Here is a 108,588-nt window from a genome sequence, read left to right as displayed (position 1 = left end):
GCAAGCGACGCGGCGGCACTGTTTTCATCCACGTCACCGGGTTCGAGCCGCGCGACGATGACCTCGGTGATCCCGGCCCCCTTCAGGGCGTGGATATCCTCGGCGCTCAACACCCTGCCCTTGCGCAGCCGCCCCGTCGGCAGGGCAACCGAATGGGCCAGCGTCGCGCCTTCGGCGTGGCACAGGGGGACCGGACCGAATTTCATGGCTGGCGCAGGGTCTGGATCATCTCGGCGAGGATCGACACCGCGATCTCTGCCGGGCTGGCCGCACCGATGTTGAGCCCCACCGGCCCGTGGATACGTGCCGCCTGTGCCGGGTCGAAGCCTGCCTCCTCCAAGCGCTTCAAACGACTGGCTTGGGTGCGGGTGGAGCCAAGCGCGCCGATGTAGAAGGCTTCAGACCCAAGCGCCACATGCAGCGCCGGATCGTCGAGTTTCGGGTCATGGGTCAGCAGCACCACCGCCGAGCGCGCATCCAACCCGATCTCGCGCAGGGCGGCATCGGGCCAATCGTTCATCACCCTGCAATCGGGAAAACGTGCAGGCGCACCAAAGGCTTCGCGCGGGTCGACGACCAGAGGATCGACCCCCGCCTCCCCTGCCATGCGGACCAGATGCTGCGCGATATGCACGGCACCGACGATCACCAGACGCAGCGGCGGGTTGTGAATGGCGATGAAGCGCCCGGTTTCCGCATCCACGCCAGAGCGGTCGCAGCGGAACCGCTCGGCATGACCCGCGCGGGTCAAGCTCCGCAGGGACCCGTCGAGCGCCACCTCATAGGCCACCGCTTCGCGCGCCGCCCGCGCAGCGACCAGATCGCGCAGCAGGGTCAGGCTTAACGCCTCGGGTCGCACCGGCTCCACCAACACTTTGATCGTCCCGCCACAGGCCAGCCCCACGGCAAAGGCATCGCCATCGCTCACGCCATATTCCAAGAGCCGCGTCTTGCCGTCCTCCAGCGCCTCCAGCGCCTCGATCACCACCGCCCCTTCGACGCAGCCGCCCGAGACCGAGCCCATCATCGTCCCGTCCCCCGCCACGGCCAGCTGTGCCCCCGCGCGGCGCGGCGCGGAGCCCCAGGTCTCCACCACCGTGGCCAGCGCCACGGGCTGCCCGGCCTCGGCCCATGCGAGCGCCTGTTCGGGGATGCGGTCCATCTTGTTTCCTTTCCTGTCGCCGCCAGAGTGTCGCGCTTCGCGCCCAAAGGTCAATGCGCGAAACCCCGGTGCCATCGGCTTGCACGCACCGCTATGCGGCACTACATCTAACGCAAGATCACATGAACAGCCGGAGCCACTTAAGATGCCCATGCAAGCCAGCGAAATCGAAGACCTGATCCGCGCGTCTTTCCCGGATGCCAAGATCACCGTCGAGGGCGATGACGGTGTGCATATGGCCGCGATGGTGGTGGACGAAAGCTTTCGCGGCATGAACCGGGTGCAGCAACAGCGCGCCGTCTATGCCGCGCTCAAGGGCAAGATGGACGGCTCGAACGGCGAGCTGCATGCGCTGGCGCTGACCACACGGGCGCCGGACTGACCATGTGGGTCTGGGGCATAGCGGCAGCTGTCGGCGTGATCGCCGGTGTGGCCTATGCCCAGCACCGCGCCCGGGCGGGGCGTCATGTCCCGCTGTCGCAGCGCCAACCTGCGCGCCCCGAGACCGGCAAAGTGCCCCTGGGGATGGAGGCGATGGACCTCGATGCCGTGGCCCGCACAGCACGGCGCAATGAAAGCCTTGAGCGCGGGCATACGAACTGGAGCCGGAAACGGGGCGGCTTTTTCCTCGGCGGTGCCGAGTTGGACGTGAAGCCCTGGGCCGATGATGAAACCTATGCGCGGCGCTATCACGCTGCGTTCAAGAAATCAGATGTGAAGGATAAATGACATGAGCGATGCCGCGAGCCAGATCAAGGAACAGATCACCAAGAATGACGTGGTCCTGTTTATGAAAGGCACCAAAGAGATGCCGCAATGCGGGTTCTCCAGCCGGGTGGCCGGGGTGCTGAACTATATGGGCGTTGATTTTTCCGATGTGAACGTGCTGGCCGACGAAGGTCTGCGCCAGGGAATCAAGGATTTCTCCGACTGGCCGACCATTCCGCAGCTTTACGTCAAGGGCGAGTTCGTCGGCGGCTGTGACATCATCACCGAGATGACACTGTCGGGCGAGTTGGACACGCTCTTTGCCGAAAACGGTGTCGCCTTTGACAAGGACGCTGCCGATAAGATCCGCGAAGCCAACGGCTAAAGCGGTTACAGGCTAAACGAAAAAGACCCCGGCGCGGCTTGGCCTCGCCGGGGTCTTTTTATCTGCACGGCCCGCGCGAGCCTGCCGCCGACCCACGCCCGAACCCCCCAAGTCGGGCACGTCCGGGCGCTGCCTCTGTCTCAGTCTTCGATCGCCGTGATCATATCTACGCGACGGCCATGCCGCCCGCCTTCGAAGGCGGTGTCGAGAAACGCATCCACAATCTCAAGCGCCAGACCGCCGCCGATCACCCGCGCGCCCATCGACAGCATATTCGCGTCATTATGCGCCCGGATCATCTTGGCCGAGAACGTATCGGAGCAGACCCCGCAGCGGATGCCCTTGACCTTATTGGCGGCCATCATGATCCCCTGACCGGTGCCGCAGATCAGAATGCCAAGGTCGAACTCCCCTGCCGCAATCCGCCGCGCGGCGGCCTCGCCATGTTTGGGGTAATCGGTGCTCTCGGCCGTTTCGGGGCCGATGTCTTCGACGGCAAAGCCGCGCGCGGCCACATGGCGGGCGATGTCTTGGCGCAGCGCAATATCGGCGTGGTCGCTGGAGATGATGATGCGGGGCTTGTCGGTCATGGGGAACATCCTGCTGCTGGTGATAAGACGCGACCGCGATGCGGTGTTGATGCCGCCCCAGAGCATATTCACGGGCGCGGCGCAATCCTGCGAAAGGACGCGCCGCGCCCCGCGCTTAATCGGCGGTCTTTTCGTCCACTTCATCCGCCAGGGCTTCGGCCCGCGCCGCCAGTTCGGCCAGCGTATCCTTGACCCCCTGCGGCACCACCGGCACCTCGATGCGCTCGGGCTCGACCTTGACGTTGCGCAGGGCGGCCAATTCGGCCTCGCGCTCGGCCAATTCGGCGCGCACCTCGGCGATTTGATCTTCGACACTGGCGGTCTTGTCGGCCAAGAGCAGACCGGCCATGAGCAACATCCGCGCTTCCGGCATGCGCCCCACCTGATCGCTCAGCACCCGTGCTTCATCGTCGAGCATTTTGGCGGCGGCGTGCAGATAGCTCTCCTCGCCCTCCTGACAGGCAACTTCAAAGCCGCGGCCGCCGATGGTGATCCTTACTTCGGGCATCAGTGGGCCTCTCCTGTTTTGGTGGCGGTTTCCGCGTCACCGCCTGCGGCGGGCGCGCTGTTCTCGGCCTCGGTCTCTTCGACCAGCGGGGCCAGCGCGCTCAACACGGCGTCGATCTCGGCCATTTCAATGGCGCGGGTGGCGCGCAGGCTTTCCAACTCGGCGATCACGGCGGTGTCGATCAACTTGGGGTCGGCCAGCCCTTCGGCATTGGCCTCGCGTAGTTTTTCGCAGGCTTCTGAGAGTTGCTCATTGGCCTGCCGCACCCGTTGCAGATCCAGATCAATCTGACCCATCTGCGCCGCGCTGGATTCAACCCGATCCCGCAGGGTTGCCAACTCACCCTCATAACCCTCGCGCAGGGACTTTATCCGTTCGTTCAACTGCGCATTGGCAAGCCGCTCTTCTTCCAGCGCCTGTACGATATCTTCATCCGGTTCAGCGGGGGCCGGTTTGATCCGGTCCACCCCTTTGGCGACCCGGTCCATCGCGGCCGTGATGCGGCGTTGATACTCGTCAAGTTCGCTCATCAGCATGACGTCTCCTCACTCGTTCTTATCCTGTCGGTCGTTCGCCGACATCTTGCCACGGGATACCCGAGCCACGGGGGTGCAAGGCACCGCGCGGCGAATCGCCCCAAAGGCCGGTTTCTGCGATCCTAGCCAAAGCCGCAAGCAAATGCGCCCCCCCTCTTATGATTCAGCGGCTTGGCCGGCGCTGTTCATCCGACGCCCCCGCCGATCCGCGCCGCACCGCCCATGCCGGGCCGGGTTATACTTGAACTTTGCCCGTTCACTGGTATGCACGGGCGAAATTCGCCACAGCCCCAAAGGATGCCCCCCGTGGATCTTCAAGCCCTCGCCCAAGCCAACCCTGATCATTGGTCCAAGGCCACCGCCATCCGCGCGCTGACCCTCGATGCCGTCGCCGCCGCGAACTCCGGCCATTCCGGCATGCCGATGGGCATGGCGGATGTCGCCACGGTGCTTTTTGAAAAGCACCTGAAATTCGACGCGTCCAACCCGCTCTGGCCCGACCGCGACCGCTTTATCCTGTCGGCAGGCCATGGCTCCATGCTGATCTATTCGCTGCTGCATCTCACGGGCTATGAGCAGTTCCCCATCGAAGAGCTGAAGAACTTCCGCCAGATGGGCGCGCGCACCGCGGGCCACCCGGAAAACTTCCTCGCCGATGCGATTGAGACCACCACCGGCCCGCTCGGCCAAGGCATCGCCAATTCTGTCGGTTTCGCCATGGCCGAAGAAATGCTGCGCGCGCAATATGGGGCGAAGGTCGTGGATCACCACACCTATGTCATCGCCGGCGACGGCTGCCTGATGGAAGGCGTCAGCCAAGAGGCGATCACGCTGGCAGGCCGCCACAAGCTTTCGAAGCTGATCGTGATGTGGGACAACAACAACATCACCATCGACGGCCCGGTATCCCTGTCGGACAACACCGATCAGGTCGCACGTTTCAAAGCCGCGCAATGGCATGTGATCGAGATCGACGGCCACAACCCCGATGAAATCGACGCGGCCCTGACCGAGGCGAAAGCCTCTGACCTGCCCACGATGATCGCCTGCAAGACCCATATCGCTTTGGGCCACGCGGCGCAGGACACCTCGAAAGGCCACGGTGCGCTGACAGACGCCGACCAGATGGCCGAGGCCAAAGCCGCCTATGGCTGGACCTCCGGCCCCTTCGAAGTGCCCGCAGATGTGAAATCCGCGTGGGAAGAGATCGGCAAACGCGGCGCCGACGCGCGCCGCGAATGGGAAGAGCGTTTCGACAAACTGCCCCGCGCCAAGCGCGAGACATTCAACCGTGCGCTGGAACTTGACGCGCCGAAAAAGATGAGCGCAACGGTCAAAGCCTTCAAAAAGCAGATCTCCGAAAGCGCGCCCAAAATGGCGACACGGGCGGCGAGCGAGAAAGCTCTCGAAGTGCTGAACCCGATCCTGCCGGAAACCGTTGGCGGTTCGGCGGACCTCACCGGCTCGAACAACACCAAGACCACCGATCTGGGTGTCTTCGACGTGGACAACCGCGGCGGGCGTTATGTCTATTGGGGCATCCGCGAACACGGCATGGCCGCGGCGATGAACGGCATGGCGCTGCACGGCGGCATCCGCCCCTATGGCGGCACCTTCATGTGTTTCACCGATTACGCACGCCCGGCGATGCGTCTGGCCGCGCTGATGCAGATCCCCACGGCCTTTGTCATGACCCATGACAGCATCGGCCTTGGCGAAGACGGCCCGACCCACCAGCCGATCGAGCATCTGGCGATCAGCCGCGCCACGCCGAATACCTACGTCTTCCGCCCCGCCGACGCGGTGGAAACGGCAGAGGCTTGGGAGATTGCCTTCACCTTGAAAACCACGCCGTCGGTTCTCTCGCTGACCCGTCAGGGCCTGCCCACCGTGCGTCTGGAGCATAAAAACAACAACCTCACCGAAAAAGGCGCCTATGTGCTGGCCGATGCCGAGGGCAAACGTCAGGTGATCCTGATCGCCACCGGTTCGGAAGTGCATGTCGCTCTGGCCGCGCGCGATCTGCTGCAAGCCGAAGGCATCGGCACCCGCGTCGTCTCCATGCCCTGTATGGAGCTTTTCGCGGCGCAGGACGAAGCCTACCGCAAGCGCGTGCTGCCCGGTGGTGCTGTTCGGGTCGGGATCGAGGCCGGGGCCCGTCAGGGCTGGGACCAGTGGCTCTTCGGTGAGCGCGGCAAGTACGGCAAGGCGGATTTCGTCGGCATGGACCGTTTCGGCGCCTCTGCCCCCGCAGAAGAGCTTTTCGAGCGCTTCGGCTTCACCGCCGAGAATGTCGCAGAGAAAGCCAAAGCGCTGCTGTAAGCAGCTCGGCTCACGCCAGATAGAAGCCCGCGCGGACCCTCCGCGCGGGTTTTTCTTTTCCGGCCTCCCCGCGGAGCCGAAAAAATGACCTCACGTAAAGCCATTCAACCCAAGATTGTTCCTGCGTCGGCGAACGTGTTTTATGGACGGATCAACCCATCGCATAGGAGAGCCCATGGCCCTTGCCTATATCCTCAGTGGAATTGCAATCGGCAGCCTCGCCGCCGCCCTCTGGCTGGTCTTGGGGGGCAGTCTCCTGGGCGCCTTCGGCACTTACACGCTCATCGGCCAAGCCGCGGGGCTGGCCGTGGTCCGACATAGCATCACAGCCAAAGCGCGCGGCTAGGCGGGCAAGCGCCCCCCTACCGCCGTGGCCCTTCAAAGCGCCGCTTTGTGGAACACCTTGCGCCAGATCGGCGTGATGATCTTTTCGCCGACCGGAACCAAAAGCAGGCCGAGCAGCAGACCAAAGACCCCATCGATCGCCGCCGTCGTGGTCCATTCCACCGCCCCCATGATCCGCTCTGGAGCCGCATGGGCGACGCTCACCGCGATGTGATGGATCCATTCATAAGGGGCGGCAAACCCCATCTGCTCCAATCCATGTATAATGATCGAACCGCCCACCCAAAGCATCGCCGCGGTGCCGACAATCGTGAGCAGTTTCAAAAACCCCGGCATCCCGCGCACCAAAGCACGCCCCACCGAACGGGTCATGGCAAACCGGCCCTGCTCTGCCATCAGCAGCCCCAGATCATCCATCTTCACGATCAAGGCCACAGCGCCATAGACGACCACGGTGATCATGATCGCCACCGCCGCCAGCGTCGCTGCCTCCATCCAGAAATTGCTCTGCGGGATCGCCGCAAGGGCGATGGTCATGATCTCCGCCGAGAGGATGAAGTCGGTCTTGATCGCGCCCGCCGCCTTCTTCTCTTCCAGCAGCGCGGGGTCTTCGACAACCTTCTCCTTATCCGGGTAATCCTCATGCCCATGCCCCCAGCCAAGCGCATGGGCGACTTTCTCGGCCCCTTCGAAACACAGATAGGCCCCGCCCAGCATCAAGAGCGGCGGGATCGCCCAGGGCGCGAAGTTCGCCAAAAGCAGCCCCGCCGGCAGCAGATACACCAGCTTATTGCGCAAAGAGCCCTTGGTGATGCGCCAGATCACCGGCAATTCACGCTCGGCTTTGAATCCATGCAGATATTTCGGCGTCACGGCCGCATCGTCGATCACCGCCCCCGCCGCTTTCGATCCCGCCTTGGCCGCCTGGCCGATCACATCATCCAAGCTCGCCGCCGCAACCTTTGCAATTGCCGCCACGTCATCCACAAGTGCCAGTAATCCGCTCATTCCATGCCCCTTCGTTCCGTTCCGTCCGACGTAGCATGAGGGTTTCATCTGACAAGTCCCCGCCGGCCGCGAACCGCTACCGCTAACATATAGGTTTAACGCTAACATATCGAAATCACGCGGTTTTCCCCCTTTCCCCACCCCGCATCCGACAGATATAGAGCCCGCGACCCCCGACATACGGCCCGAGATCGGCCCGAGACAAGGATTGCACCATGACCATCAAAGTTGGCATCAACGGATTTGGCCGCATCGGCCGCTGCACCCTCAGCCATATCGCAGCTTCGGGCCGCGATGACATCGAGGTGATCAAGGTCAATGCCACCGGCCCACTCAGCACCGCCGCCCATCTGCTGAAATACGATTCCGTCCATGGCCGTTTTCCCGGCGACGTCAGCGTCGATGACGGCTATATGAACCTCGGCCAGAACGACATTGAGATGATGTCGACCTATAACCTCGAAGAGCTCGACTGGTCGGGCTGTGACGTGGTGCTGGAATGCACGGGCAAGTTCAATGATGGCAATAAAGCCAATGTGCATCTGGAGAATGGCGCGAAACGCGTCCTGCTCTCGGCGCCTGGCAAAAACGTCGACAAGACAATCGTTTACGGCGTGAATGATGACCAGCTTGTGGCCTCCGACCGGATGATCTCCAACGGCTCCTGCACCACCAACTGCCTCGCCCCCCTGGCGAAAGTCATGCATGACGCGGTGGGCATCGAAAGCGGTCTGATGACCACGATCCACAGCTACACCGGCGACCAGCCGACGCTCGACCGCCGCCACAACGACCTCTACCGCGCCCGCGCCGCCGCCATGGCGCTGATCCCCACCTCCACTGGGGCGGCCAAAGCGCTTGGCGAAGTGCTCCCGGCGCTCAAAGGCCGGCTCGACGGCACCGCGATCCGCGTCCCCACGCCCAATGTCAGCGCCGTCGATCTGACCTTCCAGGCCAGCCGCGACGTGACGGTGGAAGAGATCAACGCCGCTGCCCGCGCCGCCGCCGATGGCCCGATGAAACGCGTGCTGGCCTATGATCCCGAGCAGAAAGTCTCGATCGACTTCAACCACACCGAAGAAAGCTGCGTCTTTGCCCCCGACCAGACCATCGTCGTCGCGGGCCGCACGGTGCGGGTGCTGGGCTGGTATGACAATGAATGGGCCTTCTCGGTGCGCATGGCCGATGTCGCCGTCGCCATGGGCCAGCTGGGCTGAGCCTTGCACGGCACGGTTGCCCCTGTAATATCAGGGGCAACCCGCCGGGAGCCCAACCATGACCAACCGCATTGCCATCGTGCTGGCCCTGCTCATCATCGCGGGGATTGTGATTGATGGCTACATCTACGGCAGCGACCATATGATCTTTCTCGGCAAGAAATTCTTCGCCCTGATCGAATGGATGGCCTTCTGGCGCTGACCTACCCAAAACGAAAAGCAGCGCCGCCTTTTGGCAGCGCCCCCCTCCTCTTCATCCTTTCAAAAATACCGAGCACAGCGCCCGCGCCGAGCGCAGGGCCCGCGCCCCCTGCACAGAGCTCTACCCTTGCGCGAACCGCTTGATCAGCTCTTCATTCACCGCCGGGGTCACGAACTTGCTGACATCCCCATTCAACCGCGCGATCTCCTTCACCAGCTTGCTCGCAATCGCCTGATGCGTGGCCTCGGCCATGAGAAACACCGTCTCAATCGAATCGTCGAGCTGCCGGTTCATGCCGACCATCTGGAATTCATATTCAAAGTCCGACACCGCGCGCAGCCCGCGCACGATAAGCTGTGCGCCCACATCCCGGGCGCAATCGATCAGCAGATTCTCGAAAGGGTGCACGACGATCTCGACCCCGGTTTCCTTGGCCAGCTGCTTGCATTCCGCTTCGATCAGCGCCACCCGTTCTTCAAGGCTGAACAGCGGGCCTTTGTCGCGGTTGATCGCGACGCCGATCACCAGCCGGTCCACCATCCGCGCGGCGCGGCGAATGATGTCGATATGGCCCAGGGTGATCGGGTCAAAAGTACCGGGGTAAAGGCCTATGCGCATTGGGGTATCCTGATTAGTGCCGCGTTGCGGCATAGCCAAGCATTTCACCGGGCCGAGCGCAACCCGGTTAGCGTTAGCAGGACCCCCTTTGGCCTGCGGCGATCAATGGCCCATGATCATGCCTTCAAGGGCCTGTTTCTCCATCGACAATTCCTGCAACTGCGCTTTGACCACATCCCCGAGCGAGATCAGCCCGACCATTTCACCATCCTCAAGCACCGGCATATGGCGGAACCGCCCGTCGGTCATCTTTTGCAGGATCGCATCTGACCGGTCATCGCGGCTACAGGTGACGAGTTTCGTGGTCATCATGCTTTCCACACTCTGTTGCAGGCAGCCCGCACCCTGACGGCCGAGTTCCCGCACGATGTCGCGCTCGGAGAGTATCCCATCCGGTGTCTTGCCATCCGCAGAGATCACCAGCGTCCCGATCTTCTTTTCCGACAACATCTTTGCCGCCTCGGAAACGGACAGCCCCGGTTTCGTCGTGACCACCTTATCATCCGGTTTGGTCTTGAGAATCTGCGATACAAGCACCTGGCGTCTCCCTCGTTGCACGGCAATCAGAGGTTCAGCGTCACCGCGAAATCCTTTTCTGTCAAGCTTTTGGCGCAGGCCGCCCCGCCGCGATCGCCTCCAGCCGCGCGGTTTCCGCCCGCAGCCCGGCCGCCAGCGCTTCGGCAAAGGCCGACAGCCGGGCATTGCGGCGGTCATCGGCATGGCGGATCAGGTAAAAGGCGCGGGTCAGGCTCACCTCCTTGGTCAAGATACGCCGCACCCCCGGCGTCGCGGGCAGCGAGAAGTCATGCGCAATGCCGATCCCCCCGCCCTGCTGGATCATCCGCACCTGCACCGAGACCGAATTCGACGCCAGCGCCACACGGTTCACGCCAAGGTCGGCGAGATAATCCAATTCCCGGTCGAAAATCATGTCAGGGATATAGCCGACCATCCGGTGATTTGGCAGATCGCTCGCGGAGGTGATCTCGGGGTGCCGCTCAAGATAGCTGTCGGCCACGGCAAGATGCAGCTTATAATCGGTTACTTTCTGCACCACCAACCGCCCCGCCGTGGGGGCGCTCACGCCAATCGCCATATCCGCCTCGCGCCGCGACAGGTTAAAGACCCGTGGCAGGGCGATGATCTGCACGTCGAGATCGGGGTTCTGCGCCGCAATCGCCGCACAGACCTGCGGCAGCAGGTAGTTCGCCGCCCCATCCGGCGCCCCGACGCGGATCTGCCCCGAGAGCCGGTCGCTCTGCGCTGGCACCCCCGCCGTCGCCGCCCGCATCGCCTGTTCGGCCTTGGTCGCCCGTTGCATCAGATCGCTGCCTGCCTCGGTCAGCGCGTAGCCCTGCGGGGATTTGACGAAAAGCACGGTCTGCAACGCCTTTTCCAGCCGCGCCATACGCCGCCCCAGCGTCGCTGGATCGAGCCGCAGCAGTTTGCCCGCCGCCGACAGGCTCTGCTCGCGCGCCACGGCCAGAAACAGCCGCAGATCATCCCAATTCTGATCCATCCGACACCCCTCAACCCGCTTTGCAAAAATGCAAGACGGTTTTGCCATCCTTCCTCTGTTCCGGTGCTTTTTGCAAGGCTATCGTGCCGCCAACCATAAAGGAGACCGATCATGCAAGAGATGACCCATTACCTGAACGGCGAACACGTCAAAGGCACCTCCGGGCGCTTTGCCGATGTGATGAACCCCGCCACCGGCGAAGTGCAGGCCAAAGTGCCGCTGGCCAATGGCGACGAGTTGAACAAAGCCGTGGAATACGCGCAGGCCGCACAGCCGAAATGGGCCGCGACCAACCCGCAGCGCCGTGCCCGCGTGCTGATGAAATTCGTCTCGCTGCTGAACCGCGACATGGACAAGCTGGCCGAGGCGCTGAGCCGCGAACATGGCAAGACCCTGCCCGACGCCGCCGGTGACGTGCAGCGGGGCCTCGAAGTGGTGGAATACTGCATCGGCGCGCCGGAACTGCTGAAAGGTGATTTCACCGACAGCGCGGGCCCCGGCATCGACATGTACTCTATGCGCCAGCCGCTGGGCGTCACCGCGGGCATCACGCCCTTCAACTTCCCCGCCATGATCCCGATGTGGATGTTCGCCCCCGCCATCGCCTGCGGCAACGCCTTCATTTTGAAGCCGTCCGAGCGTGACCCTTCCGTCCCGCTGATGCTGGCCGAACTCTTGGAAGAAGCCGGTCTGCCCAAGGGCATCATCCAGGTCGTGAACGGTGACAAGGAAGCGGTCGACGCGATCCTGCACCATGATGTGATCCAGTCGGTGGGCTTCGTGGGCTCGACCCCGATTGCCGAATATATCTATGCCACCGGCTGTGCCAACGGCAAGCGCGTGCAGTGTTTCGGTGGCGCCAAGAACCACATGATCATCATGCCCGACGCGGATATGGACCAAGCCGCCGACGCGCTGATCGGCGCGGGCTACGGTGCCGCGGGCGAACGCTGCATGGCGATCTCCGTGGCCGTGCCGGTGGGCGACGAGACCGCCGACCGTCTGATCGAAAAACTGGTGCCGCGCATCGAAAAGCTGAAAGTCGGCCCCTATACTGCGGGCAATGACGTGGACTATGGCCCCGTCGTGACCGCCGCCGCCAAGGCCAATATCGAACGTCTGGTGCAGACCGGTATCGACCAAGGTGCCGAGCTTGTCGTCGATGGGCGCGACTTCAAACTGCAGGGCTATGAAGACGGCTATTTCGTCGGCCCGCATCTCTTTGACCGCGCCACCAAGGATATGGACATCTACCAGCAGGAAATCTTTGGCCCCGTGCTGACCTGTGTCCGGGCGCAGGATTACGAAGAGGCGATCGGCCTTGCGATGGACCATGAGTATGGCAACGGCACCGCGATCTTTACCCGCGACGGCGACGCGGCGCGTGACTTTGCCAACCGCATCAACATCGGCATGGTCGGCATCAACGTGCCGATCCCGGTGCCGCTGGCCTATCACACCTTTGGCGGCTGGAAAAAATCCGTCTTTGGCGATTTGAACCAGCACGGGCCGGATGCGTTCAAGTTCTACACCCGCACCAAGACCGTGACGGCCCGCTGGCCGTCGGGCATCAAGGAGGGTGGCGAGTTCTCCATCCCGGTGATGGAGTAATCCATCACGCCGACCGCTCCCAAGCGGTCGGCCCTATTGAATGAGGTCAGCGCCATGCAAAAAGAATTCACCATCGGGATCGAAGAAGAATACCTTCTGGTCGATAGGGATTCACTGGCGCTGGCCGATGCGCCTTCGGGGTTGATGGAGGATTGCCGCAAAGATCTTGGCGATCAGGTCAGCCCCGAGATGCTGCAATGTCAGATCGAGATCGGCTCGAAACCCTGCACCACTGTGGCCGAGGCCCGCGACGACCTGCGCCATCTGCGCAGCACCATCGCCAAACATGCCGCGAAACATAACCTCGCCCCCATCGCCGTGTCCTGCCATCCGTTTTCGGATTGGAAGAACCAGGAGATCACCCATAAAGAACGCTACTCGGAGATTGAAAACGAGTTGGAAAACGTCGCCCGCCGCATGCTGAGCTGCGGGATGCATGTGCATGTTGGGATCGAGGGCGACGACCTGCGCATCGACCTGATGCCGCAGTTCTCCTACTTCCTGCCGCATCTGCTGGCGCTCTCGGCCTCCTCGCCCTATTGGCAGGGCGAAGATACCGGGCTGGCCTCCTACCGCCTTGCGGTGATGGAAAGCATGCCGCGCACCGGGCTGCCGCCGCAGTTGCACAGCTGGGGCGAATATGAGCGCAGCACCAGCGCCTTGATTGAGCTGGGGATCATTCCCGACCAGTCGAAAATCTGGTGGGACCTGCGCCCCTCGACCCATTACCCGACGCTGGAAAGCCGCATCTGTGACGTGCAACCGCGCCTGTCGCATGCGCTTGGGCTCACCGGGCTGACCCAGTCCCTCGCCCGTTTCCTGCTGCGCTTGCGCGACAGCAATCTGCGCTGGCGGGAGTATGACCGTTTCCTGATCGAAGAGAACCGCTGGCGCGCGCAGCGCTACGGGGTCAATGAGACCTTGATCGACTTTGGCGACCGAAAGCTAAAGCCCTTTGACCAGATCTTTGACGAGATCATCGCCCTGATCGCCGAAGACGCCGAAGCGCTCGGCTGTCTGGATGCGGTCTGCGCCCTGCGCGATGTCGTCGCCACGGGCACCTCGGCCGACCGCCAGCGCAAGATCTGGGCCGACGCCCCCGAGGGCAAAGGCGGTGAGGCCGTCGTCCGCCATCTGATCGAGGAATACCACGCCGACCTGTGACGCTTGTTGCGGCGCAGCGCGGCTGTTAGAATTAAACAAGTGTTCAGTTCCAAGAACACCGAGACATTCAGGGAGAAAGCCGCGATGGATTTCGCATTGAACGAAGAACAGACCGCCATTTTCGACATGGCCTATGCCTTTGGGCAGGACAATATCGCCCCCCATGCCCATCAGTGGGAAAAGGACGAGACCATCCCCAAGGAGCTTTGGCCACAGGTCGGCGAGTTGGGCTTCGGCGGGCTCTATGTCTCTGAGGAAAGCGGCGGCGCGGGGCTGACGCGGCTCGACGCCACGCTGGTTTTTGAGGCGCTCTCGATGGCCTGCCCCTCGGTCGCGGCCTTTCTGTCGATCCACAATATGTGCGCGAAAATGCTCGACACCTTTGCCGGCGACGAGATGAAAGCGCGGGTCATGCCCGGCGTACTAAGCATGAACACCGTGCTCTCCTACTGCCTGACCGAGCCGGGCTCCGGCTCCGACGCGGCGGCGCTCAAGACCCGCTGCGAACGGACCAACGACGGCTATACGCTCAATGGCACCAAGGCGTTTATTTCAGGCGGCGGCTATTCGGACGCCTATGTCACGATGGTGCGCACGTCGGATGACGGGGCCAAGGGGGTCTCGACCGTCTATGTCGAAGACGGCACGCCGGGTCTGTCCTTTGGCGGGCTTGAGGACAAGATGGGCTGGCGCAGCCAGCCCACGGCACTGGTGCAGTTTGACGATTGCAAGATCGGGGCGGAAAACCTTGTCGGCGAAGAAGGTCAGGGGTTCAAATACGCCATGGCCGGGCTTGACGGCGGACGGCTGAACATCTCGGCCTGCTCGCTTGGCGCCGCGCAGACCGCGCTCAACAAGACGCTGGAATATATGGGCGACCGCAAAGCCTTTGGCCAGCGCATCGACCAGTTCCAAGGGCTGCAATTCCGCCTTGCCGATATGGAAACCGAGTTGCAGGCCGCCCGCATCTTCCTGCGCCAAGCGGCATGGAAGCTCGACAGCGGCGCGCCGGATGCGACGAAATTCTGCGCCATGGCCAAGAAATTCGTGACCGAAACCGGCAGCAAGGTTGCCGACCAATGTCTGCAATTGCACGGCGGCTATGGCTATCTGGCCGACTACGGGATCGAGAAACTCGTGCGGGACCTGCGGGTGCATCAGATCCTTGAAGGCACCAATGAGATCATGCGCGTCATCGTCGCTCGCGACATGTTGAAGAACCGCTGAGGCCCGGCATGAGTGACATCCACATCCGCAAGACCGGCCGCGCCGGGCGCATCACCCTGACCCGACCCAAGGCGCTGAACGCGCTGAGCTATGACATGTGCCTCGCCATCGAAGAGGCGATCGACGGCTGGCGCGACGACCCAGAGGTGGCGGTGGTCGTGCTGGACGCGGAAGGCGAAAAAGCCTTCTGCGCCGGCGGCGACGTGGCGCAGCTCTACCAGACCGGCAAGGATGGCGACTTCGGTTTTGCCCGCCGCTTCTGGGCCGATGAATACCGGCTTAACATGAAGCTGCACGGCTACCCGAAACCGGTGATCTCCTTCATGCAGGGGTTTACCATGGGCGGCGGCGTTGGCATCGGCTGCCACGGCTCGCACCGGGTCGTGGGCGAAAGCAGCAAGATCGCCATGCCGGAATGCGGCATCGGCCTTGTCCCAGACGTCGGCGGCACCTTGCTGCTGGCGCAGGCGCCGGGGCGGATGGGCGAATACCTCGGCACCACCGGGGCGCGGATGGGACCGGCGGATGTGCTGCACGCAGGCTTTGCCGATTACTACATCCCCGAAGCCGACTGGCCCGCGCTCCTCGCGCAGCTTGAGGAGAACGGCGATCCTTTCATCCTCGACAAGGCCGCGACACCGCCGCCACCGGGAAGACTGGCTGAGGTGCAAACGGAGATAGACCAGCTTTTCGCCGGGGAGACCCTGCAAGAGGTCACCGAGGCGGTGAGCGAGGCCGACGGCGACTTTGCCGCCGAGACCCTCAAATCCCTGCGCCGGGGCTCGCCGCTTTCCATGGCCTGCACCATCGAGATGCTGCGCCGCCTGCGCGGCCCCGGCATCGGCATGGCCCCCGCCTTGCAACAGGAATACCGCTTTACCTATCGGGCGATGGAGCGCGGCGATTTCCTTGAGGGCGTCCGCGCGGCGATCATCGACAAGGACCGCAACCCGCAGTGGCAGCATCAAAGTGCGGTTCCGCAGGCCGATGTCGAGGCCATGCTTGCGCCCTTGGGCGATAACGAATTGAAGTTGGAGGAAAATACATGAGCAAACTCACAATCGGTTTCATCGGTCTGGGCAATATGGGCGGCCCGATGGCGGCGAACCTTGCCGCCGCGGGCCATACCGTCCGCGGCAATGATGTGGCGGGCACCACGGCCGAAGGCGTGGCCGAAGCGGCCACCATCGCCGATGCGGTTGAGGGCGCCGATGTTGTCATCACCATGCTGCCCAACGGCGCGATCCTGCGCCAGGTGGCCGAGGAGGCGATTGCCAATATGTCCCCCGGCGCGCTGCTGGTGGATTGCTCCACCGTCGATGTCGAAAGCGCGCGCCATGTGGCCGACGCCGCTGAGAAAGCCGGGCTGCTCTTCGTCGACGCCCCTGTTTCCGGCGGCATCGGTGGCGCGCAGGGCGGCACGCTGACCTTCATGGCGGGCGGGACCGAACCCGCCTTCAAAAAGGCCGAACCTCTGTTCGACATCATGGGCCAAAAGGCCGTGCATTGCGGCGACGCGGGCGCGGGCCAGGCGGCGAAGATCTGCAACAATATGATCCTCGGCGCCACGATGATCGCCACCTGCGAGGCCTTTGCCCTGGCCGATAAGCTCGGGCTCGACCGCGCGCGGATGTTTGATGTGGTCAGCACCTCTTCGGGCTATTCATGGTCGATGAACGCCTATTGCCCCGCCCCCGGCGTCGGCCCCAAGTCGCCAGCGGATAACGACTACACCCCGGGTTTTGCGGCGGAACTGATGCTGAAAGACCTCGGCCTGTCGCAGCAAGCCGCGGAAATGGCCAATGCGGACACGCCGATGGGCGCGCTGGCGCGGGAGCTCTACCAGCGTTTTGTGGAAGAGGAAGGCGGCAAGGGCAAAGATTTCTCTGCCATGCTGCCCCGTTTCGAAAAGCGCGGCTGGGGCGGTTAACCACACACTTGTGGAACGGCTCCACACAGGCTTATCGCCAAGCGATGGCGGCGCTTATTCCGCCGCCATCTTTTGTTTGGTCAACATTGGCTTGAGGTATTTACCGGTATAGCTTTCGGCAACCTCTGCCACCTTTTCGGGCGTGCCTGTGGCGACCACACGACCGCCCCCATCGCCGCCCTCGGGGCCGATATCGATAATATGATCCGCGGTTTTAACCACATCCAGATTGTGCTCGATCACCACGACCGAATTGCCCTGATCGACCAATTCATGCAGCACTTCCAAAAGCTTACGCACGTCTTCGAAATGCAGGCCGGTGGTTGGCTCATCGAGGATATAGAGCGTCCGCCCGGTCGAGCGTTTGCTCAACTCCTTACTCAGCTTCACCCGCTGCGCCTCGCCCCCAGACAGAGTGGTGGCCTGTTGGCCAACCTTGATATAGCCCAGACCGACACGCATCAGCGCATCCATCTTCTCGCGGATCGATGGCACCGCGGCAAAGAATGACTGCGCATCTTCTACAGTCATATCAAGCACATCGGCGATGCTCTTGCCCTTGAAACGCACCTCCAGCGTCTCCCGGTTGTAGCGCGCGCCCTTACAGGTTTCGCATTCGACATAGACATCCGGCAGGAAGTGCATCTCGATCTTGATGACCCCGTCGCCCTGACAGGCTTCGCAGCGCCCGCCCTTGACGTTAAAGCTGAACCGGCCCGGCTTGTAACCTCGGGCTTTCGCCTCTGGCAGCCCCGCGAACCAATCTCGGATCGGGGTGAAAGCCCCCGTGTAAGTCGCTGGATTCGAACGCGGAGTCCGGCCAATCGGGCGTTGGTCAATGTCGATAACCTTGTCGAGATGCTCCAAGCCTTTGATGGTCTGACAGGGCGCCGGCGTCTGTCGCGCTCCATTCAGGTTCATCGACGCGGTCTTGAACAGGGTTTCAATGGTGAGGGTCGACTTCCCCCCGCCCGAAACGCCCGTCACACAGACGAATTTGCCAAGCGGGAAATCCACCGTCACATTCTGAAGGTTGTTCCCCGTCGCCTTGACGACCTGAACCTTCTTCTTGTTCCCCTTGCGCCGTTTGGCCGGAACCGAGATCTCGCGCAGACCGGTAAGGTATTGGCCCGTCACGGAATTCGGGTCATGCGCCACCTGATCAGGGGTGCCGTGGCTCACCACCTGCCCGCCGTGAACCCCCGCGCCCGGGCCAATGTCAAAGACATAGTCAGCCTCGCGGATCGCCTCCTCATCATGCTCGACCACGATCACCGTATTGCCCTGGTCCCGCAGGTTCTTGAGCGTGTCGAGAAGCCGGTCATTGTCGCGCTGGTGCAGGCCGATCGACGGTTCGTCCAACACATAGAGCACCCCGGTCAAACCAGAGCCGATCTGGCTCGCCAATCGGATACGCTGGCTCTCGCCGCCACTTAAAGTACCACTTGAACGTGACATCGTAAGATACTCAAGACCCACGTTATTCAGGAATCCAAGCCGCTCTCGAATCTCCTTCAAAATGGCACGTGCGATCTCGTTTTTCTGCTCAGTCAGATGCTCCGGAACGGATTTGCACCAATCATAGGCCTCACGGATCGACATCTCGACGACCTTGCCGATGTGCAGCAGCTCATCCTCGCCGCCCTCGCTTGGCCCGATCCGCACGGCAAGCGCCTCAGGCCGCAGCCGGTAGCCGTGGCAGGTGCCGCAGGGGCGGTTATTCTGATAGCGCTCAAACTCTTCGCGCACCCAATTGCTGTCGGTCTCGCGATAGCGGCGTTTCATATTGGGGATGACGCCCTCGAAGACGCGCTTGACCTCATAAACCCGGCCACCCTCGTCGTAGCGGAAGGTGATTTCTTCCTTCCCGGAACCGCGCAGGAATACTTCCTGCACATGTTCCGGCAGGTCTTTCCACCGGGTTTTCTGGTCAAAATTGTAATGTTTCGCAATGGCTTCGATAGTTTGCTTAAAGTAAGGCGATTTGCCCTTGCGCCAGGGTGCCAAGGCGCCGTCATACACTTTGAGGTTCTGGTCCGGCACGATCAGACGCTCGTCGAAAAACAGCTCAACCCCCAGCCCATCGCAGGACGGGCAAGCGCCAAAGGGGGCGTTGAAAGAGAACAGCCGCGGCTCAATCTCAGGGATCGTAAAGCCACTGACCGGACAGGCGAATTTCTCGGAGAAGGTGAACCGCTCCGGCTCGCCGTCATTTGGCGCGGTCTCCAGAATGGCGATCCCGTCCGCCAGATCAAGCGCCGTACGCAGGGAATCCGCCAGCCGCGTTTCCAAGCCTTCGCGCACGACGATGCGATCGACCACCACGTCAATGTCATGGCGGAATTTCTTGTCCAAGGTCGGCGGTTCATCAAGGTCATAAAAGGCCCCGTCGACCTTTACCCGTTGAAAGCCCTGCTTGCGCAGTTCGACAAACTCTTTGCGGTACTCACCCTTGCGGTCGCGGATCATGGGCGCGAGCAGATAGGCGCGTGTCCCCTCCTCCATGGTCATAATCCGGTCGACCATATCCTGCACCTGCTGCGCCTCAATCGGCTTGCCGGTGGCGGGGCTGTAGGGGGTGCCGACCCGCGCGAACAAGAGGCGCATATAGTCGTAGATTTCGGTCACCGTGCCGACGGTGGAACGCGGGTTCTTGGAGGTGGTTTTCTGTTCGATCGAAATCGCCGGGCTCAGACCGGAAATATGGTCCACATCCGGTTTTTGCATCATGTCGAGGAACTGCCGCGCATAGGCGGAGAGCGATTCCACATAGCGCCGCTGGCCTTCGGCATAGATCGTATCGAACGCGAGGCTCGACTTGCCCGAACCAGAAAGCCCAGTGATCACAACCAGTTGGTCGCGCGGGATATCCACATCAATGTTCTTTAGGTTGTGTTCGCGCGCGCCGCGCACTTCGATATTCTTTAGCTCAGCCATCACATGCCCCTCTTAACGATTTGTACATAGGTGCTGATGCAGTGTTTTCCAACGGGAAAGTGAGAACTAAACAGGAACGCGCCCAGAGCGGCGGGCCGCCGCCATAAGGAGATGTACCACAAGCCCCAAAAGGAAAGCCCCACCCGCCAAGAGCGGCAGCGCTGACGCGCCGATTGAGGCGAGGCCGAAGGCCATGATCGGGGTGCCGATGCTATTGCCCAGATTGCCCATCTGCGCCATGGCCCCATTGGCCTGCGCCTGTGCGGCGGCGCCCTGATTAAGCTGCGGGACAGCGGCAAAACTGGCGCCCTGGATCAGCCCCATCGCAGCGGCCAGCGCGAGGCAGGCCAAAGGCGCGCCGGGGCTGACCCAGAGCCAGCCCATGGAGAGCGCCGAGAGGCCAAAGCCCCATTGCACCACCGTGACCGCAGGCAAGCGGCGCAGCAGGGCAACGCCAAGGGTCATAGAGACCGCGATGCTGGTCAAAGGCATGGCCGCCATCACCGGCGCGCGCCAAACCGCGTCCAGATAGGGCGGAAGGACAGTTAGAATGGAGACGAAGCTGAAGGTATAGAACAGCCAGCCCGCCGCAGGCGCCGCAAGGAATGGGGACCGGTATATGGTGAGGTGATCTTCTAGGATCTGAGGGAGGGAAAAGGCCGGCTGTGGGCTCTCTATTGGCAAGCGCCGCAGGCTGGAGGTCAGGACCATAGCACAGGCGGCCATATAGAGCGCATGCGCCGCGAACAGCGCGGGCAGCCCCCATGCGAGGGCCAGAGGGCGGCCCAGAAGGGCAAGCGCGGCAAAGGCCACGCCAAAGAAAGTGCCCCAGAGCGTCAGGGTAAAGCCCCGATCCCGCGGGGCGCTGAGCTGTGCGATGAGCGTCGGCGCGGCGACCACGATGGCCAGATGCGACAGGCCTTCCAGCAGGCGGCTGGCCAGCATCCAGCCGAAACCGGGGGTGAGCGCCTGAAAAGCGGAGACCGCCGCCCCGAGCCAAAGCGCCGACAGCAGCGCCCGCCGATAGCGGATACGCGCGACGACAAGCCCCGCCACGACCCCAAGGAGTATGCCGACCCCGCCGACCAGCGAAACCAAGAACCCAAGCGCGGCACCGGCCTCGGGGTAAAGCCCCGGCAAGAGGTCAAAGACCACGCTCATCTTGCCATATTGCGCCGCCGCGCCCAGCCCGGCGGCCCAAAGCGCAAAGACGCGCAGGAATGAGGTGGTTTCAGCCATCGCCGTCGCTAGGCTATTTGTGCCGCGCCGCGCGACATGGCGGGGTCAAGGCTAATTGGCTCACCGGGCTGGCAATACAGAGGCGGGATCAGGGCAACCTGCGCGCCCCTATCGCCATCGGGTCCGGCGACTGGCCCCGCGCAGGTGGCATATTTCGGACAGGCGTGGGGGATCGAGCTTTCAGGCTGAATGCGACCGGCAAACGGGCCTGAAACGCCAGTCGCCCTGACAATCTGCGCCAACCGCCGAACCATCTGGCGGCGGGGGCTGTGCCTCATGACAGGCGAAAGACTGACCATCGCGGGCTCCTGAAATGCCGCCACTGGGCGGTACGGCCCTAGCCAAAACACGCAGGACCGCCCGGCCCGACTGTCTTACATATGGATCACGCGGTCAAAGGCGTCGAGCACCGATTCATGCATCATCTCGCTCAACGTCGGATGCGGGAAGACGGTGTTCATCAGGTCTTCTTCGGTGGTTTCCAATTGGCGACCGACGACATAGCCCTGGATCAGCTCCGTCACCTCGGCCCCGACCATATGCGCGCCGAGCAATTCGCCCGTCTTGGCGTCGAAGATGGTTTTGACCAACCCCTCAGGCTCGCCCAAAGCCACCGCCTTGCCATTGCCGATAAAGGGGAAACGCCCAATCTTGACGTCATAGCCCTGCTCTTTCGCCTTGGCTTCGGTCAACCCGACCGAGGCGACCTGGGGGTGGCAATAGGTGCAACCGGCGATGCTTTCAGGTTTGACGGGATGCGGTTTCTGGCCTGCGATCAATTCGGCGACCATCACCCCTTCGTGGCTGGCTTTATGCGCCAGCCAAGGTGCGCCTGCGATGTCGCCGATGGCATAGAGACCCTCGACCCCGGTGCGGCAATATTCATCGGTCACCACATGGGTGCGGTCGACTTTGACGCCAAGCTCTTCCAGCCCCAGACCTTCGGTATTGCCGACGATGCCGACGGCAGAGATCACGGTGTCGAACTCAAGCTTCTCGACCTTGCCATTGCGTTCGATTTGGGCGGTGACCTTGTCGGCGGCCCGGTCCAGTTTCTTGACCGTGGCCTTTTGCAGGATGGTCATGCCCTGTTTCTCGAACGCCTTTTTCGCGAATTTCGAGATCTCTTCGTCTTCGACCGGCAGCACACGGTCCATCACCTCGACCACGGTCGTGTCGGCGCCGAGGGTGTTGTAGAAGCTCGCGAATTCGATGCCGATGGCGCCGGAGCCAATGACCAGCAGTTTCTTGGGGTCGTGCGCAGGTTGAAGCGCGTGGCGGTAGGTCCAGACACGTTTGCCATCCGCCTCAAGCCCCGGCAATTCGCGGGCGCGGGCGCCAGTGGCCAGCACGATGTTCTTGGCCGTCAACTCTTCGCTGCCCTTGTCGGTCTTAACGTCGACCTTCCCCTTCGCGGGGATCGAGGCCTCGCCCATAAAGACTTCGACCTTGTTCTTCTTCAGCAGATGTTTGACCCCGCCTTCCATTTGTTTGGCCACCCCGCGCGAGCGTTTGACGACCGCGTCGAGATCATAGTCGATCTTATCCGCCGCCAGACCGAAATCCTTGGCGCGGTGCATCAGGTGAAAGACTTCGGCAGAGCGCAGCAGTGCCTTGGTCGGGATACAGCCCCAGTTCAGGCAGATGCCGCCGAGATTTTCCCGTTCGACCACCGCGACCTTGAGGCCAAGCTGGGCGCCACGGATCGCGGCGACATAGCCGCCCGGCCCCGCACCGATCACGATCAGATCAAAGGATTTGGCAGCCATGGCACGGACCTCGCGTTAGGGTTTGCAAATATAGTTTACCGCTAAACCATATTTGCAATCGCCACAACCACGGGCTTATTCCCGGGCCCGCTTTTGCGCTCAGGCGGCCTTGGCTGTCTGGAGGTCTTTCACCGTCTTACCGTAGCCCCCCTGTTCGAGATAGCTCAATTCCTGGGCGGTAAAGCTGCGCGACAACGCTTCGTTCCGGTAGGGAAAGCGCCCGAACTGCCGGATGACTTCGCGGTGGGCGCGGGCGTGAAGCATGTTGTTCTCGCCGCTTTTCGGCATCCGCTCGCACATCAGCCGCACGCAACGCTCCTGATCGCAGAGGTTTTCGGAATGCATCAGCGGCATGTAGAAGAACTGCCGCGCGGGCTCCTCGACGCGCATGTCCCAGCCCTTGTCGATGGCGAGCTTGGCGGCGGCGAGCCCCTGTTTGTCGCTGGCAAAGGCTTTGCCGGTATCGCGGAACATATTGCGCGGGAATTGGTCGACCAGAATGATAAAGGCCAGCGCCCCCTTAGCATGGGTCAACCAATGGGCAAGCTTGCCGGCCTGCGCCGCCTCCCACGTATCTGCAAACCGCTCGCGCAGGGTGGCATCCAGTTCGGCGGTGCTGTTGTACCAGTCAGAGGGGGTCACCTCCTCCAACCAGAATTTCAATACATCATCGGGTCGAATCTCTGTGCCAGTCATCCTGCGCTCTCCTCTGCCGTGCGTCGGCCTATGCCGTGGTTCAGGCTTATGTCCAAGGTTAAGAACGGTTTAACCCGAAAGCCCAGTCACGAATTGTATCAACAGCGACATAGTTATCGCTATCAGGGGACGTTTTTCTCCAAGGCGTCCTTTTCCCCCGCCTCGGTCTCCTCCGCGTCCTGTTCTGATTCAATGGCATATTCCTGTGCGATCTCCACAGCCACGCGGGTGGCTGAGGGGTAGATCGGCACGTAGTTGCCGGTCTCGTCGACCGGAACCGCGGCGCGCTGTGTCTTACGATAGGAGGCATAGCCCGCCAGCGCGGCAAAGAGCACGGCGGTAAAGAGATAGAAGCCCCCGGGGCCAAGCGCCGTGCCCATCATCCAACCGGTGATGACAGGCCCCAGAACCGCGCCCAAGCCGTTGATAAATATCATCCCGCCCGAGGCAGAGGCCATGTCCTCATGCTCCAGAAAGTCATTGGTGTGGGCCATGAGCAGCGAATAGAGCGGGTTCGACATGCCGCCCACCAGAAAGGCCGTGGCGAGCAGGATCGGAAAGATATGGCCGAGCGTCATGCCGATGACCGAGCCGATGCCGCCGAGGGTTGCTACGATCACGATCAGACTGCGGCGGTCCATGCGGTCCGAGATCCAGCCGATCGGATATTGCAGGATCACCGAGCCCACGAAGAACATGGCGACAAAAAGTGAAATCTGCCCGACGCTCAGTCCGGCCTCGGCGCCGTAAACCGCGGCCATGCCGAACTGGGCCGAGAACACCCCGCCCAGAAGGAACATGCCAACACAGCCCAAAGGCGAAAAATCCATCAATTCGCGCAGGCTCATCGGTTTGGTGGTGTCAAAGGGCGGTGTCGGGCTGATCGACAAAAGGATCGGCGTCACCGCGATGCTCACCAGGACCGAGGGGATCACGAAGAGCACAAAGCCCGAGGGGTCGGCGGTGAGCAGCAGCGCCTGGGCGATCACGATGCCCAGGGTCTGAACGATCATATAGGCCGAGAGCGCCTGGCCCCGGTTTTCATTGGTGGCGGCGTTATTGAGCCAGCTTTCGGCGGTGACATAGACGGCAGAGAAGCAAAAGCCGATCAGCACCCGGCCGAGCGACCAGACCACCGTGTTCGGAAACGTGGGATAGATGATCATCACCGCCGAGATCAGCGAGGCCAGCGCGGCAAAGACCCGCACATGGCCGACCCGGCGGATCATCCCCGGCGCCATTCGCGAGCCGCCAAGAAAGCCCAGAAAATAGGCCGACATGACAATCGACATCTGCAGGGTTGAGAACCCTTCGATGCCGCCCCGGATACCCAGCAATGTGCCCTGCATGCCGTTGCCGACCATCAGCAGACACATGCCCAGCAAAAGCGCCCATGCGCTTGAAACCACTTGAATCATTTGGCCGTTTCCTTGTTCGCCCCGGCCCTCCCATGAACCCCTATTGCAGGCTAGTCACCCCCTGTTACGACATTCAAGCGGGTTTTTGCGTCTCGGGCAGCAGAAGGGAGGAATCGCCATAGGAAAAGAAGCGGTATTTCTCGGCGATGGCATGGGCATAGATGTCTTTGATCGCCTGCACGCCCATCAGGGCCGAGACCAGCATCATCAGGGTGGATTTGGGCAGGTGGAAATTCGTCATCAACCCGTCGGTCACGTTAAAGGTGAAGCCCGGCGTGATGAAAATATCCGTGTCGCCTTCCCAAGCCGCAATCTCGCCGCCCCGCGCGGCGGTCTCGATCAGGCGCAGCGCTGTCGTGCCCACCGGGATCACCCGTCCCCCTGCGGCGCGGGTGGCGGTGATCTCTTCGGCGGCCTTGGCGCTGACCTTGCCCCATTCGGCGTGCATCTTGTGTTCCGAAATGTCGTCGACCTTGACCGGCAGAAAGGTGCCCGCGCCGACATGCAGGGTGACATGGCTGAAGTCGACGCCCTTCTCGGCAAGCGCCGCGAGCAGCGGCTCGTCGAAATGCAGCGAGGCCGTGGGCGCGGCGACCGCCCCGGCGTGGCGGGCAAAGACGGTTTGATAGTCGGTCTTGTCCTGCGCATCCGCCGCGCGTTTGGCGGCGATATAAGGCGGCAGCGGCATCGCCCCGGCGGCATTGAGCGCCGCGTCGAAATCATCGCCCGTGCAGTTGAATCGCAGATGCCCCTGCCCGTCCTCCACCGCCTCCAGCGTGGCGCGCAACGCGTCGGAGAAGATCACCTCCTCGCCCAGCTTCAGCTTGCGCAGCGGTTTGATCAGCGCCGACCATGTGCCATCGCCGCGCGGCTCCAAGAGGGTCACTTCGATCTTGGCCTGCACATTGCCCTGGGCCGAGGCGCGGTGGCGCAGGCCCGAAAGCCGCGCCGGGATCACCCGCGTGTCATTCAGCACCAGCCGGTCCCCGGGGCGCAGCCAGTCGGTAAGGTCGGTCACCCGCCGGTCGTGCAGCACCGCGCCCTCGGCCACCAGCAGCCGCGCCGAGGAGCGCGGATTGGCGGGGCGTGTGGCGATCAGGTCTTCGGGCAGATCGAAATCAAAGTCAGAGAGTTTCATGGCGGCATCCCGGCTGGCTGGCGGCATCTGTCGCCCCGGCGCTTAGCGGTCCTCTGGCACCCGGGCAACCGGATTCGCTTGGCCGCGCACCTCCGGCAGGCGCGGCGGCGGGCGGCGGAACAGCTCGCGGAACATGCCGGGCGTCAGCACCGACAGCGGGTTGACCGAAACCGCCGGCTGTTTCGCCGGGCCGGTCAGCCGGTAGTTAAAGCCGATCAACCCCTCGCCCTTGCGGGTGAAGAGCGATCCGATCCCGTTGAACAGATAGACCGGAGAGATCACCCCCTGCATGTCAATCACCCCCTCATCCAGCGCATAGATCCCGTCCATCGACAGCCCCATCGACGCGCCCACGGCGCTGGCCTGGGTCAGCACCAGCCGGTTCGGGGTGAGACGAAAACTCGCCTCCACATCGTCGAAATAGATGCCGTCCCCGTTCAACTCATTGACCAGCCCGACGACAGAGACCGCGTTCAGCAGCGCGGCGATGGCCGGGGCATCCTTGATCCGCACGTCGTCGACGTTGAGCTGCCCGTCAAAGGCACCGCCGGCGCCCACGGGCAAGAGCGTCAGCGACAGGTTCCCCCCCACCACCTGCGTCACCAGCCCGGCCGAGCGCAGCACACCGCCGGCATCCTCCGAGACCACCCGCACCGCGCTGCGCCCGCCCTGCGGCAAGAGCCGCCCCTGCACCGGGGTGCCGCCGTTGAGCCGCGCGCGAAAGGCGCCGTCCATCCCCTTGGCGGTGTCGAAACTGCCCGTCACATCGGTGAGGTAGATCGTGTCGGTGATCTGCAACCGGTCGAGCCGCACCTGCATCGGCGGGCCGGGCTGCCCCCCGGCGGAGGGGCCGAACTCCGCCCGGCGCATGTCCAGCGTGCCGCCGCCCAGAACGACCTGAAGCGGATTGCCCTTGCCCTGCCCCAGCAGATCCACCGGAATGTCCAGCCAATCGCCCCGCCGCAGCCGGTCGATCCGCACCCGGTCCAGCGATCCATCCGCCTTGAGCGCAATCGACCCTGCCAGCCGCAGCCCCGGGGCGGTAAGCTGCACCGCTTCGATCTCCGGCGTCTGGCCCAAACGCCCCGCGATGCGCAGCGCGCCCTTGGTGGCGGGCGCCTTGGACCAGGACAGCTGGGGGATGGAGATGCCGAGCCCCGCAAGATCGCTTTCCAAGGTGAAACGCGGCGGCGTGTTCTTTTTCAGATCAAGCGTGATCTGCCCCTCGGTGCTGCCCCGAACGCTGCCCGGCGGCAGGGCAATGCCAAAGGCGTCGAGCGCGGCAGGGTCCAGCGCCACCTGCCCCGTCAACCGGCTCTCATCCGACCCCGGCCCGATCTCCTGCGCCCATTGCCCGTCAAAGGCGACCCCGTCGATCAGCCCCGCCCCGCCGATGCTGACCCGGTCATTGTCCGCCGTGATCGTCATCTTGCGCGCCCGCAGGCTGCGGCCCTTGACCAGCGTGTCACTGGCGAGGGACAGCAGATCGCCCGCCACGTGATAGCGCACATCCGAGGGCTTGCCGCCCTTTTTCAGCGGCAGCGCCAGCGTGCCGCTGAGCACCGCCTCCCCATCTGCCAGGGTGACCGGCAGCCCGGCCTTGTCCATCACCTGCAACGGCGGCTGGTTCAGCAGCGACAGCGCGGCGGTGAGGGTCGAGCGGGTGTTGAGCCGGATCACCGCCGGGCTGCCATCTTTGACGCGCACATCGGGGATGATGAAGGACGAACCTTCGAGCGCCACCGCCCCCCCCTGCGGCGCGATCACCTCGCCCCCGTCCACGGTGACGACAAGCCGGTTGTCGAGCAGGCTCATATGGCCGCGGCCTTCGGTGATATGCGGCCAAGTCTTGAGAAAGCGCACCTCGGCCCCGGAATAGTCAAAGGCCACATAGGTCTGCGGCGCCTCCCCCGGGGCGGCGCGCAGGGCGAGGTCGAGGTTGCGCATCTCGCCAGCGTAAAGGTTCTCTTGCAGCCATTTCCGGCTCTTGGGCTTCACCCCCTTGGGCCAGAACGCCAAGAGCCTGTCGGGTTTGAGCGCATTCATCGCCCCGTCCAGCGCCAGCCGCCAACCGTCCGGCGCGGCGGCCAAAGTGCCGTCCAGCCGCAGGGTCCGCGGCCCGTCGCGCATTTCCAACCGGCCAAGGCTCAGGCGGAAGGGGTTGAGGCTGAGCTGAAAGTCGATGTCGGCCTGATCCAGCGCCACCGGTTCGGGATAGACGTCTTTCGGGTTCGCCTTGAGGTCGCGCAGGGTGAACTGCCCCGTCAGCTTGCCCGGAATCCCCCCCGCCACAGCGCCCAATTGCGCCGTGCCCGTGACCTGCCCCGACACCCATTTGCTGTCGAGCGACATCTCATCAAAGCGCAGGGTTTGCTGCGCGGGGTTGTAGCTGAAATAGCTATGCGCCCCGTCAAAGGGGATCGGCTTGGTCTGGGCATTGGGTTGCAAGGCGCCCGCGCCGATCTGCAGGCTGGCGTTGATCGGCGCAAACTGGCCGCTGCTGTCGATCCCGCTGCGCACCGCGCCCGAGATCGGCGCATTCAGCACCTCTAGCCAAGAAAACGCCGGCCCCTGTGCTGCGATGTCACCCGCCGCGATATCGTCGAATGTGACACCGAAGGTCGCCGCGTTCTGGCCGATGCGGCTGCTGTAATTGGCCGAAAGCGTCGCCACCCCGGCGCCGCCGCTGAGCACCGCGAGGTCTGCCGAGAGGTCGAGCTGCGCCCCCTCGCGCGACAGCCGCAGCCGCCCGCCATCGCCGGTCCAGGCGCGGCCCGCGCGGGCGTCTTCAAAGCGCAGCGTGAGCGCGCGCAATTCGACCGAGCGCAGCCGGGACAGCGCGGGCGCGGCGAGCAGCTTGTCGATCTCCCCGATCAACTCGGGCAGGGTCGCGGCCTCGCGCTCGGGCGGCGCGATCCCGGCCCCGGCGCTCAGGCTGACCCGCCCATCCGCCCCGCGGCGCAGTTGGGCCACCACGCCCGAGAGCGAAATCTCACGCGGCTGCGCCACCCCGTTGAGCAAGGCGCGCATCGACAGGCTGGCCTTGATCTCGTTGAAACTCACGATCTCATCGCCCTCGGGCGTGGATACGGAAATGTCCTGCAACCGCACCCGGGGCCGCCAGCCTTCGTCAACGACAAATTCCATACCGCCGAACCGAACCCGCGCCTGCGGCAATTCGCTGGCGATCCGGGTCTCGATACGCTCTTGCACCCAAAGCGGGGCGGGAATCGTGCGCCCGGTGAAATAGACCGCCGCCGCCGTGGCCAATGCCGCCAGCAGCACCAGCGCCGCCAAGGACAGCAGCCCCGCACGGCGCAAAGGCCGGCGGGGCGCGCGCGCCTTGCCGGTCGGCTCGGGCGGAGGGGGAAGGGGCGCGTCGCTCATCGGGCTCCGGTTCGGCTGAGGCGGCTTTGACGTTGTCAAATCAGGTGCAGTATGACAGCCCTCAACGATGCTCTACAAGCCAAAGGAACTGTGTCATGTCTCAGATCGGCCCGCAGCCCGGCCAACCGGCCCCGGATTTCACCCTGCCCGTCACCGGCGGCGGCGAGATCACCCTTTCGGCGCTGCGCGGCAGCCCCGTGGTGCTGTTCTTTTACCCGCGCGATGACACGCCCGGCTGCACCAAGGAATCGATCGGCTTTTCCGAGCGTCTGGCCGCCTTTGCCGAGGCCGGCGTGCAGGTCTTTGGCATCTCGCGCGACAGTATGGACAAACACGACAGGTTCGCCGCGAAACACGCGCTGACCGTGCCGCTTCTGTCCGATACCGATGGCGCGGTGACGGAGGCCTATGGCGTCTGGGTCGAGAAGAACATGTATGGCAAGAAATCCATGGGGATCGAACGCGCGACCTATTTGATCGACGCCGAGGGGGAGATCGCGCAGGTCTGGCGCAAAGTGAAAGTGCCGGGCCATGTGGACGCGGTGCTCGACGCGGTGCGCGGCTCATGATGCCGCTGGCGGAAATGGCCGAGGCGGTGCTGCGCACGGCGGATGGGCGCGAGAAAACGGCGCTGTCGCGGGACTATGCGGCGCAGTGGCTTTCGGCCCGCGCCGCAGGCGAACGCCCCGAGGTGGGCCGCGCCGATCCGCCGCTGCACCCTGCCCGGCCCGCCAAGCCCGAACTGCTCTCCCCCCGCGAGGTGCCGCGCCGCCGCCCCGGCACGCCCGAAGGCCGCGCGGCGCTCCTGCATGCCGTGGCGCATATCGAGTTGAACGCGGTGGACCTGCATTGGGACGTGATCGCGCGGTTTTCCCATGTGCCGCTGCCGCTGGGATTCTATGACGATTGGGTCAAGGCCGCCGACGACGAATCGAAACATTTCAACCTGATGTGCGACTGTCTTGAAGAGATGGGCAGCCATTACGGCGCCCTGCCTGCCCATGCCGGCATGTGGCGCGCCGCCGAAGACACGGTGGAGGATCTGATGGGCCGGCTTGCCGTGGTGCCCATGGTGCTGGAGGCGCGCGGGCTGGACGTGACGCCCGGGATGATCGAGATTTTCCGCAAGGCAAAGGCCGAGAGCGCGGTGGCCGCACTAGAGACGATCTATGCCGAGGAAGTCGCCCATGTGGCCTATGGCAGCAAGTGGTTCCACTTCCTCTGCGGGCGCCATGATGAAGACCCGAAAGACCGCTTTCACGCCCTTGTGCGCAAGTATTTCCACGGCGATCTGAAACCGCCGTTCAACGAGGAAAAGCGCGCCGAGGCGGGAATCCCCCCGGACTTTTACTGGCCCCTGACCGCGGGCGCTGAACCGGCCCCAAGCTGAGCCAAAACGGCAAGTGCTTGGTATCGGCGGATTTTTGCCACTGCGGTCCCCCATAGGCGGAGTCCCGAGCGCTGCGGAGTGTTGCTGAGGACCAACAGGGTTGCCCCCTTGTGCTTGGCTGGCTATTGACGTTCGGGACGCGGGCGCGGGAAGTGGACGCCCCCTCGCGGCGACGGGACGGGATAAGGACAATAACGTGCGCACACGGCTTGCCATCAAGACCAATGCTTTGCTTGAGCATTATTTCCCCGAACGCCGAGTCTTTCTGAAATCTGACAGCGATACCCGATTCATTCGCCTGCGCCCGGCAACCCAGGTGATTGGCTTTGCCGGTTCTGCCTTTCTGGTCTCCTGGGCGATTATCGCCACCGCGATCGTTCTGATGGACAGCATCGGGTCCGGCAATTTCCGCGAACAGGCCAAACGCGACCAGCGCACCTATCAGGCGCGGCTCAATGAACTGTCCGCCCAGCGTGACCTGCGCGCCGAAGAGGCGCTTGCCGCGCAGGACCGTTTCAATGCGGCGCTGAAGCAGATTTCCGTCATGCAGTCCGAACTGCTGTCGTCTGAAACCCGCCGCCGGGAGTTGGAAACCGGGATCGAGGTGATTCAATCCACCCTGCGCGACACGATGAAAGACCGCCAGAGCGCGCGTCTGAAACTGGCCGAATTGCAGGGCAGCATCGAGAATGGCGAGGCCGGCAGCCCCCGCGCGGATGCCAACCAGGCGCCGGTTGATTTTCTGGCACAGGCTTTGGCGCGCACCGCCGCCGAGCGCGACAAGGTCGTCGTCGATGCGCAGGATGCGCTGTTGCAGGCCGATGAAATGGCGCAGGAAATCGCTTTGATGCGGGATCAGAACGACGCGATCTTCCGCCAGCTGGAAGAGGCGATGAGCGTCTCCGTGGCGCCTCTGGACAAGATGTTCCGCAGCGCCGGCATGCCGACCGACCGGATTCTCGCCACCGTGCGCCGGGGCTATTCCGGTCAGGGCGGCCCGATGACGCCGCTGTCCTTCACCACCCGGGGCGAAGAGCTGAGCGCCGACACCCGCCGCGCCAACAAGCTGCTGGACCAGATGGACCGGCTGAACCTCTACCGCATCGCCGCTGAAAAAGCGCCCTTTGCCAACCCGGTGAAAAACGCCTTCCGCTTCACCAGCCAGTTCGGCTATCGCCGCGACCCCAAGACCGGCGGGCGCCGCATGCATAAGGGCGTTGACTTTGCCGCCGGCATGGGCACGCCGCTCTATTCCACCGCCGATGGGGTGGTCACCCATGCGGGCTGGTCCTCGGGCTATGGCAGGCTGGTCAAGATCCAGCATGAGTTTGGCATCGAGACCCGCTACGCCCATATGTCCAAGCTTCGCGTGAAAGTTGGTCAAAGAGTCTCGCGCGGGCAACATATCGGTGATATGGGTGCCTCAGGACGGGTCACCGGTGTTCATCTCCACTATGAAGTCCGCGTAGGTGGCAAAGCTGTCAATCCCATGATCTATATCAAGGCTGCAAACGATGTTTTCTAAAAGCAAAATCAATGATCCCGCGCCCAGTGATGCCGATGCCAACAAGCCGGCCTCTTCCGGTCATGCAGCGGCCCCTGCCGCGCCAAAGCAGAGCGAATTCAAGGCCAGCGCCCCTAAGGCCAAGCCGCCTGCCTCGGTTCTGTCGTCGGATCTGCATGTCACCGGCAATATGAAAACCACCGGCGACGTTCAGGTCGAAGGCACGGTCGAAGGCGACATCCGCGCGCATTTGCTGACCATCGGTGAGACCGCGACGATCAAGGGCGAAGTGGTTGCCGATGACGTGGTGATCAATGGCCGTATCGTGGGCCGTGTCCGTGGCCTCAAGGTGCGCCTGACATCGACCGCGCGGGTCGAGGGGGACATCATCCACAAGACCATCGCGATCGAATCCGGCGCGCATTTCGAAGGCTCTGTGCAGCGTCAGGACGACCCGCTGAACCCCGGCGCGAAATCTGCCCCGGCGCAGAAGCCGAACCCCGCTTCTTGAGCATCGGGTAAGCCGGAACAACCGACGGGCGTCGCAGATCACTGCGGCGCCCGTTCTCCTTGGGGGGGGGTGTGATCAGCGGCCCAGCATCCAAATGCCATCGGGCCAGAAGGCGTCGAAGGCGAAGGCAAACATCACATCATGCGGCAGGTCGCGCCCCGCGCCGTCGCGTACGCGGATGGAACCGACATCCCGCCCCGCGCCAATCTCCCCCGCGTCCAGCGCCGAAGCTTGCCCGGCGCGCCATGTGATCGTGACCCCCGCCTCGCGCAGCTCGCCCGCTTCTGCCAGCCGGCTGAGCCGCCACGCCCTGTCACCGACGCGCACCACACGTTCAAGCGGCGCGATGCCATGCGGCGGCTGAGCCCCGTCATAGAGGAAGGGTTTGGCGGCGGAATCATAGCCCCGGTAGGGGTTGCGCCCATAGGCCCGGTTATAGGACGGCTCCTCCATCACCAGCCCATCGGGGTGGCGGGCGGTGAAATCGGCCCAGCTTTCCAGCCAGCTTGGAAGGTGCCTGAGTTCGCTGCCGGTCAGCGCCCCGACGATGGCGCGGCCCTCGGCCTGCTGCCACCAGCTTTGGGTCTGGCGGTCATACATCACCATGTCGGAATGGCGCAGCTTGCCCGAAACGCCAAAGCTGAGCACCTGCCCCGCCACGCGGCGGTCAAAGACCAGCGCCGAGTTGCAGAGCGGGCAAAAGGTCACCGCGATGGGCCGGCCCTGCACCCGGTCGTTCACGATCTCATGCCAAGTGAGATAGCGAATCGGATAGGCGCGTGGCTTGGCCCCGTCGATCTCGACCGTGATCACAGGCTCACGCGGGGCGATGCGGGTCTCTGAGGCAGCGCTGCGAAAGTCAGGCGCATCAAGCGCCGGGATGCCGTCCTTCGGGGGGCCGCCCGAGATGATCTCGGACCAGTCGGTGATGCTTGTTTTCGAGAAATCGGTTTCCGGCCACTCCCCCTGCCAGCGGGCTGGATCGGCGGTGGCGGGCATGGCCGAAAGGCCAAGGGTCAAAACAATGGCGCATAGTCTGATCATCTGACCAGCTTGGCGCATAGGGGGGTGGGCAAGCAAGCCCACCCCACGCAATCGGGATCAGATGTTACTCGGTCACGGTGACCGTTTTCATCACATCCGGGGTGCCGGTCACGGCGCCATTCGGGCCGGTTCCGCGTTTGATGGCGTCGACGACGTCCTGCCCCTCGGTCACTTTGCCCACGACGGTATATTCACCGTTGAGGAAAGGCGCTTCGTCAAACATGATGAAGAACTGGCTGTTGGCGCTGTCGGGGCTCTGGCTGCGGGCCATGCCCACGACGCCCTTCTCAAAGGCGATGTCCGAAAACTCGGCCTCAAGATCGGGCTTTTCGGAGCCGCCCATGCCCGCACGCGCGGTGTCGCCATCTGCGCGGCCGAATTGCACATCGCCGGTCTGCGCCATGAAGTCCTCGATCACGCGGTGAAAGACCACCCCGTCATAGGCGCCTTCTTCGGCCAGTTCGGTGATCTGCGCCACATGGTTGGGGGCCACGTCTTCGAGCAGGTCGATCTTGATCGTGCCATTCGCCTCGCCCGCGACTTCGATCTCAAGCCCGGTGGCCATCGCCGCCGTGCCGAGGAGCGCGAAAAGCGCGCTGGTGCTTGCGAGCTTACGCATCGGCGGCCACCTTGACACTGATCATGCGGTCGGGGTTCGCAGGCGGCTCGCCCCGGGTGATCGCGTCGACATGTTCCATGCCGGAGATGACCTGCCCGTAAACGGTGTATTGACCGTTGAGGAAGTCATTGTCCTTGAAGTTGATGAAGAACTGGCTGTTGGCGCTGTCGGGATTGGCCGAACGGGCCGCGCCGATGGTGCCGCGGGCGTGGGGCACCTTGGAGAATTCCGCCGGCAGGTTCGGCAGATCGGAGCCACCGGTGCCCGCGGCGCGCAGGTTGAAGTTGTCTTCCATATTGCCATTGGCGACATCGCCGGTCTGGGCCATGAAGCCTTCGATCACACGGTGGAAGGCGACATTGTCGTATTTCCCGGCGCGGGCCAGTTCCTTCATCCGCTCGACATGCTTGGGCGCGAGGTCGGGCATCAACTCGATGGTGACGGTGCCGCCTTTCAGCTCCATCAGGATGGTGTTTTCTGGGTCTTTGATATCGGCCATTGTGCAATCCTTCTGCTTATCTTTGCCAGATACCTAAGGAGCTTGGCCGCGATTGCCAAGCCGCGCATTGACGCGAGCGGCGATAACAGCAAAACACAGCGCAAGAGATTGATTTGGAGTAGAGCGATGGGCTGGAAGACGCTGGACGACATGGACCTGAACGGCAAACGCGTGCTTTTGCGCGTGGACATCAACGTGCCGGTCGAGGATGGCCGCGTGAGCGACGCCACAAGGATCGAACGGATCGTGCCCACGGTGCAAGACATCCTGTCGCGCGGCGGCAAGGTCACCCTGCTGGCGCATTTTGGCCGCCCAAAGGGCAAGGTCGTGGAGGACATGAGCCTGAAGCAGGTGCTGCCCGCCCTGGAAGATGCCCTGGGCCGCGATGTGACCTTTGTCCCCGCACTAGATGCGGCGGCAGCGGCAGAGGGTGATCTGCAACTGATGGAGAACATCCGCTTCTACCCCGGCGAAGAAGCCAATGACGAAGGTTTCGCCCGTCAATTGGCCGCGCTTGGCGATATCTACTGCAACGACGCCTTCTCTGCCGCGCACCGCGCCCATGCCTCGACCGAGGCGCTGGCCCGCCTGCTGCCCGCCTGCGCGGGCCGTCTGATGCAGGCCGAACTCTCAGCGCTGGAGAAAGCCCTCGCCAAACCCGAGCGCCCGGTCGGCGCGGTGGTCGGCGGGGCCAAGGTCTCGACCAAGATCGCCCTGCTGGAGAACCTCGTCAACAAGCTCGACGTGCTGGTCATCGGCGGCGGCATGGCAAACACCTTTCTCGCCGCGCTTGGCGCTGATCTGGGCAAATCGCTGGAAGAGCCGGACTATTATGACACCGCGAAGGACATCATGGCGCAGGCCGAAGAGGCCGGCTGCCGGGTGATCCTCCCCGTCGATGGTCTGGTCGCGCGGGACTTTGCCAAAGGGGCCGCGCATGAGGTGGCCCAGCTTGGCCCCGACGCCAAGCTCTCTGAGGATCAAATGGTGCTGGACGCGGGCCCCGATACGGTGGCGCTGGTCGAGACGGCATTCGCCGGGCTGCGCACGCTGATCTGGAACGGGCCAATGGGGGCCTTTGAAATCCCGCCCTTCGACACTGCCACGGTCGCCGCTGCCCGTGCGGCCGCCCAACAGACCCGCGAGGGCACGCTGACCTCCGTGGCCGGCGGGGGCGACACGGTGGCCGCGCTGAACCAGGCGGGGGTGGCCGAGGACTTCACCTATATCTCCACCGCAGGCGGCGCCTTTCTGGAGTGGATGGAGGGCAAGACGCTGCCCGGCGTCGCGGCCCTTGGCGGATAAGTCACGCCTGCTGAAAAACTGGTCGATATCCTATGGCATAGGCGCGCGGGGGGTTCCCCTGAACGAATCGCCTGTGCCATAAAGGATTTACGCCCGGTAAGAGGCGACAGAGGCAGAGACATGACCCGCAGCACCCGCCCCGCTTTTGGTACTTTACTGTTCTTCGCGATCGCCTTCGCGCTGAGCCTCTATTTCACCTTTGCCGCCGTGCAGGGCGATTTCGGCCTTTTCCGTCGGACCGAGATCGTGGCCGAGAACCAAAAGCTGAGCGCGCGTCTCGAAGAAGTCCGGGCCGAAGTGGCGCGGATGGAAAACCTCACCAAACGCCTGTCTGACGACTACCTCGACCTTGATCTGCTCGACGAACGCGCCCGCAAGGTCCTGGGCATGGTGCGCACCGACGAGATCGTCATCCGCTAATCTCCCACCCCCCTCTGCGGGGTTGCAATTCTTCCACGCTTCTGGCCCACTTTGGCTTGCCAGAACCGGTGCGCGTGCCAGTTTACAAAGTCTCTCGCAATCCGCTTCGGAATGCGCTAGGGAATAGTTTAACGCTAAACTACTTTTGGCACCTGACCAGAGCCGACGGAGGAGACGTCCATGGCCGCAAAGAAATCGAGCAAGAAACCCAATGTCTCGGCGGAGGAGCTGACCAGCTATTACCGCGACATGCTGTTGATCCGGCGCTTTGAAGAAAAGGCCGGGCAGCTTTACGGCATGGGGCTGATCGGCGGGTTCTGTCATCTCTATATCGGTCAGGAAGCTGTTGTCGTGGGGCTTGAGGCCGCGGCGGAAGAGGGCGACAAACGCATCACCTCCTACCGCGATCACGGCCATATGCTGGCCTGCGGCATGGACCCCAACGGCGTCATGGCCGAGCTCACGGGCCGCGAGGGCGGCTATTCCAAGGGCAAGGGCGGCTCCATGCATATGTTCTCGAAAGAGAAGCATTTCTACGGCGGTCATGGCATCGTCGCGGCGCAGGTGCCCCTGGGCGCGGGCCTCGCCTTTGCCGACAAATACAAGGACAACGGCCGCGTCACCTTTACCTATTTCGGTGATGGGGCCGCGAACCAGGGCCAGGTCTATGAGACCTTCAACATGGCCGCCCTTTGGAAACTGCCGGTGATCTTTGTGATCGAGAACAACCAATACGCCATGGGCACCTCGCAGCAGCGCTCGACCTCCTCGGCCGAGATCTGGGAACGCGGCAAGGCTTTCGGCATCCCCGGCGAGGCGGTCGACGGCATGGATGTGCTGGCGGTAAAGGAAGCGGGCCAGAAGGCCGTGGAACACGCCCGCAAGGACGGCCCTTATATTCTGGAAATCAAGACCTACCGCTACCGCGGCCACTCCATGTCCGACCCCGCGAAATACCGCACCCGCGAAGAGGTCCAGAAAATGCGCGACGAGCGCGACCCGATCGAAGCCGTGCGCAGCCTGCTGCTGGAGGGCAACCATGCCAGCGAGGATGATCTCAAAGCCATCGACAAGGAGATCAAGAAGATCGTGAACGAAAGCGCCGATTTCGCCAAGGAAAGCCCGGAGCCCGATCTCGACGAGCTTTGGACCGATATCTACGCCACCGAAGTGCCGCAGGAGGCCGACGCCTGATGCCGCATTTCGAGATTCACGCAACGGATGTCGCGGCCGCGAAAACCTTCTACGGCGGGCTGTTCAACTGGCAGTTCACCCCGATGGAAGGCGGCGAGGAGATGGCATACCACCTGATCGAAGGCCGCGACATCGGCATGACCCGGGGGCTGACCGGCGGACTGATGGCGCGCAGCGGCCCGGCCCCCGCCCCCGGCGGCCCGATCCGGGGCGGCACCATGACCTTTGAAGTCGACGATTGTGACGCGCGCTATCGCTGGGCGCTCGACAATGGCGGCGCCGAGGCGCTTGCGCCCACGGATTACCCGGGCATTGGCCGTTGCGCCTATGTCGAGGACGGCCAAGGCAACGTCGTCGGAATGATTACTCCCGCGGAGAACAACTAATATGGCAACCGAAATTCTCATGCCCGCCCTCAGCCCCACCATGGAAGAGGGCACGCTGGCCAAATGGCTGGTCAAGGAGGGCGACGAAGTCTCCTCCGGTGATATCCTGGCCGAGATCGAGACCGACAAGGCCACGATGGAATTTGAAGCCGTGGACGAAGGCACCATTGGCAAGATCCTGATCGAAGAAGGCACCGAGGGCGTCAAGGTCAACACCGCCATCGCCGTGCTCTTGGAAGAAGGCGAAAGCGCCGACGACATCGACAGCGCGACATCCGCCCCCGCCGAGGACAAAGGCGGAGATGCCAAACCCGCGCAGGCGAAATCCTCGGACGACGACCGCGAGACGCCCGCCGAGGGCAAGAAACAGCCCGAGCCCGACACCAGCCCCGACTGGCCCGAGGGCACCGAGATGAAGCAGCAGACCGTCCGCGAAGCGCTGCGCGACGCCATGGCCGAGGAAATGCGCCGCGATGAGAATGTCTTTCTCATGGGCGAGGAAGTGGCCGAATACCAAGGCGCCTATAAAATCTCCCAAGGTCTGCTGGACGAGTTCGGCGCCAAGCGCGTGATCGACACGCCGATCACCGAACATGGTTTTGCCGGCGTCGGCGTCGGCGCGGCCTTTGGCGGGCTGCGCCCGATTGTCGAGTTCATGACCTTCAACTTCGCGATGCAGGCAATGGACCAGATCATCAACTCGGCGGCCAAGACGCTTTATATGTCCGGCGGCCAGATGGGCGCGCCCATGGTCTTCCGCGGCCCCAATGGTGCGGCGGCCCGGGTGGGCGCCCAGCACAGCCAGGACTACGCCGCATGGTTCATGCAGATCCCTGGCCTCAAGGTCGCGATGCCCTATTCGGCGAGCGATTACAAAGGCTTGATGAAAACCGCGATCCGCGACCCCAACCCGGTGATCTTCCTTGAGAACGAAATCCTCTATGGCCGCAGCTTTGATGTGCCGGATGTCGAGGATTACACCGTCCCCTTCGGCAAAGCCCGGGTCTGGCGCGAGGGCAGCGACGTTACCATCGTCAGCTTCGGCATCGGCATGACCTATGCGCTGGAAGCCGCCGAGAAACTGGCCGAGGAGGGCATCGAAGCCGAGGTCATCGACCTGCGCACCCTGCGCCCGATGGACACCGACACGGTGCTGAAATCGGTGATGAAGACCAACCGCTGTGTCACCGTCGAAGAAGGCTGGCCGCAGGGTTCGGTCGGCGGCTATATCAGCAGCGTTATCATGCAGGAGGCGTTCGATTACCTCGACGCGCCCGTGATCACCTGCACCGGCAAAGACGTGCCCATGCCCTATGCCGCCAACCTCGAAAAACACGCTCTGGTCACCACGAATGAGGTGATCGAGGCTGTGAAACAAGTCACCTACCGGTAAGGAGCGGATCATGCCCACAGAAATTCTCATGCCCGCCCTCAGCCCCACGATGGAAGAAGGCACGCTGGCGAAATGGCTGGTCAAAGAGGGCGACGAAGTCGCCTCCGGCGACATTCTGGCCGAGATCGAGACCGACAAGGCGACGATGGAGTTCGAAGCGGTTGACGAAGGCACCATCGGCAAGATCCTGATCGACGAAGGCAGCGAAGGCGTGAAGGTGAACACCCCCATCGCCGTGCTGCTCGAAGAAGGCGAAAGCGCCGACGATATCGACAGTTCCGCAGGCGCGGCCAAGGAAGAGACACCGAAAGCTGAAGAGAGCGACAAAGCCGCCGAGGCCGAAACGCCCGAGGCGGGCTATGGCCGCGGTGCCAGCGAGGCGAACGAGGCGCAGAGCCAGAACGACAGCAAAGCCCCCGCCGCGCCGAAAACGGACAAGGGCGAGCGCATCTTCGCCTCCCCCCTCGCCCGCCGCATTGCCGCCGACAAAGGCTTGGATCTCACGCAAATCGACGGCAGCGGACCACGTGGCCGGATCGTGAAAGCGGATGTTGAAAGCGCCCAGCCGACGGCAGCAAAATCCGACAGCGCAGCGCCCGCCAAAGACGCGGCCCCCGTCACCGAGCCCGCGCCTGCCGGCGCCTCGGCGGATGCGGTCATCAAGATGTACGAGGGCCGCGACTTTGAAGAAGTCACCCTCAACGGCATGCGCAAGACCATCGCCGCACGGCTCACGGAAGCGAAACAGACGGTGCCGCATTTCTACCTGCGCCGCGACATCCAGATCGACGCGCTGCTGTCTTTCCGCAGCGATCTGAACAAGCAGTTGGAAGCACGGGGCATGAAGCTCTCGGTCAATGATTTCATCATCAAGGCCTGCGCCTTGGCTCTGCAATCGGTGCCGGATGCCAATGCCGTCTGGGCCGGGGATCGTATCCTCAAGCTGAAGCCGTCGGACGTGGCCGTGGCCGTCGCCATCGAAGGCGGGCTCTTCACCCCGGTGCTGCAGGACGCCGACACGAAGTCGCTCTCAACCCTCTCGGCGCAGATGAAAGACCTCGCCAGTCGCGCCCGTGATCGCAAGCTCGCGCCGCATGAGTATCAGGGCGGCAGCTTCGCGATTTCCAATCTGGGCATGTTCGGGATCGACAATTTCGACGCCGTCATCAATCCGCCGCATGGCGCGATCCTCGCCGTCGGGGCCGGGGTGAAGAAACCGATCATTGGCAAAGATGGCGAGATCACCGCCGCCACCGTCATGTCTGTCACCCTCTCGGTCGACCACCGGGTGATCGACGGTGCGCTCGGGGCGCAATTGCTGAACGCCATCGTCGAGAACCTTGAGAACCCAATGGTCATGCTGGCCTGACATAGTTTCGGAAGTTTGAGAGCAGTTAGCCCTGAACACCGCCCGCCGGGTGGTCCCATAAAACAAAAGCCGGAGCGCATGCTCCGGCTTTTTGCGTTTCGCGCTGACCGAAAAGCCTATTCGTACTCCGGCCCGAACAGATGGTTCATCGACATCGACGGCTGATCACAGCCCGCCTCGCCCACGATCCGCGCCGGAATCCCCGCCACGGTCTTGCAAGAGGGCACCTCTTCCAACACCACAGACCCCGCCGCGATCCGGCTGCAATGACCCACCTTGATATTGCCCAGCACCTTTGCGCCGGCACCGATCAAGACACCATCGCCGATCTTCGGATGCCGGTCTTCCTCTTCCTTGCCGGTGCCGCCGAGCGTCACCGAATGCAACATCGAGACATTGTCGCCCACCACGGCCGTCTCACCGATCACGATGGAATGCGCGTGGTCGATCATGATCCCCTTGCCCAGCTTCGCGGCGGGGTGGATATCGACGCCAAAAATCTCGCTCACACGCATCTGGATGAAATAGGCCAGATCGCGCTTACCCTTGGTATAGAGATGGTGCCCAACCCGGTAGGCCTGCACCGCCTGATAGCCCTTGTAATACAGGATCGGCTGCAACAAACGGTGGCAAGCAGGGTCGCGGTCATAGATCGCCCGCAGGTCCGCCCGCGCGGCGGCGACCAGATCGGCGTCCTCGGCATAGGCTTCTTCGACCATTTCGCGCACCACCATCATCGACATCTCGTTCGACGACAATTTGGCGGCGATCCGGTAAGACAGCGCATTTTCAATGGATTTATGGTGCAGAATACAGGCATGGACAAAGCCACCAATCAGCGGCTCATCCCGCACGGCGGCTTCGGCTTCTTGCTGGATGCGGTCCCAAACCGGGTCCATCTTTGAGATACGACTGCGTGTCTGTGCCATGTCATTGTCCTTCGCGCTCAGGCCATGGTAGCTCATGCAACAGCGCGGGACCAATTGTAAATCCGTCCCGCGCAGAATCGTGAAGGGAGCGCAGAGACTTTGCCCCCCCGGGATGCTACCACATTTGAGAGTTTAGGGCGCGATCTGAAGCCGCGCGGCCAACCCCGGGCCGTAAGCAGAAGAAACCTGCGCCACTTCAATGGCAAAAGGCCCGGTGATCCCATCCGCGGCTTGCGCCGCCTTGCTGTAGGTCCAATGCGGCGCGCTGAGCAGCAACTCGCGTCGCATGTCGCTGCCGATGAACAGGCGCAGAAGATAGCTCTCGCTCTCTTCGCCCAAGGGCACATCCGGCCCCTCCCAAGGGTCGCCATCAATCCGTGTACGGCGCAGCCAGGTGACGTGGATATCCCCATTTGCATCGGTCTCACTGCGCAGATGGCAGGGGCTATAGGGCCGCAACCCGATGCCATCGAAAGCATGAACCTGATGCAAGTAAGACGGATCGTCCACCGGCCTTTGCGCCGGACCGATACGGTAATGCTGGGCCACCCGCCGCAGATGCCGCCCAAATTCGAGCTGTTGCGGATGGCCATCCATCAAAACGAAGATCGATCCCGCGGGCCAGGCATAAGGCATCAAGGCATCGGTCCCCGCCTGCCCCCGAAGCCGCCCGCGCAGCCAATAGGTCAGGGGCGCGATGAGTTCGGCCTGCTCGAACTGAAACAATTCCCAATTATCCGCCGAGCCGTCACCGATGGCCGCAAGGTTTGCACCGTTCAGCAGCGCCTCGCGGCTCACCGATTGCAGGGTCCCACTGGTCAGTTTGACCTCCAACACCGGCCCATGGTCCAGCATCCCCGCAGGGGCTTTGAGCAGCGGCGATCCGGTGATGCCGAGCGTCGAACGGCTCGGCACAATCGCGTTCAACGCATAGTCGCTGTCACTGGCCGACCGGTAGACCGCCACAGAGCCGGGCCAGGGGTTTGCGGTGACCGCCAGATGCGGCGCATAGGGCAGCTCATCCCCGCGCATCAGGGGCAGATCCATGAATTGTGGCAGCACCGGCACCGGCGGCACGAAAGGCCGCAGGCTGGGCAAGCGTTCGTCGAAAGGCAGGGTGTCATAGACTTCGGGTTCGATCCGCACCCCCTCGACCAAGAGCGCGCCGGCCTGTTCCACCCGGTCGATCCGAAAGCGTGCAGCGCCCTCCTGCCCGTCGCCCGGCAGTTCAATCACATCCCCCGCACCGAGCGCCATGCGCGAGGGGGGCAGCGCCAGCCGCAGGGTTTCACGCGCGACCCGGCTTTCCGTGAGCCAGCGCTCGACCACCTGCCGCCCCTCACCGCGGGTCAGGGCCATATTCAATTCGGACCCGCTGACCGCATGGGTCGCCTCATCCGCCAGAACCGCCTCTTCGGCCACGACGTCAAAATCCCCATCCGCCTCGACGAAACGCAGCCGCACCCGACCGGCAATTTCGGCCTCTGCCGCGCGAAGCTGTTCGGTGATTCCCGCCAGTTCGGGACTGACGGCCAGATGCTCGGGCTCCAGCGGCACGGCATTGACACCATCGCGCATCCGAAATTTCAGCACGCCTGCGCGCTCAATCGCGTCGAACCCGTAGCGCAGCATCAAGGGCTGCAACGCCTGCCGCCCCTCGCCCAGGTGATCCACCGCATAGCCGCGCACATAGCCGAAAAGCTCAGAAGTATCGAAATGCGCGACCCCCGCTCGGCGGCAAATCTCGCCCACCACAGACGCCAGCGTGCGGCCCGAGACGCGGCCGTTGAGCCAATGGCCGCGGGCATAGTTCTCCCCGTCGCTCCACATGTCCAAGTTATTGGGAAAGAACGGAAAAGGCCGCATGTCCCAGGCCCAGACAAAGGCGCGTGACATATCAAGCATCCGCCCGCCATATTCCTCCGACAGAGGGTTATGGGCAGGATCGCTCCAGTATTCCGACATCGCCCGCAGATATTGCATCTGCATCAGATCATCCCGCGCGCCGTTGGAATAGCGTGGCAAAGCGCTTTCCGAACTTTTCAGATCAAGGAATTTATTGGGCTGGTTTGCGCCCTTATCGATCGCCGCACAGCCGTATTCGGTGAACCAGATCGGCTTGGACATCGGCACCCAGCCTGTCGGTTCAGCGTTCCGCTGGCCATTGATCCGGTTGTGATGCGAATTGCGCCACCAGTTGCGCAGGTCTTTGTAGCGGTAGACCCAAGGCTCATCCGCGGTCCCGTCGGTAATCGGCGTGCGGATCTGCGCCGCGCGGGCTTCGGGCGAATGGTAGTACCAATCATAGCCCTCACCGCCCTCGATGTTCGCCTTGAGGTAATCGAGATCATGGATCGCCGGCCAGTCTGCCGCGTCCAGATGCCCGTCTTCCTCGCGCCAATCGGCCAGTGGCATGTAATTGTCGATGCCGATGAAGTCGATATTGTCATCTGCCCAAAGCGGGTCGAGATGGAAGAAGAGGTCGCCACTGCCATCTTGCGGGTGATAGCCGAAATATTCCGACCAATCCGCCGCATAGCTGATTTTGACAGCCGGCCCCAGCAGGGCGCGCACTTCGGCGGCCAGTTGGCGCAGCGCCGCCACGGCGACAAAGCTATTCCCGGCCCCGCGAATCTGCGTGACCCCGCGCATTTCAGAAGAGATGCAAAACGCATCCACCCCGCCCGCCGCCGCACAAAGCGCCGCGTAGTGCAGAATGAACCGCGACAAGCTCCATTCCTCCGGCCCGCTGTAGCTGACCGTCTCACCGGAAACCGCGAAATCCGCCGCCGTGACCGTGCCAAAGAACGCCGCGACTTCCTCCGCCGCCGCTGCGGTTCCGTCCGGGCTGCCCGCACGGCCCGGCGCCTGCGATAGGGTGATCCGCCCGCGCCAGGGCAGCGGGGGTTGGGACTGCGCATCGCTATAGGGATCGGGCAGATCATTGCCCTCGGTCTGGTCCATCAAGATGAAAGGGTAGAACATCACCGCTTTGCCCGCTGCATTCAGCGCCTGGATCGCCTCGATCACCGCCGCATCGGCAGGGGTGCCGCCGTAGATGGGCCGGTCGTCCAATGTGGCGATAACCTCTGCCGCCCCCCGCGAAAGCCCGGAGACAGTCCAGGGCATGTTTTCACCCTCGATCTCGGCGTCCACCACCTTGGGTCGCAGCTGGCAATCGCCACAGCGCAGATCACTGCCAAACCAGCAGACAACGAGCGAGGCCGCCTCCAGCTTGGGAAGCTCTTCTGTCAGACTTTCCAGCGCCACCGAAAAATCCGTCTTGCCCGCGGGCGTGTTGATATTGGCCGACCAATTTGCCCCCGGACCATTGCTATAATGCACGGGCGTCGTCGCCAGACTGTATTCGCCCGTGCCGGGGATCAGCGCGACGCCGCGCAGGCCGAAGGGCGGGGTATGGTCCCACCCCGGCGTGCTGCGCTGTTCGGGCCGCATCACCTCAAAGGAGAACTGCGGCACGCGGTTGCCGAATTGTGCGAGCGGCAGGTCTTCGAAGACGACATAGGCGGTGCCGCGATAGGCTGGGACTTGGTCCATACCCTCAATCGCGGCCATGGTCGGATCGGGCTGCTGTTCTCTGCTGCCGGTATAGACGCGCATATTCAGATCATCGGGCGCGACCTCCACACCGTCCGCCCAGACCCGGCCCACGCTGGTGATCTCCCCCTCGCAAAGCGCAATGGCAAGGCTCACCGAATAGCTATAACGCGTGGTCTTGGGCTTTGGTGGCCCGCCCTTGCCGCCGCCGCTGACCGCGACCTCTTCCTTGAAGAGCGAGGCCCATATCACATGGCCGCTCAACCGCATGCGGCCATAGAGCTGCGCAATGGCCTCGCCCTCTCCCGACCCCGTCAGGCGAAACCGATCAACCCGGCCGGTCTCTACCGCCTGCGCGCCCTGCCCCAGCAAACGCTGATCGACAAGACGCCCCAGCGTGGCACCGACCGCCCGGCCCACGGCCACCGAAGACAGCCCCGCCAAAGTGCCACCGATCGAGCCGCCTACCGCCGCGCCCGCGGCCGAAAGAACAATCGTTGCCATCAGGTGATCTCCTTGGGAAATTCAAATCGCGCCACGATGCGCCGCCGCCACGGCCCGCTGAGCGGGCTTTCCACGACCCCATGCCCTGAATAGGCATGGATAAAACTGGGCTTGGGCGCGAGGTCGGCCTGAAGCCCGAGATGTTTCGCCACCGACCCGCGCCGCATCCGAAACAACAGCACATCGCCCGCGGCGACATCCTCTGGCGGTTTTGCCCGCAGATGCCGTTGCACCGCCGCCCATAGCCGTTCTTCGCCCTGCGGCTCGGACCAATCCATCGAATAGGCAGGGACCGGTTCAGGCTCCGCCCCCAGCAGCTCGCGCCAGAGGCCGCGCAATAGCCCCAGACAATCGCAGCCCGCCCCCCGCGTGGCGGCCTGATGAACGTAAGGCGTGCCGATCCAGCCCCGCGCCGCGGTGACCCATTGCCCCCCCGTCATCGACGCGACCCGCCGGAATTGACGCCGTCGGATTTCGGCACCGCCATGATCCAATCATCCTCCGGAAGATCCGGGAATCCCTGAAAGTTCAGCAGGTTGTTAAACTTCAGACGGCAGGTTTCCATGCGCTTGTCGCAGCCCGCCGTGATCCGCACCATCGTCCCCGGGGCCACCGCCCCGCGGATCGGCTCCCAGAGTTCAATGACACGTTCGCTGCCGTCAAACCGATCCTGTTTGATCATCCCCCACAGGCCAGCGGCGGGGCCGTCCAAGACATCCAGCCGCCCCCGCGCGAACCAGCTCTCGTCAAAACCTGCGAACCCCGCCCAGCGAAACGCCTGCGCGGCCTCGACCCCTTCGACGGGCCGCAGATCGCTATAGCCCGGCGCGCTCAGATCGAATCCGCAATTGCCGTCGCCCAATACGGCAGAACAAGGTTTCTGATAGACCCGTCCCATCGGCTGGTTGAGCGGCTCGCTCAGGCCCCGCAACTCCGCGCGGAAACTGCCACCGGCGCGGTGCAACTCGCCAATGCTGCCGCGAAACTGGAAGAGCCGCTGTGTCGGATCGGCCCAGTTCACCAGCCAGGCCAGCACCTCCGCCCCGTCAAACCGCCCCTGCTCGATCTCATCTTCACGGATCGCCTGATCGCTCAGCGCGCCAATCGCCTCGGTGTTGTCCACCGACAGGCCGGTGGTCTGGGCCAGCGCCCGCGCGCTCAACCCGCTGTCGGCCCGAAATGTCACACCCTCGAATTGCAGCGGCAGATCATGGTCGGTGAAAGCAAAGACCGTCCCATCGGCCCGGGTGAGTTGCCAACAGTGGCAAAGCGTCGTCACGCCGCTTTCCAGATGCGCCGCGAACCCCGGTTCCAACCCCGCCATCAGACCCGCACCTCGATCACAGGCACATCCGGCACCTGCCCTGCCTGAAAGCTCTCGACCGAGACGAGGATACGATCGGTATCGAAACGCACCGGCACATCAAACTCATAGCCGGCAAAGATCTCGACCTCTGGGTCCGGCGGATGGGCAAAGGTGATCATGCCGGTGGCCGCATCGACCTCGTACTCGACGCCCTCCTGCAACTCGTCCTGTTCCAGCCCCACCCGCACCGTCCCTGCGACAGGCTTCGTGATCGGCCGTTTGTAGCTCTGCGCGCCCGAGCGATAGGTCTTATAGATTTGAAAGGATGCCGTTTCACCGTCGCCAAAACCGATGCTCTGGTCGCCAAACGCCACCGGCACCTCGGCCTTGGCGGATTTGTAATCGGCCCAATCTTTCCAGCGAAACCCATAGATCTGCCCCATACGCGCCTCAAAGAACGCAACCAGATCCTGCAGATCATCGATCGAGCGCATCCCCAGCCCGGCGTCATAGCGGCGCCGCGAATGGGCCCATGGGGTGTTGCGCTCTTCAAAACCGTTCGCCAGCGTGACCACATCGGTCTGCCGCTGCGGCCCTCCAAGCGCGCCAAAACTCAAGGTCGGGGGAAATCTGACGTCGTGAAATTGCATGTCCTGCACCTCTCTTCTCTGTCGGCTCAGCGGTTGCGGTTGCCACTGCTCAGCGCCCGGCTCAGCCGCGCGGCAATCTGGCTTTGGCTGCGTTGGAAACCCTGCACATCGGGGGTGGTGATGTTCATCACGATGGTCGTGTCACCCCCTCCCGCGCCGCGCACCCCCAGCTTGCCGTCCGCCCCGCGCGCCAGTGGCATGATCGCCTCCGGCCCCGCCTCGCCCATGATCCCGACGCCGCCCCGCATCGGAAAAGCGGTCGCCTGAGACACCACCCCGCCCTGCGCAAAAGGCCGCACCTTGCCCTGCGAAAAGGCCGCCCCCTCTGCAAAGGGCAGCACGCTCTGCATCACGTTCCCGACCCCTTGGCTCAGCATCCCGCCGAGATGATCGGTCACCGGACGCATCGCCGCATTATAGGTTGAGCGGATCATCGAATTGGCCAGATCGCCCAAAGCATCCGACAGTTTGGCCCCGTCAAAAACCACCCCGTCGAAAGCCCGCCGCAGGCCCCGGCTCAGCCCTTTTTCCAAAGTCGCCACATCCTTGCCCGTCGCCGCCAAAGACGCCCGCATCCGCCGCAATTCCCCGTCAAAGCCGGAGACCAGATTGCTGGTCTGCGCCAGGGTCTCGTTCAGGCCAGCCGCCCTGTCCTCAAACCCGTCAAAATCATCAAATTCAGCCATTCTCGGCCCCTCTCTCTCTATCCGGGTAGACCGCCATCAAGGCGGCGAGCCCTTCGCTTAGCAGCGGCGCGGTCTCCCCCAGCGGCCCCAGCATCAGCTGCAATTCCGCCGGGGTAAGCGCCCAGAACTCCGCCGGGCGCAGTCCCAAACGGGTGAGCCCCAGCCGCAAAAGCGCCGGCCAATCGAAAGGCCGCGCGGCGCTCACGATTGCACCGTAAAGGCCCGCGCCAGCAGTTCCGCCGCCGCCCGCGCTGCCGCCATTGGCCCCCCTTCGATCTGCGCATGTTCAAGCCGGGCCCTGTCGATCTCGGCACCCCCGCCCCGCAATCCCGCCGCCAGAAGCGCCAGCACATCGCGGCTGCTAAACCGGTTCCCCTCGAAGCGCTCCACCAGCGCCAAGAGACTGTCGGCCTCCATCGCCGCCTCCAGCTCCGCCAGAGCGCCAAGGGTCAGCCGCGCCGCATGCCGCTCTCCGTCGATCACGATCAAGACTTCACCACGCCAGGGATTGCCCATGCTCACACCACCACATCGGGGGTAAAGACAAGCTCCCCCGCCGACAGCAGGCTCAATTCAAACGTCGCCTCGCCATTAAGCGACCCGGCATATTCAATCGCAGCCACCTGAAACGGCCCCTCAACCACGCCAAAATCTGGAATGATCGCCTGAAAATCCGGCGTCAGCCCGTCAAAGAACAACTGCCGCGCCCGCTCATCCGTGCCGGCATCGCGAAACACCCCCGAGCCGCTGATCGCCGCCGAGCGCACCCCCGCGCCCACCAGCAACTCGCGCCAACCGCCTTGGGAATCGAGCGAGGTCACATCCACGGTCTCAGCGTTAAAGCTCACCCGCGTGGCCCGCAGCCCGGCGATGGTCTCGAACTGACCATCGCTGGTCATGTCCACCTTGATCAAAAGATCCTTGCCCGCTTGAACAGCCATGTTTTTCTCCTGCAACTATCTGAAATTATGCGCTTTGCTCATCCGCAAGCAGCGCCCGGAACTGAAGATCGATCTGCCGCGCCCTGCCGCCCTCTGTCCGTCTCGCCTTGGCGCTGTGAAAATAAAGATCGACCACATGGCCCCGGCTTAATGCAGGTCGCGCATCACGCAGCGCATCACAAACCGCCGCGGCGACGCTCTTGGCATGGGCAAATCCGGGCGCGCTGGTGATCACCGAGACTTCAAAGCGATGCGTCGCCGCACCCCCGGATCGGTCCGCCACCCCCATGGCCTGATCGCGGCCAAGCCGCAGATAGGTCTCGGCCAGCGTCCCGCCCGGCAGCGCGTCATAAACCGCATCCCCAATGAGCGCCGCGACCGCCGCATCGGATCGCAACAGGTCATAGATCGCCCCCTGCAAGGCCCCCGAAAGCGCATAGGTCATACGGCTGTTTCCTCCTGGGCAAAGCAGGTCAGATAGCGGCCCGCGCTGTCGGTCTCCGCCACCGCCTGAATGGTGAAAATACGTGCGCCCTCGCGAAACCGCTGCTGCGCTGTCGGACGCGCCGGCGCGCCCTGCGGGGCCGCACGCACGGTGATCTTGAACGCCATACGGCTCACCGCCGCCCCGCTTTGCGCGGTCTCGCGCCCGGTCCGTGCGCGCACCTCGGCCCAAAGCGTCCCCAGTGGCTGCCAGCTTTCGACAAACCCGCCCGCCCCGTCGCTCACCCGCTGCGGCGTCTCCAGGATCAGCGCCCGGTTCAAATGCGGCCGGCTCATGCTGCACCTCCAAAGCCCAGGCGCATCTTGCGGTGCCGCTCGATCAGGCTGCTCACGCCAAAAGGCATACAGCCTTCGCCAAGCGCCGTGTCATCGCGGTATTCATAGTAATGCGCCGCCAGCAACATCACCGCCTGCGCCAGATCATCGGGCAGCCCATCCCAGGCGCTGGCAAACCCCGCGTCAAAGCTGATCAGCGCCGCCCCCGCGCTCGGGATACGCGGCAGGGTCGGCGTGCTGCTGCGCAACCGCGGCGCCTGCGCATCGCGCTGCAACCAATAGCGCTCCGGCTCGACCACGGTCTCGGTCCCGTCCCGTGCCACCAGCGCCAGACGCTCGATCACCTGCACGGGCGCCACCGGCAAGACCTGCGCCCCCGCTTCCCGCCAAAAGGTCAGCGACAGTGCGAAGCGCCGCCGCAGCAGCGCCTTGCCCGTCCGCGCCTCCACCGCCGCCATCGCCGCCCGCAGGAACCCCCGCAGCACCGCATCCTGAAGGCTGTCCTGTGCAAACCCGCTGCCGAGACGCAGATGCGCCCTGAACGCCTCCACCGGCAGCGCCGCATCCGGGACATTTGTTTCCTCGATCAACATCATCGAACGTCTCCAAATTTACGCCCCTCGGCCCGGCGTCGGACCTCTTGCGAAATGCCGGACGTGCCCCGGTTGCATTGCTCGGTTGGAGGGGAGCAGCTAGACAACACAACCCTTGCGGCGCACGCCCGGGCCGAGGCCAAGTCACCCCGGCCCCGGCTTCGGCACCGGCTTACGCCAGGCCGAATTTCATCAGCTTGATCGCCGCAAAGTCGCTCACGTCACCGCCCACCCGCTTGGTCGCATAGAAGAGTACATGCGGCTTGGCGCTGAAGGGATCGCGCAGAATGCGCAGGTCAGGGCGTTCCGCCACGGTGTAACCGCTGGAAAAATCACCAAAGGCGATCGACATCGATTCCGGCGCCGGATCGGGCATGTCCTCGGCCACCAGCACCGGATAGCCCATCAGCCGCGCCGGCTCGCCCGCCGCCAGCCCGTCGGACCACAGGAAGCGCCCGTCGGTGTCCTTGAGCTTGCGCACCTTTGCCGTGGTCTTGGAATTCATCACGAAAACCGCGTTCTTGCGGTAGGCCGCGCCCAGGGCATAGACCAGTTCAACAATGGCATCGGCCTCAGGGTTCGCATTGGTGCCACTGGCGACATAGCCAAGGCGCCCCCAGCTCCATGTCTCGTCCTCCACAACCGGATGGCTCAGGAACCCCATCGGCTTGTCGACCCCGTCCCCGCTGACAAAAGCCGCCGCCTCGGCCCGGGCGAACTTGTCGGCGATCCGCCCGGCAAGCCAGCCTTCGATGTCGAAAGCACTGTCATCCAGCAGACGCTGGCTCGCCTTGGGCAGCGCGCTCAACTCATGCAGCGGCACGGTGATCCGGTCGATCTGCGGCGTGTCTGTCTCGGCCTGCGGACCGCTCTCAGTCGCCCAGCCAGCCCCCACATCGGCGTGATCGACAAGCACGTCATAGGAGGTCGCCTCAACCTGCACCACCGACGCGATTGCCCGGATCGAGGCGCCTGAATTCAGCACCGACTGCACCCGCTCCGAGGTCTGCGGATCGACAAGGTAGCCGCCGTCGGAATTAACCGCCGTCGACATCGACTTGCCCTCCAGCTCCAGCCCGCGCAGCCCGTCGTCATCCCCGTTGCGCAGATAGGCGTCAAAGGCTTTCTTATGCGGTGCGTCCTGGTCAGCCGCGCCCCCAAGAGGGCTACGGGCAGGCAGGGTCATCTTGCGATCCATCATGGCAATTCGCTCTTCTGATTGTTGAAGTTTACTGTTCATCTCGGCCCGAAAGCCATTGAAGTCACTGACAAAACCGCTCACGGCCTGCCGCACTTCCTCCGCCGGGGACAGGTCTGCGCCTGACTTCATGCTGACGTTTGCATCGCTTTTGCTCATCTCATTTCCTCTGTTGTTGTGCAGATCACCGATCGGCCCGGCCCGCGCCGCGCGTCATCTCGGCCCGCGCCTCCTCAAAGGCCGCCGCCATCTCGCGGAGCACCTCACCGACGGCCCGAAACTCGCCTTTGGCCGCGACCCGCGCGGTGGGCAGCATCGGAAATGTCACCAGCGAGACCTCCCAAAGCTCCAGTTCCGACAAAAGCCGCTCGCCCTTGTTGTTCCGGCCCGTCTTCACCGTGCGGTAGCCGATGCTGAGCCCGTCAATCGCGCCCGCCTCGATCAGCGCCGCCGCCTCACGGCCCCGTGCCACACTGTCCAGAATGCGCCCCTTGACCCACAGCCCGCGCGCGTCCTCGCGCAGCTCGTCCCAAACACCGATGGGCTGCGCCGGGTCATGCTGCCAGAGCATCTTGACGCGGCGCCCCTCGGCCTCTGCGCGTTTCAGACAGGCCGCATAGGCCCCCGCCTGCACCACATCGCCGCCCTGATCCGCCGCGCCAAAGAGGCTCGCATAGCCGCTGATCTCAACCCCGCCCGCGACCTCGGTCACGCTGCCGAACCTGGCGAACTTATGCTCCAGCCCCGCCAGCCCGGCAGACAAAGCCTCCCCGTTCCCCGGCCAGACACCGGGGGCAATAACCTGATAACCCATTGTATTTCCTCTTGTTCAGCCCGCTACGGCGCCACCACCAGAAAGGATTGCACCGCCTGCGCCAAGATCACCGCCACCACGCCGTAAACCGTCAACCACAGGCGCCGCTCCAGCCGCTCCATCATCTGCTCGATCCGGTCGAGCCGCAGAAGCATGTTCTCGCGGTGCACCGCGCTGATGGTCTCATGGGCCTGCAACCGCAGCCCCGGCGCGCAGTCAAACCGCTCAACGTCCCGAGGTTCATGCATCATCCACCACCGCCGGCAGCCCCAGCAGGCTGCGCTTTTCCGCGTCACTCAGAAATGCCGCCGCCGAGACCCGCGCCCATTGCGCATCCCGCTCCGCCGCCAGCGCCGGCACTTGGTCGAGGTCCGGCTTCAAGGTCACCGCCGCCCCCAGATAGCCGCTCAGCCACTCGGCCAGCGCCGCCGTCACCCGGGTCGCCAGCGGCAGCACCGTCAGGCGATAGAAGGCCCGATGCGCCTCCTGATAGTTCGCATAGGTCGCATCCCCCTGCACCCCGATCAGCATCGGCGGCACCCCAAATGCCAGCGCAATCTCCCGCGCGGCGCTCTCCTTGGTCTTCTGAAACTCCATATCCGAAGGCGAAAAGCCCATCGGCTTCCAGTCGAGCCCGCCTTCCAGCAACATCGGCCGCCCGGCGTTGCGCGCGCCCTGGTGATGGCTCTCCATCTCACTCACCAGCCGGTCATACTGATCCTCGCTCAGCTTGCCCTGCCCCTCGGCCCCGCGATAGACAATCGCCCCCGAAGGCCGCGCCGCATTGTCCAAAAGCGCCTTCGACCAGCGGCTCGCCGCGTTATGCACATCCATCGCCATGGCCGCCGCCTGCATGGGGCTAAAGCCATAGTGATCGTCCTGCGGGTGAAAGTTGCGGATATGGCAGACCGGCGTCACCGGCCCGCTGGCGTCAAAGCGGTGCCTGCGCCCGCCCACCGCATATTCATAGGCCACCGGCCAGCCATCCGCCCCCGGCACCACGCTCATCCGGTCCGAGCGCAGCACATGCAGCTCAACCGGCAGCCCCCCTTCGCCGCCCACGGCCTCGACATAACCATCACCACTCAGCAACATCTGCCCATAAAGCGCCTCAAACAACTCGGCCCGGCCCTGCCCCGCATTCGGGCGGCGCATCAGCGCCATCAGCGGGTGTTCCTCATAGCGCCGCGCCGCATCCTGAACGACCAGCGGCAGCGCCGCCGCCGCCTCGGCAATCAGCTTGACCGAGCGAAACCCCACCGGGTTGCCACAAAAACCCGAACGCGTCAGGCTCACACTATCGCGCGGGCTCCAAGCAACGCGGCCCGAGGTCTGATAGGCCACCACCGGTCCGGTCGCCGAAGCCTTCTGCTCAACCGTCTCAGCCGCGCCGCGCCGTAGAAAATCGAATACCATCTGTCGCTCCTCATTCTGCTCGGCCTTGGCAGCGGCGGCTTGCCCCCTGCTGCCCGGCGTTGTCAGACTTTCTCAATAAAATCTTAAAGCCCGCGAAACCCACCGCACGCCCCCCTGCGCAACAGCGCCTCAAAGACTGCGCACCCCCGGGCTGCGCCACAATGCGGCCGGCGCGATCATCAGCTCATGCAAGGCCCAGACCAGCGCATCGACACGGTCCGGGCTGCCCTTGCCCTCATAGCCCCGCGCCGTCATCAGACACAACTGATCCTCCAGCGCATCGAGCCCCGGCAGATGGCTCACCCGCCCCTGTTCATAAAGCGCCGCCACAGGCTCCGCCCGCGCCGCCTTGCCCCGCGCCGCATGCACCGTCCTGAGCGAGACCAAGGGATCAACCTGCCGCAGCACCTCGGAAACCAGCTGCCCCCCTTGGTTCACCTCGGCCACCAAACGGTCCGCCCCATAGCGCGTCATCGCCGCAATCGCCGCCTGCGCCCAACCCATGGGCGTGGCCCCCTGCACCGTGCAATCGGCCAAGACCACCGCCCGCCAATCCTGCGGCGGCCCCTTGGTCTGCGCCCCCACTACCACGATCCCACATTCATCCGACCCCGCCCCATCAGTCGTCGCCGGGTCCAAGCCCACCACGATCCGGTCCAACGCCGGCGCCTCGCGCAGCCGCCCCGCCTCCAACAAAGCCGAGGTCCAAAGCGCCCCTTCGGCATCCGCCAATAAAACCCCGTCCAACTCCTGCCGCCCCAATCGCGTCCCGCGATAGCGCGCCCGCACTTCTTCAAGGAAAGACCCCGCCAGGTTCGCCGCATTGGCCTCCGTCGGCGCATGGGTCGTCACCGTCGAGGGCGATTTCAGCAGCGCCTTCAACACATCGACATTGCGCGGCGTGGTCGTGACACAGACCTGAGGCCGCTCGCCCAAGCGCAGTGCAAACTGCAACTGGTCCCACGCCTCCTGCCCGCGCTTCCATTTCGCCAATTCATCCACCCAAGCCGCATCGAACTGCGGCCCGCGCAGCCCTTCGGGGTCATGCGCCGTATGCACTGTGGCAATCGCCCCATTGGGCCAGACCAAGCGCTTGCGCGTCGCCTCCCAATCGGGCCGCCGATCCGGCGGGCTACAGGCCAAAATCCCGCTGTCGCCAAAGATCATCACCTCGCGCACCTGCTCGATGGTCTCGCCCACCAGCGCCACGCGACTGCAAACCCCAGAATCCAAAGGACGGCTCCCCTCGACCTTACTGCGCACCCATTCCGCTCCGGCCCGCGTCTTGCCCGCACCGCGCCCGCCCATGATCACCCATGTCCGCCAATCGCCCCCGGGCGGCAGCTGGTGGTCCAACGCCCAGAACTCGAACAAAAAAGGGAGAGCCAGAAGCTCTCCCTCATCCAGGTCATTCAGAAACTGCGCCTGGGTCTGAGCATCGGCGCAGGCGATCCAGCTTGCACCCGATGTCAGCCCGCGCCTTGTCCATGTCGAGGGCATAGCCCCCGCGTGCGATTCCAGCTTGTCGGTTTCGACAGTCATTCAGCGTGTTCTCCGCTTTCAGGCAATGCGCCAGCAGACCCGCCACTTTGGAGGTCTTGCCAGACACCGCAGTTTCCTTGATCTCCCCCCCGGATTGGGCCTGTTCCGTCAGGCCTTCGATTTCACGACGCAACGCGCCGAGCGCCTCTTGCAAACCGCGCAGGATTTCCGCGCTGTCTTCGACACTCTGGTCCGGGGTAATTATTGTCATTTTTCTTTACCTCTCGATTGGGATCTCCAACCGACGAGACACAAAAAAACGACCACCGGGGATACCCCCGGGGCCGTTCGCCCACATCTTCTAGCGTGCCACAAGTTCTACGTCAGACCGTGCGCAAAGTCAAGAAAAACAGTGTTAACAGGAGCTTACACATCCGCACGGACCCGCAAACAAAAAACCCCGCTGTTTCCAGCGGGGTTTTCCAGTCGTCTCAGTTTCCGCCTGTCGAGGCATTGCCCGCAGCTTCTGCCCCGCGCTCCGCCTCGATCTCGCGCCAGCGCGCCACGTTGCGGTTATGCTCCTCCAGCGTCTCGGCAAAGGCGTGCCCCCCGGTCCCATCGGCCACGAAGAACACGAAATCCGTCTCCGCCGGCTGGGCTGCGGCCATCAGGCTCGCCCGGCCCGGATTGGCAATCGGCGTGGGCGGCAGACCGTCGATCACATAGGTGTTCCAAGGTGTCTCGGCCCGCAGTTCCGAGCGCCGCAGCCCCCGGCCCAACACGCCTTTGCCCTCGGTCACGCCGTAGATCACCGTCGGGTCGGTCTGAAGCCGCATGCCTTGGTTCAAGCGGTTCACGAAAACGCTCGCCACCTGCTCACGCTCCGCCGCAACGCCGGTTTCCTTTTCGATGATCGACGCCAGGATCAACAGCTCCTCCGGCGTCTCAATCGGCAGATCTTCATCCCGCGCCTCGAAAGCTGCGGCCAAAAGCACCTCCTGCGCGGCCTGCATCCGTGCGATCAACGTGGCCCGGTCATCCCCGGGGCGCACCTCATAGCTGTCCGGCGCAAGGCTGCCTTCGGCGGGAAGGTCATGCACCGTACCGGTCAGTTGATCCACCTGTTTGAGCGCCTCGACCACCTGCCAGCTGGTGACCCCTTCCGCCAATGCCACACGGAACCGCGTGTCGGCCTTGGTCGACAGGTCTTCATAGGCTTCCGGCGCCTCTTCCACACCGGGGGTGAACTCGGCCTGTTCCACAAAACGGTTCGTCGCGGGATCAAGCTCGCGCACCTGCACGCTCACCCGGTTCACACCGACGCGGTAGACAACTTCGGTCCCGCAGGTGCTCGCCCCGCCTTGTGTCACCACATCGACAATGCCCTGCATCGAGGTCCCCGCCGGCACCAGAAAGCTCCCGGCCTTCAAAAGCGCTGACTTGTCCTCATAATCCGCGCCCATCCGAAAGATCGCGGGCGAGGTCACCGCGCCCTGCGCCTCCAGATCCTCACTGACCTGCCGCATGTTCGAGCCACGCTGCACCTGCACGCAGATCGCCTGCTCCAATGGCCCTTCGGAGACATACTCCGACTTGCCCCAAAGCACGACGCCGCCAAGCAGAAACAGGCCGACCACGAGAAAGGTGACAGCGTTGGACGCGATATGACGCCACATTTAGCGGACTTTCCCGAACAGAACCGATGCGTTGGTGCCGCCGAAACCGAAGGAGTTGCTGAGGGCAACATTGATCTCGCGCTCGACCTTTTGGTTCGGGGCCAGATCAATCGGGGTTTCCACCGCCGGGTTATCAAGGTTGATCGTCGGCGGTGCCACCTGATCGCGGATCGCCAACATGCAGAAAATCGCCTCGATCGCGCCCGCAGCCCCGAGCAAATGGCCGGTGGCGGATTTGGTCGAGGACATCGTCACCTTGCCCGCGGCCTCCCCCATCAGACGTTCCACCGCGCCAAGCTCAATCGTATCGGCCATGGTCGAGGTGCCATGGGCATTGATGTAATCCACGTCCTGAGGCTCAAGACCTGCGTTCTTCAGCGCCGCCCGCATCGAGCGTTCGCCGCCCTCGCCATCCTCAGAAGGTGCGGTGATGTGATGCGCGTCGCCCGAGAGGCCATAACCCAGCACTTCGGCATAGATCTTCGCCCCACGCGCCTTGGCGTGTTCATATTCCTCCAGCACCACGATGCCCGCGCCCTCGCCCATGACGAAACCGTCACGGTCCACATCATAGGGGCGGCTGGCCTTTTGCGGATCGTCGCCGCGTTTGGTCGACAGCGCCTTGCAGGCGTTGAACCCGGCCATGCCGATCTCGCAGATCGCCGCCTCGGCACCGCCTGCAATCATCACATCCGCATCACCGTATTTGATCAGACGTGCCGCGTCGCCAATGGCATGGGCACCCGTTGAACAGGCGGTCACCACCGAATGGTTCGGCCCTTTGAAGCCGTAGCGGATCGACACCTGACCCGAGATCAGGTTGATCAAAGCCCCCGGCACAAAGAACGGGCTGACCCGGCGCGGCCCTTTCTCGGCCATCGTCACGGCGGTATTGGCGATGGAGTTCAGCCCGCCAATGCCGGAGCCAATCAGAACGCCGGTGCGCTCTTGGTCTTCCGCTTCGGTCGGGGTCCAGCCCGAATCCTCCACCGCTTGCTGGGCGGCGGCCATGCCGAAGAGGATAAAGGTATCGACCTTCCGCTGCTCTTTCGGCTCCATGTATTTGCTGGCGTCAAAGGTGCCGTCACTGCCATCGCCAAGCGGCACCTCACAGGCATATTGGGTCACCAATCTGCTGGGATCAAAGCCGGTAATCGGCCCCGCGCCGGACTGACCGTCCAAAATCCGCTTCCAGCTTTCTTCCACACCGTCGGCGAGCGGAGTGACCAACCCCAAACCCGTTACTACAACTCTGCGCATTTTAATGCCCCTTGCCGATAATCTCTCGGCGAACCTCTTACCCTGCAAAAGCCTGTAGACACAAGCATCTGTGGCCTGCGTCCCGGGCAAGGCACAAATACGCCGATGCGCTTTTCACCGGTCAGACCGGCGGCCCGCGCCGGGTCAGCAGGCGCACCGGGCGACCCGAAACCTCGGCTTCGCGCAGCAGTTCATAGCCCAGCGTTCCGGCGATTTTCAGCGCCGCGATATTGCCCGGCGCGATCATGCAGACGGTGCGGCCGGTGATCACCCGGTCAAACCATTCATGCGCGGCCCGCGCCGCCTCAAAGCCCAAACGCTGGTCCTGCGCTTCGGGGGCCAGAACCAGACGCGCTTCGGGGTAAGTGTCGAATTCTTCGTCGAAATTCCGCGAGCCAAAGAAGAATCCCGTCTGCCCCAGAACCTCGCGCTGGCGGTGTAGCTGCACCGCCCATTGGCCAAAGCCGGTGATCTGCCAATGCCCCGCATTGCGCAAAAACGCATCCCAAGACTGCGCCTTGCTGCGCGGCCCATCAAAGATCCGCGACGCCACCTCGGGCAACGCCCAGATCTCGGCGAAACGCGGGAAATCCTCGGCCCGCATGGCACGAAGGGTCAGCCGGGATGTGTTGATCGTCGGGATGGTTCGGGACATGGGGCGAATTGCCTTCACACTTGAAAACGGCGCACCGCAGACATGCCGCTTGGCGCGCGAATGGACAAGCCCGCCCCACCCCCGAAAAGGAAAACGGCGTCATTCCGCTAGGAACAACGCCGCCTTCAAATCTGTCGTTCGCCGGTCGCCCGGCAGAGGCCTCAGGAGGCTTCTTTGATGAACTTGACCGCATCGCCAACGGTCTGAATGTTCTCAGCGGCGTCATCGGGAATCTCGATGCCGAACTCTTCTTCGAACGCCATCACCAGTTCCACGGTGTCGAGGCTGTCTGCGCCAAGATCGTCGATGAACGACGCATTCTCAGTCACTTTGTCCTCTTCCACGCTCAGGTGTTCCACAACGATCTTTTTCACGCGGTCTGCGACGTCGCTCATAATAAGTCCTCATGTCTTCGGGCCATTCAAGGCCCCTTTTGGTTTCCGCCCGCCGGTAATCGGCGTTTGGAGGATGCCCCAAAAGGGGCGGCTACTTTCCTTGTTCGCACAAGGCGCAGGGTGCAATCAAGCACCCTCCGTTTCGATTCTGCGCCCCCTTTAGCACATGCGCCCGGCTTGGCAAACGCTATTGCGGGTGCAGGGTCACAACATGGCCATACCGCCGTTCACATGCAAGGTGGTCCCTGTCACATAAGCGGCCTCGGGGCTGGAAAGATAGACCACGGCGCCGGCGATCTCATCCGGGTCACCCATGCGCCCGGCAGGAATTTGCCCCATGATTCCAGACTTTTGCTCATCCGTCAGCTTATCGGTCATCGCCGTCGTGATAAAGCCCGGCGCCACCGCATTCACCGTGATCCCCCGGCTTGCGACCTCATAGGCCAGCGACTTTGACATGCCCACGACACCGGCTTTCGAGGCCGCGTAATTCGCCTGACCGGGGTTGCCCGTGGCTCCCACGACGCTCGAAATATTCACGATCCGGCCCCAACGCGCCTTCATCATCCCGCGCATCACGCCTTTGCAGAGCTTGAAGGTGGCGGTGAGGTTCACGTTCAGCACCGAATTCCACTCTTCATCCGACATCCGCATAAACAGGTTGTCGCGGGTGATGCCGGCGTTGTTGACCAGAATATCGACCGAGCCCATCGCCTCTGCCGCCTGTTTCGGCAGCGCATCGACGGCTTCCATATCGCTCAGGTTGCAGGGCAGCACATGGGCGCGCTCCCCCAGCTCGGCCTTCAGCGCCTCCAGCGGTTCCGTCCGCGTGCCGGAGAGGCCCACGGTGGCGCCCTGGGCATGCAGCTTGCGCGCGATGTCGGCCCCGATGCCGCCCGAAGCGCCGGTGATCAGGGCATTCTTTCCTGTAAGATCAAACATATGTCTTCCTTTATCCTGTCTCTCAAGGCCGCGTCAGCAACCCATAGCGGCGCATTTCAGCCGCCGTCATCTCGTGTATCTCGTCCGAAGGCGCTGCCTGCAAGGTAAACCAGTAAAAGGCGTCGCTGCCCAGCATCTCGGTCACATAGCGGCGGGTCATCTGATGCGCTGCGGCAGCGCGCGGATAGCTGCTGCCTTCGCGGTAGCCATTGCGCCATGAATGCACCCGCAGCACCGCGCCCGGCGCCATGCGCCGCTCGGTCCCGGCGATGAAAAGCTCAACACCCCCGGAATCGACGACACTATTCGCGCGCAGCTCCGTCGCCAGCCCCATCGCCCGGATGCGCCGCCCCATGCGATGCGTCGCCGCTGCATCAATAGACCCATCAATCCGCCCCAGCACCACCGTATCGATCCGCGGGTTCTCTGCCAGATGCCGCGCGAAAGTCGCGGGTGTGGGGCTGGTGATCGTGCCGGAGATCAAAAGATAAGGCCCCTGCACCTGCATCCGGGTGCCATCGCGGGCGTTCTCAAACGTGCCGCAGGCCGCGACGGCGAGCAGCAGCGCTAAGGCCGCAAAAAGCCGGATCATGCGCCCAAGGGCGTCCGCTCGCCCATGATATAGCGCAGCACATCCACCAGATCGAAGGCCAGGGAGATCAGCAAGGTCACCAACACCACGCGGATGATCCAGCGCGCCGCGATCGGCATCGCGTCCTTGGCCTGTTTGCGGAACAGATAGACCGCCAGCGGCCCCCAGATCAGCAGATGCGGCAGGCCCAGCAGTTTGACATATCCCATCTGCCGGAACATGCCGTAGACCGCAGCGCCGGCCAGAATGCTCGCCAAAACGGTGATCACCCCGACCCTGCGGCTCTGCGGCCAGACCAGCAGCGCCAGCGGCAACACCGCCACGGCAAAGACCAGCCAGTTGAACCACCAGATCAGCCAGTCCGGCAAGAGCGTCAGCGTTTCTTGGAGCGTCATGCTGGTCCTTTCTGGGCTCAGGCGTCCCGCGCGGCGGTGACCTCATCTGGCGTGCCGATGCTGCGGGTGGCGACGGATTTGTCGATCCGGCGGATCATCCCCGACAGCGCCTTGCCCGCGCCGATCTCCCAAGCCTCGCTCACGCCCTGCGCGGCCATCCATTCGACCGAAGAGCGCCAGCGCACCCGGCCGGTGACCTGTTCCACCAGCAAATCGCGAATCTTCGCGGCATCCGTGACGGCTTCGGCGGTGACATTGGCCACCAGCGGCACGGCGGGATCGTTAAAGGTCACATCGCCGAAAGCCTGCGCCATTTCGTCAGCGGCGGGGCCCATCAGCGGGCAGTGAAACGGGGCCGAGACCGGCAGCAGCAAGGCGCGTTTGGCGCCGGCGTCTTTCGCCATCGCCACCGCCCGCTCCACAGCGGCCTTTTGACCCGAGAGCACGTTCTGGCTCGGGTCGTTCTCATTGGCAACCTGACAGACCTCGCCTTCCGCTGCGGCTTCGGCCAGCTTCTCGGTCTCCTCGATGCCAAGCCCCAGAATCGCGGCCATCGCCCCCTCGCCCACCGGCACGGCGGCCTGCATCGCCTTGCCACGGATGCGCAGCAACCGCGCGGTATCGGCCAGCGACAGGCTGCCCGCCGCGCAAAGCGCCGAATATTCGCCGAGACTATGGCCCGCCACATAGGCGGCCTTATCTACCGTGACCCCTTCCGCCTTCAGCGCCGCCATCGCGGCCATCGAGGTCGCCATCAACGCGGGCTGGGCGTTCTGCGTCAGGGTCAGCGTCTCGATATCGCCCTCCCAGATCAGGTCAGACAGTTTCTCGCCCAAAGCGTCATCGACCTCTTGAAAGACAGCGCGGGCCTGCGGATAGGTCTCGGCCAGATCGCGGCCCATGCCGATGGTCTGGGCACCTTGGCCCGGGAAAACGAATGCAATGCTCATGGTGGCGGCCTCTCTTATGCGTTTTGCCTGATGTATCCGCTCCGCCTGCGCCGAACAAGTCTTGCCGCAGGCGCTTGGGGCTTGCCGCAGGGCTGAAACCGTGTATACGGGCGCTTCCTTGCACAGCATATGAACCGCGCAGACTCTCGTGGTGGGGCCGCAAGGATGAATGCCCCGCCTATGAAATGCGCCTTGATACAAATATAGGAGTGCACATGCCGCTATATGAGCATGTTATGATTGCGCGTCAGGACCTGTCCAACACGCAAGCAGAAGGCCTCATCGAACATTTTGGCACCGTCCTCGCGGACAACGACGGCAAGCTCGTCGACAGCGAGTACTGGGGCGTCAAGACGATGGCCTACAAGATCAACAAGAACCGCAAGGGCCACTATGCCTTCCTGCGTTCGGACGCGCCTGCGACCGCCGTGCAGGAAATGGAACGCCTGATGCGCCTGCATGACGACGTGATGCGTGTTCTGACCATCAAGGTCGACGAGCATAAAGAACTGCCGTCCGTACAGATGCAAAAGCGTGACGAGCGGTCCGACCGCCGCGAACGCCGTTGATCAACGCTTGAAGAAAAGGACTTAAATCATGGCTGCAAAACCATTTTTCCGTCGCCGCAAAGTCTGCCCCTTCTCGGGCGACAACGCACCTGCGATCGACTACAAGGACACGCGTCTGCTGCAACGCTACATCTCTGAGCGTGGCAAGATCGTTCCTTCCCGTATCACCGCCGTATCGGCCAAGAAACAACGCGAGCTGGCCCGTGCCATCAAACGCGCCCGTTTCCTCGTCCTGCTGCCCTACGCCGTTAAGTAAGGAGAGAGCACATGCAAGTTATCCTTCTGGAACGTGTGGCCAAACTGGGCCAGATGGGCGAAGTCGTGGATGTAAAGCCCGGCTACGCTCGTAACTTCCTGCTGCCGCAAGGCAAGGCGCTGTCGGCCTCCAAAGCCAACGTCGAAGCCTTTGAAAGCCAGAAAGCACAGCTTGAGGCGCAAAACCTCGAGACCAAAAAAGAAGCCGAGCAAATGTCGGAAAAGCTGAACGGTCAGCAATTCGTCGTGATTCGCTCCGCTTCCGACGCGGGCGCGCTCTATGGTTCCGTCACCACCCGTGACGCCGCCGAAGCCGCCACCGAAGAAGGTTTCTCGGTGGACCGCAAGCAGGTCGTTCTGGGCCAGCCCATCAAATATCTGGGCGTCCATGAAGTGCAGGTCGTCCTGCACCCCGAAGTGACCGCCACAATCGAGCTGAACGTCGCCCGTTCGCCCGAAGAGGCCGAGCTTCAGGCGTCCGGCAAGTCGATTCAGGAACTGGCCGCCGAAGAGGAAGCCGCTGCTGAATTCGAAATCTCCGAACTGTTTGACGACATCGGTTCTGCCGCTGACGAAGACAGCGACGACTCGAACATGGTGCGCACCCCCGAGGGCGACGCACAGGACGACAGCAACAGCTGATCCGTCTGTCAGACTTGGAAAACCAACGCCGCGCGGTCCTCCGCGCGGCGTTTTTCGTGGCGCTCTGCGCCCCTGCGCCGGCCCGGCGCGCAAACCTCTGCAAAATCGGCCAATTTATGCTATGCTGTCCTTATTCAGCATGGAGGAGGCCACATGCGCTACATCACAATCACCACTTGGGAGAATAACGACGGGGCCGACTATGATGTCACCCTGCGCGCGATCGAGGAAAAGCGGCTGCCAGCACTGAAAGGGTTCGGCGCCAGCCGGATCACCGTGGTGCGCACGTCGGAGCGGACCAGCGCGGTCATCACCGAATGGCCCGACAAAGCCACCCGCGATGCCGCCGAGCTCAAGATCGACGAGGTGCGCCGTTCGGTCAAACGCGATGATCAGACCCGGATGACCGGCGAAATGCGAGGCGAAATCGTCTCAGACGTGTGACAGCGGCCTGCCACCGCTCACAGCAGCCCACCCAGCGGCAAGGCGCCGCGCATCGCCCGGCCCCGCGCTTGCCCGGCGCGCCGGTCTGGGCGATCTTCCCGGCGTTCTCACAAATCCCGGTAGCCCTATGCCCCAGACCAGACGCCGCCTGTTCATGATCCTCATCGCCGCCACGGCTCTGACCGCCTGCAACGCGGTCCCCACGGTGAACTCCGCCGCCGAAGCCCATAGCGCGCCCGCCCTGCCGCTGCACCCGAATGAGACCCCGGAACTGCGGCGCAAGATCAACTACTGGGCCGATCACTACGACCTGCCCCGGCCTCTGGTGCACCGTCTGGCGATCCGCGAAAGCACCCATAACCCGAAAGCGCGCAATGGCCCCTATTACGGCCTGCTGCAAATCCTGCCCGCCACGGCCCGCTCCATGGGGTTTCGCGGCAAGCCCTCTGACCTGCTGAACGCCGATACCAACCTGCAATATGCGCTGAAATACCTGCGCGGCGCGTGGCTCTTGTCCGATGGCGACCATGCGACGGCGATCAAATGGTATGCCCGCGGCTATTATTACGAGGCCAAGCGGCGCGGCATGCTGGTGGAAACCGGCCTGCGCGGGGGCTGAGAAAACTTCACGCTTGCAAGGATGCGGGGGGATGCTCAAGCTGTGGTTGAAGTTTCAGCAAAGGATCGCCGCCGATGACCCTCCGCCTCAACCGCCGCCATTTCCTCGCCGGTTCTTCCGGTTTGCTCGCCCTGCACCCGTTCTCGCTCCGGGCCGCGGCCAATCAAGCCCATCTCCGGCTGTTGGAGACGACGGACCTGCATGTGCATGTCTTCCCCTATGATTACTACGCGGACAAGGAGGTCGACACGCTGGGCCTCGCCCGCACGGCCAGCATCATCAACGAGATCCGCGCCGAGGCCACCAATACGCTGACCCTCGACAATGGCGATTTCCTGCAGGGCAACCCGATGGGCGATTACATCGCCTATGAGCGCGGCATGAAGGAAGGCGACATGCATCCCGTTATCAAAGCGATGAACAGCGTCGGCTTTGATGCCTCCACTCTGGGCAATCATGAGTTCAACTATGGCCTTGATTTTCTGATGAAATCCCTCGCCGGCGCCGACTTTCCCGTGGTCAGCGCCAATGTGGTAAAGGAGGTCGGCGCAGAGCCCACGCAGGATACGACCCTGCTCAAACCCTATGTGATCCTCGACCGCAGACTAAAGGACGGTGCAGGAGAAGAGCATCCGATCAAGATCGGCATCATCGGCTTTGTCCCGCCGCAGATCATGAATTGGGACCGCCGCCATCTGGAAGGCAAAGTGCAGGCCCGCGACATTCTTGAGACCGCCCGCGCCTGGGTGCCGCAGATGAAAGAGGCCGGGGCCGATATCATCATCGCCCTGTCGCATTCCGGCATCGGGGCGGCGCAGCCCGAGGATATGATGGAGAACGCCTCGGTCCCTCTCGCCGCCGTCGATGGTATCGACGCAATCATGACCGGGCATAGCCACCGCGTCTTCCCCTCGGACACCTACGCCGATTACGCCGCCGTCGATGTGACCCGCGGCACGATCCACGACAAGCCCGCCACGATGGGCGGCTTCTGGGGCAGCCACCTTGGCCTGATCGACCTGATGCTGGAGCGCGACGGCAACGGGTGGCGCATTGCCAGCCACAGTTCCGAAGCCCGCGCCATTTCACAGCGCAAAGAAGACCGCACGGTCATGCCTCTGGTGCCGAGCGACCCCAAGGTTCTGGCCTCGGTCCAAAAGGAACATGAAGAGACCCTCGCCTATGTCCGCCGCCCGGTCGGCAAAACAGATGCGAATCTGCACAGCTATTTCGCATTGGTCGCGGATGACCCCTCGGTGCAGATCGTCTCCAACGCGCAGCGCTGGTATATTGAGCAGATGCTCAAGGGCAGCGCACACGAAGCCCTGCCGATCCTATCCGCCGCCGCCCCCTTCAAGGCCGGGGGCCGGGGCGGGCCGGAGTATTACACGGATGTGCCCAAGGGCGATGTGGCGATCAAGAATGTGGCGGATCTCTACCTTTACCCCAACACCGCCCGCGCGGTGCGGGTGACCGGGGCGCAGGTGAAAGACTGGCTCGAACGCTCCGCCGGCATGTTCAACCAGATCACGCCGGGCGCGGCGGATCAGCCGCTGCTGAACGACGGTTTTCCAAGCTATAATTTCGACGTGATCGACGGGGTGACCTATCAGATCGACCTGAGCCAACCCTCCAAATTCGGCCCCAAGGGTGAATTGGCGAACCCCGACGCGCGCCGAATTGTCGATCTTAGGCACAACGGTGAACCGATTGATCCGACTGCGGAATTCATCATCGCAACGAATAACTACCGGGCCTCCGGCGGCGGTGCCTTTCCCGGCGCTTTGGGCGATACGATCGTCTTCGAAGGGCCGGACACCAACCGCGATGTCATCGTGCGCTACATCGTTGAACAAGGCACCGTGAACCCCCGCGCCGACGCCAATTGGCGCTTCGCCCCGCTTGCCGATACCAGCGTGCTCTTCACCACCGGGCCCAAGGCCGTCGATTACGTCGATGAGGTCGAAGGGGTGGAAATGGAGCAGATCGGCGACACGGCAGAAGGTTTTGCGCAGTTCCGCATCACCCTCTGACCAAGCTCAGGGCATTGCCCCCTTAGGGGGGGCGATGCCCGCTGTGCCACCGGGACGGTATCAAAAAACCTCTGCCGCACAACGAAACAGGGGCCGCGGTAAACCGCAGCCCCTGCCCCAATCGTGATCTGTCGACCGACTTATTCGTCGTCGAGTTCCTCAACGGCCTTCTGAAGCTCGTCCTTGGAGATCTCTTTCTCGGTCACTTTGGCCTGCTCAACCACATGGTCGACAACCTTGTCTTCAAAGATCGGCGCGCGCATCTGCTGCTGCATCTGCTGGTTCTGCTGCACGAACTCAAAGAACTGACGCTCCTGACCCGGGTACTGACGCGCCTGGTTCATGATCGCCTGGGTCATCTCGGCGTCGGTCACCTGAACCTCGGCCTTCTGGCCCAGTTCGGCCAGCAGCAGGCCCAAACGCACGCGGCGCTCGGCTAGGGTCTTATGCTCGTCGGTCGCTTCGATCTCGGGGTGATCATGGCCCTGAACGTCAGGGTTTTCCTCATGCCAGAGCTGATGCGCGATCTGCTTGGCTTCGGCGTCGACCAGCGCGGGCGGCAGCTCAAAGCTGACCTGCTTGTCCAGCGCGTCCAAAAGGTTGCGCTTCATCACGGCGCGCGACGCACCGGCATATTCCGCTTCCAGACGCTCGGCGATCTGGCCCTTCAGCGCGTCGAGATCCTCGGCACCGAATTTCTTCGCCATCTCGTCGTTGACCTCGGCCGCGACAGGCTCTTTCACTTCTTTCACGGTGCAAGCGAATGTCGCTTCCTTACCGGCCAGATGCTCTGCCTGATACTCTTCGGGGAAATTCACGACGACGGATTTCTCCTCGCCGGCCTTGGTGCCGATGAGCTGCTCTTCGAAACCGGGGATGAAGGAGTTGGAGCCCAGCACCAGCGGGTAATCTTCGGCCGCACCGCCTTCGAATTCTTCGCCATCGACGGAGCCTTTGAAGTCGATCACAACCTGATCGCCGTCTTGAGCTTCGGCATCCGCATCGCGGGCTTTGAAGTCCTGCGCGGTCTCGGCAAGGTTCGCCAGCGCTTCTTCCACGGCGGCGTCATCGGCTTTGACAACCAGCTTTTCCAGTTCGATCTGGCTCAGATCAACCTCAGGAATTTCCGGCAGTTTCTCATAGGACATGGAAACTTCGACGTCATCGCCTTCTTTCCAGTCTTCATTGGTCATCTTGACCTCGGGCTGCATCGCGGGACGGTCGCCGGATTTTTCGAAATGCTCGTTCATGGCGCCATCGATGCTTTCCTGCATCGCTTCGCCCATGACCTTCTGGCCGAACTGCTTTTTTAGCAGCGCCATCGGCACCTTACCCTTGCGAAAGCCCTTCATCTCGACTTCGGGCTGCGCTTCGGCCAGCTTTTCGTTGACCTTGGCTTCAAGCTCATCGGCGGTGACGGTGATGGTGTAACCGCGTTTCAGACCTTCGTTCAGCGTCTCGTTGACCTGCATGTGTGCTCCATAGGGTAAGGCCGCGCAGACTAAGGGCGCGGGCGAAAATTTCCGCCCTTCTATGTGCCTTGCCCTTCACGCGCAAGGGGATTTGCCCGCCCGATGGTCACTTGGCCGCGAAAATCTGAAGCTGGCTGGCGCTCTTGCCGCTTGGTATGGCCCCCTTGGTTTGAGCCCGCTGTCTGGGGCCGAGCCGGGCCGCGCCGAAAGCGGTCCGCACCCCCGGGCGATCTTCGGCGGGAATCGCCCCGTTCCCCCTCCTTCGCAAGATTAGCAGGGTCGCAGGGACAGGATCGGCCAAGCCGCGCAGCATGCCCCATTCCGCGCCGCCCTGACCTGTCGAGCCCTGGACCGCACCAAAAGCAGGATGCGCGAGCATCACCACAAGGGCCAGCACCCAGATCAAAGCCCCTCCGGCCCATCGTTTGAATTGCGAACGGCCCATTCAATGCCCCTGTGCCGGCTGACTGCGCGGAGAGTTTAGGCACGGGCGTCTTAACATCGGGTAAGCCGCGATGCGCCTCGCCAGCGCGCGCCTCACGCGGGCCCCGCTGCAAACGAAAACAGCGCCCGCAAAGGGGCGCTGCCGTGACCTGTCACATGGAAAACCCAGGCGGGCTTACATGCCAAGCGCTTCTTTATACATGTCCAGCACCGCTTCTTCTTCGGCGATGTCGTCCTTGTCGCGTTTGCGCAGCGCGATCACCTTGCGCAGCACTTTGGTGTCGTAACCGCGCGATTTCGCCTCGGCCATCACCTCTTTTTGCTGTTCGGCAAGGTCTTTCTTCTCCGCATCCAGCCGCTCAATCCGCTCGACAAACTGGCGCAGCTCATTGGCGGTCACCCGGTAGGTGGCATCGCCTTCGGATTCGACAACGTCGGGATTGGTGCTGGTATCGCTCATGGGAAGTCCTCACGGAATGGCTGGCTCTGGCGGGTGTGACTACAGGCTGCACGGCGCGCCCGCAAGCGGGACTTGCCCCCCCCGCGCGATTGGCGTAGCTCTGCCGCTATGGAAAGCGCAGATACAACAATTTTCGACCTTCTGGTCTGGCTCGGAGCCGCCCTGTCCCTGCTTGGGCTTTTGGGGCTTGGCTGGTGCATCATCAAGGTCAGCCGCGCCAAACGCGCGAATTTGGATGATGAGGCGATGCGGGCGGTGCTGCGCAAGGTCGTGCCGCTGAACATGGGCGCGCTGTTTCTGTCCGTCATCGGGTTGATGATGGTGATCATGGGCATTTCGCTGGCCTGATCCCGCGTTAGGCGGAGCATGCTGGACAGAGCCGCTGCATCTGCTTAAATCGCGGAATGGATATTCGCCAACTCACCCCCCGCTATTTCGTCGCGCCGCAGATTGATCCGGGCGACATGGATGACCTGCGCGCGCAGGGCATCACCCGCATCCTGTGCAACCGCCCCGATGCCGAAGTGCCGCCGAGCCATCAGGCCGCCGCCCTGCGGGAGGCCGCCGAAGCCGCCGGGATCGCCTTTGCCGATCAGCCGCTCACCCATCAGACCATGACGCCCGAGGTCATCGCCAAGAACCGCGCGCTTGGAGCCGAGACCGAGGATGTGGTGCTGGCCTATTGCGCCTCCGGCACCCGCTCGACCATTGCTTGGGCCCTGGGCCAGGCCGGGCAGATGGACAGCGACGCGATTGTCGAAGCGGCCGCCAAAGCGGGCTATGACCTTGCAAACATGCGGCCGATGCTGGGGCAAAGCTACATCTGAACCGCATCTCGCAGGGGCTCAGCCGGCATCCCGTTTGGGCAGTTCCGGCAGCTCATCCTCCGCGCCGAACCCGGGCAGGTCTGACATATCGGGCAGGTCCGGCAGATCGGGAAGCGAGGACGGGCCCGGCAGAACCGCCCCCTCATCCGCCGGGCGCGGCGGCACCTCTGGCGACGGCCCCTTCGCGGCGGGATCGACCTGCGGCGCAACCTCAGCTTGATCCGCCCCGCGCCGGTCAAACTGCACCTCGGGCAGGTCAAGCTCGGCCCGGTCGCTGGCCCGGCGGCGCGGCTGCATTAGCGGGGCCGCCCGGCGCGTCAGACGCACGGCCCGTTGCCCTGCCACCTGCCCCAAAGCGCCCGTCGCCACGCTGCGCCCGGCCATGGTCAGCACGCTGACCGATTCAAAGCGACTGCCGGGCAAGGGCAGCACATCGCCGGCCTTCCACGCGCCGAGATCGCGCAGCGGCAGTTTGAGCCGCGCCAGAGCGATATTGAGATCGGCGTTCAAGGCCAGCACATTATCCATCAACAGCTTCGGGCCGGGCTTGGCCTCCTCCCCCGCCTGCGGGTCCATGGGGGGCGATCCGGCAGCGCTGCCCAGCGGCAAACACAGGGTCATCTGCCCCTGTCGCAGCCCCCCCGCGATGTCGATGCTGACATGCATGATGCGGTAAGCCGGTGCCTCCAGCGCCATCAGCACCAGCCGGGGATCCTCAGCCCGCGCGCCGAATTGGTAGCCTTCAAGCCATTGTCGTTCTCCCGGCACTTCGGGCAAGGTCGCGCTGCGGGTCAGCAGCGCATCCAGAAACGGCACGCAGATCGCCGCATCGGTCGCGGTCAGTACCCGGGGGCTGCCGCCGGGGTCGGCCAGCACCTGCCCCATCGTCTGCTGTTGGATCAAACCGCCAACCAGCGCCGAATCAAAGCTCACCGCGCCGCGTTGACCATTGGGCCCGTCCAGGAGCATCATCAGGGCGGCGGGATCAAACAGCCCATCCAAACCGCCGCCCGCCCGCTCCTCCAGCCGCACCGCGAGGGTTGCCATTGCCATGCCAAACAGATCGTCGGCCACTTTCGCCAATGTCAGCCGCATCGCCTTTTGCAAGGACATGGCGCGGGCCTGCTGCTCTTCGCGCCCCGCCTGTGCCTTGCGGCGCAACAAGGGTGTCGCGCTGCCTGAGGCCGCCCTTGCATCGGTCTGTCTATCGAGTTGCTCTTCTGCCATCGCCTCCACCCGGCCTTCTTTGGCCCTTTGGGGAGGGTCTAGCCCAGAATTGGTTACCATCCGCTTTATGCGGAGCGGCGCATCCGGGGCAGCGCGCTGGCGGGCAGTTGCACCCGAAAGGCGGTGCCGGGCACCGCACTGAGAAAGCTGATCTCACCGCCGAGACGGTGCATGATTTCCCGGCAAATCGCGAGCCCCAGCCCCGCGCCATCCCCCTCGCCGGTAATGCGCGAGAATTTTTCGAAGATCAGCGCTTCCGAGCCCGGATCGATGCCCTGCCCGTTGTCGACGAAGTCGATGCGCAGCCCCGCGGGCCCCAGATGCGGCGTGATGGTCAATTGCGGCTTCTCGGCGGCGCAGTATTTCCGGGCGTTGCTGACAAGGTTGATGAACACCTGCACCAGCCGGTCAAGGTCACTGTGCAGGGCGATATCTTCCGCCTGCGGATCGCGGATCACCAGCAGCGGCGCCTCCGTCCCGGCCTGCGCCGTGGTCACCGCCAGATCAAGCAGGTCGCGCAGGTTGCCCTCGCGCTGGTTCAGCGTCACCTGCCCGTTTTCCAGCACCGAGAGATCGAGCAGATCGTCCAGCAGCCGGGTCAGACGGATCGTCTCGCTGTGGATGATCGTGGCGTAGCGGTTTTTCTCGGCATCCGACAGCCCCGGCGCGTCGCGCAGGATTTCCGAGAAGGAGCGAATCGAGGTCATCGGCGTGCGCAGCTCATGGCTGATCTGGCTCAGGAAACTGTCCTTTTGCAGGGACAATTGGGTCAGTTTCTCATTGGCGGTGCGCAGTTGCGCGGCGGTTTCGGTCAGCTCGCGCGACTTGGCCTCCAGCTGGCTGGAATATTCCAGCATCTGGGCGGATTCGTCGGCCACCGCGAGCAGGTCCTGCACCGAGACCGAAGCCCCGCCGACGATCTGCGCCACCATCGCATGGGCCGTCGCCGCCCCGACCGAGGCCGCCAATTCCCGCTCCAACGCCTGCACGAAACGCGGCGTCGGCTCGGGCAGCCGCGCGCCATGACCCTGCCGCGCGGCCTCTTGCGCGAAAAACGCCTGTGCCTCTTCGGCGCCGAGAATACGCTGCGCCATGATCATCAGGTCTTCGCTGCCCGCCGCAGAGGCGGTCCACCCCCGGGCCGGGCCGGAATGGTCAAAGACATTGACGAACTGCGCGCCCTGAAGCCGCTCCAGCGGCGCGGGAAAGCTGAAGAGCGAGACCACGACGAAAACGAACGTGTTGAGCGAGAGGCTCCAGACCACCGCATGAACGGTCGGATCAATCCCGCTCAGGCCAAAGAGCGCTTCGGGCCGCAGCCACGCCAGCCCCCAGAGCCCGTCTTGCAATATCGCCGCCGACAAAACCGCCCCGGCGCCGAAACTTGGCAAGAGCATGGTATAGACCCAGAGCACAAAGCCGGTGCCCAGCCCGCAAAGCGCGCCGGTCCGCGTCGCCCCGCGCCAGAGCACACCGCCCAGCATCGCCGGCAGAAACTGCGCCACCCCGCCAAAGGAGATCGTGCCGATCGCCGCCAAGGCGCCGCTGCCGCCCGAGGCCCGGTAATAGAGATAGCCCAGCCCCACCACGCAGAAGATCGACAACCGCCGCGCGAGGATCACGATATTGCGCACATCACCCGACTGCGTCGCCCCTTCGCGCCGCAGCGCCAGCCAGATCGGCATCACGATGTGGTTGCTGACCATGGTCGAGAGCGCCAGCGTGGCCACGATCACCATCGAGGTGGCCGACGAAAAACCGCCCAGAAAGGACAGCATCGCCAGCCCGTTCTGGCCTTGGCTCAGCGGCAGGCTGAGCACGAAAAGATCGGGGTTCGCGCCTTCGGGCATGAGGTCCAGCCCCACCACCGCGATGGGCACGACGAAAAGGCTCATCAGCATCAGGTAGAGCGGAAAGGCCCAGCTCGCGATCTGCAATTGCCGCTCGTCGTCATTCTCAACCACCATGACCTGAAACATCCGCGGCAGACATAAAAGCGCCGCCCCCGACAGCGCCGTCAACACCGCCCAGCGGCTGCCCTGCACCTCCCATTGGCCGATGTCCGAGGCGTCAATCCGGGCCAGTGTTTCGCTCAAGCCCCCCGCGAGCCCCCAGATCACATAGATGCCCACGGCGACGAGGGCCAAGAGCTTCACCACCGCCTCCACCGCGATGGCGATGACGACACCGTGGTGGCGTTCATTGACGTTGAGATTGCGGGTGCCGAAAAGCACCGTAAATACCGTCAGCCCCGCCGCCACCCAAAGTGCTGCCTGGCCCCGGTTGATCACATCGCCCCCCGCTTCGGCCAGCGGCACCTCTGCCGCGGCGAAGATCGACAGGGCGAGAATAACCGATTGCAATTGCAGTGCGATATAGGGGGTCACGCCGATCACCGCCATCAGCGTCACGACAATCGCCAACGTGTTGGACTTGCCATAGCGCGAGGAAATCAGATCGGCGATGGAGGTCACGCGGTGGCTGCGCCCGATCCGCACCAGCCGCCGCAGCCCCCACCACCAGCCGATCATCACCAGCGAGGGGCCGAGGTAGATGGTGACGTATTCCAACCCCGAGCGGGCGGCATAGCCAACCGCCCCGTAAAAGGTCCAGGCCGTGCAATAGATCGACAGCGACAGCGTATAGACCAGCGGCGAGCGCAGCAGCCAGCCGCCCCGCCCTCTGAGGGCTGCGCGTTCGGCGGCGAAAGCGACGATGAAAAGCCCCGCCACATACATCAGACATACCGCGACAAGTTGGTTCAGCGAGACCATCAGCGCGGCTCTTCTGTCGGGTCGTCGGCCTCAGCCGACGCAATGTCCCGCGTGCGCCGCCACAGCGCCCAACTGGCGAGGATCAGCAGCAGCCAGACGCCAAACAGATAGCGCAGCGCCGCGCTCATCGGCATCCCCGGCGCGGTCTCAGCGGCGGGCGCCGTCGGCTCCGGCACCGGCCATAGGAGCGGCACCATCCAGAGCAGCAGCCCCAGAAACGGCAGCAGGCGCACCGCATCCATCATGCGCCGCCGACGATAGCTGCGCTTTTCCAGAAAGATCGGGGAGCGGGGCATGGCGGCTTAAGGGGCGATCAGGTCGCGCACCGCGTCCAGCATTTCGGCATTGGAGAAGGGTTTGGTCATGAAACGGCTGACCCCGGCTTTCTCGGCCATGGCGCGGTCCCGGCTTTGCCCGCGCGCGGTGAGCATCAGCACCGGCAGATCGCCCATCGCCGGATCGCCGCGCAGCTCATCCAATATCTCAAAGCCGCTTTTGCCCGGCAACATCACATCCAGCATCACCAGATCAGGCGCGGCCTTGCGGATCACCTCCACCGCGCCCGAGCCATTGGCAAGCGTCTCCACCCGCCAGCCTTCCTGGCTCAGCAAGAAGCGGATCGCCTCGGCGATATTCACCTCATCCTCCACCAATACTACGAGTTTGCTCATCGGCAAATGGTCTCCCCCTCCGGCGCCGCCCCCCGTCTTGTTGCAGGATCACAGGCGCCGGGGCTGAGCATGCAACGGTTTGCCAGCCCTGTCAAAAACTGCTTGCAGCGCGGCTAGATACCGTCGCGCAGGATCGACGGCTCGCGCCGCGCCCGGCACTGGGCAATGGGACAGATGCGGCAGGTGGCCCCCACCGGCTCTGCCTCTGCCGCGCCCGAGGGCACCGGCAGCAGCAGCATGACCGACTGGCTCAGCGGCGGCCTGTTATAGGCCGGCGCGGCCTGCACCTCGCAGGTGGCGATGGCCTCGAACTCCGCCTGCCCCCGCCCCATCTGCGCGACGCGGGATTTCATCACCAGCCCCGGCTGGCCCAGCACCGCAAAGAGCGGCCAAAGCGGGCAGCAGGCGCCGAAACGCGGCACGGTGAAACCGGCGATCGACTTGGCAAAGGTCACGCTGCCGGAGCGGTCGCAGACCACCAGCCCCGCGCCCAAGTCCGGCAGGGAGGCGAGCCGGCGCAGCACCCGGCCCAAAGGTTGGTTCAGGCTCTGCGCAAGCCCAGCCGGGTCATGCCCCTGCGCCGCCACCGCCTGCTCTAGCCGAACAAGCGGCAAGGCGGCCGCATCGCGGGCGATCTGATGCAGGACGCCGGTGGCAATATGCTGCGCGGCCTTGGTTTTCAGCGCCTCCGCCCCGGCCACCAGTCGCGCGATGGCCCCTTCAGGCGCCGCGGCCTGTTCCAAGGGCTCGAACCGGTAGTCATGGGCGGCCAGAAAGGCTTCGACCTCCGCCTGCGGAGAAGGCGCCACTTCCCGCGTCTCGGCGGCAGTGTCGAAATAGGTCACCAGCGCCTGCGCACTGTCGGACAGACGCCGGCTGTCTTGGTGGATATTGGCCTGAAACCGGTCGCGCCATTCCGGTTGCAGACTGTCGGTCTCGGCCAGAATAGCCGCCGTGGAGCGGATCGCCGCGGCGGTGCTGAGCAATTCATGCATCGAGGTCGCCAATTGCGGATCATGGGCCAGACGGTCCGACAGCGCCTCCACCGTCTGCTCCAACGCCGCAATCCGGCGCTGGCTGGCCGCCAGCACCTTGGCCCAGCCCGGAAACCGCCCGGCAAATTCATCGGCGCGCTCGGCCTCTGGCTCCGCCAGCCCGGCATCCTCCGCCGCCTCCCGCAAGGCCGAGAGCAAGGCCGCCTCCGCCCCTTCGGTCAGCGCCTGCGGCTCGACCTGCAACGCCTGTGCGATGTTCAGCAGCAGTTTACCGCCGATTCTGCGGCGGTTGTGCTCGATGAGGTTCAGATAGCTGGCCGAAATGCCGATCTGCTGCGCCAGCTCGGCCTGTTTCAGCCCCGCCATCACCCGCCGCTCGCGGATGCGACTGCCGGTCAACCCTTCACGCATAGCCCGCTCCCGCCTTTTAATTCACAGGTGATTTCAACGTCTTTCTGCGGCGCAATATCATATTCTTTACAAGATAGACATGATTATTGCGAATATATTTACAGAAATATCGTTTCCATCAAGCAGGTTATTGATCGGTTTTCAGTTTCCGCGCCATAGTTCTTTGCATTCTGTGCGCTGTGGCACCGGGGGGAGGTTCCGCTGTCACGGCTCAAAAAATAGGGAGGATTTCATGTCGTTTACGAAACTGACACGCCGTGGGCTGATCCGGACCGGCGCTGTCGCCGGTGCGGGTTTGGCGCTGCCGACATATCTGCGGGCTGAAACACACAGCGGCTTTACCAATGCGCCCACCGGCAGCACCGTGACGCTGGGCTTTAACGTGCCCCAGACCGGCCCCTATGCCGAGGAAGGTCTGGACGAGCTGCGCGCGCAGGAGCTTGCGGTTGAGCATCTCAACGGCGGCGGCGATGGCGGCATGATGAACACCTTCAGTTCCAAGGCGCTGAAGGGCAACGGTATTCTGGGCAAGAAGGTGGAATATGTCACCGGCGACACCCAGACCAAATCCGACGCGGCGCGGGCCTCGGCCAAATCCATGATCGAAAAAGACGGCGCGGTGATGATTAACGGCGGCTCGTCCTCGGGCGTGGCGGTGGCGGTGCAGGATCTCTGCCAATCCGCCGGGGTGATCTTCATGGCCGGTCTGACGCACGCCAATGACACCACCGGCAAGGACCGCAAGGCCAACGGGTTCCGGCATTTCTTCAACGCCTATATGTCCGCCGCCGCCCTCGCCCCGGTGCTCAAGAACGCTTACGGCTCGGAACGCCGAGCCTATCACCTGACGGCGGATTACAACTGGGGCTGGACCCAGCAGGAATCCATCGCCGCCGCGACCGAAGCGATGGGCTGGGACACCGTGGAGAACGTGCTGACGCCGCTCGCCTCGACCGATTTCTCCTCCTATATCGCGCCGGTGCTGAACTCCGGGGCCGATGTGCTGGTGCTGAACCACTATGGCGGCAATATGGTGAACTCGCTGACCAACGCGGTGCAGTTCGGCCTGCTCGACAAAGAGGTCAACGGCAAGAAGTTCGAGATCGTCGTGCCGCTTTACTCCGAACTGATGGCGGCGGGGGCCGGCGCCAATGTGCAGGGCGTGATCGGCTCGATGAACTGGAACTGGCAGCTGCAGGACGAAGGGTCGAAAGCCTTCACCAAATCCTTTGGCGAGAAATATGGCCGCCCGCCCTCCAACTCCGCCCACACCTGCTATGTGCAGACGCTGCTCTATGCCGATGCGGTGGAACGCGCGGGCTCGTTCAACCCCTGCGCCGTGGTCGAAGCGCTGGAGGGCTATGAGTTCGACGGGTTGGGCAATGGGCCGACGCTCTACCGTGCCGACGATCACCAGTGCTTCAAGGACGTGCTGGTGATGAAAGGCGCGGAGAACCCGACCAGCGCATATGACACGCTAGAGATTGTTGAGCAGACGCCCCGGGCGCAGGTTGAATACGCCCCCGACCACCCGATGTTCGCGGGCGGTGATCTGGGCAAATGCAACCCCGGCGCGTGATCCGCTGAACCTTTGCGGGCGTGCGGACCTGGCACCGCGCGCCCCATTTCTCGCTACATGCGGCCGGCCTGCATGTGAACGCATCCCTTACAGGTGGGGACCATGGACGCAATCCTTCTGCAAATACTCAACGGCCTCGACAAAGGCTCGGCCTATGCGCTGATCGCGCTTGGGCTGACGCTGATCTTCGGCACCCTCGGCGTGGTCAATTTCGCCCATGGGGCGCTCTTCATGATCGGCGCCTTCTGCTCGGTCACGCTGCAACGCATTCTGACGCTGAGCGTCGAGACAATCGACGAGACCAAAAAGGATTTCCTTGGCAACCCGCTGAAGGTCAAGACGCCCTATGTCGAACAGTGGTTCGGCCCGGAAACCGGACAGGCGATCATCGACTGGTCGGTGCCGCTGGCGATCCTCTTTGCGATCCCGGTGATGCTGCTCATTGGCTTCATCATGGAACGCGGGTTGATCAAACATTTCTACAAGCGCCCCCATGCGGACCAGATCCTCGTGACCTTCGGCCTTGCCATCGTGTTGCAAGAGGTGGTCAAGTATTTCTACGGCGCCAACCCGATCCCTACACCCGCACCGGATGTTTTCCGGGGCAGCTTCGATTTCGCCCCCCTCTTGGGGTTGGACACTTCGCTGGCCTACCCCTATTGGCGGCTGGTCTATTTCGGCTTTTCCACCCTCATCATCGCCGCGGTCTTTGCCTTCCTGCAATTCACCACCTTCGGCATGGTCGTCCGCGCCGGCATGGCGGACCGTGAGACCGTGGGGCTTCTGGGCATCGACATCGACCGCCGCTTTACCATCATGTTCGGCATCGCCGCCGCCGTGGCGGGGCTTGCGGGCGTGATGTATGCGCCGATCAACTCGCCCAATTATCACATGGGCATGGATTTTCTGGTGCTGAGCTTCGTCGTCGTCGTGGTCGGCGGCATGGGCTCGCTGCCCGGCGCGGTGCTGGCGGGGTTCCTTTTGGGCATCCTCGAAAGCCTCGCGTCGATGAATGAAATCAAAAGCATCATCTACGGTATCGACCAGATCATCATCTACGTCGTTGCCATCGTGATCCTGCTGGTCCGCCCGCGCGGTCTGATGGGGCGCCGCGGCGTGATGGAGGAATAAGACATGTTCAGACTGGAAAAACGCGATACGCTTCTCTTGGGGGTGGTGATCGTTCTCACGCTCTTTGCCCCCTTCATCCTCAACCCCTTTCCGGCGGAGTCGGGCCTTGCGCAGTTCAACGCGGGCTATCCGGACCTGATGCAACGCTTCGTGATCTTTGGCATCTTCGCCATCGGGTTCAACATCCTCTTCGGGCTGACCGGCTATCTCTCCTTTGGCCATGCGGCCTTTCTAGGGGTCGGCTCCTACTCGGCCGTCTGGATGTTCAAACTGCTGAGCTACAATGTCGTGCCCGCGCTGGTACTGGCGGTGATCATGGCGGGGCTGTTCTCGGCGCTGATCGGCTACATCAGCCTGCGGCGCTCGGGGATCTACTTCTCGATCCTGACACTGGCCTTCGCGCAGATGTCCTTCAACCTCGCCTATTCGGTGCTGACGCCGATCACCAATGGCGAGACGGGCCTGCAAATCTACACTTCTGATCCGCAGTACCTCCAATCCGCCTCGGCCCCCGCTTTCCCGAACCTCTTTGGCGCGGCGATGAACTCTTCGACGACGCTGTTCTTCGGCGGTTGGACCTTTACCTTCTCGGTCGGCTACTACTTCTGCGCGGTCTTCCTGATCCTCGCCTTCTATCTCGCCATCCGCATCTTCCGTTCGCCCTTTGGCATGATGCTACGGGCGGTGAAATCGAACCAGCAGCGGATGAATTACACCGGGCTGAACACGCGGCCCTATACGCTGGCGGCCTTCGTGATCTCGGGCATGTATGCGGGCCTCGCGGGGGGTCTGCTCGCCGCGATGGACCCGCTGGCGGGGGCCGAGCGGATGCAATGGACGGCTTCGGGCGAAGTGGTGCTGATGACGATCCTCGGCGGTGCGGGCACGCTCATTGGCCCGGTGCTGGGCGCGGGCTTCATCAAGTATTTCGAGAACATCTTTGCCAAGATCAACGACAACGTGCTGCACGGCTGGTTCGCCTTCATGCCCAACGGGATCGAGGATGCGATGGTCGCGATCATCCACCCCTTTGTCGGCAAGGGCTGGCACCTGACGCTCGGCCTGCTGTTCATGCTGGTCGTGATCTTCCTGCCCGGGGGGCTGGTCGAAGGCGGGCAACGTCTGGGCCGGGTCTTCCGCCGCCGGGACAAGAACGCCGGCTCGGTCGAGGCCGACGCCGCCCAACAACGCAGCGAAGCCGCAGAATAGGAGAGACGGATGTCCATTCTCGAAGTCAAAAATGTCGGCAAGCGCTTTGGCGGGCTGCAGGCGCTGAGCGATGTGAACCTGAGCGTGGCGGAGAACTCCGTCCATGCCATCATCGGCCCCAATGGGGCGGGCAAATCCACGCTGCTGAACTGTCTCGTGGGCAAGCTCATCCCCGACACCGGCTCTGTCATGTTCGACGGCCAATCGGTGCTGGGGCGCAAACCCTATGAGATCAACCAGATGGGCATCTCCCGCGTGTTCCAGACGCCGGAAATCTTCGGCGATCTCACGGTGATGGAAAACATGCTGATCCCCTGTCTCGCCAAACGCGACGGGGCGTTTCAGCTCAACGGCTGGTCCCGCGTCGTGGGCCAGCGTGACATGATCGACAAGGCCGAGGAAATGCTGCGCGAGATGAATATGATCGACAAGCGGCACATGCACGCGGCCTCCATGTCGCGCGGCGACAAGCGGCGGTTGGAGATTGCCATGTGCCTTGCCCAGGACCCGCGCCTGCTGCTCTTGGACGAACCCACCGCCGGGATGGCGCGGGCCGATACCAACAACACGATCGACCTGCTGAAACAGATCAAGGATGAGCGCGACATCACCATCGCCATCATCGAGCATGACATGCATGTCGTCTTTTCGCTGGCCGAACGGATCACCGTGCTCGCCCAAGGCACGCCGCTGGTCGAAGACACCCCCGACCGGATCAAGGGCCACCCCAAGGTGCGCGAAGCCTATCTGGGCGAGAGCCAAGACGCCGCCTGATCCCCCCTATTGCCGCATATCCAGGACAGCATATGACCACGCAAACGCTCGACAAAAACGCCAACCATGCCCAAACCGCCCCGGCCTTCCTCTCGGTCTGGGACATTCACGCCTATTACGGCGAGAGCTATATCGTGCAGGGGGTGAGCTTTAACGTCCACGAAGGCGAAATCCTCGCGCTGCTGGGCCGCAATGGCGCGGGCAAGACCTCGACCCTCCGGGCCATCGCGCGGGTGAGTGACCCGGAATTGAGACGCGGCGAGATCTGGCTCGACCATCAGCCGCTGCATAATCTGGCCAGCCACCAAGCGGCGGCGGCGGGGCTGGCGCTGGTGCCAGAGGACCGGCGCATCATCGCCGGCCTGACGGTCGAGGAGAACCTGAAGCTTGCCCAGATCGCCCCACCGATCGGCTGGTCGCTCGACCGGCTCTATGACCTCTTCCCCCGTCTGGGCGAGCGCAAGAACCAAGAGGGCACCACCCTTTCGGGCGGCGAACAGCAGATGCTGGCCATCGCCCGCGCCTTGGCCCGCGACATCAAGGTGCTGCTCTTGGATGAACCCTACGAAGGGCTCGCCCCGGTGATCGTGGATGAGATCGAAAAGACATTGGCGCTGATCAAGGCGCAGGGCATTACCACCATTCTGGTGGAGCAAAACGCCGTGCGTGCGCTGAAATTGGCCGACCGCGCGGTGATCCTCGACACCGGCGGCATCGTCTTCGACGGCACCGCCGCCGAAGTGCTCGACAACGCCGAACTGCGTGCCGAATACCTCGCGATCTGACCTATCCGGTCATCCGCCCGGCGCCTGCCAGAGCGTAACCCGCTGCCTGTCGCGCCGGGCGGGGAAAAAAACCGATCCCACCCCCTAGACAACAGTTGCCTTTTCATGGCTTTGCCCTTGGCCTATAAGCGAGCCAATCAATCGCGCAGCGACGGGCTGCCGGCCTGTCAAAATCTTCGAGGATCCAATGACCAAAAACACCCATGACAGTGACGTGGCCTTCATCAAGGCCCTCGCCGAGCTGCTGAACGAGAATGATCTGACCGAGCTTCAGGTCAAACGTGATTACGCCGAGGATGACAGCCTGAATGTGCGTGTGAGCCGCAAACCGCCACAGCAGATCATGGCCGCCCCCCAGCAGCAGCAGTATCAGGCCGCCGCGCCCGCTGCGCCTGCCGCCCCGGCCCCTGCACCCGCGAGCGCACCTGCCAGCGCCCCGGCCGCGGCTGCGGATGCTGACCCCGCCGATCACCCGGGTGCTGTCACTTCGCCCATGGTGGGCACGGTCTATCTGCAGGGGGAGCCGGGCGCGCCTGCCTTTATCACGGTCGGGGCGTCGGTCTCCGAAGGCGACACGCTGCTGATCGTGGAAGCGATGAAGACGATGAACCACATTCCCGCCCCCCGCGCGGGCACCGTCAAACGCATCCTTGTCGGTGACGGCGATGCGGTTGAGTTCGGCGCCCCGCTGGTGATCCTGGAATAAGGGCAAATCATGTTCAACAAAATCCTAGTCGCCAACCGTGGAGAGATCGCCCTGCGCGTCATCCGCGCGGCCCGCGAGATGGGCATTCAGACGGTCGCGGTGCATTCCACCGCCGACAGTGACGCCATGCATGTGCGCATGGCCGACGAATCTGTCTGCATCGGCCCGCCCTCTGCCACCCAGTCTTACCTGTCGATCCCCGCGATTATCGCCGCCTGTGAGATCACCGGCGCCGAGGCAATTCACCCCGGCTATGGCTTTCTGTCGGAGAACGCCAATTTCGTGCAGGTGATCGAGGATCACGGGCTGACTTTCATCGGCCCCACCGCCGAACATATCCGTGTCATGGGGGATAAGATCACCGCCAAAGACACGATGAAAAAGCTCGGCGTGCCCTGTGTCCCCGGCTCTGAAGGGGGCGTTCCCACGCTCGAAGAAGCCAAGCGTTTGGGCGAAGCAATCGGCTATCCGGTCATCATCAAGGCTACCGCAGGTGGCGGCGGCAAGGGCATGAAAGTCGCCCAAAGCTCTGAGGATATGGAAAAAGCCTTCCGCACCGCGCGGGCCGAGGGCAAGTCGAACTTCGGCAATGACGAAGTCTATATCGAGAAATACCTCACCACGCCGCGCCACATCGAGATTCAGGTCTTTGGGGACGGCAAGGGCAATGCGGTGCATCTGGGCGAGCGCGATTGTTCGCTGCAACGGCGCCACCAAAAAGTCTTTGAGGAAGCCCCCGGCCCCGCGATCAGCGCGGAAGAGCGCGCCCGGATCGGCAAGGTCTGTGCGGATGCCATCGCCAATATCAACTACATCGGCGCCGGCACGATCGAGTTCCTCTATGAGAATGGCGAGTTCTATTTCATCGAGATGAACACCCGTCTTCAGGTCGAACACCCGGTGACCGAGGCGATCTTTGGCGTCGATCTGGTGCGCGAGCAAATCCGCGTGGCCGAAGGGCTGCCAATGTCCTTTACCCAGGACGAGCTGACCATCAACGGCCATGCCATCGAGGTGCGCATCAACGCGGAAAAACTGCCAAACTTCGCGCCCTGTCCGGGCCGGATCACGCAGTATCACGCGCCGGGCGGCCTTGGCGTGCGGATGGATAGCGCGCTTTATGACGGCTATTCGATCCCGCCCTATTACGACAGTCTGATCGGGAAACTGATCGTGCATGGCCGTGACCGCCCCGAAGCCATGGCCCGTCTGGGCCGGGCCTTGGGGGAGTTGATTGTTGACGGGGTGGAGACCACCGTGCCGCTCTTCCACGCGCTTCTGGCCGAGGCCGATGTGCAGTCAGGCGATTACAACATTCACTGGCTGGAACACTGGCTGGAAACCAACCTCGGCGACGCCTGACGCCGGGAATGTCGGAGCTGACGCCCGAAATTCTGCTGCACGGCTATGCCATGGGGATTTTCCCCATGGCCGAACACCGCGACGACCCGGAGATTTTCTGGGTCGATCCGCGGCGGCGCGGGGTGATGCCGTTGGACGGCTTCCACATCTCGCGCTCGCTGGCCCGCGCCATGCGGCGCACGACCTTCACCGCCTCGATCAACCGTGATTTCGACGCCGTGGTCGCCGCCTGTGCCGACCGCCCGGACACTTGGATCAACGATGAGATTGCCGCGCTCTACGGCGGGTTGCACCGCGCCGGCCATGCGCATTCGCTTGAGATCTGGGACGGCAATCTACTGGCGGGCGGGGTCTACGGTGTCACGCTGGGCCGGGCGTTTTTTGGCGAGAGCATGTTCTCGCGCCGGACCAATGGGTCGAAAATGGCGCTGGCGGCCTTGGTCGATCGGCTGAACCGCGCCGGCTTTACCCTCTTTGACACACAGTTCCTGACCGATCACCTCGCCTCCCTCGGGGCGCGCGAGATCAGCCGCGCCGCCTATCACGCAGAGCTGGAAAAGGCGCAGCATGGACGGGCGGATTTCACCGCCCCGCCGCCGCTGAGCCTTCAGGAGGTGGTGCAGCGGATGACCCAGACATCATAGCGAAAATGCTCCAGCGCGTTCAGCGCGGGGGCCGAGGCGATCATCCAGCCCGAGAACAAGGCCCCCGGCTTGCCGGTCTCGGTGATCTCTAGCGCGGCATAGGCATTGGCGGCCGGGTCGCTGACCGGATACCGACAATCGACCATCGCGATCTGCAAATTGCCCAAAGTGGTCGAGGTGCCGGTGGCGATCTCAAGATCGACGGCATCGCCTGAAATCTTGTCGAGCGCACGCAGAACGCCACCGGGGCCGCTGGCCACCTCTTGCGCCTCCTGCGCCCGCGCTGGCCCAAAGCCCGCGGTGGCCAAAAGGGCTGTCGCCAAGAAAAGCTGTCTCATCACCCTACCCGCTGGTTTGATCTACGCCGGCGGCGCCTTACTCGGGCTGCCATGCCTCGTAGTCCTTGCGCTCTACCGGCTCGGCCCGGCGCAAAGACCCGGCGGGCGCATAGGCCATGGCCGTGCCGGTGCGATTCTCCACATGGGCTTTTTCCCATGGCTTATGCGCCAGCGGCTTGTCGGTCGGCGGCTCATCCCAGGTGCGGTGCAGCCAACCGTGCCAATCGGGGCTGACGCGGCTGGCCTCGGCCTCGCCATTGAAAATGACCCAGCGTTTGCTGTCATCGGCGTTGCGGTAATAGATATTGCCCTGCGCGTCTTCGCCGACCTTGGTGCCCTTACGCCAGGTGAAAAGCTGGGTGTTCAGCGTTTGGCCGTTCCACCATGTCACGGCGCGCAGAAGTGAATTGAGAATGCCCATGAAGGTCTCCGTTCCTGTTGCCCGTTATATGCACCATGGGGGCCGTGGCGTCCAGCCTCGGCGCGCAGACGCGTGGCGCGGAGGCGGCAGAAGATCGGTGGGTGAGGGAAACCGGGTATCGTCCGGAAGAGTCCGGTCTGCGCGACCAGATCGCGGCCCAAAGAGCGCCCGCCAGATTATCGCCGCCGAAGCATCTGTTGGCCCTAGTCCTGCGCCCTGCGCAGCAGGTGTGGTGCGCCCCCCCCCCGCGGCTTGGCGCGGCCTGTCTGGGAACATGTGGTCCGCCGCACCCTGCCCTAGATAAGCAAAGGGGCGGACCGCCACGGCCCGCCCCTTGTTTTCCTAAGCCAAACTCGCAGCCCAGTGCAGATCGCCTTAACCCGCGGTGGCCGGCTCTTTGCTTTCGCTGTCGGCGTGGATCATCAGCGGCTTGGCCTCCGAGGTGACGGCCTCTTCGTTGACGACAACCTCACTCACCGTATCCAGCCCCGGCAGTTCGAACATCGTGTCGAGCAGGATGTCTTCGAGGATCGAGCGCAGACCGCGCGCGCCGGTCTTGCGCTCGATGGCGCGTTTGGCGATGGCTTGCAGCGCGTCATCGGTGAAGGTCAGCTGCGTGTCTTCCAGCTCGAACAGACGCTGATACTGTTTGACCAAAGCGTTCTTCGGCTCGGTCAGGATCGTCACCAGCGCGTCTTCGTCCAGATCTTCGAGCGTTGCCAGAACCGGCAGACGGCCCACGAATTCCGGGATCAGACCGAACTTCAACAGGTCCTCGGGCTCCAGATCGGTAAAGATCTCGCCAATACCGCGGGCGTCCTGATCGCGCACATCGGCACCAAAGCCCATCGCCGAGCCCTTGCCGCGGGTCGCGATGATCTTGTCGAGACCGGCAAAGGCACCGCCACAGATGAAGAGGATGTTGGTCGTGTCCACCTGCAGGAATTCCTGCTGCGGATGCTTGCGCCCGCCCTGCGGCGGCACGGAGGCCACGGTGCCTTCCATCAGTTTCAACAGCGCCTGCTGCACGCCCTCCCCGCTCACATCACGGGTGATGCTGGGGTTCTCGGACTTGCGGGTGATCTTGTCGACTTCGTCGATATAGACGATGCCGCGCTGCGCGCGCTCCACGTTATATTCAGATGCCTGCAACAGCTTGAGAATGATGTTCTCCACATCCTCGCCGACATAGCCGGCTTCGGTCAGCGTGGTGGCATCGGCCATGGTGAAAGGCACGTCCAAAATCCGCGCCAGCGTCTGCGCCAGCAAGGTCTTGCCGCAGCCGGTGGGGCCGATCAGCAGGATGTTGGACTTCGCCAGTTCGATGTCGCCGCCCTTTTGCGCGTGGTTCAGGCGTTTGTAGTGGTTGTGCACCGCCACCGAGAGCACGCGTTTGGCCATCGCCTGGCCGATCACATAGTCGTCCAGCACGCCGCAGATGTCGCGGGGTGTCGGCACGCCGTCGGTCGCCTTGAGGCCGGAAGCCTTGGTCTCCTCACGGATGATATCCATGCAAAGTTCAACGCATTCGTCGCAGATGAACACGGTCGGCCCCGCAATCAGCTTGCGCACCTCGTGCTGGCTCTTGCCGCAAAAGCTGCAATAGAGCGTGTTCTTGCTGTCGTTGCCGGAATTATTCGCCATCTCAAACCTTTCAGGTCTGTCGTGTATGTCCGCCCCAAAACCCGGGGCCGCGATGTTTGGCCCCAAGTTTAGGCCAGTGTTCCCGGCGCTACAATCGTAAAATATGCGGCGCCGGGCTCGTCAATTACTTGTCTTTCTTGGCCTTGCCCGCAGCATCGGCGTCATCGGCCTTGCCCCGGCTCTCGACGATCTCGTCAAGATGGCCCCATTCTTTGGCTTCTTCCGGTGTCATCCACAGATCACGGTCGAGCGCTTTTTGCACGGTTTCCAGCGGCTGGCCGGAGTGTTTGACGTAAAGCTCATACATCCGCTCGCGGGTCCGCTCGATATGGCGGGCCGAGATCAGGATGTCTTCGGCCATACCTTGCGAGCCGCCCGAGGGCTGGTGAATCATCACCTCGGCATTGGGCAGCGCAAAGCGCATCCCCTTCTCGCCGCCGATCGCGATGACCGAGCCCATCGAGGCCGCCATGCCGCAGATCAGGGTGGAGACCTTGGGTTTGATATATTGCATCGTGTCGTAGATCGACAGGCCCGCCGTCACCTCGCCCCCGGGCGAGTTGATATACATGCTGATTTCCTTGGAGGGGTTTTCCGCCTCAAGGTGCAGAAGCTGGGCCACAACGAGATGGCTCATCCCGCTGTGGATCGGCCCGTTGACGAAAACGATCCGTTCTTTCAGCAGCCGCGAGAAAATGTCGTAGGAACGCTCGCCCCGGCTGGTCTGTTCAACCACCATGGGGACGAGCGTATTCATGTAAGTATTGATCGGGTCGTTCATGCGTGCCTGCCTCAGTTCCTGTTCGCGGGACCATACCCGCAAAACTGTTACCCAGAGATTAGTCCCCCCGGTATGGGGGTTCAAGGGGGGCAGGCACGTCAGTTCTTTCTAATCGGTCAGATCACTCCGACGCGTCGCGCAGGTAGGCGATCAGCGCGTCGATATCTTCCTCTTTGCGCACGCCCCGGAAAGACATTTTGGTGCCTTTCATATAGCCCTTGGGATCGGCCAGAAAGGCGCTCAATTCGTCGTGAGACCAGGTGAGACCCTCCTCGGCTGCCGCTTCCATGGCTCTGGAATAGCGGAACCCCTCGACCGCGCCTGCCGGCCCGTCAACGATGCCGTTCAGCACCGGGCCGACCCGGTTTTTCGCTTTGGCGCCGATCTGGTGGCAGGATTTACACTTGCGGAAAGCCTTCTTGCCGGCCTTGATCATCGCGGGATCAGCGGCGGGCGCTGCGGCGACTTTGACAGGGGTTTCTTCGGCGGCCTCAGGGGCTGCGGCCTCTTGAGCTGCCGGGGCCTCTGCTGCGGGCTCTTGCGTCGCAGGTGCCGCGGCTTCCGCCTCGGCCTTCTCCGCCGCCTCTTTGGCCGCTGTCTCCTCGGGCGTCACATCCAGCACGGCGGCGCGCATGGTGATCTTCACCTCGGGCTTACAGTCGGTCATACAGGGCGCTTCGCTGAAGGCGGGAAACTCCACTTCCATCCGGTCATCCGGCTTGAAACCCGTCTCATTCGGCAGCCGCGCCTCGGCAAAGTTTTCCGACGAGAGCACAAAATCATCATCCACCTCATCGTTGAGATAAAGCAGATAGGCCGTGATCGCATAGACTTCGTCATCGGTCAGCGACTGCGCGTCACCAAAGGGCATGGCCCGGTTCACATAGTCAAACACGGTCGACAGATAGGGCCAGTAGCTGCCCACCGTCTTGACCGGGCGCGCGTCGGTCAGGCTGCCCTGCCCGCCCGCCAGCACCGGCCAGCGGCCCGCGCCTTCGCCAAAGACACCGTGACAGGCCGAGCATTTCTCGGTGTAGATCCCGTCGCCGGTGGCCACGTCACCGCTGCCTTCGGGCAGGCCCAGACCATCGGGGCGCACGTCGATGTCCCAGACGGCGACCTCTTCGGGGGTTGCGGGGCGGCCAAGACCCAAAGGCTCTGCCGCGAGGGGCGTGGCCATCGTGCTGGCCAGCAGGGCAAGTTTAAGAAATCTCGACATTTTCGGCCTTTCCGTCAGCATCAACAGCCCAGGTCTGGATGCCGTTGTTGTGGTAGATTGAGTTGAGCCCGCGCATCTCGCGCAGCTGATCCTTGGTGGGCTGGACATAGCCGGTGCTGTCATGCGCCCGGCTTTGTACCAGCAGCGGGCTGCCATCCCATTCGAAGTCGTAATAGAAACGGTGCAGCGCCTTGGGCGTGCTGGGGCCATCCATCCGGGCCTCATGCCATGTGATGCCGCCATCGATGGTCACATCAACCCGCGGGATCGTGCCCCGGCCAGACCATGCCAGACCGGTCAGCACGGTCGGCCCCGGCCCATGGGTGATCGGCGCCTGCGGGCTTGGGCTGGTGATGACTGACTTCGCATCCATCTCCCAGGTAAAGCGGCGGGCGGTGCCGTTATCCAGCAAGTCCGTGTATTTGCTGGTTTCTTCGCGGTGGTGCCACGGCTGATCGCCGACTTCGAGGCGGCGCAACCATTTGACCCACATGTTGCCTTCCCAGCCCGGCACGACCAGACGCACCGGATAGCCCTGCTCGGGCCGCAGGGCTTCGCCGTTCATCTTGAAGGCGACCATACAATCGTCCAGCGCCTTTTCCATCGGGATCGAGCGGCTCATCGCGGCGGCATCGGCCCCTTCGGCCAGGAGCCATTTGCCCTCGGTCTTGACGCCTGCCTCTTCAAGCAACAGCCGCAGCGGGATGCCGGTGTATTGGACATTGTGGATCATGCCATGGGTGAACTGTACACCGTTGAGCTGCGAGCCGCGCCATTCCATGCCGGAGTTCGCCGCACATTCAAGGAAATAGACGTGGTTTTCGCGCGGGAAGCGCATCAGGTCTTCCATGGTAAAGACCAGCTCCCGGTCCACCAAACCGTTGATCATCAAGCGGTGTTCCGCCGGATCGACCTTGGCCACACCGGAGTGATGGCGCTCAAAGCAGATGCCGTTGGGCGTGATGGTGCCGTCCAGCGCGTGGATCGGGGTGAAGTTGATCGAGCTTACCGGATCGGCGGTCAGCCATTCCACGGTGCGGCGCTTCACGTCTTCTTCATAGGGAGATGGCATGCCATAGGGCGAGACATCGACGCCGTCGCCCAGTTCCTGCATCCAGGGTTTGATCGCAATCGCGGGGTCGTTCTGCGCGCTGGCTTTGCCCGCCAGCGTCCCCGCGGCCACCGCGCCAGCCCCTGTTAGAAAGGCACGGCGCGATGGTCCGTTGTGGTTTTCTTCAGTCATGTCTTGGCCCTCACAAGTTCAAATTCAGTTTATTGAATTTGTTTACCTGTGAGAACCCCCATTCTGCTTTTTATTACTTTGGCAGAACGTATTTCACCGGAGTCCGGGCGCCATCGGAAACCGTTCCCAATTTGGAGATATGGCTTTCCACCACATCCCAGATCGGCGGCCCTTCGGTGCCCTCATTGACCGAAGCCCAACCGGCCACAACATAGCTGCGCTGCGGGTCGATCGGCTCACCGGAGGTGAGCAGGGTCATCTCGCTGATCCGCTCGCCCTGCGGTTTGGCAATATCCATCTTGAAGCCCATGCCGCCGACGCGCACCATGTCGCCGCCCTGCTGGTAATAGGGATCGGGGTTGAACAGGTTGTCGCCCACATCTTCGAGCACGACTTTCAGGAATTCGCCCGTCATCTCCGTGCGGTAGGTATTGGGATAGGTCATCGAGGTGACGTTGAAGATATCCTCGCGGGTGATGTCCTGACCGGGCAGGATCGACGCGCCCCAGCGGACACCGGGGCTCAGCGCGATCTCGGCGTCGCGCTCGGACAGCATGGCGTCGCAGATCAGATCATCCCAGGTGCCGTTGAAATTGCCGCGACGGTAAAGCAGCGCGTCGGTCTTGCCGACCACATGGGTCAATTCGTCAAGGAACGGCGCCCGCTGCGCGTCGATCAGCTTGGCAATCTCGGCATCCGGGGTGATCAGATCCGAGAAGATCGGGATCAGCTTGTGGCGGATGCCCATCATCTTGCCGTCACGCACATCGAGATCGACGCGGGAAACGAATTTCCCGTGCGAGCCGGAGGCGATGATATGGGTCTCGCCCACCAGCACCGGCTCGGGCAGCGCGTCATGGGTGTGGCCCGAGAGGATCACGTCGATCCCCTTGACGATCCCCGCCATTTTCTTGTCGACGTCAAAGCCGTTGTGGCTCAGGCAGACGACCACCTCGGCGCCTTGGGCGCGCACCTCGTCGACCATCGACTGCATATGCTCATCGCGGATGCCAAAGGAGTATTCAGGGAACATCCAGCCCGGGTTGGCGATTGGCAGATAGGGGAAAGCCTGCCCGATCACCGCGACCTTCACGCCACCGCGCTCAAAGAATTTATACGGTTTGAACAGTTCCGCAGGCTCGTCCCATTCCGCATCAAAGATGTTCTGGCCAAGGGCGGCATAGGGCAGCCCCTCGACGATCTCCTGCACCCGCTCAGAACCCAGCGTGAACTCCCAGTGAAAAGTCATCGCGTCGGGCTTCAGCGCGTTCATCACATTGACCATGTCCTGACCTTCGGTCTTGAGACAGGTCATCGAGCCGTGCCATGTGTCGCCGCCGTCCAAGAGCAGCGCATCAGGCCGGTCCGCGCGAATGGCGTTCAGCACGGTCGCCACACGGTCCAGCCCGCCGACCTTGCCGTAGGCCTGTGCCTGCGCCACGAAATCATCATAGGTCAGCGCATAGTCCAGCGGCGTGCCGCCACCGATGCCATAGCGGCGGCGGAAGTCTTCGCCGGTGATATGGGGTACCTCGCCGCGGTTCTCGCCCACGCCGATATTGACCGACGGCTCGCGGAAATAGATCGGTTTCAACTGCGCGTGGATGTCGGTGACATGCATCAAGGTGACATTGCCGAACTTCTCGAACTCCAGCAGCGCGTCTTGGTCAAATTTGTCCTGCGCGGCCAGCCGCGCCCAGTTGCCAAAGCCCGACCCGCCATAGATGGAGGCCGCGGCCATGGACATTTGCAGAAAATCACGGCGAGACAGCATGTCAGGCTCCGTCTGTTAGAAACAAGGAAAGGCCCCGCCCCTTTTGAGGGACGGGATCATGTCAGGCGAAATGCCCGGCATCGTGTTTAGTTGCGCACCGAAGGTGCTTCGACCGAGAGGCCATTGCCGCGGCTCGCGACGTAAAGCTCCAGCGCCACGAACTCGGGGCTGCCGGGCTTGAAGGTCTCGGCACGGGTGTCACGCACGCAGCCTTTGAAACGGGCGTGACTGCTGTTCAGCTTGGTGTTTTTCAAGCGGTACACCGGGAAGCCGTTGATCTGGCCCTGGCTCAGGTGGTCGGCGCGGATCATGTTCCCGTAATTGTCTTCATGACAATTGGCGCAGCTGAGCTCCAGCTGACCGTACCGGGTGTAATACATCTCCTTGCCCTGCTCCCAAGTGCTCTGGGCCGGACCGTCGATGGCGACATTCACCGGCATGCCCCGCGACTCGATCGAGATCAGAGCCTCCATCGCGGTCATCTTGCTGCCGGTGTATTTATATGGCTCGGCACCCATCTGGTTCTCGCGGCAGTCGTTGATCTGCATCGCAAGGGTGCGCACCTCGCCCGCCTCTTCGTTCCACTTGGGATAGACAGCGCGGACGCCCTCCATCGAAGAGGCCGGGTCATTGTGGCAGGACGCGCAGGATTTGCCTTCGCTGCCCTCGACCGTGTCCCAGGCGGCCTGCGCCTGGTCCACAAAGATCAGACCGGGGTTGTCGAAGTCATCCATCTGGGTTTGCTGGGTCTCATCCGAACGGAAACGCCAGCCAGACATGATTTCCGGCAAAGCCCCCTCAAGATGCGCGGGGGCTTCGGTTTTGGTCACCATTTCAATCTCGCCATTGACGACGAGCTCGGCTTCCTCATCCGCCATCCCCAGCGTCGGTGCAGCCACCAAAAGCGCCGCCACAGCGGTCATTGCCTTAAATTTCATGTCTTTCCTCCCTGTTCCATACGCGGCGCTGCCCAATGCAGATCAGCCTACCGCGACGGATTTGACCTCTTCGTAGATCGAACCATCGTCGTCGTACCACGTGAATTTGAAATCACCCGCCTCTGGCACTTGGGCGTCAAATTCGAAATAGGGGTTGGTCGACATCGCCGGTTCCATCTTGATGTCGATCACCGTCTCACCGTTGAATTCGCAGGTGAAGCGGTTGATGATCGACTGCGGAATGACATTGCCGTCTTTGTCCTTACGCTGGCCCGATTCCATCGGGTGACTGATCAGGGTCTTGATCGTAATGACCTCCCCCGCTTCAGCTTTTTTCGGGACTTTGACGCGAGGGGTTACACCTTCTGCCATGTTCTAAACTCCTGTATATGGGGCGCGCGGGGTTAACCGCCGCAGCCGCCGATTGTGACTTTGATCTCGGCGCTGGTGCGGGCAAAGGTGCCGTCTTCCAGCTTGGCGATGGCGACGACTTCCTGGGTCGTGGCCAAGCGAATGCGGGTCGAAGCGCTGCGCGAACCGGCCAGCGGGCCGAATTTGAAAGTGCCCACGGGCGGGGTCGGGTTGCCGGTGGCCAGCACCATGATCTCAGAGGCGCCTTCCGCTTCGACGGAGATTGGCACGGTGTTGCCGTTCTCGGCGATCTCGGGGGCGGTCAGGGTCACGCCGGTGTCGGCCATATCGGCGCCGCCGGTGAAATCCGCGATCAGCTCGTCCACGGTGGCGGCCGAAGCGCCCATTGGCAGGACCGTCAGCGCCATGGCGCCAAGGCCGAGGCCCAGTGTTTCACGTCTTGAGAAGTTCATCTCTCACTCTCCTTATTCGTCTGCGGCGCAGCGCGCCGTCATTCCATTCCACGGTGCGCCGCACCGCGATCTCTTGCACCGGTCACCCCGCCGCACCCCTCAGGGTGCCGGGCTGGCCGCGTTACTCTTCTTTCAGCGTCGCCAAGAAGGCGACGACATCTTCGATCTGCTGGGCTTCAAGCAGCGGCGGCAGCGGCTCTTCGCCCGCTTTGCCGGTATAGCCATCGCCGGGGCGGATGAAGCCCGTGGTCTTGTAATAGGACGGCATCATCGAGCCTTCGAACGTCTTCTTGCTATTGGCCACGATGCCGCGCAGTTCGGCTTCGCTCCACCGGTCGCCGGCGCCATCCAGCATCGGCCCCACTTCGCCGTGGAACGGCACGTCGCTCAAGGCGCTGATCTGGTGGCAGGCGATGCAGTTGCCGGCCTGTTTGCTCCCGACGATGGTCGCGCCATTCGCCGCGTCGCCCGGCGTCCCGGTCAGGGAGCCCTCAACCGCACCGTAATCGTCAAAGGTGACATCGGCGGGTGCCACGGTTTCAGCGGCGGCAAGTACCGGCGCGCCAGATACGATTGCGGCGACAATCCATTTCATCATCGAAAACTTCCTCCCAGTGCCGATCACGTTGATGTGTGATCCGGTTACAAAGACCCTAAGGCAGGCAGCGGGCGAGGCGCAACAACAAATTCAAACTTTTGAATAGCTATTTACCCTGCCGCCCGACCTGCGGCGTCAATCGGTGCTGCCGTTGTCGCGCTCTTGGATCATCCGCGCATGGTAGCGTTGAAAATCCTCATCGCCGTCAAGGGCATAGCGCTCTTCGTTCACCCAGGTGAGCATGTCCAATGTGGTGCCAACGCCAAAGGCACCGGGCATCACCGCCACGGCGGCCTGCGGGGCGGTGGCCGCTTCCGGCACCTCTTGCGGCAGGAACATCATCGTGGGGGTAAACAGAATCCCCCATTTCCGCGCCATCTGCTTTTCCGACAGGGTTTCCCCATCGAAATCCGTGACTTCGATGTCGCCATGCAGGTTCAACTGCACGACGAAATAATTCTCATCGAGATAGTCGGCGATCACCTCGGTCGGGAAAATCTCCTCATGCATCTTGGTGCAATAGACACAGCCGCGCTGTTCGAACATCAGCATGAGCCGCTTGTCCTCGGCATTGGCCTCTTCCAAATCCTCGCGCAGGTCTTTGAAGGTGTCGCGCATCCAGCTGGTTTTATGCAGCCCGTCATCGCCCATTTCCGCCGCCGCCAGCGGCAGTGCCAGAACGGCGGCCAAGCCGGTGGCAAAGATCCTTGAAAAACGCATATCGGCCTCCTCCCTAAGTTAGCCCAATGTTGTGAAGCTGGGGAACCAGCGGATCATCACATCTGCGATCCATTGTACGCCCCCGGTCACGATCAGCACAGCAAAAAGGATCAGCATGGCGCCCATGACCTTTTCGACCTTCTGCACCAGCGCCATATTCCGCGAGGCCCAGTTCAGGAACGGTTTCGCAAAAAGCGCTGCCACCACGAAAGGCGCGGTCATCCCTGCGCCATAGGCCGCGAGCAGCAGACCGCCGTGCCAGACATCGCCCATGCCCGAGGCAATCATCAAGATCGCCGCCAGTGCCGGCCCCACACAGGGCGTCCAGCCAAAGCCAAAGGCCAGCCCCATCACATAGGCGCCCCAGACCGACGTGGGTTTGCCGCCGCCCTCAAGCCGCGCTTCGCGGTAGAGCAGCGGCACTTTGACCACGCCGAGAAAATGCAGGCCGAACAGCAACAAGATCGCCGCCGCGACCCAGCTGAGCGGCTCGAGATATTGCGTGAACAACTGCCCCAGAGCCGTCGCCCCCATGCCCAGCAGCACGAAAATTGTCGTCACCCCAAGTGCGAACAGCACCGACGACAGCACCAGACGCCGCTGCGCGCCCGGTGCAATCACCCCGTCCCCGCGCAACTCGGTCACGCTGAGACCTGCCATATAGCTCAGGTAGAAGGGCACCATCGGCAGGATGCAGGGTGTGAAAAAGCTGAGCAGACCGGCAAATAAGGCGCCAGCATAGCTGATGTCGAACATGTATCCCCCATTGCGCGGCGTCATGTCGCGTAGCGCTTGATCGAAATTCATATTCAAATTACGTTGAGCGTTCTCCAAACGTCAATCAGGCAGGCCGATGATCCGTATATTAACCGCCCTGAGCCTCACCGCTCTGACCGCCCTGCCCGCATGGGCGGTGGAACTGGTGATGGTCGAACAGCCCGGCTGCGTCTATTGCGAGCGCTGGAACGAAGAGATCGCCCCCGCCTATCCCAAGACCGCCGAGGGGGAATTTGCGCCACTGCGCCGGGTCGATATTTCGGAGGTGGGCGACACGGTCGACACCGCCCGCGCCGTGGTCTTTACGCCGACATTTCTTCTGGTCGAAGAGGGCGCGGAACTGGGCCGCCTCGAAGGCTATCCGGGCCCGGAATTCTTTTGGCCGCTGCTCGCGCGTCTGCTGACCGACAAGACCAGCTATGCGCCCCCCGAAGATGAGGATATGACCGAATGACCGCCCTGCCCGTCATCACCCCGGATATGTCCGAAGAGGACATGGACCGGATGCTCAGCAATGCTGTGACCGCGTCAAACTTCCTTAAGGCGATCAGCCATGAGGGGCGGCTGATGATCCTGTGCCATCTTGTCTCGGGCGAGAAATCGGTGAGCGAGTTGGAAGCCCTGCTGTCGAGCCGACAGGCGGCGGTGTCGCAGCAATTGTCGCGGCTGCGGCTGGAGGGTCTGGTCGAACCCCGGCGTGAGGGCAAGACGATCTTTTACCGGCTCGCCGATGACCGTCCGCGCAAGATGCTGGAACTGGTCTACGAATTGTTCTGCAAAGATGATTGAGCTTTTCGGCCAGCCCCTGACCGCCGCCCTGCTGGGCGGAGTCGGCGGCATGTTGCTGGGCCTCGCGGCCCGTCTGGGGCGGTTTTGCACCCTGGGCGCGATCGAGGACATGCTCTATGGCGGCTCTTCCCAGCGGATGCGGATGTGGGGGCTGGCGATTGGCGTGGCGATCTTCGGCAGCTTCGCGCTGGCGGCTTTGGGTCTGATCAACATCGACCGCGCCTTTTACCTCGGCGTGCACTTCGCCTGGGCCCCCGCCATCGCGGGCGGGTTGCTGTTCGGCTATGGCATGGCGCTGGCCGGCACCTGCGGCTATGGCGCGCTGGCGCGGCTTGGCGGCGGTGATCTGCGCGCCTTTGTCATCGTCCTGGTCATGGGGCTGACCGCCTTTGCGGTGCTGAGCGGCCCGCTCGCCCCGGCGCGAATGCTGCTCTTTCCCCGCAGTCTCAACCACGGCCCGCCGGACGGGATTGCCCATGCGCTGGCCGCCCTCACCGGCGGGTCGGTGCCGCTGATCGGCATGGGGCTGGGGCTGCTGCTCTGTCTGCTGATGCTGGCGGCGCGGGATTTCCGGCGTGACCTGCGGGCGGTGATCTGGGGCAGTGTTGCAGGGCTTGCCGTGGTGTCAGGCTGGGCCGGCACCGCCTGGCTCGCCCGCAACGGCTTTGGCGCGCAGACGCTGCTTTCGCACAGCTATGCCGCACCGGTGGGGGAAACCCTGCTCTATGCGATGCAAGGCTCGGTGCGCCCGCTCAGCTTTGGCATTGGTTCGGTCGCGGGGGTCTGGGTCGGGGCCTTTATCGGCTCGCTCTGGCAGGGGCATTTCCGTTGGGAAGCCTGCGAGGACCCGCGCGAGCTGCGCCGACAGATCTTTGGCGCGGGGCTGATGGGAGCGGGGGCGGTGATCGCCATGGGCTGCACCATCGGCCAAGGTATCTCCGCGATCTCGGTGCTGGCCTTCAGCGGCCCGGTGACCTTGGCCGCCATCGTCGCCGGCGCAGCCCTTGGACTGCGCCAGCTGATTGTCGGGTTTCGCAGCAACCCGGTCTGACCGCGCGGCCTAGTCCGACAGGCAGTTCGCCATGCCCTCGGCCATGCCGCGCAGCAGATCGGTGTAAAGCCCAGCCCCCGGCGCAAGCTCTGCCCCGATCGGGTCCAGCGTGCCGGTCTTGATTCCCTGCCCCTCGCTCACTGCGGCAATGAGACCGGGGTTGAACTGCGGCTCCGCAAAGACGCATTTTGCCCCGCTGTCACGCACCAGCTCGCGCAGCTCCGCCACACGAGCCGCGCCGGGCGTGCGGGCGTCGTTTTCGCTGATGGCGCCGACGGCCTCAATGTCGAAACGGGCCTCGAAATAATGGTAGGCGTCGTGGAAAACGATGAAGGGGCGGTCCTTGACCGGGGCGAGCCGTTCCGCGATCTCGCCCTCAAGCGCGGCCAATTCGGCCTGTGCTGCGGCCGCATTCGCGCGGTATTGCGCGGCGTTGTCGGGGTCGAGCTCGGCCAGGGTGACCGCGATCTGGCCCAGCCAAAGCTGCCCATTGCGCGGATCCAGCCAGACATGGGGGTCATCGCTGCCATGCCCATGGCCGTCGTGACCTGCGGGATCGGCGTGGGCCTCATCGGCGTGGCCCTCGTGGTTGTGGCCCTCGTGATCATGCCCGTCGTGATCATGCCCCTCGTGATCGTGGCCCTCATCCTCATGATGCACATCACCATGACCTTCGTCATCGCCATGATCATGCGCTTCGAAACGCGCCCCTTCGCGGAAGCCAAGGACACGGGTGCCGGGCTGCGCCATAAGCGCCAGATGCTGCGCCTCCCCGGCCAAAGTCTCCAAAGGCTCGGCCAACCACGGGGTCAGCGCCGGGCCAACCCAGACGACCAGATCCGCGCCGCTCAACGCGCGGGCTTCGGAGGGGCGCATGGCATAGCCATGGGGCGAGGCGGCGGGCGGCACGATAAGCGCCGGCTCCCCCACCCCTTTCATCACCTGCGCCACCAGCGCCTGCACCGGCGCGATATCGGTGGCGACGGCAGGCACATCCGCCCAAAGCGGGGCCGAGCTGGCGGCAAGAACCGCAGCAGGCAAGGAGAAACGAAACATGGTAGATCCTCGTAATGTTATAATATCACCTTGCTAGCAATGATGTTATATCATATCAATCCCAAAACCACCGGAGGCCGCCATGTCCGCCATTGAATTTCGTGACCACGACCACGCCGCCTGTATGCGCAGCACGATGCAGGCCGCCGAAGCGCAATGCGCGGCCCGGGGGCTGCGCCTGACCCCGGTGCGCCGCCGCGCCCTGGAGATTTTGCTGGCCGAGCACCGCGCTCTGGGCGCCTATGATCTGCTTGCGCATCTCTCGGCAGAGGGTCTGGGCGCGCAGCCCCCGGTGGCCTACCGCGCCTTGGATTTTTTGGTGAAGGCGGGGCTCGCGCATAAGGTCGAAGCGCTGAATGCCTATGTCGGCTGTGTGCAGCCGGGCGCGGACCACGCGCCGGCCTTTCTGATCTGCCGCGGCTGCCGCTCGGTGGCCGAGGCTGAGACCCTGCCGTCGCAAAGCCGTCTCGGCGATGCCGCCCGCGCGGCGGGCTTTCGGATCGAGCGCAGCGTGGTCGAGGCCGAAGGTCTCTGCCCCGCCTGCCAGAAAGGTGACCCCGACAAATGAGCTTGATCCAGACTTCTGGCCTGACCCTGCGCCATGACGGGCAGACCGTGCTGCGCGATGTGAATTTCACCCTTCGGCGGGGCGAGATCGTGACCGTCGTTGGCCCCAATGGCTCCGGCAAATCCAGCCTGTTGCGCGCCTTGATCGGGGCGCTCAAACCGGCTGCGGGCAAGATCACCCGCAAGCCGGGGCTGCGGATCGGCTATGTGCCGCAAAAGTTGCAGATCGACGGCACCCTGCCGCTGACCGTGCGCCGCTTCGTCAACCTGCCCCGCCGCCGTGCGCCGGAGGCGCTCCGGGCCGCGCTGGCCACCGCTGGCGTGTCGGATCTTGCCGAGCGGCAGATGGTGGACCTCTCCGGCGGCCAGTTCCAGCGCGTGCTGCTGGCCCGTGCGCTGCTGGAAAAACCCGATCTGCTGATCCTCGATGAGGCAACCCAAGGGCTCGACCAGCCCGGCTCCGCCGCCTTTTACCGCCAGATCGAAGCGGTGCGCCAAGACCTTGGCTGCGCCGTGCTGATGGTGAGCCATGATCTGCATGTGGTCATGGCGGCAAGCGACCGGGTGCTGTGCCTCAACGGTCATATCTGCTGCGAAGGCACGCCCGAGACCGTATCCGAAGCGCCGGAATACCGCGCGCTTTTCGGCACCGGTACCCAAGGGGCGCTGGCGCTCTACCGGCATGACCACGACCATCACCACCACCACCATCACGGCGCCTGCGACCGCCAGCATAAAGAGACCGAGAATGCTTGACGACTTTATCCTGCGCGCCGCCCTTGCCGGGTTGGGCGTGGCGCTGGCCGCCGCCCCCTTGGGCTGTTTCGTGATCTGGCGGCGCATGGCCTATTTCGGGGATGCCACAAGCCACGCTGCCCTCCTAGGCGTGGCACTGGCGCTGGCCACGGAGCTGCCCATCACCGCAGGGGTGCTCTTGGTGGCCTTGGTGATGGCGCTGGTGATCAGCACGCTCTCGGGCCGCAATGTGAGTGCCGATGCGCTTTTGGGCGTCATGGCCCATTCCGCGCTGGCGCTTGGGCTGGTGGCGGTGTCGCTGTTGCCGGGACAGCGGGTGGACCTGTCGTCCTACCTCTTTGGGGAGATTTTGGCCGTGACCCGCTTTGACCTTGCGGTGATCTGGGGCGGTGCGCTGGCGGTGGCCTTGCTGCTGGCCTGGCGTTGGTCGGCGCTGCTCGCGGCGACGTTGAACCCGGACCTGGCCCAAGCCTCTGGCGGGAACCCGAAACGGGAGCAATTGATCCTGACACTGGCGCTGGCGATCATGGTGGCCGTGGCGATCAAAGTCGTCGGCGCGCTGCTCATTGCCGCCATGCTGATCATCCCCGCTGCCACCGCCCGCCCCTTTGCCCGTACCCCGGAGACCATGGCGCTCTGGGCGATGGTCCTGGGCGCGCTTGCCGCGCTCGGCGGCCTGATGGCTTCGCTGGAGTTCGACACGCCCACGGGGCCGAGCATCGTCAGCATCGCCGCCGCGTTTTTCGCGCTCTCCTCGGCCTTCTCGGCGGCGCTGCCTGCGCTGCGCCGCCGAGGCTGAGCACAGCCGCAGCTTAACGCGCGATCACCGCGTCGGCTTCGATCTCAAGTCTGGCCTCATCTTCGATCAGATCGGCCACCACGACCATTGCCATGGCCGGGAAATGCTTGCCAAGGATTTCCCGGTAAGCCCGGCCCACGTCCTTTTGCGCGGCGAGATATTCTTTCTTATCCGTCACATACCACGTCAGACGGGTGATATCCTCGGGCTTGCCGCCCGCCGCCTCGACCACCTCGCGGATGTTTTGCAGCGCCTGTTTCATCTGGCCGATGAAGTCATGGCATTCGAACTTCTGATCCGCGGTCCAGCCGATCTGGCCGCCCACGAAGAGATGACCATTGGCGCTGAGAATACCGTTGGCATAGCCTTTGGCGGGGGCCCAGCCTTCGGGCTGGATGACTTGATGAGACATGAGATTTTCCTTTTGGTAGATGGGTCAGACACCCAGAAATGTATCGGCAACCTGCGCGTCCAGCGCGGGCATTGGACCGGCCCAGACCGAGCGTCCGCGTTCGAGAATGACCGCGTGATCCGCGATCCGGCGCAGCTCGGCGAGGGATTTGTCCACCACCAGCAGCGCCAAGCCGCTGTCACGCTTCAGCTGGGCCACAGCGGCCCAGATTTCCTGCCGGACGACCGGGGCCAGCCCTTCGGTTGCCTCATCCAGAAGCAACAGTTTGGGGTTGGTCATCAGCGCCCGGCCAATGGCCAGCATTTGTTGCTCACCCCCCGAGAGCGAGCCTGCGGCCTGATCGCGCCGCTCCCCCAGACGCGGGAACAAGGCGGTCACCCGCGCTTCGTCCCAAGCGCCAGGGCGCGCGGCAGCAATGAGGTTTTCATGCACCGTGAGCGGCGCAAAGCAGCGGCGGCCTTCGGGCACCAGCCCGATGCCGGCCTGTGCGGCGCGGAAGCTGGGCAGCCCGCCGATGTCGCGCCCGTCAAAACGAACAGCGCCCTCGCCGTGTCTCAGCATCCGGCAGATCACCTTGATGGTTGAGGATTTGCCCATCCCGTTGCGCCCCATCAGCGCGCAGACCTCGCCCTGCTCCAGCGCCAGATCAACGCCGAAAAGCGCCTGTGTGGGGCCGTAGGCGGCGGTGATCCCATTCAGTTCCAGCAGGCTCATGCCGCGTCCTCCTCGCCCAGATAGGCCACGCGGACCTGTGGGTCGGCCTTGATCTCTGCCGCGGTGCCGGTGGCGATGATCTGGCCGTAAACCAGCACCGAAATCCGGTCCGCGAGGGCAAAGACCGCGTCCATGTCATGTTCCACCAACAGGATCGGCGCCTCGGCGCGCAGCCCATCAAGAAAGCCGGTCAGCGCTTTCGAGCCGCCTGCCCCCAGCCCGGCCATCGGTTCATCCATCAGGAACACTTTGGGCCGCAGGGTCAGGGCCACCGCAACCTCCAACTGCCGCCGCAGCCCATGCGAGAGGTCCGCGGTGCGTTTGCTCGCATGGTCCGCAAGACCGACGAGTTCCAACGCCCGCAACGCCTCCGCGCGCAGCTCGGCCTGCCGCATCACCGGGGCAAAGAAACGCATCACCCGGCCCGATTGACCAAGCGCGCCCAGCACCGCGTTTTGCAACACGGTATATTCCATCGCCAGCGAGGAGATCTGAAACGTCCGCCCCAGCCCCGCCCGCGCGCGCTGCACGGTGCTGAGCGGCGTCACGTCCCGCCCGGCGAAATGCACCGTGCCCGAATCCGAGCGCAGCCCGCCCGCGATCTGTTTGATCAGCGTCGACTTCCCCGCGCCGTTGGGGCCAATGAGCGCGTGAATTTCGCCCTCGCGCAGGGTCAGCGAGACATCGTCCGTCGCCTTCAACGCGCCAAAGCTCTTGTGCAGGTTGCGCACATCCAAAAGTGCTTCAGTCATGGGCCACCTCCCGTCCCGCGATCAGGCCGATCATGCCGCCGCGGGCAAAGAGCACGACGAGCAGGAGCAGCAGCCCCAGATAGATATGCCAGAACTCCGAAAGCCCGCCCAGCACATGCTCCAGCAAGATGAACAGCGCCGCCCCGGCCACCGGGCCAAACAAGCGCCCCACCCCGCCAAGGATGACGAACACCATGATCTCGCCCGAGGTCTGCCAGCTGAACATCGTCGGGCTGACAAAGCGGTTGAGATCGGCAAAAAGCGCGCCCGCCAGCCCGGTCACCGCGCCCGAGATCACAAAGGCCACCAGCCGCAGCCGGAACGGCGCAAGGCCCACGCTTTCGACCCGCTCCGCGTTCTGCCGCGCCGCTGAAAGCGCCAGCCCAAAGGGCGCGCGGGCAAGACGGCCGGCAAAGAACAGAACGGCTGCGAGGATGACAAAGGCGATGCTAAAGAAGGTCAGCGGGTCCAGCGTGTTCAGCCCCGGAAAGCCGTTGCGCACATAGATCGAGAGCCCATCCTCACCGCCATAGGCGGGCCAGGAGATCGCGAAGTAGAAAAGCATCTGCCCGAAGGCGAGCGTCACCATGATGAAATAGACGCCGGAGGTGCGCAGCGAGAGCGCGCCGATCAACAGCGCCGCGAGGGCAGAGACAACCAATGCCACCAGCCAGATTACCGGCATCGATTTGGTGCCTTCGATCAGAAAGGGGCTTTCCATCAGCGGCGTGTAGCTTTGGGCATGGGCGGCGAGAATGCCCATGGCATAGCCGCCGAGGCCGAAAAACGCCGCATGGCCAAAGCTCACCAGCCCGCCAAGCCCAAGCGCGATGTTCAGCCCGACGCCCGCCAGCGCGAGGATCGCGGCCTTGGTGGCCAGCGTGATGATAAAGGGCTCGTCAAGGGCAAAGGCCACCAGCGCCGTGCCGGGCAGCAGCAGGAACAGAAAGGTGTTTACAATGGTTTCGCGCTGCATGGCTCAGGCCTCCCCGAAAAGGCCGGTGGGTTTGAACAACAAGACCCCCGCCATGAGAATATAGATCGACATGGAGGCGAGCGAGGAGCCGACCGACGTGGCCGCAGAGGCTTCCATGAAATTGGCGAAGAAGAGCGGCAGCAGCACCGAGCCGAGCGTATCCGTCAGCCCCACCAGCAGCGCCCCGATCAGCGCGCCCTTGATCGAGCCGATGCCGCCGATGACGATGACGACGAAGGCAAGGATCAGCACCGGCTCGCCCATGCCCACCTGGACCGACTGGATCGCCCCCACCAGCGCACCGGCGAGTCCGGCGAGCGCCGCGCCGAGGGCGAAGACCAGCGTGTAGAGCTTGGCAATGTCGACGCCAAGCGCCGCGATCATCTCGCGGTCGGCCTCACCCGCGCGGATCTGGATGCCGATACGGGTGCGGGCGATCAGCAGGAAGAGACCGGCGGCAATCGCCAGACCGACGCCGATGATGACGAGGCGATAGAGCGGATATTGGATGCCTCCCGGCAGCATCACCGGGCCGGAAAGGGCCGCCGGAATGTCGAGAAACAGCGGGAAGGAGCCAAAGAGAAACCGCGTGCCTTCGGAAAAGATCAGGATCAGCGCGAAGGTGGCGAGAACTTGGTCGAGGTGGTCGCGGTCGTAAAGCCTGCGGATCACCGTCATCTCGATCAGACAGCCCGCAAGTGCCGCCGCAGCCAAAGCCGCCACCAGCGCCAAGAGGAACGACCCCGTCGCCGCCGCCACCGCCGCCGCCGCAAAAGCGCCGACCATGTAAAGCGAGCCATGGGCGAGGTTAATGAGCCCCATGACCCCGAAGATGAGCGTGAGCCCCGCTGCCATTAGAAACAGCATGATCCCGGATTGGACCCCGTTGAGCACCTGTTCAATGAGCAGGATGAGTGACATTTGGCAAAGCCTCCCGGCGCGCCGGACGATGCCCGGCGTGAATGCATGGAAATGTCGGCCCCGACGGCTCGCCGGGGCCGCGCGGGATTACATTTTGCAGTCAGCCGCGTAGGCGTCCGCGTGGTCGGTCAGCGAGGGGCCGATGAGCTTGTTGGTGTAAACATCGCCCTCTTTCACCACTTCACGCACATAGTAATCCTGCACCGGGTGCTGGTTGTTGCCAAAGGAGAACTTGCCGCGCACGCTGTCGAAATCGGCTTCCTTCAACGCCGCGCCAAAGGCTTCGGCATCCGAGACATCGGCCTTCTCCATCGCGCTCAACAAGAGGTTCGCGGTGTCATAGCCTTGGCTCGCGTAGAGCGATGGCAGACGGTCGTATTCCTCCTGGAAGGCTTCGACGAATGCCTTGTTGGCTTCATTGTCGAGGTCCTTGTTCCACTGGCTTGTGTTCTTGATGCCAAGCGCGGCCTCGCCCACGGCTTGCAAGATGCCTTGGTCAAAGCTGAAGGCCGGGCCGACAACGGGCAGTTCGACGCCAGAGTTGGCATATTGTTTGAGGAAGGAAATCCCCATCCCGCCGGGCAGGAAGAAGAACACGCTGTCCGCACCCGAGGCCCGGATCTGCGCGATCTCGGCGGCATAGTCGGTCTGGCCCAGATCGGTATAGACCTCCCCCGCCGCCTCGCCCTCATAGGTGCGTTTGTAGCCGGTCAGCGCGTCCTTGCCCGCCGGGTAGTTCGGCGCCAGCATGAAGGTGTTCTCGTAGCCTGCGTCATTGGCATAGGCCCCTGCCGCTTCATGCAGGTTGTCGTTCTGCCATGCCACGTTGAAGTAAAGCGGGTTGCAGCCCTTGCCCGCCAGCGCCGAAGGACCGGCGTTGGGCGAGAGGTAGAATTTCCCCTGCGCCGTCGCCGCCGGCACCACGGCCATGGCAAGGTTGGACCAGATGATGCCGGTCATCACATCGACCTTTTCGGACTGGATCATCTTGTCGGCCAGTTGCACCGCGATCTCGGGCTTGCGCTGGTCGTCTTCGACCACGACTTCAAGGTTCTCGTTGCCGGCCATCTTGGTCGCCAGCATAAAGCCGTCGCGCACGTCGATGCCAAGACCCGCGCCGCCGCCCGAGAGCGTGGTGATCATGCCGACCTTCACCTTGCCCTCTTCGGCCCATGCGCCGCCTGCCGCCAATGCCGCGACCGAGGCCGCCATCACCAGTGATTTCATCTTCATTTCCTTCTCCCTTGGTTGGTTTGGGCCTCTTTGACGGGCCCGTTCTGTTGGGTCGTTCTGCCAGCTTAACGGCTGCGCCTGACACTGTCAGGTCACCCGCGCGCGGGTCTTGTATTTTTCCTTGTCCCAGAGGCGGTTCTCCATCACATCGCGGATGATCGCCACAGCTTTGGAGACATCCTCGGCGTCTATATAAAGCGGCGTGAAGCCAAAGCGCATGATGTCCGGCGCGCGGAAATCGCCGATCACGCCCCGGTCGATCACCGCCTGCATCGCGGCATAGCCTTCCTCGAAACGGAAAGAGACCTGACTGCCCCGCTCGGCGCTATTCCGCGGGCTGGCGAGGGTCAGCTGCGGCACATCGCGCTCGATCTCTTCGATGAACTGTTCCTGCAAGGCGATCGAGGCGGCACGGAGCTCTTGCATGTCGACGTCGGCCCAAAGCCCCATCGCCACTTCCAGCGCGGTCAGCTGGATCACCGGCGGCGTGCCCACGCGCATCCGCTCGATGCCCTGCCCCGGTTTGTAATCCAGATCAAAGGCAAAGGGCTGGCGATGCCCGAGCCAGCCCGCCAGCGCCGGCTGCACCTCATCCGCCAGATCGGGGCGCACATAGATGAACCCCGGCGCGCCCGGCCCGCCGTTGAGATATTTATAGGTGCAGCCCACCGCAAATTCGCAGTTGGAGCCTTCGAGATCCACCGGCAGCGCGCCCGCCGAATGCGCCAGATCCCAGATCATCACCCCGCCGCTGGCATGGGCGAGTTCGGTCATCGCCTTCATGTCATGCTTGCGGCCCGTGCGGTAATCGACTTCCGTCAGCATCACGGCGGCAATGTCTTCGCCAATCGCGTCCTTCACCTCTTCCGGCGCGACGCTGCGCAGCTCATAGCCCTGTTCCAACAGCCCGACCAAACCTTCGGCCATGTAAAGGTCGGAGGGGAAGTTCCCGGTGTCCGACAGGATCACCCGGCGCCCGGGGCGCAGTTTCACCGCCGCGGCCAGCGCCTGAAACACTTTGATCGACAGCGTGTCGCCCATGACGACCGAGCCTTCCGGCGCACCGACCACCCCGGCGACCATATTGCCCACCCGCGTCGGCTGCTCCATCCAGCCGGCCTGGTTCCAGCCCCGGATCAGCATCTCGCCCCATTCGGCCGTGATCATCTCCTGCACCCGTGCGGCGGCGGCTTTGGGCAGCGGCCCCAGCGAGTTGCCGTCGAGGTAGATCACCCCTTCGGGCAGAACAAACTGATCTTTTTTCAAAACAGACACTTACAGCGCTCCTCTCACATGCCAAAGCTCGGGGAACAGCTCCACTTCGAGCATTTTGCGCAGATAGGTCACCCCCGAGGTGCCCCCGGTGCCGCGCTTGAAACCGATGATCCGCTCGACGGTGGTGACGTGATTAAAGCGCCAACGGCGGAAATAGTCTTCGAGATCGACGAACTTCTCGGCCAATTCGTAGAGTTCCCAATGGGTTGTCGGGTCTTCATAAACCTTCTGCCAGAGCGCCTGCACCTCGGGTTTTGCCGCCCAGGCCCGTGGCTCGGGGCTGCCCGCGAGCGACGGCTCCCCCATCCGCGCGCACAAAAGGTCAATCGCCACCTGATAAAGGCTCGGCTGCTCCATCTCCGCCAGCAGCGCCGCATGGGGCTCCGGCGTATGTTCATGCAGTTTGGTCAGCGCCGCGATCCGGTTGCCGAGCAGGTATTCGATCAGACGGTATTGATAGGACTGAAAGCCAGAAGAGGCGCCAAGGTGCGGCCGGAAGACGGTATATTCGCTTGGCGTCATGGTGCGCAGCACGTCCCATGCGGAATTGAGCTGTTCAAAGATCCGCGCCACACGGGTCAACATCTTGAAACTCTGGCGCAATTCCCCAGCTTGCAGTGCCGCGCGACAGGCTGTCAGCTCATGGATCGCCAGTTTCATCCAAAGCTCGGATGTCTGATGCTGGATGATGAACAACAGCCCGTCATGCGCCATGTCGAGCGGGTTTTCCGTCGTCAGGATCTGATCCAGCCCAAGGTAATCGCCATAGGATTTATCCTTGGCAAAACTCATCTTTGCGCCTTTGGAGGCTTCGTCGAAAGTGCTCATTTGTCCTCTCTCAGCGCGAAACGCTGGATTTTCCCGGTGGCGGTCTTTGGCAGTTCCTTGAGGAACCGAATGTCACGCGGATATTTATAGGGCGCGATTGTCGCTTTAACATGATCCTGCAAGGTCTTGATCGTCAAGGCATCTTCCGCAGCCCCTT

Annotated in this window: 120 protein-coding genes (2 of these 120 cut by a window edge); 44 read left to right on the top strand and 76 right to left on the bottom strand. The window is 63.3% G+C overall.

The window, feature by feature from the left end:
• Positions 1–206 carry the 5' end (the start) of a molybdopterin-binding protein gene (locus tag AB4M76_RS08735; RefSeq protein ID WP_368441437.1) on the bottom strand. It extends 796 nt beyond the left edge of the window, so the window shows 206 of its 1,002 coding nt (coding positions 1–206); its start codon is at positions 204–206; its stop codon lies beyond the left edge, outside the window.
• A complete protein-coding gene (locus AB4M76_RS08730; protein ID WP_368441435.1) occupies positions 203–1,162 on the bottom strand; it encodes an XdhC family protein in 960 nt (319 codons plus the stop codon). Before AB4M76_RS08730 ends, AB4M76_RS08735 begins: the two co-directional genes overlap by 4 nt.
• A gap of 145 nt (positions 1,163–1,307) precedes the next feature.
• Between AB4M76_RS08730 and AB4M76_RS08725 the strand changes: the two genes are divergently transcribed.
• Genes AB4M76_RS08725 through grxD form a run of 3 tightly spaced genes read left to right on the top strand, consistent with a single transcriptional unit; the run spans position 1,308 to position 2,255 of the window.
• Positions 1,308–1,544, top strand: a complete 237-nt coding sequence (locus AB4M76_RS08725) for a BolA family protein (protein WP_368441434.1) — start codon at positions 1,308–1,310, stop codon at positions 1,542–1,544.
• A 2-nt stretch (positions 1,545–1,546) separates the two neighbouring features.
• The gene (locus tag AB4M76_RS08720; protein WP_368441433.1) at positions 1,547–1,891 is read left to right on the top strand and encodes a hypothetical protein; all 345 of its coding nucleotides are present in this window, start codon (positions 1,547–1,549) and stop codon (positions 1,889–1,891) included.
• A gap of 1 nt (position 1,892) precedes the next feature.
• Positions 1,893–2,255: a Grx4 family monothiol glutaredoxin gene (gene grxD, locus AB4M76_RS08715; RefSeq protein ID WP_368441432.1), complete on the top strand. Its 363-nt coding sequence runs from the start codon at positions 1,893–1,895 to the stop codon at positions 2,253–2,255.
• 140 nt (positions 2,256–2,395) lie between these two features.
• Here grxD and rpiB read toward each other — a convergent pair whose 3' ends face one another.
• From rpiB to AB4M76_RS08700, 3 genes are all read right to left on the bottom strand, one after another.
• Entirely contained in the window at positions 2,396–2,845 is a 450-nt protein-coding gene (gene rpiB, locus AB4M76_RS08710) for a ribose 5-phosphate isomerase B (protein ID WP_368441430.1), read from the bottom strand.
• A gap of 115 nt (positions 2,846–2,960) precedes the next feature.
• Positions 2,961–3,353: a cell division protein ZapA gene (locus AB4M76_RS08705; protein WP_174858628.1), complete on the bottom strand. Its 393-nt coding sequence runs from the start codon at positions 3,351–3,353 to the stop codon at positions 2,961–2,963.
• Entirely contained in the window at positions 3,353–3,883 is a 531-nt protein-coding gene (locus AB4M76_RS08700; RefSeq protein WP_368441429.1) for a hypothetical protein, read from the bottom strand. Before AB4M76_RS08700 ends, AB4M76_RS08705 begins: the two co-directional genes overlap by 1 nt.
• A gap of 312 nt (positions 3,884–4,195) precedes the next feature.
• Between AB4M76_RS08700 and tkt the strand changes: the two genes are divergently transcribed.
• Together tkt and AB4M76_RS08690 are read left to right on the top strand one after the other, a co-directional pair.
• Positions 4,196–6,211, top strand: a complete 2,016-nt coding sequence (tkt, locus tag AB4M76_RS08695; RefSeq protein WP_368441428.1) for a transketolase — start codon at positions 4,196–4,198, stop codon at positions 6,209–6,211.
• A gap of 175 nt (positions 6,212–6,386) precedes the next feature.
• Positions 6,387–6,557: a hypothetical protein gene (locus AB4M76_RS08690; protein ID WP_368441427.1), complete on the top strand. Its 171-nt coding sequence runs from the start codon at positions 6,387–6,389 to the stop codon at positions 6,555–6,557.
• 32 nt (positions 6,558–6,589) lie between these two features.
• On the opposite strand, the gene AB4M76_RS08685 is transcribed toward AB4M76_RS08690, so the two are convergent.
• Positions 6,590–7,564 (bottom strand): DUF808 domain-containing protein, encoded by a 975-nt coding sequence (locus AB4M76_RS08685; protein WP_368441426.1) that lies wholly within the window; start codon positions 7,562–7,564, stop codon positions 6,590–6,592.
• 215 nt (positions 7,565–7,779) lie between these two features.
• Here AB4M76_RS08685 and gap point away from each other — a divergent pair, with 215 nt between their 5' ends.
• Positions 7,780–8,781: a type I glyceraldehyde-3-phosphate dehydrogenase gene (gene gap / locus AB4M76_RS08680; protein ID WP_368441425.1), complete on the top strand. Its 1,002-nt coding sequence runs from the start codon at positions 7,780–7,782 to the stop codon at positions 8,779–8,781.
• A gap of 58 nt (positions 8,782–8,839) precedes the next feature.
• A complete protein-coding gene (locus tag AB4M76_RS08675) occupies positions 8,840–8,983 on the top strand; it encodes a hypothetical protein (RefSeq protein WP_368441424.1) in 144 nt (47 codons plus the stop codon).
• 120 nt (positions 8,984–9,103) lie between these two features.
• Here the strand turns inward: AB4M76_RS08675 and coaD are convergent, their stop codons facing one another.
• The 3 genes from coaD to AB4M76_RS08660 form a co-directional block, all read right to left on the bottom strand.
• Positions 9,104–9,601 carry a pantetheine-phosphate adenylyltransferase gene (coaD, locus tag AB4M76_RS08670; protein ID WP_368441423.1) on the bottom strand — a complete coding sequence of 166 codons (498 nt, stop codon included), beginning with the start codon at positions 9,599–9,601 and terminating at the stop codon, positions 9,104–9,106.
• Between the two features lie 102 nt (positions 9,602–9,703).
• On the bottom strand, positions 9,704–10,138 hold the full coding sequence (locus tag AB4M76_RS08665) for a CBS domain-containing protein (RefSeq protein WP_368441422.1): 435 nt from the start codon (positions 10,136–10,138) through the stop codon (positions 9,704–9,706).
• A gap of 61 nt (positions 10,139–10,199) precedes the next feature.
• Positions 10,200–11,120, bottom strand: a complete 921-nt coding sequence (locus tag AB4M76_RS08660) for a LysR family transcriptional regulator (RefSeq protein WP_368441421.1) — start codon at positions 11,118–11,120, stop codon at positions 10,200–10,202.
• A gap of 111 nt (positions 11,121–11,231) precedes the next feature.
• Between AB4M76_RS08660 and AB4M76_RS08655 the strand changes: the two genes are divergently transcribed.
• From AB4M76_RS08655 to mmsB, 5 genes are all read left to right on the top strand, one after another.
• Positions 11,232–12,731 (top strand): CoA-acylating methylmalonate-semialdehyde dehydrogenase, encoded by a 1,500-nt coding sequence (locus AB4M76_RS08655; RefSeq protein WP_368441420.1) that lies wholly within the window; start codon positions 11,232–11,234, stop codon positions 12,729–12,731.
• Between the two features lie 54 nt (positions 12,732–12,785).
• Positions 12,786–13,895: a carboxylate-amine ligase gene (locus tag AB4M76_RS08650; RefSeq protein ID WP_368441419.1), complete on the top strand. Its 1,110-nt coding sequence runs from the start codon at positions 12,786–12,788 to the stop codon at positions 13,893–13,895.
• Between the two features lie 84 nt (positions 13,896–13,979).
• A complete protein-coding gene (locus AB4M76_RS08645) occupies positions 13,980–15,122 on the top strand; it encodes an acyl-CoA dehydrogenase family protein (RefSeq protein ID WP_368441418.1) in 1,143 nt (380 codons plus the stop codon).
• A gap of 8 nt (positions 15,123–15,130) precedes the next feature.
• Entirely contained in the window at positions 15,131–16,171 is a 1,041-nt protein-coding gene (locus AB4M76_RS08640) for an enoyl-CoA hydratase/isomerase family protein (protein ID WP_368441417.1), read from the top strand.
• Positions 16,168–17,052 (top strand): 3-hydroxyisobutyrate dehydrogenase, encoded by an 885-nt coding sequence (gene mmsB / locus AB4M76_RS08635; protein ID WP_368441416.1) that lies wholly within the window; start codon positions 16,168–16,170, stop codon positions 17,050–17,052. Before AB4M76_RS08640 ends, mmsB begins: the two co-directional genes overlap by 4 nt.
• 54 nt (positions 17,053–17,106) lie before the next feature.
• Here mmsB and uvrA read toward each other — a convergent pair whose 3' ends face one another.
• From uvrA to AB4M76_RS08600, 7 genes are all read right to left on the bottom strand, one after another.
• Positions 17,107–19,989 carry an excinuclease ABC subunit UvrA gene (uvrA, locus tag AB4M76_RS08630; protein WP_368441415.1) on the bottom strand — a complete coding sequence of 961 codons (2,883 nt, stop codon included), beginning with the start codon at positions 19,987–19,989 and terminating at the stop codon, positions 17,107–17,109.
• A gap of 66 nt (positions 19,990–20,055) precedes the next feature.
• Complete coding sequence (locus AB4M76_RS08625; RefSeq protein WP_368441414.1) at positions 20,056–21,228, bottom strand: MFS transporter; 1,173 nt, start codon at positions 21,226–21,228, stop codon at positions 20,056–20,058.
• A 374-nt stretch (positions 21,229–21,602) separates the two neighbouring features.
• Positions 21,603–22,997 carry a dihydrolipoyl dehydrogenase gene (gene lpdA, locus AB4M76_RS08620; RefSeq protein ID WP_368441413.1) on the bottom strand — a complete coding sequence of 465 codons (1,395 nt, stop codon included), beginning with the start codon at positions 22,995–22,997 and terminating at the stop codon, positions 21,603–21,605.
• A 99-nt stretch (positions 22,998–23,096) separates the two neighbouring features.
• A complete protein-coding gene (locus AB4M76_RS08615; protein WP_368441412.1) occupies positions 23,097–23,693 on the bottom strand; it encodes a DUF924 family protein in 597 nt (198 codons plus the stop codon).
• 122 nt (positions 23,694–23,815) lie between these two features.
• Positions 23,816–25,111, bottom strand: coding sequence for an MFS transporter (locus AB4M76_RS08610; RefSeq protein WP_368441411.1), 1,296 nt, complete (start codon positions 25,109–25,111; stop codon positions 23,816–23,818).
• A 73-nt stretch (positions 25,112–25,184) separates the two neighbouring features.
• Positions 25,185–26,249: a tRNA preQ1(34) S-adenosylmethionine ribosyltransferase-isomerase QueA gene (gene queA, locus AB4M76_RS08605; RefSeq protein WP_368441410.1), complete on the bottom strand. Its 1,065-nt coding sequence runs from the start codon at positions 26,247–26,249 to the stop codon at positions 25,185–25,187.
• A 42-nt stretch (positions 26,250–26,291) separates the two neighbouring features.
• Complete coding sequence (locus tag AB4M76_RS08600; protein WP_368441409.1) at positions 26,292–29,636, bottom strand: DUF3971 domain-containing protein; 3,345 nt, start codon at positions 29,634–29,636, stop codon at positions 26,292–26,294.
• A 95-nt stretch (positions 29,637–29,731) separates the two neighbouring features.
• Here AB4M76_RS08600 and AB4M76_RS08595 point away from each other — a divergent pair, with 95 nt between their 5' ends.
• From AB4M76_RS08595 to AB4M76_RS08580, 4 genes are all read left to right on the top strand, one after another.
• Entirely contained in the window at positions 29,732–30,205 is a 474-nt protein-coding gene (locus AB4M76_RS08595) for a peroxiredoxin (protein WP_368441408.1), read from the top strand.
• Entirely contained in the window at positions 30,202–31,026 is an 825-nt protein-coding gene (locus tag AB4M76_RS08590) for a ferritin-like domain-containing protein (RefSeq protein ID WP_368441407.1), read from the top strand. The genes AB4M76_RS08595 and AB4M76_RS08590 overlap by 4 nt, the downstream gene beginning before the upstream one ends.
• Positions 31,027–31,222: 196 nt before the next feature.
• Positions 31,223–32,551 carry a DUF5930 domain-containing protein gene (locus AB4M76_RS08585; protein ID WP_368441406.1) on the top strand — a complete coding sequence of 443 codons (1,329 nt, stop codon included), beginning with the start codon at positions 31,223–31,225 and terminating at the stop codon, positions 32,549–32,551.
• On the top strand, positions 32,541–33,041 hold the full coding sequence (locus AB4M76_RS08580; RefSeq protein WP_368441405.1) for a polymer-forming cytoskeletal protein: 501 nt from the start codon (positions 32,541–32,543) through the stop codon (positions 33,039–33,041). Before AB4M76_RS08585 ends, AB4M76_RS08580 begins: the two co-directional genes overlap by 11 nt.
• A 75-nt stretch (positions 33,042–33,116) precedes the next feature.
• On the opposite strand, the gene AB4M76_RS08575 is transcribed toward AB4M76_RS08580, so the two are convergent.
• The 3 genes from AB4M76_RS08575 to AB4M76_RS08565 form a co-directional block, all read right to left on the bottom strand.
• Positions 33,117–34,085, bottom strand: a complete 969-nt coding sequence (locus tag AB4M76_RS08575) for a DUF3179 domain-containing protein (RefSeq protein WP_368441404.1) — start codon at positions 34,083–34,085, stop codon at positions 33,117–33,119.
• A gap of 64 nt (positions 34,086–34,149) precedes the next feature.
• On the bottom strand, positions 34,150–34,704 hold the full coding sequence (locus tag AB4M76_RS08570; protein WP_368441403.1) for a peptidylprolyl isomerase: 555 nt from the start codon (positions 34,702–34,704) through the stop codon (positions 34,150–34,152).
• On the bottom strand, positions 34,697–35,203 hold the full coding sequence (locus tag AB4M76_RS08565; protein WP_368441402.1) for a peptidylprolyl isomerase: 507 nt from the start codon (positions 35,201–35,203) through the stop codon (positions 34,697–34,699). The genes AB4M76_RS08570 and AB4M76_RS08565 overlap by 8 nt, the downstream gene beginning before the upstream one ends.
• 126 nt (positions 35,204–35,329) lie before the next feature.
• Between AB4M76_RS08565 and pgk the strand changes: the two genes are divergently transcribed.
• The 6 genes from pgk (at position 35,330) to AB4M76_RS08535 (ending at position 41,270) form a co-directional block, all read left to right on the top strand.
• A complete protein-coding gene (pgk, locus tag AB4M76_RS08560) occupies positions 35,330–36,508 on the top strand; it encodes a phosphoglycerate kinase (protein ID WP_368441400.1) in 1,179 nt (392 codons plus the stop codon).
• 120 nt (positions 36,509–36,628) lie between these two features.
• The gene (locus AB4M76_RS08555; protein ID WP_174858658.1) at positions 36,629–36,928 is read left to right on the top strand and encodes a septum formation initiator family protein; all 300 of its coding nucleotides are present in this window, start codon (positions 36,629–36,631) and stop codon (positions 36,926–36,928) included.
• A 180-nt stretch (positions 36,929–37,108) separates the two neighbouring features.
• Entirely contained in the window at positions 37,109–38,122 is a 1,014-nt protein-coding gene (pdhA, locus tag AB4M76_RS08550) for a pyruvate dehydrogenase (acetyl-transferring) E1 component subunit alpha (RefSeq protein ID WP_368441399.1), read from the top strand.
• Entirely contained in the window at positions 38,122–38,508 is a 387-nt protein-coding gene (locus AB4M76_RS08545) for a VOC family protein (protein WP_368441398.1), read from the top strand. The genes pdhA and AB4M76_RS08545 overlap by 1 nt, the downstream gene beginning before the upstream one ends.
• A 1-nt stretch (position 38,509) precedes the next feature.
• On the top strand, positions 38,510–39,901 hold the full coding sequence (locus tag AB4M76_RS08540) for a pyruvate dehydrogenase complex E1 component subunit beta (protein ID WP_368441397.1): 1,392 nt from the start codon (positions 38,510–38,512) through the stop codon (positions 39,899–39,901).
• A 10-nt stretch (positions 39,902–39,911) separates the two neighbouring features.
• Positions 39,912–41,270: a pyruvate dehydrogenase complex dihydrolipoamide acetyltransferase gene (locus AB4M76_RS08535; protein WP_368441396.1), complete on the top strand. Its 1,359-nt coding sequence runs from the start codon at positions 39,912–39,914 to the stop codon at positions 41,268–41,270.
• Positions 41,271–41,386: 116 nt separating this feature from the next.
• On the opposite strand, the gene cysE is transcribed toward AB4M76_RS08535, so the two are convergent.
• The 26 genes from cysE to fabD all read right to left on the bottom strand — a co-directional run bounded on the left by cysE (position 41,387) and on the right by fabD (position 62,992).
• On the bottom strand, positions 41,387–42,199 hold the full coding sequence (gene cysE, locus AB4M76_RS08530) for a serine O-acetyltransferase (RefSeq protein WP_368441395.1): 813 nt from the start codon (positions 42,197–42,199) through the stop codon (positions 41,387–41,389).
• A 132-nt stretch (positions 42,200–42,331) separates the two neighbouring features.
• Positions 42,332–46,261 (bottom strand): glycoside hydrolase/phage tail family protein, encoded by a 3,930-nt coding sequence (locus tag AB4M76_RS08525; protein WP_368441394.1) that lies wholly within the window; start codon positions 46,259–46,261, stop codon positions 42,332–42,334.
• Entirely contained in the window at positions 46,261–46,701 is a 441-nt protein-coding gene (locus AB4M76_RS08520) for an NlpC/P60 family protein (protein WP_368441392.1), read from the bottom strand. The genes AB4M76_RS08525 and AB4M76_RS08520 overlap by 1 nt, the downstream gene beginning before the upstream one ends.
• On the bottom strand, positions 46,698–47,585 hold the full coding sequence (locus AB4M76_RS08515; protein ID WP_368441391.1) for a DUF2163 domain-containing protein: 888 nt from the start codon (positions 47,583–47,585) through the stop codon (positions 46,698–46,700). The genes AB4M76_RS08520 and AB4M76_RS08515 overlap by 4 nt, the downstream gene beginning before the upstream one ends.
• Entirely contained in the window at positions 47,585–48,217 is a 633-nt protein-coding gene (locus AB4M76_RS08510) for a TIGR02217 family protein (protein WP_368441390.1), read from the bottom strand. The genes AB4M76_RS08515 and AB4M76_RS08510 overlap by 1 nt, the downstream gene beginning before the upstream one ends.
• Positions 48,218–48,243: 26 nt before the next feature.
• The gene (locus AB4M76_RS08505) at positions 48,244–48,903 is read right to left on the bottom strand and encodes a phage tail tape measure protein (protein WP_368441389.1); all 660 of its coding nucleotides are present in this window, start codon (positions 48,901–48,903) and stop codon (positions 48,244–48,246) included.
• A complete protein-coding gene (locus tag AB4M76_RS08500; RefSeq protein WP_368441388.1) occupies positions 48,896–49,108 on the bottom strand; it encodes a rcc01693 family protein in 213 nt (70 codons plus the stop codon). Before AB4M76_RS08500 ends, AB4M76_RS08505 begins: the two co-directional genes overlap by 8 nt.
• A complete protein-coding gene (locus tag AB4M76_RS08495; protein ID WP_368441387.1) occupies positions 49,105–49,419 on the bottom strand; it encodes a gene transfer agent family protein in 315 nt (104 codons plus the stop codon). The genes AB4M76_RS08500 and AB4M76_RS08495 overlap by 4 nt, the downstream gene beginning before the upstream one ends.
• Positions 49,420–49,421: 2 nt before the next feature.
• Positions 49,422–49,844, bottom strand: a complete 423-nt coding sequence (locus AB4M76_RS08490) for a phage major tail protein, TP901-1 family (protein WP_368441386.1) — start codon at positions 49,842–49,844, stop codon at positions 49,422–49,424.
• Between the two features lie 25 nt (positions 49,845–49,869).
• Entirely contained in the window at positions 49,870–50,289 is a 420-nt protein-coding gene (locus AB4M76_RS08485; RefSeq protein WP_368441385.1) for a DUF3168 domain-containing protein, read from the bottom strand.
• Entirely contained in the window at positions 50,286–50,624 is a 339-nt protein-coding gene (locus AB4M76_RS08480; protein ID WP_368441384.1) for a phage head closure protein, read from the bottom strand. The genes AB4M76_RS08485 and AB4M76_RS08480 overlap by 4 nt, the downstream gene beginning before the upstream one ends.
• Entirely contained in the window at positions 50,621–51,220 is a 600-nt protein-coding gene (locus AB4M76_RS08475) for a head-tail connector protein (RefSeq protein WP_368441383.1), read from the bottom strand. The genes AB4M76_RS08480 and AB4M76_RS08475 overlap by 4 nt, the downstream gene beginning before the upstream one ends.
• A 169-nt stretch (positions 51,221–51,389) precedes the next feature.
• Entirely contained in the window at positions 51,390–52,574 is a 1,185-nt protein-coding gene (locus AB4M76_RS08470) for a phage major capsid protein (RefSeq protein ID WP_368441382.1), read from the bottom strand.
• 25 nt (positions 52,575–52,599) lie between these two features.
• Entirely contained in the window at positions 52,600–53,229 is a 630-nt protein-coding gene (locus AB4M76_RS08465; RefSeq protein ID WP_368441381.1) for an HK97 family phage prohead protease, read from the bottom strand.
• A 23-nt stretch (positions 53,230–53,252) separates the two neighbouring features.
• Positions 53,253–53,480, bottom strand: coding sequence for a hypothetical protein (locus AB4M76_RS08460; RefSeq protein ID WP_368441380.1), 228 nt, complete (start codon positions 53,478–53,480; stop codon positions 53,253–53,255).
• Positions 53,470–54,645, bottom strand: coding sequence for a phage portal protein (locus AB4M76_RS08455; protein ID WP_368441379.1), 1,176 nt, complete (start codon positions 54,643–54,645; stop codon positions 53,470–53,472). The genes AB4M76_RS08460 and AB4M76_RS08455 overlap by 11 nt, the downstream gene beginning before the upstream one ends.
• Before the next feature lie 129 nt (positions 54,646–54,774).
• Complete coding sequence (locus AB4M76_RS08450) at positions 54,775–56,001, bottom strand: DNA-packaging protein (RefSeq protein ID WP_368442405.1); 1,227 nt, start codon at positions 55,999–56,001, stop codon at positions 54,775–54,777.
• Positions 56,002–56,053: 52 nt separating this feature from the next.
• Complete coding sequence (locus AB4M76_RS08445; protein ID WP_368441378.1) at positions 56,054–56,398, bottom strand: hypothetical protein; 345 nt, start codon at positions 56,396–56,398, stop codon at positions 56,054–56,056.
• 220 nt (positions 56,399–56,618) lie between these two features.
• Positions 56,619–57,803 carry an endolytic transglycosylase MltG gene (mltG, locus tag AB4M76_RS08440; protein ID WP_368441376.1) on the bottom strand — a complete coding sequence of 395 codons (1,185 nt, stop codon included), beginning with the start codon at positions 57,801–57,803 and terminating at the stop codon, positions 56,619–56,621.
• Positions 57,804–59,063, bottom strand: a complete 1,260-nt coding sequence (gene fabF, locus AB4M76_RS08435; protein ID WP_368441375.1) for a beta-ketoacyl-ACP synthase II — start codon at positions 59,061–59,063, stop codon at positions 57,804–57,806.
• A gap of 121 nt (positions 59,064–59,184) precedes the next feature.
• Complete coding sequence (locus AB4M76_RS08430) at positions 59,185–59,718, bottom strand: GNAT family N-acetyltransferase (RefSeq protein ID WP_368441374.1); 534 nt, start codon at positions 59,716–59,718, stop codon at positions 59,185–59,187.
• A 161-nt stretch (positions 59,719–59,879) separates the two neighbouring features.
• Positions 59,880–60,113, bottom strand: a complete 234-nt coding sequence (locus AB4M76_RS08425) for an acyl carrier protein (protein ID WP_067261852.1) — start codon at positions 60,111–60,113, stop codon at positions 59,880–59,882.
• 204 nt (positions 60,114–60,317) lie between these two features.
• Positions 60,318–61,055 carry a 3-oxoacyl-ACP reductase FabG gene (gene fabG / locus AB4M76_RS08420; RefSeq protein WP_368441372.1) on the bottom strand — a complete coding sequence of 246 codons (738 nt, stop codon included), beginning with the start codon at positions 61,053–61,055 and terminating at the stop codon, positions 60,318–60,320.
• 22 nt (positions 61,056–61,077) lie between these two features.
• Positions 61,078–61,647 (bottom strand): alpha/beta hydrolase, encoded by a 570-nt coding sequence (locus tag AB4M76_RS08415; protein ID WP_368441371.1) that lies wholly within the window; start codon positions 61,645–61,647, stop codon positions 61,078–61,080.
• Positions 61,644–62,042 carry a hypothetical protein gene (locus AB4M76_RS08410; protein WP_368441370.1) on the bottom strand — a complete coding sequence of 133 codons (399 nt, stop codon included), beginning with the start codon at positions 62,040–62,042 and terminating at the stop codon, positions 61,644–61,646. Before AB4M76_RS08410 ends, AB4M76_RS08415 begins: the two co-directional genes overlap by 4 nt.
• Positions 62,043–62,059: 17 nt before the next feature.
• Positions 62,060–62,992: an ACP S-malonyltransferase gene (gene fabD, locus AB4M76_RS08405; protein ID WP_368441368.1), complete on the bottom strand. Its 933-nt coding sequence runs from the start codon at positions 62,990–62,992 to the stop codon at positions 62,060–62,062.
• A 215-nt stretch (positions 62,993–63,207) separates the two neighbouring features.
• Between fabD and rpsF the strand changes: the two genes are divergently transcribed.
• The 6 genes from rpsF to AB4M76_RS08375 all read left to right on the top strand — a co-directional run bounded on the left by rpsF (position 63,208) and on the right by AB4M76_RS08375 (position 67,554).
• A complete protein-coding gene (rpsF, locus tag AB4M76_RS08400) occupies positions 63,208–63,561 on the top strand; it encodes a 30S ribosomal protein S6 (RefSeq protein WP_174858684.1) in 354 nt (117 codons plus the stop codon).
• A 28-nt stretch (positions 63,562–63,589) separates the two neighbouring features.
• Positions 63,590–63,817, top strand: a complete 228-nt coding sequence (gene rpsR / locus AB4M76_RS08395; protein WP_368441366.1) for a 30S ribosomal protein S18 — start codon at positions 63,590–63,592, stop codon at positions 63,815–63,817.
• An 11-nt stretch (positions 63,818–63,828) separates the two neighbouring features.
• Entirely contained in the window at positions 63,829–64,458 is a 630-nt protein-coding gene (rplI, locus tag AB4M76_RS08390; RefSeq protein ID WP_368441365.1) for a 50S ribosomal protein L9, read from the top strand.
• Positions 64,459–64,611: 153 nt separating this feature from the next.
• A complete protein-coding gene (locus tag AB4M76_RS08385) occupies positions 64,612–64,902 on the top strand; it encodes a hypothetical protein (RefSeq protein WP_368441364.1) in 291 nt (96 codons plus the stop codon).
• A gap of 127 nt (positions 64,903–65,029) precedes the next feature.
• Positions 65,030–65,521: a transglycosylase SLT domain-containing protein gene (locus AB4M76_RS08380; RefSeq protein ID WP_368441363.1), complete on the top strand. Its 492-nt coding sequence runs from the start codon at positions 65,030–65,032 to the stop codon at positions 65,519–65,521.
• 74 nt (positions 65,522–65,595) lie between these two features.
• Positions 65,596–67,554 carry a bifunctional 2',3'-cyclic-nucleotide 2'-phosphodiesterase/3'-nucleotidase gene (locus tag AB4M76_RS08375; protein WP_368441362.1) on the top strand — a complete coding sequence of 653 codons (1,959 nt, stop codon included), beginning with the start codon at positions 65,596–65,598 and terminating at the stop codon, positions 67,552–67,554.
• Positions 67,555–67,694: 140 nt separating this feature from the next.
• Here the strand turns inward: AB4M76_RS08375 and tig are convergent, their stop codons facing one another.
• The 3 genes from tig to AB4M76_RS08360 form a co-directional block, all read right to left on the bottom strand.
• Positions 67,695–69,026 (bottom strand): trigger factor, encoded by a 1,332-nt coding sequence (tig, locus tag AB4M76_RS08370; RefSeq protein WP_368441361.1) that lies wholly within the window; start codon positions 69,024–69,026, stop codon positions 67,695–67,697.
• A 106-nt stretch (positions 69,027–69,132) separates the two neighbouring features.
• The gene (locus tag AB4M76_RS08365) at positions 69,133–69,471 is read right to left on the bottom strand and encodes a hypothetical protein (protein WP_368441359.1); all 339 of its coding nucleotides are present in this window, start codon (positions 69,469–69,471) and stop codon (positions 69,133–69,135) included.
• Between the two features lie 174 nt (positions 69,472–69,645).
• Positions 69,646–69,930 carry a DUF2312 domain-containing protein gene (locus AB4M76_RS08360; RefSeq protein ID WP_174858690.1) on the bottom strand — a complete coding sequence of 95 codons (285 nt, stop codon included), beginning with the start codon at positions 69,928–69,930 and terminating at the stop codon, positions 69,646–69,648.
• Positions 69,931–70,038: 108 nt separating this feature from the next.
• On the opposite strand from AB4M76_RS08360, the gene AB4M76_RS08355 reads away from it, so the two are divergent.
• Complete coding sequence (locus AB4M76_RS08355) at positions 70,039–70,278, top strand: hypothetical protein (RefSeq protein WP_368441358.1); 240 nt, start codon at positions 70,039–70,041, stop codon at positions 70,276–70,278.
• Between the two features lie 56 nt (positions 70,279–70,334).
• Positions 70,335–70,757, top strand: coding sequence for a TIGR01244 family sulfur transferase (locus AB4M76_RS08350; protein ID WP_368441357.1), 423 nt, complete (start codon positions 70,335–70,337; stop codon positions 70,755–70,757).
• 18 nt (positions 70,758–70,775) lie between these two features.
• Here the strand turns inward: AB4M76_RS08350 and AB4M76_RS08345 are convergent, their stop codons facing one another.
• The 5 genes from AB4M76_RS08345 to AB4M76_RS08325 form a co-directional block, all read right to left on the bottom strand.
• Entirely contained in the window at positions 70,776–71,984 is a 1,209-nt protein-coding gene (locus AB4M76_RS08345; RefSeq protein ID WP_368441356.1) for a FliM/FliN family flagellar motor C-terminal domain-containing protein, read from the bottom strand.
• 65 nt (positions 71,985–72,049) lie between these two features.
• Positions 72,050–74,758, bottom strand: a complete 2,709-nt coding sequence (locus AB4M76_RS08340) for an ATP-binding protein (protein ID WP_368441355.1) — start codon at positions 74,756–74,758, stop codon at positions 72,050–72,052.
• Positions 74,758–75,054, bottom strand: a complete 297-nt coding sequence (locus AB4M76_RS08335) for a hypothetical protein (protein ID WP_368441354.1) — start codon at positions 75,052–75,054, stop codon at positions 74,758–74,760. Before AB4M76_RS08335 ends, AB4M76_RS08340 begins: the two co-directional genes overlap by 1 nt.
• Positions 75,055–75,060: 6 nt before the next feature.
• Complete coding sequence (locus tag AB4M76_RS08330) at positions 75,061–75,429, bottom strand: response regulator transcription factor (protein ID WP_368441353.1); 369 nt, start codon at positions 75,427–75,429, stop codon at positions 75,061–75,063.
• A 113-nt stretch (positions 75,430–75,542) separates the two neighbouring features.
• Entirely contained in the window at positions 75,543–76,835 is a 1,293-nt protein-coding gene (locus tag AB4M76_RS08325) for a helix-turn-helix domain-containing protein (protein ID WP_368441352.1), read from the bottom strand.
• Between the two features lie 232 nt (positions 76,836–77,067).
• On the opposite strand from AB4M76_RS08325, the gene AB4M76_RS08320 reads away from it, so the two are divergent.
• The 8 genes from AB4M76_RS08320 (at position 77,068) to aat (ending at position 85,025) form a co-directional block, all read left to right on the top strand.
• Complete coding sequence (locus AB4M76_RS08320) at positions 77,068–78,414, top strand: substrate-binding protein (protein WP_368441351.1); 1,347 nt, start codon at positions 77,068–77,070, stop codon at positions 78,412–78,414.
• Between the two features lie 102 nt (positions 78,415–78,516).
• Positions 78,517–79,545 carry a branched-chain amino acid ABC transporter permease gene (locus tag AB4M76_RS08315; RefSeq protein ID WP_368441350.1) on the top strand — a complete coding sequence of 343 codons (1,029 nt, stop codon included), beginning with the start codon at positions 78,517–78,519 and terminating at the stop codon, positions 79,543–79,545.
• Positions 79,546–79,548: 3 nt separating this feature from the next.
• Positions 79,549–80,754 (top strand): branched-chain amino acid ABC transporter permease, encoded by a 1,206-nt coding sequence (locus AB4M76_RS08310; RefSeq protein WP_368441349.1) that lies wholly within the window; start codon positions 79,549–79,551, stop codon positions 80,752–80,754.
• Positions 80,755–80,763: 9 nt separating this feature from the next.
• Positions 80,764–81,528 (top strand): ABC transporter ATP-binding protein, encoded by a 765-nt coding sequence (locus tag AB4M76_RS08305; RefSeq protein ID WP_368441348.1) that lies wholly within the window; start codon positions 80,764–80,766, stop codon positions 81,526–81,528.
• A gap of 32 nt (positions 81,529–81,560) precedes the next feature.
• The gene (locus AB4M76_RS08300) at positions 81,561–82,313 is read left to right on the top strand and encodes an ABC transporter ATP-binding protein (protein WP_368441347.1); all 753 of its coding nucleotides are present in this window, start codon (positions 81,561–81,563) and stop codon (positions 82,311–82,313) included.
• A gap of 187 nt (positions 82,314–82,500) precedes the next feature.
• Positions 82,501–83,019 (top strand): acetyl-CoA carboxylase biotin carboxyl carrier protein, encoded by a 519-nt coding sequence (gene accB, locus AB4M76_RS08295; RefSeq protein WP_368441346.1) that lies wholly within the window; start codon positions 82,501–82,503, stop codon positions 83,017–83,019.
• 9 nt (positions 83,020–83,028) lie between these two features.
• The gene (gene accC, locus AB4M76_RS08290; RefSeq protein WP_368441345.1) at positions 83,029–84,381 is read left to right on the top strand and encodes an acetyl-CoA carboxylase biotin carboxylase subunit; all 1,353 of its coding nucleotides are present in this window, start codon (positions 83,029–83,031) and stop codon (positions 84,379–84,381) included.
• An 8-nt stretch (positions 84,382–84,389) separates the two neighbouring features.
• Complete coding sequence (aat, locus tag AB4M76_RS08285) at positions 84,390–85,025, top strand: leucyl/phenylalanyl-tRNA--protein transferase (RefSeq protein WP_368441344.1); 636 nt, start codon at positions 84,390–84,392, stop codon at positions 85,023–85,025.
• Here the strand turns inward: aat and AB4M76_RS08280 are convergent.
• The 13 genes from AB4M76_RS08280 to AB4M76_RS08220 form a co-directional block, all read right to left on the bottom strand.
• Positions 84,989–85,363, bottom strand: coding sequence for a DUF2155 domain-containing protein (locus tag AB4M76_RS08280; protein ID WP_368441343.1), 375 nt, complete (start codon positions 85,361–85,363; stop codon positions 84,989–84,991). The two genes, aat and AB4M76_RS08280, sit on opposite strands and share 37 nt — an antisense overlap.
• A 37-nt stretch (positions 85,364–85,400) precedes the next feature.
• Complete coding sequence (locus AB4M76_RS08275) at positions 85,401–85,784, bottom strand: NADH:ubiquinone oxidoreductase subunit NDUFA12 (protein ID WP_368441342.1); 384 nt, start codon at positions 85,782–85,784, stop codon at positions 85,401–85,403.
• Positions 85,785–86,159: 375 nt separating this feature from the next.
• Complete coding sequence (clpX, locus tag AB4M76_RS08270) at positions 86,160–87,428, bottom strand: ATP-dependent Clp protease ATP-binding subunit ClpX (RefSeq protein ID WP_368441341.1); 1,269 nt, start codon at positions 87,426–87,428, stop codon at positions 86,160–86,162.
• Between the two features lie 124 nt (positions 87,429–87,552).
• Complete coding sequence (locus AB4M76_RS08265) at positions 87,553–88,209, bottom strand: ATP-dependent Clp protease proteolytic subunit (protein WP_368441340.1); 657 nt, start codon at positions 88,207–88,209, stop codon at positions 87,553–87,555.
• Positions 88,210–88,330: 121 nt separating this feature from the next.
• The gene (locus AB4M76_RS08260) at positions 88,331–89,428 is read right to left on the bottom strand and encodes a c-type cytochrome (RefSeq protein WP_368441339.1); all 1,098 of its coding nucleotides are present in this window, start codon (positions 89,426–89,428) and stop codon (positions 88,331–88,333) included.
• On the bottom strand, positions 89,412–90,671 hold the full coding sequence (soxC, locus tag AB4M76_RS08255) for a sulfite dehydrogenase (RefSeq protein ID WP_368441338.1): 1,260 nt from the start codon (positions 90,669–90,671) through the stop codon (positions 89,412–89,414). The genes AB4M76_RS08260 and soxC overlap by 17 nt, the downstream gene beginning before the upstream one ends.
• A gap of 73 nt (positions 90,672–90,744) precedes the next feature.
• Positions 90,745–92,445 carry a thiosulfohydrolase SoxB gene (gene soxB / locus AB4M76_RS08250; protein ID WP_368441336.1) on the bottom strand — a complete coding sequence of 567 codons (1,701 nt, stop codon included), beginning with the start codon at positions 92,443–92,445 and terminating at the stop codon, positions 90,745–90,747.
• Positions 92,446–92,531: 86 nt separating this feature from the next.
• Positions 92,532–93,383 (bottom strand): sulfur oxidation c-type cytochrome SoxA, encoded by an 852-nt coding sequence (gene soxA, locus AB4M76_RS08245; protein WP_368441335.1) that lies wholly within the window; start codon positions 93,381–93,383, stop codon positions 92,532–92,534.
• A gap of 42 nt (positions 93,384–93,425) precedes the next feature.
• Positions 93,426–93,755 (bottom strand): thiosulfate oxidation carrier complex protein SoxZ, encoded by a 330-nt coding sequence (gene soxZ, locus AB4M76_RS08240; RefSeq protein WP_368441334.1) that lies wholly within the window; start codon positions 93,753–93,755, stop codon positions 93,426–93,428.
• Between the two features lie 32 nt (positions 93,756–93,787).
• On the bottom strand, positions 93,788–94,207 hold the full coding sequence (gene soxY / locus AB4M76_RS08235) for a thiosulfate oxidation carrier protein SoxY (protein ID WP_368441333.1): 420 nt from the start codon (positions 94,205–94,207) through the stop codon (positions 93,788–93,790).
• A gap of 121 nt (positions 94,208–94,328) precedes the next feature.
• Complete coding sequence (soxX, locus tag AB4M76_RS08230) at positions 94,329–94,802, bottom strand: sulfur oxidation c-type cytochrome SoxX (protein ID WP_368442404.1); 474 nt, start codon at positions 94,800–94,802, stop codon at positions 94,329–94,331.
• 138 nt (positions 94,803–94,940) lie between these two features.
• Positions 94,941–95,525 carry a thioredoxin family protein gene (locus tag AB4M76_RS08225; protein ID WP_368441332.1) on the bottom strand — a complete coding sequence of 195 codons (585 nt, stop codon included), beginning with the start codon at positions 95,523–95,525 and terminating at the stop codon, positions 94,941–94,943.
• 18 nt (positions 95,526–95,543) lie between these two features.
• A complete protein-coding gene (locus tag AB4M76_RS08220; protein WP_368442403.1) occupies positions 95,544–96,281 on the bottom strand; it encodes a cytochrome c biogenesis CcdA family protein in 738 nt (245 codons plus the stop codon).
• Positions 96,282–96,378: 97 nt separating this feature from the next.
• Between AB4M76_RS08220 and AB4M76_RS08215 the strand changes: the two genes are divergently transcribed.
• The 3 genes from AB4M76_RS08215 to AB4M76_RS08205 are packed head-to-tail and all read left to right on the top strand — an operon-like array spanning position 96,379 to position 98,142.
• Complete coding sequence (locus tag AB4M76_RS08215; RefSeq protein WP_368441331.1) at positions 96,379–96,756, top strand: hypothetical protein; 378 nt, start codon at positions 96,379–96,381, stop codon at positions 96,754–96,756.
• A complete protein-coding gene (locus tag AB4M76_RS08210) occupies positions 96,753–97,091 on the top strand; it encodes an ArsR/SmtB family transcription factor (RefSeq protein ID WP_368441330.1) in 339 nt (112 codons plus the stop codon). The genes AB4M76_RS08215 and AB4M76_RS08210 overlap by 4 nt, the downstream gene beginning before the upstream one ends.
• Complete coding sequence (locus AB4M76_RS08205; protein WP_368441328.1) at positions 97,084–98,142, top strand: YeeE/YedE family protein; 1,059 nt, start codon at positions 97,084–97,086, stop codon at positions 98,140–98,142. The genes AB4M76_RS08210 and AB4M76_RS08205 overlap by 8 nt, the downstream gene beginning before the upstream one ends.
• Before the next feature lie 9 nt (positions 98,143–98,151).
• Here AB4M76_RS08205 and AB4M76_RS08200 read toward each other — a convergent pair whose 3' ends face one another.
• A complete protein-coding gene (locus AB4M76_RS08200; RefSeq protein WP_368441327.1) occupies positions 98,152–99,198 on the bottom strand; it encodes a zinc ABC transporter substrate-binding protein in 1,047 nt (348 codons plus the stop codon).
• 82 nt (positions 99,199–99,280) lie between these two features.
• Here AB4M76_RS08200 and AB4M76_RS08195 point away from each other — a divergent pair, with 82 nt between their 5' ends.
• The 3 genes from AB4M76_RS08195 to AB4M76_RS08185 are packed head-to-tail and all read left to right on the top strand — an operon-like array spanning position 99,281 to position 101,320.
• A complete protein-coding gene (locus tag AB4M76_RS08195; RefSeq protein ID WP_368441326.1) occupies positions 99,281–99,766 on the top strand; it encodes a Fur family transcriptional regulator in 486 nt (161 codons plus the stop codon).
• On the top strand, positions 99,763–100,521 hold the full coding sequence (locus AB4M76_RS08190) for a metal ABC transporter ATP-binding protein (protein ID WP_368441324.1): 759 nt from the start codon (positions 99,763–99,765) through the stop codon (positions 100,519–100,521). Before AB4M76_RS08195 ends, AB4M76_RS08190 begins: the two co-directional genes overlap by 4 nt.
• Positions 100,514–101,320: a metal ABC transporter permease gene (locus AB4M76_RS08185; RefSeq protein WP_368441323.1), complete on the top strand. Its 807-nt coding sequence runs from the start codon at positions 100,514–100,516 to the stop codon at positions 101,318–101,320. The genes AB4M76_RS08190 and AB4M76_RS08185 overlap by 8 nt, the downstream gene beginning before the upstream one ends.
• Before the next feature lie 13 nt (positions 101,321–101,333).
• Here the strand turns inward: AB4M76_RS08185 and AB4M76_RS08180 are convergent, their stop codons facing one another.
• From AB4M76_RS08180 to AB4M76_RS08140, 9 genes are all read right to left on the bottom strand, one after another.
• Positions 101,334–101,732 carry a RidA family protein gene (locus tag AB4M76_RS08180; RefSeq protein ID WP_368441322.1) on the bottom strand — a complete coding sequence of 133 codons (399 nt, stop codon included), beginning with the start codon at positions 101,730–101,732 and terminating at the stop codon, positions 101,334–101,336.
• A 24-nt stretch (positions 101,733–101,756) separates the two neighbouring features.
• Positions 101,757–102,446, bottom strand: a complete 690-nt coding sequence (locus tag AB4M76_RS08175; protein WP_368441321.1) for an ABC transporter ATP-binding protein — start codon at positions 102,444–102,446, stop codon at positions 101,757–101,759.
• Entirely contained in the window at positions 102,443–103,198 is a 756-nt protein-coding gene (locus tag AB4M76_RS08170; protein WP_368441320.1) for an ABC transporter ATP-binding protein, read from the bottom strand. The genes AB4M76_RS08175 and AB4M76_RS08170 overlap by 4 nt, the downstream gene beginning before the upstream one ends.
• A complete protein-coding gene (locus tag AB4M76_RS08165) occupies positions 103,191–104,174 on the bottom strand; it encodes a branched-chain amino acid ABC transporter permease (RefSeq protein WP_368441319.1) in 984 nt (327 codons plus the stop codon). The genes AB4M76_RS08170 and AB4M76_RS08165 overlap by 8 nt, the downstream gene beginning before the upstream one ends.
• A gap of 3 nt (positions 104,175–104,177) precedes the next feature.
• Positions 104,178–105,095, bottom strand: a complete 918-nt coding sequence (locus tag AB4M76_RS08160) for a branched-chain amino acid ABC transporter permease (protein WP_368441318.1) — start codon at positions 105,093–105,095, stop codon at positions 104,178–104,180.
• 87 nt (positions 105,096–105,182) lie between these two features.
• Positions 105,183–106,328 carry an ABC transporter substrate-binding protein gene (locus tag AB4M76_RS08155; protein ID WP_368441316.1) on the bottom strand — a complete coding sequence of 382 codons (1,146 nt, stop codon included), beginning with the start codon at positions 106,326–106,328 and terminating at the stop codon, positions 105,183–105,185.
• Between the two features lie 87 nt (positions 106,329–106,415).
• Complete coding sequence (kynU, locus tag AB4M76_RS08150) at positions 106,416–107,603, bottom strand: kynureninase (protein ID WP_368441315.1); 1,188 nt, start codon at positions 107,601–107,603, stop codon at positions 106,416–106,418.
• Complete coding sequence (locus AB4M76_RS08145; protein ID WP_368441314.1) at positions 107,604–108,431, bottom strand: tryptophan 2,3-dioxygenase; 828 nt, start codon at positions 108,429–108,431, stop codon at positions 107,604–107,606. It abuts the gene before it with no gap.
• Positions 108,428–108,588, bottom strand: partial view of an AMP-binding protein gene (locus AB4M76_RS08140; RefSeq protein WP_368441313.1) — the end only. 1,462 nt of this gene lie beyond the right edge of the window; the window shows 161 of its 1,623 coding nt (coding positions 1,463–1,623); its start codon lies off the right edge, out of view — the gene reads right to left on this strand; the stop codon is at positions 108,428–108,430. The genes AB4M76_RS08145 and AB4M76_RS08140 overlap by 4 nt, the downstream gene beginning before the upstream one ends.

Source organism: Sulfitobacter sp. PS-8MA, assembly GCF_040933935.1.
GTDB lineage: Bacteria > Pseudomonadota > Alphaproteobacteria > Rhodobacterales > Rhodobacteraceae > Sulfitobacter.
Note: the sequence above shows the minus strand (reverse complement) of the source record. Positions and strands in the feature narration are given on the sequence as shown.

Excerpts from the sequence above, each read along its gene's own strand:
- AB4M76_RS08730 (WP_368441435.1), bottom strand. The coding sequence starts at position 1,162 with ATGGACCGCATCCCCGAACAGGCGCTCGCATGGGCCGAGGCCGGGCAG.
- AB4M76_RS08725 (WP_368441434.1), top strand. The coding sequence starts at position 1,308 with ATGCCCATGCAAGCCAGCGAAATCGAAGACCTGATCCGCGCGTCTTTC.
- AB4M76_RS08720 (WP_368441433.1), top strand. The coding sequence starts at position 1,547 with ATGTGGGTCTGGGGCATAGCGGCAGCTGTCGGCGTGATCGCCGGTGTG.
- grxD (WP_368441432.1), top strand. The coding sequence starts at position 1,893 with ATGAGCGATGCCGCGAGCCAGATCAAGGAACAGATCACCAAGAATGAC.
- rpiB (WP_368441430.1), bottom strand. The coding sequence starts at position 2,845 with ATGACCGACAAGCCCCGCATCATCATCTCCAGCGACCACGCCGATATT.
- AB4M76_RS08705 (WP_174858628.1), bottom strand. The coding sequence starts at position 3,353 with ATGCCCGAAGTAAGGATCACCATCGGCGGCCGCGGCTTTGAAGTTGCC.
- AB4M76_RS08700 (WP_368441429.1), bottom strand. The coding sequence starts at position 3,883 with ATGAGCGAACTTGACGAGTATCAACGCCGCATCACGGCCGCGATGGAC.
- AB4M76_RS08690 (WP_368441427.1), top strand. The coding sequence starts at position 6,387 with ATGGCCCTTGCCTATATCCTCAGTGGAATTGCAATCGGCAGCCTCGCC.
- AB4M76_RS08685 (WP_368441426.1), bottom strand. The coding sequence starts at position 7,564 with ATGAGCGGATTACTGGCACTTGTGGATGACGTGGCGGCAATTGCAAAG.
- gap (WP_368441425.1), top strand. The coding sequence starts at position 7,780 with ATGACCATCAAAGTTGGCATCAACGGATTTGGCCGCATCGGCCGCTGC.
- AB4M76_RS08675 (WP_368441424.1), top strand. The coding sequence starts at position 8,840 with ATGACCAACCGCATTGCCATCGTGCTGGCCCTGCTCATCATCGCGGGG.
- coaD (WP_368441423.1), bottom strand. The coding sequence starts at position 9,601 with ATGCGCATAGGCCTTTACCCCGGTACTTTTGACCCGATCACCCTGGGC.
- AB4M76_RS08660 (WP_368441421.1), bottom strand. The coding sequence starts at position 11,120 with ATGGATCAGAATTGGGATGATCTGCGGCTGTTTCTGGCCGTGGCGCGC.
- AB4M76_RS08655 (WP_368441420.1), top strand. The coding sequence starts at position 11,232 with ATGCAAGAGATGACCCATTACCTGAACGGCGAACACGTCAAAGGCACC.
- AB4M76_RS08650 (WP_368441419.1), top strand. The coding sequence starts at position 12,786 with ATGCAAAAAGAATTCACCATCGGGATCGAAGAAGAATACCTTCTGGTC.
- AB4M76_RS08645 (WP_368441418.1), top strand. The coding sequence starts at position 13,980 with ATGGATTTCGCATTGAACGAAGAACAGACCGCCATTTTCGACATGGCC.
- AB4M76_RS08640 (WP_368441417.1), top strand. The coding sequence starts at position 15,131 with ATGAGTGACATCCACATCCGCAAGACCGGCCGCGCCGGGCGCATCACC.
- mmsB (WP_368441416.1), top strand. The coding sequence starts at position 16,168 with ATGAGCAAACTCACAATCGGTTTCATCGGTCTGGGCAATATGGGCGGC.
- uvrA (WP_368441415.1), bottom strand. The coding sequence starts at position 19,989 with ATGGCTGAGCTAAAGAATATCGAAGTGCGCGGCGCGCGCGAACACAAC.
- AB4M76_RS08625 (WP_368441414.1), bottom strand. The coding sequence starts at position 21,228 with ATGGCTGAAACCACCTCATTCCTGCGCGTCTTTGCGCTTTGGGCCGCC.
- lpdA (WP_368441413.1), bottom strand. The coding sequence starts at position 22,997 with ATGGCTGCCAAATCCTTTGATCTGATCGTGATCGGTGCGGGGCCGGGC.
- AB4M76_RS08615 (WP_368441412.1), bottom strand. The coding sequence starts at position 23,693 with ATGACTGGCACAGAGATTCGACCCGATGATGTATTGAAATTCTGGTTG.
- AB4M76_RS08610 (WP_368441411.1), bottom strand. The coding sequence starts at position 25,111 with ATGATTCAAGTGGTTTCAAGCGCATGGGCGCTTTTGCTGGGCATGTGT.
- queA (WP_368441410.1), bottom strand. The coding sequence starts at position 26,249 with ATGAAACTCTCTGACTTTGATTTCGATCTGCCCGAAGACCTGATCGCC.
- AB4M76_RS08600 (WP_368441409.1), bottom strand. The coding sequence starts at position 29,636 with ATGAGCGACGCGCCCCTTCCCCCTCCGCCCGAGCCGACCGGCAAGGCG.
- AB4M76_RS08595 (WP_368441408.1), top strand. The coding sequence starts at position 29,732 with ATGTCTCAGATCGGCCCGCAGCCCGGCCAACCGGCCCCGGATTTCACC.
- AB4M76_RS08590 (WP_368441407.1), top strand. The coding sequence starts at position 30,202 with ATGATGCCGCTGGCGGAAATGGCCGAGGCGGTGCTGCGCACGGCGGAT.
- AB4M76_RS08580 (WP_368441405.1), top strand. The coding sequence starts at position 32,541 with ATGTTTTCTAAAAGCAAAATCAATGATCCCGCGCCCAGTGATGCCGAT.
- AB4M76_RS08575 (WP_368441404.1), bottom strand. The coding sequence starts at position 34,085 with ATGATCAGACTATGCGCCATTGTTTTGACCCTTGGCCTTTCGGCCATG.
- AB4M76_RS08570 (WP_368441403.1), bottom strand. The coding sequence starts at position 34,704 with ATGCGTAAGCTCGCAAGCACCAGCGCGCTTTTCGCGCTCCTCGGCACG.
- AB4M76_RS08565 (WP_368441402.1), bottom strand. The coding sequence starts at position 35,203 with ATGGCCGATATCAAAGACCCAGAAAACACCATCCTGATGGAGCTGAAA.
- pgk (WP_368441400.1), top strand. The coding sequence starts at position 35,330 with ATGGGCTGGAAGACGCTGGACGACATGGACCTGAACGGCAAACGCGTG.
- AB4M76_RS08555 (WP_174858658.1), top strand. The coding sequence starts at position 36,629 with ATGACCCGCAGCACCCGCCCCGCTTTTGGTACTTTACTGTTCTTCGCG.
- pdhA (WP_368441399.1), top strand. The coding sequence starts at position 37,109 with ATGGCCGCAAAGAAATCGAGCAAGAAACCCAATGTCTCGGCGGAGGAG.
- AB4M76_RS08545 (WP_368441398.1), top strand. The coding sequence starts at position 38,122 with ATGCCGCATTTCGAGATTCACGCAACGGATGTCGCGGCCGCGAAAACC.
- AB4M76_RS08540 (WP_368441397.1), top strand. The coding sequence starts at position 38,510 with ATGGCAACCGAAATTCTCATGCCCGCCCTCAGCCCCACCATGGAAGAG.
- AB4M76_RS08535 (WP_368441396.1), top strand. The coding sequence starts at position 39,912 with ATGCCCACAGAAATTCTCATGCCCGCCCTCAGCCCCACGATGGAAGAA.
- cysE (WP_368441395.1), bottom strand. The coding sequence starts at position 42,199 with ATGGCACAGACACGCAGTCGTATCTCAAAGATGGACCCGGTTTGGGAC.
- AB4M76_RS08525 (WP_368441394.1), bottom strand. The coding sequence starts at position 46,261 with ATGGCAACGATTGTTCTTTCGGCCGCGGGCGCGGCGGTAGGCGGCTCG.
- AB4M76_RS08520 (WP_368441392.1), bottom strand. The coding sequence starts at position 46,701 with ATGACGGGGGGGCAATGGGTCACCGCGGCGCGGGGCTGGATCGGCACG.
- AB4M76_RS08515 (WP_368441391.1), bottom strand. The coding sequence starts at position 47,585 with ATGGCGGGGTTGGAACCGGGGTTCGCGGCGCATCTGGAAAGCGGCGTG.
- AB4M76_RS08510 (WP_368441390.1), bottom strand. The coding sequence starts at position 48,217 with ATGCAATTTCACGACGTCAGATTTCCCCCGACCTTGAGTTTTGGCGCG.
- AB4M76_RS08505 (WP_368441389.1), bottom strand. The coding sequence starts at position 48,903 with ATGGCTGAATTTGATGATTTTGACGGGTTTGAGGACAGGGCGGCTGGC.
- AB4M76_RS08495 (WP_368441387.1), bottom strand. The coding sequence starts at position 49,419 with ATGGGCAATCCCTGGCGTGGTGAAGTCTTGATCGTGATCGACGGAGAG.
- AB4M76_RS08490 (WP_368441386.1), bottom strand. The coding sequence starts at position 49,844 with ATGGCTGTTCAAGCGGGCAAGGATCTTTTGATCAAGGTGGACATGACC.
- AB4M76_RS08485 (WP_368441385.1), bottom strand. The coding sequence starts at position 50,289 with ATGACCTATGCGCTTTCGGGGGCCTTGCAGGGGGCGATCTATGACCTG.
- AB4M76_RS08480 (WP_368441384.1), bottom strand. The coding sequence starts at position 50,624 with ATGAGCCGGCCGCATTTGAACCGGGCGCTGATCCTGGAGACGCCGCAG.
- AB4M76_RS08475 (WP_368441383.1), bottom strand. The coding sequence starts at position 51,220 with ATGATGTTGATCGAGGAAACAAATGTCCCGGATGCGGCGCTGCCGGTG.
- AB4M76_RS08470 (WP_368441382.1), bottom strand. The coding sequence starts at position 52,574 with ATGAGCAAAAGCGATGCAAACGTCAGCATGAAGTCAGGCGCAGACCTG.
- AB4M76_RS08465 (WP_368441381.1), bottom strand. The coding sequence starts at position 53,229 with ATGGGTTATCAGGTTATTGCCCCCGGTGTCTGGCCGGGGAACGGGGAG.
- AB4M76_RS08460 (WP_368441380.1), bottom strand. The coding sequence starts at position 53,480 with ATGATGCATGAACCTCGGGACGTTGAGCGGTTTGACTGCGCGCCGGGG.
- AB4M76_RS08455 (WP_368441379.1), bottom strand. The coding sequence starts at position 54,645 with ATGGTATTCGATTTTCTACGGCGCGGCGCGGCTGAGACGGTTGAGCAG.
- AB4M76_RS08445 (WP_368441378.1), bottom strand. The coding sequence starts at position 56,398 with ATGACAATAATTACCCCGGACCAGAGTGTCGAAGACAGCGCGGAAATC.
- mltG (WP_368441376.1), bottom strand. The coding sequence starts at position 57,803 with ATGTGGCGTCATATCGCGTCCAACGCTGTCACCTTTCTCGTGGTCGGC.
- fabF (WP_368441375.1), bottom strand. The coding sequence starts at position 59,063 with ATGCGCAGAGTTGTAGTAACGGGTTTGGGGTTGGTCACTCCGCTCGCC.
- AB4M76_RS08430 (WP_368441374.1), bottom strand. The coding sequence starts at position 59,718 with ATGTCCCGAACCATCCCGACGATCAACACATCCCGGCTGACCCTTCGT.
- AB4M76_RS08425 (WP_067261852.1), bottom strand. The coding sequence starts at position 60,113 with ATGAGCGACGTCGCAGACCGCGTGAAAAAGATCGTTGTGGAACACCTG.
- fabG (WP_368441372.1), bottom strand. The coding sequence starts at position 61,055 with ATGTTTGATCTTACAGGAAAGAATGCCCTGATCACCGGCGCTTCGGGC.
- AB4M76_RS08415 (WP_368441371.1), bottom strand. The coding sequence starts at position 61,647 with ATGATCCGGCTTTTTGCGGCCTTAGCGCTGCTGCTCGCCGTCGCGGCC.
- AB4M76_RS08410 (WP_368441370.1), bottom strand. The coding sequence starts at position 62,042 with ATGACGCTCCAAGAAACGCTGACGCTCTTGCCGGACTGGCTGATCTGG.
- fabD (WP_368441368.1), bottom strand. The coding sequence starts at position 62,992 with ATGAGCATTGCATTCGTTTTCCCGGGCCAAGGTGCCCAGACCATCGGC.
- rpsF (WP_174858684.1), top strand. The coding sequence starts at position 63,208 with ATGCCGCTATATGAGCATGTTATGATTGCGCGTCAGGACCTGTCCAAC.
- rpsR (WP_368441366.1), top strand. The coding sequence starts at position 63,590 with ATGGCTGCAAAACCATTTTTCCGTCGCCGCAAAGTCTGCCCCTTCTCG.
- rplI (WP_368441365.1), top strand. The coding sequence starts at position 63,829 with ATGCAAGTTATCCTTCTGGAACGTGTGGCCAAACTGGGCCAGATGGGC.
- AB4M76_RS08385 (WP_368441364.1), top strand. The coding sequence starts at position 64,612 with ATGCGCTACATCACAATCACCACTTGGGAGAATAACGACGGGGCCGAC.
- AB4M76_RS08380 (WP_368441363.1), top strand. The coding sequence starts at position 65,030 with ATGCCCCAGACCAGACGCCGCCTGTTCATGATCCTCATCGCCGCCACG.
- AB4M76_RS08375 (WP_368441362.1), top strand. The coding sequence starts at position 65,596 with ATGACCCTCCGCCTCAACCGCCGCCATTTCCTCGCCGGTTCTTCCGGT.
- tig (WP_368441361.1), bottom strand. The coding sequence starts at position 69,026 with ATGCAGGTCAACGAGACGCTGAACGAAGGTCTGAAACGCGGTTACACC.
- AB4M76_RS08365 (WP_368441359.1), bottom strand. The coding sequence starts at position 69,471 with ATGGGCCGTTCGCAATTCAAACGATGGGCCGGAGGGGCTTTGATCTGG.
- AB4M76_RS08360 (WP_174858690.1), bottom strand. The coding sequence starts at position 69,930 with ATGAGCGATACCAGCACCAATCCCGACGTTGTCGAATCCGAAGGCGAT.
- AB4M76_RS08355 (WP_368441358.1), top strand. The coding sequence starts at position 70,039 with ATGGAAAGCGCAGATACAACAATTTTCGACCTTCTGGTCTGGCTCGGA.
- AB4M76_RS08350 (WP_368441357.1), top strand. The coding sequence starts at position 70,335 with ATGGATATTCGCCAACTCACCCCCCGCTATTTCGTCGCGCCGCAGATT.
- AB4M76_RS08345 (WP_368441356.1), bottom strand. The coding sequence starts at position 71,984 with ATGGCAGAAGAGCAACTCGATAGACAGACCGATGCAAGGGCGGCCTCA.
- AB4M76_RS08340 (WP_368441355.1), bottom strand. The coding sequence starts at position 74,758 with ATGGTCTCGCTGAACCAACTTGTCGCGGTATGTCTGATGTATGTGGCG.
- AB4M76_RS08335 (WP_368441354.1), bottom strand. The coding sequence starts at position 75,054 with ATGCCCCGCTCCCCGATCTTTCTGGAAAAGCGCAGCTATCGTCGGCGG.
- AB4M76_RS08330 (WP_368441353.1), bottom strand. The coding sequence starts at position 75,429 with ATGAGCAAACTCGTAGTATTGGTGGAGGATGAGGTGAATATCGCCGAG.
- AB4M76_RS08325 (WP_368441352.1), bottom strand. The coding sequence starts at position 76,835 with ATGCGTGAAGGGTTGACCGGCAGTCGCATCCGCGAGCGGCGGGTGATG.
- AB4M76_RS08320 (WP_368441351.1), top strand. The coding sequence starts at position 77,068 with ATGTCGTTTACGAAACTGACACGCCGTGGGCTGATCCGGACCGGCGCT.
- AB4M76_RS08315 (WP_368441350.1), top strand. The coding sequence starts at position 78,517 with ATGGACGCAATCCTTCTGCAAATACTCAACGGCCTCGACAAAGGCTCG.
- AB4M76_RS08310 (WP_368441349.1), top strand. The coding sequence starts at position 79,549 with ATGTTCAGACTGGAAAAACGCGATACGCTTCTCTTGGGGGTGGTGATC.
- AB4M76_RS08305 (WP_368441348.1), top strand. The coding sequence starts at position 80,764 with ATGTCCATTCTCGAAGTCAAAAATGTCGGCAAGCGCTTTGGCGGGCTG.
- AB4M76_RS08300 (WP_368441347.1), top strand. The coding sequence starts at position 81,561 with ATGACCACGCAAACGCTCGACAAAAACGCCAACCATGCCCAAACCGCC.
- accB (WP_368441346.1), top strand. The coding sequence starts at position 82,501 with ATGACCAAAAACACCCATGACAGTGACGTGGCCTTCATCAAGGCCCTC.
- accC (WP_368441345.1), top strand. The coding sequence starts at position 83,029 with ATGTTCAACAAAATCCTAGTCGCCAACCGTGGAGAGATCGCCCTGCGC.
- aat (WP_368441344.1), top strand. The coding sequence starts at position 84,390 with ATGTCGGAGCTGACGCCCGAAATTCTGCTGCACGGCTATGCCATGGGG.
- AB4M76_RS08280 (WP_368441343.1), bottom strand. The coding sequence starts at position 85,363 with ATGAGACAGCTTTTCTTGGCGACAGCCCTTTTGGCCACCGCGGGCTTT.
- AB4M76_RS08275 (WP_368441342.1), bottom strand. The coding sequence starts at position 85,784 with ATGGGCATTCTCAATTCACTTCTGCGCGCCGTGACATGGTGGAACGGC.
- clpX (WP_368441341.1), bottom strand. The coding sequence starts at position 87,428 with ATGGCGAATAATTCCGGCAACGACAGCAAGAACACGCTCTATTGCAGC.
- AB4M76_RS08265 (WP_368441340.1), bottom strand. The coding sequence starts at position 88,209 with ATGAACGACCCGATCAATACTTACATGAATACGCTCGTCCCCATGGTG.
- AB4M76_RS08260 (WP_368441339.1), bottom strand. The coding sequence starts at position 89,428 with ATGTCGAGATTTCTTAAACTTGCCCTGCTGGCCAGCACGATGGCCACG.
- soxC (WP_368441338.1), bottom strand. The coding sequence starts at position 90,671 with ATGACTGAAGAAAACCACAACGGACCATCGCGCCGTGCCTTTCTAACA.
- soxB (WP_368441336.1), bottom strand. The coding sequence starts at position 92,445 with ATGCTGTCTCGCCGTGATTTTCTGCAAATGTCCATGGCCGCGGCCTCC.
- soxA (WP_368441335.1), bottom strand. The coding sequence starts at position 93,383 with ATGAAATTTAAGGCAATGACCGCTGTGGCGGCGCTTTTGGTGGCTGCA.
- soxZ (WP_368441334.1), bottom strand. The coding sequence starts at position 93,755 with ATGGCAGAAGGTGTAACCCCTCGCGTCAAAGTCCCGAAAAAAGCTGAA.
- soxY (WP_368441333.1), bottom strand. The coding sequence starts at position 94,207 with ATGAACTTCTCAAGACGTGAAACACTGGGCCTCGGCCTTGGCGCCATG.
- soxX (WP_368442404.1), bottom strand. The coding sequence starts at position 94,802 with ATGAAATGGATTGTCGCCGCAATCGTATCTGGCGCGCCGGTACTTGCC.
- AB4M76_RS08225 (WP_368441332.1), bottom strand. The coding sequence starts at position 95,525 with ATGCGTTTTTCAAGGATCTTTGCCACCGGCTTGGCCGCCGTTCTGGCA.
- AB4M76_RS08220 (WP_368442403.1), bottom strand. The coding sequence starts at position 96,281 with ATGTTCGACATCAGCTATGCTGGCGCCTTATTTGCCGGTCTGCTCAGC.
- AB4M76_RS08215 (WP_368441331.1), top strand. The coding sequence starts at position 96,379 with ATGATCCGTATATTAACCGCCCTGAGCCTCACCGCTCTGACCGCCCTG.
- AB4M76_RS08210 (WP_368441330.1), top strand. The coding sequence starts at position 96,753 with ATGACCGCCCTGCCCGTCATCACCCCGGATATGTCCGAAGAGGACATG.
- AB4M76_RS08205 (WP_368441328.1), top strand. The coding sequence starts at position 97,084 with ATGATTGAGCTTTTCGGCCAGCCCCTGACCGCCGCCCTGCTGGGCGGA.
- AB4M76_RS08200 (WP_368441327.1), bottom strand. The coding sequence starts at position 99,198 with ATGTTTCGTTTCTCCTTGCCTGCTGCGGTTCTTGCCGCCAGCTCGGCC.
- AB4M76_RS08195 (WP_368441326.1), top strand. The coding sequence starts at position 99,281 with ATGTCCGCCATTGAATTTCGTGACCACGACCACGCCGCCTGTATGCGC.
- AB4M76_RS08190 (WP_368441324.1), top strand. The coding sequence starts at position 99,763 with ATGAGCTTGATCCAGACTTCTGGCCTGACCCTGCGCCATGACGGGCAG.
- AB4M76_RS08185 (WP_368441323.1), top strand. The coding sequence starts at position 100,514 with ATGCTTGACGACTTTATCCTGCGCGCCGCCCTTGCCGGGTTGGGCGTG.
- AB4M76_RS08180 (WP_368441322.1), bottom strand. The coding sequence starts at position 101,732 with ATGTCTCATCAAGTCATCCAGCCCGAAGGCTGGGCCCCCGCCAAAGGC.
- AB4M76_RS08175 (WP_368441321.1), bottom strand. The coding sequence starts at position 102,446 with ATGAGCCTGCTGGAACTGAATGGGATCACCGCCGCCTACGGCCCCACA.
- AB4M76_RS08170 (WP_368441320.1), bottom strand. The coding sequence starts at position 103,198 with ATGACTGAAGCACTTTTGGATGTGCGCAACCTGCACAAGAGCTTTGGC.
- AB4M76_RS08165 (WP_368441319.1), bottom strand. The coding sequence starts at position 104,174 with ATGCAGCGCGAAACCATTGTAAACACCTTTCTGTTCCTGCTGCTGCCC.
- AB4M76_RS08160 (WP_368441318.1), bottom strand. The coding sequence starts at position 105,095 with ATGTCACTCATCCTGCTCATTGAACAGGTGCTCAACGGGGTCCAATCC.
- AB4M76_RS08155 (WP_368441316.1), bottom strand. The coding sequence starts at position 106,328 with ATGAAGATGAAATCACTGGTGATGGCGGCCTCGGTCGCGGCATTGGCG.
- AB4M76_RS08145 (WP_368441314.1), bottom strand. The coding sequence starts at position 108,431 with ATGAGCACTTTCGACGAAGCCTCCAAAGGCGCAAAGATGAGTTTTGCC.